The sequence below is a fragment of the Leptospira soteropolitanensis genome, from assembly GCF_026151655.1.
Classification (GTDB): Bacteria; Spirochaetota; Leptospiria; order Leptospirales; family Leptospiraceae; genus Leptospira_A; species Leptospira_A soteropolitanensis.
Map to the genome: position 1 here is coordinate 173,015 of NZ_JAMQPN010000003.1, position 115,343 is coordinate 288,357.

General features: G+C 36.2%; 98 protein-coding genes (2 of these 98 running past the window's edge). 46 read left to right on the plus strand and 52 right to left on the minus strand.

Translation table 11 applies throughout. The features are described from left to right. Positions 1–415: the 5' portion of a methyl-accepting chemotaxis protein gene (locus tag ND811_RS09295; RefSeq protein WP_265351646.1), read on the minus strand. Its footprint begins 836 nt before the window's first position; 415 of the gene's 1,251 nt are visible here — the first part of the coding sequence; it begins with the start codon at positions 413–415; its stop codon lies beyond the left edge, outside the window. A gap of 75 nt (positions 416–490) precedes the next feature. Between ND811_RS09295 and ND811_RS09300 the strand changes: the two genes are divergently transcribed. Together ND811_RS09300 and ND811_RS09305 are read left to right on the plus strand one after the other, a co-directional pair. Next, complete coding sequence (locus ND811_RS09300; protein WP_265351645.1) at positions 491–895, plus strand: hypothetical protein; 405 nt, start codon at positions 491–493, stop codon at positions 893–895. Between the two features lie 21 nt (positions 896–916). Continuing rightward, entirely contained in the window at positions 917–1,288 is a 372-nt protein-coding gene (locus ND811_RS09305; protein ID WP_265351644.1) for a PAS domain-containing protein, read from the plus strand. Between the two features lie 8 nt (positions 1,289–1,296). Here the strand turns inward: ND811_RS09305 and ND811_RS09310 are convergent, their stop codons facing one another. The 3 genes from ND811_RS09310 to ND811_RS09320 form a co-directional block, all read right to left on the minus strand. Continuing rightward, positions 1,297–2,715, minus strand: coding sequence for a phosphopantetheine-binding protein (locus ND811_RS09310; RefSeq protein ID WP_265351643.1), 1,419 nt, complete (start codon positions 2,713–2,715; stop codon positions 1,297–1,299). A gap of 62 nt (positions 2,716–2,777) precedes the next feature. Beyond that, positions 2,778–4,523, minus strand: coding sequence for an LruC domain-containing protein (locus ND811_RS09315; protein WP_265351642.1), 1,746 nt, complete (start codon positions 4,521–4,523; stop codon positions 2,778–2,780). 178 nt (positions 4,524–4,701) lie between these two features. Beyond that, positions 4,702–5,427 (minus strand): ubiquinone/menaquinone biosynthesis methyltransferase, encoded by a 726-nt coding sequence (locus tag ND811_RS09320; protein WP_265351962.1) that lies wholly within the window; start codon positions 5,425–5,427, stop codon positions 4,702–4,704. A gap of 151 nt (positions 5,428–5,578) precedes the next feature. Between ND811_RS09320 and ND811_RS09325 the strand changes: the two genes are divergently transcribed. Both ND811_RS09325 and ND811_RS09330 read left to right on the plus strand, forming a co-directional pair. Further along, positions 5,579–5,908: a MotA/TolQ/ExbB proton channel family protein gene (locus ND811_RS09325; RefSeq protein WP_265351641.1), complete on the plus strand. Its 330-nt coding sequence runs from the start codon at positions 5,579–5,581 to the stop codon at positions 5,906–5,908. Further along, a complete protein-coding gene (locus ND811_RS09330) occupies positions 5,905–6,300 on the plus strand; it encodes an ExbD/TolR family protein (RefSeq protein ID WP_265351640.1) in 396 nt (131 codons plus the stop codon). The genes ND811_RS09325 and ND811_RS09330 overlap by 4 nt, the downstream gene beginning before the upstream one ends. On the opposite strand, the gene ND811_RS09335 is transcribed toward ND811_RS09330, so the two are convergent. After that, positions 6,284–8,284, minus strand: a complete 2,001-nt coding sequence (locus ND811_RS09335) for a PAS domain-containing sensor histidine kinase (RefSeq protein WP_265351639.1) — start codon at positions 8,282–8,284, stop codon at positions 6,284–6,286. The genes ND811_RS09330 and ND811_RS09335 overlap by 17 nt on opposite strands. Further along, a complete protein-coding gene (locus tag ND811_RS09340) occupies positions 8,281–9,408 on the minus strand; it encodes a PP2C family protein-serine/threonine phosphatase (RefSeq protein WP_265351638.1) in 1,128 nt (375 codons plus the stop codon). Before ND811_RS09340 ends, ND811_RS09335 begins: the two co-directional genes overlap by 4 nt. An 82-nt stretch (positions 9,409–9,490) precedes the next feature. On the opposite strand from ND811_RS09340, the gene dinB reads away from it, so the two are divergent. From dinB to ND811_RS09355, 3 genes are read left to right on the plus strand one after another with little or no spacing between them, the layout of a single operon-like run. Beyond that, entirely contained in the window at positions 9,491–10,567 is a 1,077-nt protein-coding gene (dinB, locus tag ND811_RS09345) for a DNA polymerase IV (protein WP_265351637.1), read from the plus strand. A 3-nt stretch (positions 10,568–10,570) separates the two neighbouring features. Continuing rightward, positions 10,571–11,272, plus strand: coding sequence for an alpha/beta hydrolase (locus ND811_RS09350; RefSeq protein ID WP_265351636.1), 702 nt, complete (start codon positions 10,571–10,573; stop codon positions 11,270–11,272). A gap of 53 nt (positions 11,273–11,325) precedes the next feature. Next, a complete protein-coding gene (locus ND811_RS09355; protein WP_265351635.1) occupies positions 11,326–12,084 on the plus strand; it encodes a DUF547 domain-containing protein in 759 nt (252 codons plus the stop codon). Between the two features lie 60 nt (positions 12,085–12,144). On the opposite strand, the gene ND811_RS09360 is transcribed toward ND811_RS09355, so the two are convergent. The 3 genes from ND811_RS09360 to ND811_RS09370 all read right to left on the minus strand — a co-directional run bounded on the left by ND811_RS09360 (position 12,145) and on the right by ND811_RS09370 (position 16,127). After that, positions 12,145–12,561: an OsmC family protein gene (locus ND811_RS09360; RefSeq protein ID WP_265351634.1), complete on the minus strand. Its 417-nt coding sequence runs from the start codon at positions 12,559–12,561 to the stop codon at positions 12,145–12,147. 41 nt (positions 12,562–12,602) lie between these two features. Continuing rightward, positions 12,603–13,238, minus strand: a complete 636-nt coding sequence (locus ND811_RS09365; protein WP_002975579.1) for a peroxiredoxin — start codon at positions 13,236–13,238, stop codon at positions 12,603–12,605. Positions 13,239–13,355: 117 nt separating this feature from the next. Beyond that, positions 13,356–16,127: an adenylate/guanylate cyclase domain-containing protein gene (locus ND811_RS09370; protein WP_265351633.1), complete on the minus strand. Its 2,772-nt coding sequence runs from the start codon at positions 16,125–16,127 to the stop codon at positions 13,356–13,358. Positions 16,128–16,301: 174 nt separating this feature from the next. Between ND811_RS09370 and sthA the strand changes: the two genes are divergently transcribed. The 4 genes from sthA to ND811_RS09390 all read left to right on the plus strand — a co-directional run bounded on the left by sthA (position 16,302) and on the right by ND811_RS09390 (position 19,990). Beyond that, positions 16,302–17,705 (plus strand): Si-specific NAD(P)(+) transhydrogenase, encoded by a 1,404-nt coding sequence (sthA, locus tag ND811_RS09375; RefSeq protein WP_265351632.1) that lies wholly within the window; start codon positions 16,302–16,304, stop codon positions 17,703–17,705. A gap of 124 nt (positions 17,706–17,829) precedes the next feature. Then, the gene (locus ND811_RS09380) at positions 17,830–18,327 is read left to right on the plus strand and encodes an RNA polymerase sigma factor (RefSeq protein WP_135743749.1); all 498 of its coding nucleotides are present in this window, start codon (positions 17,830–17,832) and stop codon (positions 18,325–18,327) included. 5 nt (positions 18,328–18,332) lie between these two features. Further along, a complete protein-coding gene (locus tag ND811_RS09385; RefSeq protein ID WP_265351631.1) occupies positions 18,333–19,364 on the plus strand; it encodes a FecR domain-containing protein in 1,032 nt (343 codons plus the stop codon). Positions 19,365–19,444: 80 nt separating this feature from the next. Further along, complete coding sequence (locus ND811_RS09390) at positions 19,445–19,990, plus strand: HAMP domain-containing protein (protein WP_265351630.1); 546 nt, start codon at positions 19,445–19,447, stop codon at positions 19,988–19,990. A gap of 408 nt (positions 19,991–20,398) precedes the next feature. Here the strand turns inward: ND811_RS09390 and ND811_RS09395 are convergent, their stop codons facing one another. Both ND811_RS09395 and ND811_RS09400 read right to left on the minus strand, forming a co-directional pair. After that, on the minus strand, positions 20,399–21,577 hold the full coding sequence (locus ND811_RS09395; RefSeq protein WP_265351908.1) for an IS481 family transposase: 1,179 nt from the start codon (positions 21,575–21,577) through the stop codon (positions 20,399–20,401). A gap of 512 nt (positions 21,578–22,089) precedes the next feature. Beyond that, on the minus strand, positions 22,090–23,019 hold the full coding sequence (locus ND811_RS09400) for a zincin-like metallopeptidase domain-containing protein (protein WP_265351961.1): 930 nt from the start codon (positions 23,017–23,019) through the stop codon (positions 22,090–22,092). 283 nt (positions 23,020–23,302) lie between these two features. Between ND811_RS09400 and ND811_RS09405 the strand changes: the two genes are divergently transcribed. Then, positions 23,303–23,797, plus strand: coding sequence for a hypothetical protein (locus tag ND811_RS09405; RefSeq protein ID WP_265351960.1), 495 nt, complete (start codon positions 23,303–23,305; stop codon positions 23,795–23,797). Positions 23,798–23,885: 88 nt separating this feature from the next. Here the strand turns inward: ND811_RS09405 and ND811_RS09410 are convergent, their stop codons facing one another. The 11 genes from ND811_RS09410 to ND811_RS09460 all read right to left on the minus strand — a co-directional run bounded on the left by ND811_RS09410 (position 23,886) and on the right by ND811_RS09460 (position 35,401). Further along, positions 23,886–24,350, minus strand: a complete 465-nt coding sequence (locus tag ND811_RS09410) for a hypothetical protein (protein ID WP_265351959.1) — start codon at positions 24,348–24,350, stop codon at positions 23,886–23,888. Between the two features lie 270 nt (positions 24,351–24,620). Then, on the minus strand, positions 24,621–25,775 hold the full coding sequence (locus ND811_RS09415) for a hypothetical protein (RefSeq protein WP_265365524.1): 1,155 nt from the start codon (positions 25,773–25,775) through the stop codon (positions 24,621–24,623). Positions 25,776–25,840: 65 nt separating this feature from the next. Next, positions 25,841–27,214 carry a hypothetical protein gene (locus ND811_RS09420; RefSeq protein ID WP_265351957.1) on the minus strand — a complete coding sequence of 458 codons (1,374 nt, stop codon included), beginning with the start codon at positions 27,212–27,214 and terminating at the stop codon, positions 25,841–25,843. 93 nt (positions 27,215–27,307) lie between these two features. Next, on the minus strand, positions 27,308–28,804 hold the full coding sequence (locus tag ND811_RS09425; protein WP_265351956.1) for a FliM/FliN family flagellar motor switch protein: 1,497 nt from the start codon (positions 28,802–28,804) through the stop codon (positions 27,308–27,310). A 20-nt stretch (positions 28,805–28,824) separates the two neighbouring features. Beyond that, positions 28,825–29,652, minus strand: a complete 828-nt coding sequence (locus tag ND811_RS09430; protein ID WP_265351955.1) for a flagellar motor switch protein FliM — start codon at positions 29,650–29,652, stop codon at positions 28,825–28,827. 7 nt (positions 29,653–29,659) lie between these two features. Further along, complete coding sequence (locus ND811_RS09435; RefSeq protein ID WP_265351954.1) at positions 29,660–30,043, minus strand: hypothetical protein; 384 nt, start codon at positions 30,041–30,043, stop codon at positions 29,660–29,662. 12 nt (positions 30,044–30,055) lie between these two features. After that, a complete protein-coding gene (locus tag ND811_RS09440; RefSeq protein ID WP_265351953.1) occupies positions 30,056–30,505 on the minus strand; it encodes a hypothetical protein in 450 nt (149 codons plus the stop codon). 297 nt (positions 30,506–30,802) lie between these two features. Next, positions 30,803–31,777 (minus strand): MotA/TolQ/ExbB proton channel family protein, encoded by a 975-nt coding sequence (locus tag ND811_RS09445; RefSeq protein ID WP_265351952.1) that lies wholly within the window; start codon positions 31,775–31,777, stop codon positions 30,803–30,805. 235 nt (positions 31,778–32,012) lie between these two features. Then, the gene (locus ND811_RS09450) at positions 32,013–32,912 is read right to left on the minus strand and encodes a toxin-antitoxin system YwqK family antitoxin (protein ID WP_265351951.1); all 900 of its coding nucleotides are present in this window, start codon (positions 32,910–32,912) and stop codon (positions 32,013–32,015) included. Positions 32,913–33,196: 284 nt separating this feature from the next. Continuing rightward, the gene (locus ND811_RS09455; protein ID WP_265351950.1) at positions 33,197–33,751 is read right to left on the minus strand and encodes a helix-turn-helix domain-containing protein; all 555 of its coding nucleotides are present in this window, start codon (positions 33,749–33,751) and stop codon (positions 33,197–33,199) included. 1,074 nt (positions 33,752–34,825) lie between these two features. Beyond that, entirely contained in the window at positions 34,826–35,401 is a 576-nt protein-coding gene (locus ND811_RS09460) for a hypothetical protein (protein WP_265351949.1), read from the minus strand. Between the two features lie 317 nt (positions 35,402–35,718). On the opposite strand from ND811_RS09460, the gene ND811_RS09465 reads away from it, so the two are divergent. From ND811_RS09465 to ND811_RS09475, 3 genes are all read left to right on the plus strand, one after another. Beyond that, positions 35,719–36,453 carry a ParA family protein gene (locus ND811_RS09465; RefSeq protein ID WP_135673281.1) on the plus strand — a complete coding sequence of 245 codons (735 nt, stop codon included), beginning with the start codon at positions 35,719–35,721 and terminating at the stop codon, positions 36,451–36,453. Then, positions 36,450–37,307 (plus strand): ParB N-terminal domain-containing protein, encoded by an 858-nt coding sequence (locus ND811_RS09470; protein WP_265351948.1) that lies wholly within the window; start codon positions 36,450–36,452, stop codon positions 37,305–37,307. Before ND811_RS09465 ends, ND811_RS09470 begins: the two co-directional genes overlap by 4 nt. Before the next feature lie 115 nt (positions 37,308–37,422). Then, positions 37,423–37,923, plus strand: coding sequence for a hypothetical protein (locus ND811_RS09475; RefSeq protein ID WP_265351947.1), 501 nt, complete (start codon positions 37,423–37,425; stop codon positions 37,921–37,923). Positions 37,924–37,985: 62 nt separating this feature from the next. Here ND811_RS09475 and ND811_RS09480 read toward each other — a convergent pair whose 3' ends face one another. Next, positions 37,986–38,582 (minus strand): hypothetical protein, encoded by a 597-nt coding sequence (locus tag ND811_RS09480; RefSeq protein WP_265351946.1) that lies wholly within the window; start codon positions 38,580–38,582, stop codon positions 37,986–37,988. A 90-nt stretch (positions 38,583–38,672) separates the two neighbouring features. Between ND811_RS09480 and ND811_RS09485 the strand changes: the two genes are divergently transcribed. From ND811_RS09485 to ND811_RS09500, 4 genes are all read left to right on the plus strand, one after another. After that, positions 38,673–40,697 carry a DUF2779 domain-containing protein gene (locus ND811_RS09485; RefSeq protein WP_265351945.1) on the plus strand — a complete coding sequence of 675 codons (2,025 nt, stop codon included), beginning with the start codon at positions 38,673–38,675 and terminating at the stop codon, positions 40,695–40,697. 6 nt (positions 40,698–40,703) lie between these two features. After that, positions 40,704–41,456, plus strand: coding sequence for an ADP-ribosylglycohydrolase family protein (locus ND811_RS09490; protein ID WP_265351944.1), 753 nt, complete (start codon positions 40,704–40,706; stop codon positions 41,454–41,456). 63 nt (positions 41,457–41,519) lie between these two features. Then, positions 41,520–42,806 carry an MORN repeat-containing protein gene (locus ND811_RS09495; RefSeq protein WP_265351943.1) on the plus strand — a complete coding sequence of 429 codons (1,287 nt, stop codon included), beginning with the start codon at positions 41,520–41,522 and terminating at the stop codon, positions 42,804–42,806. Positions 42,807–43,169: 363 nt separating this feature from the next. Next, positions 43,170–43,988 carry a hypothetical protein gene (locus ND811_RS09500; protein WP_265351942.1) on the plus strand — a complete coding sequence of 273 codons (819 nt, stop codon included), beginning with the start codon at positions 43,170–43,172 and terminating at the stop codon, positions 43,986–43,988. A 6-nt stretch (positions 43,989–43,994) separates the two neighbouring features. On the opposite strand, the gene ND811_RS09505 is transcribed toward ND811_RS09500, so the two are convergent. The 3 genes from ND811_RS09505 to ND811_RS09515 form a co-directional block, all read right to left on the minus strand. Further along, positions 43,995–45,116, minus strand: coding sequence for a WYL domain-containing protein (locus ND811_RS09505; RefSeq protein WP_265351941.1), 1,122 nt, complete (start codon positions 45,114–45,116; stop codon positions 43,995–43,997). 1,209 nt (positions 45,117–46,325) lie between these two features. After that, positions 46,326–46,748 (minus strand): hypothetical protein, encoded by a 423-nt coding sequence (locus ND811_RS09510; RefSeq protein ID WP_265351940.1) that lies wholly within the window; start codon positions 46,746–46,748, stop codon positions 46,326–46,328. Between the two features lie 245 nt (positions 46,749–46,993). Further along, complete coding sequence (locus tag ND811_RS09515) at positions 46,994–47,263, minus strand: hypothetical protein (protein ID WP_265365525.1); 270 nt, start codon at positions 47,261–47,263, stop codon at positions 46,994–46,996. Between the two features lie 210 nt (positions 47,264–47,473). On the opposite strand from ND811_RS09515, the gene ND811_RS09520 reads away from it, so the two are divergent. The 9 genes from ND811_RS09520 (at position 47,474) to ND811_RS09560 (ending at position 54,081) form a co-directional block, all read left to right on the plus strand. Further along, the gene (locus ND811_RS09520; protein WP_265351938.1) at positions 47,474–48,127 is read left to right on the plus strand and encodes a hypothetical protein; all 654 of its coding nucleotides are present in this window, start codon (positions 47,474–47,476) and stop codon (positions 48,125–48,127) included. Between the two features lie 54 nt (positions 48,128–48,181). Then, positions 48,182–48,775 carry a hypothetical protein gene (locus ND811_RS09525; protein WP_265351937.1) on the plus strand — a complete coding sequence of 198 codons (594 nt, stop codon included), beginning with the start codon at positions 48,182–48,184 and terminating at the stop codon, positions 48,773–48,775. 191 nt (positions 48,776–48,966) lie between these two features. Continuing rightward, on the plus strand, positions 48,967–49,590 hold the full coding sequence (locus ND811_RS09530; RefSeq protein WP_265351936.1) for a hypothetical protein: 624 nt from the start codon (positions 48,967–48,969) through the stop codon (positions 49,588–49,590). A 141-nt stretch (positions 49,591–49,731) separates the two neighbouring features. Then, a complete protein-coding gene (locus tag ND811_RS09535; protein WP_265351935.1) occupies positions 49,732–50,190 on the plus strand; it encodes a hypothetical protein in 459 nt (152 codons plus the stop codon). Positions 50,191–50,579: 389 nt separating this feature from the next. Beyond that, positions 50,580–51,107, plus strand: coding sequence for a helix-turn-helix domain-containing protein (locus tag ND811_RS09540; RefSeq protein ID WP_265351934.1), 528 nt, complete (start codon positions 50,580–50,582; stop codon positions 51,105–51,107). Between the two features lie 91 nt (positions 51,108–51,198). Then, positions 51,199–51,792, plus strand: a complete 594-nt coding sequence (locus ND811_RS09545; RefSeq protein WP_265351933.1) for a type IV toxin-antitoxin system AbiEi family antitoxin domain-containing protein — start codon at positions 51,199–51,201, stop codon at positions 51,790–51,792. A 287-nt stretch (positions 51,793–52,079) separates the two neighbouring features. Beyond that, the gene (locus ND811_RS09550; RefSeq protein ID WP_265351932.1) at positions 52,080–52,412 is read left to right on the plus strand and encodes a helix-turn-helix transcriptional regulator; all 333 of its coding nucleotides are present in this window, start codon (positions 52,080–52,082) and stop codon (positions 52,410–52,412) included. Then, positions 52,402–53,661 (plus strand): type II toxin-antitoxin system HipA family toxin, encoded by a 1,260-nt coding sequence (locus ND811_RS09555; RefSeq protein ID WP_265351931.1) that lies wholly within the window; start codon positions 52,402–52,404, stop codon positions 53,659–53,661. Before ND811_RS09550 ends, ND811_RS09555 begins: the two co-directional genes overlap by 11 nt. A 144-nt stretch (positions 53,662–53,805) precedes the next feature. Next, positions 53,806–54,081 (plus strand): hypothetical protein, encoded by a 276-nt coding sequence (locus ND811_RS09560; RefSeq protein WP_265351930.1) that lies wholly within the window; start codon positions 53,806–53,808, stop codon positions 54,079–54,081. Here ND811_RS09560 and ND811_RS09565 read toward each other — a convergent pair. The 3 genes from ND811_RS09565 to ND811_RS09575 all read right to left on the minus strand — a co-directional run bounded on the left by ND811_RS09565 (position 54,071) and on the right by ND811_RS09575 (position 56,725). Further along, entirely contained in the window at positions 54,071–54,607 is a 537-nt protein-coding gene (locus tag ND811_RS09565) for a hypothetical protein (protein ID WP_265351929.1), read from the minus strand. The two genes, ND811_RS09560 and ND811_RS09565, sit on opposite strands and share 11 nt — an antisense overlap. 306 nt (positions 54,608–54,913) lie before the next feature. Further along, positions 54,914–55,858, minus strand: a complete 945-nt coding sequence (locus ND811_RS09570) for a hypothetical protein (protein ID WP_265351928.1) — start codon at positions 55,856–55,858, stop codon at positions 54,914–54,916. A 480-nt stretch (positions 55,859–56,338) separates the two neighbouring features. Next, positions 56,339–56,725 carry a hypothetical protein gene (locus ND811_RS09575; protein ID WP_265351927.1) on the minus strand — a complete coding sequence of 129 codons (387 nt, stop codon included), beginning with the start codon at positions 56,723–56,725 and terminating at the stop codon, positions 56,339–56,341. Between the two features lie 240 nt (positions 56,726–56,965). Between ND811_RS09575 and ND811_RS09580 the strand changes: the two genes are divergently transcribed. The 5 genes from ND811_RS09580 (at position 56,966) to ND811_RS09600 (ending at position 60,663) form a co-directional block, all read left to right on the plus strand. Beyond that, positions 56,966–57,190: a helix-turn-helix transcriptional regulator gene (locus tag ND811_RS09580; protein WP_265351926.1), complete on the plus strand. Its 225-nt coding sequence runs from the start codon at positions 56,966–56,968 to the stop codon at positions 57,188–57,190. Continuing rightward, a complete protein-coding gene (locus ND811_RS09585) occupies positions 57,180–57,503 on the plus strand; it encodes a HipA N-terminal domain-containing protein (RefSeq protein ID WP_265351925.1) in 324 nt (107 codons plus the stop codon). Before ND811_RS09580 ends, ND811_RS09585 begins: the two co-directional genes overlap by 11 nt. After that, entirely contained in the window at positions 57,500–58,429 is a 930-nt protein-coding gene (locus ND811_RS09590) for a HipA domain-containing protein (RefSeq protein WP_265351924.1), read from the plus strand. Before ND811_RS09585 ends, ND811_RS09590 begins: the two co-directional genes overlap by 4 nt. Positions 58,430–59,033: 604 nt before the next feature. Further along, complete coding sequence (locus ND811_RS09595; protein ID WP_265351923.1) at positions 59,034–59,840, plus strand: hypothetical protein; 807 nt, start codon at positions 59,034–59,036, stop codon at positions 59,838–59,840. Between the two features lie 190 nt (positions 59,841–60,030). Continuing rightward, positions 60,031–60,663 carry a hypothetical protein gene (locus ND811_RS09600; protein WP_265351922.1) on the plus strand — a complete coding sequence of 211 codons (633 nt, stop codon included), beginning with the start codon at positions 60,031–60,033 and terminating at the stop codon, positions 60,661–60,663. 1 nt (position 60,664) lies between these two features. On the opposite strand, the gene ND811_RS09605 is transcribed toward ND811_RS09600, so the two are convergent. Then, positions 60,665–61,711: an IS481 family transposase gene (locus ND811_RS09605; RefSeq protein ID WP_265351921.1), complete on the minus strand. Its 1,047-nt coding sequence runs from the start codon at positions 61,709–61,711 to the stop codon at positions 60,665–60,667. Between the two features lie 337 nt (positions 61,712–62,048). Beyond that, positions 62,049–65,021, minus strand: a complete 2,973-nt coding sequence (locus ND811_RS09610) for a hypothetical protein (protein WP_265351920.1) — start codon at positions 65,019–65,021, stop codon at positions 62,049–62,051. A 177-nt stretch (positions 65,022–65,198) separates the two neighbouring features. On the opposite strand from ND811_RS09610, the gene ND811_RS09615 reads away from it, so the two are divergent. Next, positions 65,199–65,912, plus strand: coding sequence for a hypothetical protein (locus ND811_RS09615; RefSeq protein WP_265351919.1), 714 nt, complete (start codon positions 65,199–65,201; stop codon positions 65,910–65,912). Between the two features lie 280 nt (positions 65,913–66,192). On the opposite strand, the gene ND811_RS09620 is transcribed toward ND811_RS09615, so the two are convergent. The 12 genes from ND811_RS09620 to ND811_RS09675 all read right to left on the minus strand — a co-directional run bounded on the left by ND811_RS09620 (position 66,193) and on the right by ND811_RS09675 (position 84,501). After that, positions 66,193–67,317, minus strand: a complete 1,125-nt coding sequence (locus ND811_RS09620) for a patatin-like phospholipase family protein (protein ID WP_265351918.1) — start codon at positions 67,315–67,317, stop codon at positions 66,193–66,195. A gap of 354 nt (positions 67,318–67,671) precedes the next feature. Beyond that, positions 67,672–70,239 carry a DEAD/DEAH box helicase gene (locus tag ND811_RS09625; protein WP_265351917.1) on the minus strand — a complete coding sequence of 856 codons (2,568 nt, stop codon included), beginning with the start codon at positions 70,237–70,239 and terminating at the stop codon, positions 67,672–67,674. Then, positions 70,236–72,674 carry a site-specific DNA-methyltransferase gene (locus ND811_RS09630; protein WP_265351916.1) on the minus strand — a complete coding sequence of 813 codons (2,439 nt, stop codon included), beginning with the start codon at positions 72,672–72,674 and terminating at the stop codon, positions 70,236–70,238. The genes ND811_RS09625 and ND811_RS09630 overlap by 4 nt, the downstream gene beginning before the upstream one ends. 452 nt (positions 72,675–73,126) lie before the next feature. Further along, entirely contained in the window at positions 73,127–74,824 is a 1,698-nt protein-coding gene (locus tag ND811_RS09635; protein WP_265351915.1) for a coiled-coil domain-containing protein, read from the minus strand. 20 nt (positions 74,825–74,844) lie between these two features. Beyond that, the gene (locus ND811_RS09640) at positions 74,845–75,939 is read right to left on the minus strand and encodes a dsDNA nuclease domain-containing protein (RefSeq protein ID WP_265351914.1); all 1,095 of its coding nucleotides are present in this window, start codon (positions 75,937–75,939) and stop codon (positions 74,845–74,847) included. Positions 75,940–76,228: 289 nt separating this feature from the next. Then, entirely contained in the window at positions 76,229–77,335 is a 1,107-nt protein-coding gene (locus ND811_RS09645; protein WP_265351913.1) for an AAA family ATPase, read from the minus strand. 2 nt (positions 77,336–77,337) lie between these two features. After that, positions 77,338–78,051 (minus strand): DUF6414 family protein, encoded by a 714-nt coding sequence (locus tag ND811_RS09650; RefSeq protein ID WP_265351912.1) that lies wholly within the window; start codon positions 78,049–78,051, stop codon positions 77,338–77,340. Between the two features lie 209 nt (positions 78,052–78,260). After that, positions 78,261–79,505, minus strand: coding sequence for a hypothetical protein (locus tag ND811_RS09655; protein ID WP_265351911.1), 1,245 nt, complete (start codon positions 79,503–79,505; stop codon positions 78,261–78,263). A gap of 187 nt (positions 79,506–79,692) precedes the next feature. Beyond that, the gene (locus tag ND811_RS09660) at positions 79,693–80,973 is read right to left on the minus strand and encodes a hypothetical protein (RefSeq protein WP_265351910.1); all 1,281 of its coding nucleotides are present in this window, start codon (positions 80,971–80,973) and stop codon (positions 79,693–79,695) included. 238 nt (positions 80,974–81,211) lie between these two features. Continuing rightward, the gene (locus tag ND811_RS09665; RefSeq protein WP_265351909.1) at positions 81,212–81,679 is read right to left on the minus strand and encodes a hypothetical protein; all 468 of its coding nucleotides are present in this window, start codon (positions 81,677–81,679) and stop codon (positions 81,212–81,214) included. A gap of 302 nt (positions 81,680–81,981) precedes the next feature. Further along, on the minus strand, positions 81,982–83,160 hold the full coding sequence (locus ND811_RS09670; RefSeq protein WP_265351908.1) for an IS481 family transposase: 1,179 nt from the start codon (positions 83,158–83,160) through the stop codon (positions 81,982–81,984). A gap of 180 nt (positions 83,161–83,340) precedes the next feature. After that, entirely contained in the window at positions 83,341–84,501 is a 1,161-nt protein-coding gene (locus ND811_RS09675) for a DDE-type integrase/transposase/recombinase (protein ID WP_265351907.1), read from the minus strand. Positions 84,502–84,923: 422 nt separating this feature from the next. Here ND811_RS09675 and ND811_RS09680 point away from each other — a divergent pair, with 422 nt between their 5' ends. Together ND811_RS09680 and ND811_RS09685 are read left to right on the plus strand one after the other, a co-directional pair. Further along, positions 84,924–85,892, plus strand: coding sequence for a ligand-binding sensor domain-containing protein (locus tag ND811_RS09680; protein WP_265351906.1), 969 nt, complete (start codon positions 84,924–84,926; stop codon positions 85,890–85,892). Further along, positions 85,889–89,266, plus strand: a complete 3,378-nt coding sequence (locus ND811_RS09685; RefSeq protein WP_265351905.1) for a hypothetical protein — start codon at positions 85,889–85,891, stop codon at positions 89,264–89,266. Before ND811_RS09680 ends, ND811_RS09685 begins: the two co-directional genes overlap by 4 nt. A 72-nt stretch (positions 89,267–89,338) precedes the next feature. Here ND811_RS09685 and ND811_RS09690 read toward each other — a convergent pair whose 3' ends face one another. Next, entirely contained in the window at positions 89,339–90,433 is a 1,095-nt protein-coding gene (locus ND811_RS09690; RefSeq protein ID WP_265351904.1) for a helix-turn-helix domain-containing protein, read from the minus strand. A gap of 169 nt (positions 90,434–90,602) precedes the next feature. Here ND811_RS09690 and ND811_RS09695 point away from each other — a divergent pair, with 169 nt between their 5' ends. From ND811_RS09695 to recD, 4 genes are all read left to right on the plus strand, one after another. Then, a complete protein-coding gene (locus tag ND811_RS09695; protein ID WP_265351903.1) occupies positions 90,603–92,324 on the plus strand; it encodes a CocE/NonD family hydrolase in 1,722 nt (573 codons plus the stop codon). A 341-nt stretch (positions 92,325–92,665) separates the two neighbouring features. After that, positions 92,666–95,971 (plus strand): exodeoxyribonuclease V subunit gamma, encoded by a 3,306-nt coding sequence (locus ND811_RS09700; protein ID WP_265351902.1) that lies wholly within the window; start codon positions 92,666–92,668, stop codon positions 95,969–95,971. Between the two features lie 3 nt (positions 95,972–95,974). Next, a complete protein-coding gene (locus ND811_RS09705) occupies positions 95,975–99,580 on the plus strand; it encodes a UvrD-helicase domain-containing protein (protein ID WP_265351901.1) in 3,606 nt (1,201 codons plus the stop codon). Further along, positions 99,577–101,382, plus strand: coding sequence for an exodeoxyribonuclease V subunit alpha (recD, locus tag ND811_RS09710; RefSeq protein WP_265351900.1), 1,806 nt, complete (start codon positions 99,577–99,579; stop codon positions 101,380–101,382). The genes ND811_RS09705 and recD overlap by 4 nt, the downstream gene beginning before the upstream one ends. Here recD and ND811_RS09715 read toward each other — a convergent pair. From ND811_RS09715 to ND811_RS09735, 5 genes are all read right to left on the minus strand, one after another. Then, the gene (locus tag ND811_RS09715) at positions 101,365–101,886 is read right to left on the minus strand and encodes a nucleoside 2-deoxyribosyltransferase (RefSeq protein ID WP_265351899.1); all 522 of its coding nucleotides are present in this window, start codon (positions 101,884–101,886) and stop codon (positions 101,365–101,367) included. The two genes, recD and ND811_RS09715, sit on opposite strands and share 18 nt — an antisense overlap. Positions 101,887–101,928: 42 nt before the next feature. Then, entirely contained in the window at positions 101,929–104,433 is a 2,505-nt protein-coding gene (locus tag ND811_RS09720; RefSeq protein ID WP_476737890.1) for a TonB-dependent receptor plug domain-containing protein, read from the minus strand. Positions 104,434–104,438: 5 nt separating this feature from the next. Further along, positions 104,439–105,062 carry an HmuY family protein gene (locus ND811_RS09725; protein WP_265351898.1) on the minus strand — a complete coding sequence of 208 codons (624 nt, stop codon included), beginning with the start codon at positions 105,060–105,062 and terminating at the stop codon, positions 104,439–104,441. A 14-nt stretch (positions 105,063–105,076) separates the two neighbouring features. Next, positions 105,077–105,883 carry a hypothetical protein gene (locus tag ND811_RS09730; protein ID WP_265351897.1) on the minus strand — a complete coding sequence of 269 codons (807 nt, stop codon included), beginning with the start codon at positions 105,881–105,883 and terminating at the stop codon, positions 105,077–105,079. 109 nt (positions 105,884–105,992) lie between these two features. After that, complete coding sequence (locus tag ND811_RS09735) at positions 105,993–106,823, minus strand: hypothetical protein (protein WP_265351896.1); 831 nt, start codon at positions 106,821–106,823, stop codon at positions 105,993–105,995. A 166-nt stretch (positions 106,824–106,989) separates the two neighbouring features. Here ND811_RS09735 and ND811_RS09740 point away from each other — a divergent pair, with 166 nt between their 5' ends. From ND811_RS09740 to ND811_RS09755, 4 genes are read left to right on the plus strand one after another with little or no spacing between them, the layout of a single operon-like run. Further along, a complete protein-coding gene (locus tag ND811_RS09740; protein ID WP_265351895.1) occupies positions 106,990–107,838 on the plus strand; it encodes a heme/hemin ABC transporter substrate-binding protein in 849 nt (282 codons plus the stop codon). Beyond that, a complete protein-coding gene (locus tag ND811_RS09745) occupies positions 107,835–108,821 on the plus strand; it encodes a FecCD family ABC transporter permease (RefSeq protein ID WP_265351894.1) in 987 nt (328 codons plus the stop codon). Before ND811_RS09740 ends, ND811_RS09745 begins: the two co-directional genes overlap by 4 nt. Next, complete coding sequence (locus tag ND811_RS09750) at positions 108,818–109,597, plus strand: heme ABC transporter ATP-binding protein (RefSeq protein ID WP_265351893.1); 780 nt, start codon at positions 108,818–108,820, stop codon at positions 109,595–109,597. Before ND811_RS09745 ends, ND811_RS09750 begins: the two co-directional genes overlap by 4 nt. Beyond that, complete coding sequence (locus ND811_RS09755; protein ID WP_265351892.1) at positions 109,594–110,646, plus strand: hemin-degrading factor; 1,053 nt, start codon at positions 109,594–109,596, stop codon at positions 110,644–110,646. The genes ND811_RS09750 and ND811_RS09755 overlap by 4 nt, the downstream gene beginning before the upstream one ends. On the opposite strand, the gene ND811_RS09760 is transcribed toward ND811_RS09755, so the two are convergent. Together ND811_RS09760 and ND811_RS09765 are read right to left on the minus strand one after the other, a co-directional pair. After that, complete coding sequence (locus ND811_RS09760; protein WP_265351891.1) at positions 110,626–112,122, minus strand: MASE3 domain-containing protein; 1,497 nt, start codon at positions 112,120–112,122, stop codon at positions 110,626–110,628. The genes ND811_RS09755 and ND811_RS09760 overlap by 21 nt on opposite strands. Positions 112,123–112,247: 125 nt before the next feature. After that, positions 112,248–114,113 (minus strand): 7TM diverse intracellular signaling domain-containing protein, encoded by a 1,866-nt coding sequence (locus tag ND811_RS09765; RefSeq protein WP_265351890.1) that lies wholly within the window; start codon positions 114,111–114,113, stop codon positions 112,248–112,250. A 133-nt stretch (positions 114,114–114,246) separates the two neighbouring features. On the opposite strand from ND811_RS09765, the gene ND811_RS09770 reads away from it, so the two are divergent. After that, positions 114,247–114,426, plus strand: a complete 180-nt coding sequence (locus ND811_RS09770) for a YegP family protein (RefSeq protein ID WP_100728409.1) — start codon at positions 114,247–114,249, stop codon at positions 114,424–114,426. Here the strand turns inward: ND811_RS09770 and ppnP are convergent. Further along, a complete protein-coding gene (gene ppnP, locus ND811_RS09775) occupies positions 114,417–114,728 on the minus strand; it encodes a pyrimidine/purine nucleoside phosphorylase (RefSeq protein ID WP_265351889.1) in 312 nt (103 codons plus the stop codon). The genes ND811_RS09770 and ppnP overlap by 10 nt on opposite strands. Positions 114,729–114,844: 116 nt before the next feature. Here ppnP and ND811_RS09780 point away from each other — a divergent pair, with 116 nt between their 5' ends. Then, a protein-coding gene (locus tag ND811_RS09780; protein WP_265351972.1) for a TetR/AcrR family transcriptional regulator crosses the window boundary here: on the plus strand, positions 114,845–115,343 show its 5' portion. The gene runs 107 nt beyond the window's last position; the window shows 499 of its 606 coding nt (coding positions 1–499); the start codon lies at positions 114,845–114,847; its stop codon lies beyond the right edge, outside the window.

The window sequence follows — 115,343 nt, forward strand, 5'->3', positions numbered from 1 at the left end:
GTCCAATAGTGTGAATTTTATCATTCAAATCTAAGATATGTCCTGAGATTGTGTCCATTCTTTCTTTGACAGAAGAACAGTGTTGCAAAAGGGAATCAGAAAAATCGTTAATATCGATCCCGCATCCTGAAAGTAGAAGTACTGGGTCTACCGTTTGGGATTTGGATCCTACCAACGTTTTGATTATTTTACGTTTTTTATAAAGTATAAAAAAGGAAAAAACAGTGAGTAAAACGATTCCACCACTCATAATTATGGAGAACGAAGTGGGAGAGGTAATCAATCCAGATTGTAATATGATTGTAATCGAAAAAACAATCAGGATTAATACTAAGTAAATTTCTAAACGAATGATTTTCGGATAAATATCATATTTTTCGTTTTCTATTTCACGTTTAATTTTATTATTTCTCATTAATTAATCGAAATGCACTTTTTTTAAATTTTTTCTAGAGAAATTGTTACATTCCTCGATCTAATCCTTTAGACTATGATATTTACTAAAAGGGAAATTGACGAACACTTTCCTCTGGCCGAACGTTTGCGTTTGGAAAAAGCGAAATCTCAAAACTCCGTCATTTATTGGATCAATGAGTTGGTTCGCAACCAAGTGCGTGGTGCAGAAGATGTTACTAGCCTCATAGAGGTGACAAAAGATTTAATTGCTCAGGTAGAAGCATTGTATGCAGAAAAGGAAAATTCATTTTCCAATGGAACAACAATTCAGTCCAATCATTCAGAAGCTGAGTTATTAAAAGACCAACTAGCCAGCTTATACGAAGAGAAGGAAATGTTGTTCTCGAAAACCAAAACAAATTCTATGGAAGAGGTAATCGCCCTTATCCAAGGAATGGAAGAACAATTGAATTCTATGTATTCTGAATACGAAACTTAAAAAAAATTAGGAACTAAATTGATGAGCAAATTTATAGACACAAATACTTTTGGCAAACTTGGAACATTGACACAGACCGATGCGGATGCGGCACCTTTTGGCATTGTGAAGGTTGATAATAACGGAAAAATTCTATTGTATAATAAATACGAGTCAGAACTTGCCAATGTACCGATACAAACTGCTGTAGGGAAAAACTTCTTTACTGAAGTTGCAATTTGTACGAATAACAGAATTTTTTATGGAAGATTTAAAGAAGGAATGGTCACAGGAGACTTAGACATTGCCTTTAATTATGTGTTCACTTATAAAATGAAACCTACCAATGTGGTTATTCATTTGTATCATGATAAATCATCAGATACAAATTGGATTTTTGTCAAACTGAGGTAACGAATCTTTTACTTTAATAAGTAGAGTTTTTCTTTAAGATACTCTTCGATCCCGGAGAGACTGGCAAAGTAACTCGTTTGTTTGTCTTCTTCTGGGATTTTGTGTTCTATTTTTCTTTCTAACTTTAAGATGAGTTCTGTATATTGAATCGAATCCATCCCATAATCGTAAACTAAATGTTTATTTTCTTCTGGCTTTAACCCAAGGATTGATTCTAAAATTTCCCTAACACTAAAATGGGAATCGATTTGTTTTTGATTTTTCAAAATTGATATCTGATTTTGAATTTGTCGGTAATGTTCGTTACAAAGTTTGGTGATGGTTGGATAGTCCGGTTTCCCATTGGGAAGTTTTGGAATCGATTCTTTTTGTAATACAACTCTAGGAACATGGCTATCCGGAAGTTCCTTTCTTAAGTTCTCTAAAATTTCTGACGTAGGCAACTGACTTGTACAAAATAGACCGATGGTTTCCCCAAATCCAAAATTGTCTTTTACCGGTACACATAGAAATTCACCAGGTAGGGCAAGCCCCAAAATTTCAGATTCTATTCGATCTAAAGAAACTCGTTTCCCGTTGTGTTTAATGATTCTATCTTTTCTTCCTAAAAGAAACCATCCCAGCTCGGACCAATTGCCTAAATCACCCGTCGGATAATACGCGTTTAATGACAAACTATGTTTGGTCCAACCCTCTTTTTCCAACAGAAAAGATTCAAGGGAAAGAAACGGACTTTGTATTTGTAATTCGGTTTCCTCTGGTCCAGATTCGGATTTGAATTTTGTTTGGATTGTGGGAAGGATTTGGAATCTATTTTGCCGGAGTGGGTCCCTGTAACCGATTCCCCCGGTTTCGGTAGAACCGTAAATTTCGAGTACAGAGATCCCTCCCTTGTCGCGCAAACTTCGAGACAGAGGAACTGGGAATTTCATTCCAGAAACAACAGCAGATTCTGGGAGTGGATTTCCTAAAGATAAAATAGATTGTAATTTTGGAGCAGAAGTGATCCAGAGTTTTCTATTTTCTGATGAGGGTGATACATCAATAGAGACACCGAACCGTTTTGGTAATAAGTAACCCCAAAGTAAACCGTAGAGGTGACAGAGAGGCACTTGCACATGAACCGTGCCTATATTCTCATAAAGAGATTGGATTTCCGTTTTTTTTTCCCAATAAACCAGCTCTTCTTCGATCTCGTTCCATTGTTTGACAACCATTTTGGGGAGGCCAGTGGATCCCGAAGTCACAAGGCAAAAGGACTTTTTCGTTTCAAGGAATGGGAGGGGGAAGGCAGATAAATGTTCTTCGAGTTTGGTCCCTTTCCAGAGTGGATCCACAAGGATAGGATTTTGCTGGGACACTAAATCGAATTCGAAGTTTCCGGAAAGAAAATACTCGTTGTTTGCGAATCGAAGGACAGAGGCCATAAAACAAAAATCCTTCCCCTAGAGAACAGAGGAAGGATTTCTTAGGAAAGTTAGATTTATATTTAAGCTGCTTGTTGTTTTTCCAAACGCTTTTTCATTAGGAATCCAAGAGCTGCTCCCACAACGATCAAACTTGCCGACACTTCGAAAGCATTTTTGCGAACTGCTTTCAGTAGGTAAGCAGAAAAACCATTGTCTGCATAGAAGTCACTCACCCTTACAACGTAAGAAGGACGGTTCGGTGCTGGGATTTGGTCTACATGTAAATACCAATCCTTATGTGCGACACCATTCGAATGCATCCAAGAGTTAAAGAAGATATAACCAGATGTGGATGGTTTACGAATGTCTGCCCCTTCTGTTGGGTGGTTGAAAACTCCCGGAACTACAATAGCCCAAGGAAAACCACTTTTATCTAAGAAGGAGTCCTTACCATTTGCATCTTTATAATAACCTGGACGGTAGATTTGTCTAAACACTCCATCTGTCTTCTGATTGATCGCTAAGAAGTAATTTAGGTGTCCACCTACTAAGTTTTTAGTTACATTCAAATCCACTGGTTCTTCAAACGTAATGGTAACATTGGCAGTCACTCCACGCACAAAGTCATTGATCGTAAAAGTGGTTCCGGCACTAGGAGCATTTTTTTTACCAAATAATGTTTTGTCAGAACTTGGAAGAAGAAGGATTCCTCGTTTGAGTTGCGCTGCGTTTAAATTCCCTCCAGTGCAATCACCAGCTACATTTGCCGTATATTTAGGTGCAGACGCACAGCCATTCCAAGGATTTCCACTTCCGTCTACGTAACTGACTTGTACGTTTGCGTTTGTTGGAACATCTAAAGAAAGTCGTAATTCGTGGTTGTATCCTGCACCTTTAGCGACGTGAGTATAAGTTCCACGAATCGTCTTAACTTTGTTTGTTGGAGTTTTGTCCATCTCTGTTGTGAAAATAGTAGAATGGTCATTTAGATCTGCATCTCCTGCGGAAGGATACATATCTTCGAAGGCAATCGTGTATCTACCGGATCTAGCAGTGGAGGCAAGACTTGGATCCTCTGGAAATTCATCGTAAACATTGGCAATTCCATCACAATCTGTATCAACCGCTTGCACACATCCATTCACAGGTTGAAAATTAGTTGTATCAACATTGACTACAGGAGCCACAACGACAGTTCCTTCTGCTCCATTGCCAGTTGCCGGTTGTTGTACTGGAGCCGTTCCTGTAATTTCCACCACTTCCCCTGTGGTTGGATTCACTCCCACTACGCTAATTTCTACGGTGGTTACTGTGGGAGGAACACTCACAGGAATCGTTGCTGAACCGTTGGAATCAGTGGTTCCTGTTCCCACAACGTTTGGTTCTCCTGTGGTTGTCGTTTCTGTGACAGTCACAGGTGCATTTGCTACCGGACCGGACTCGTTAGAAACAACGACGGTCACAGGGACAGTGACGTTGGTTTCAAAATTAAAATTTCCACCATTGGTTTGGTCTACAACAACCACTGTTGTTTCATTGTTCACAGTAGTGGGTGCTGGGGTGACTACTTCTGGGGTGGTTGTGGTTTGGTTCCCATTTGTAGTATCGCCTGTAGTATTCCCTTCAGGTGCTGTCACTTGTGTTGGGTCGGTAGTTTCTAAACCGACTACAGTAAATGTGCCATCGCCAGTGCTTGCTGCTTCTGCTTTGGTCTCCGTGGAACCGTCTCCTAGGCCCAAAAAGGGAAGGAGCAATAGACCTTTCTTTTTATTGGAGCAATCCAAAATTAAGAGAGGAATTGATAAAAGAACTAACCATCGTTTCATGTTGAAATTTCCTATTGTATAGGGAATTAAACGACAAAAGTTAGAAAAAATCAACGGGTATTTGAAAAAATTTAGGGAAATCCATTGGATTTTTTGGGGAAAGTACGAACACGGATCAAAAAAAAGAATAAAACGACAAAGAAATCAGACATAAGTCCTGACTCTATGTCGTATAACTTCAGTTTGTCGCTAAATGGGCTACTGCATTGCCAAAGACAAAATTTTGAAATCGAACCTCTCGAAATCCCAATTCCTTTAAAATTTGGGCCAAGGACTCTTGGTCGGGATAAACCTTGGATGAATGAGGAAGATAATCGAACATCTCATTTGCTTTTCCGTAGAGTAAATACCCAAAAATTGGCACAATTTTGAAAAAGTAAAAGTCTGCAAAGAATTTGAGAAATTTGGGCCTTACGCGTCCTACATCCAAATTGACAAAAACTCCATCTTTCTTTAACACTCGTTTGATCTCAAGAAGGCATTGTTTTAAATCAGAAACATTACGCAGACCAAACCCCATAGTCACAATATCAAAACTGTTATCGGCAAATTGGCTTAGGTTCATTGCATCTCCAATGAGGAGTTGGACCCTTGGATCTTTTGGGATCTTGTGGATGGCAAAGGACAACATTTTTTCCGAAAAATCAAGGCCTACCACTCGCTCCAGGTTTTGGTCCTTGGAAAGCCGAAGAGTGATGTCTCCTGTTCCGCAACAGAGGTCTAAGGCCGATTTAGCCGCAGGAACGCTCTTTTTGGCCTCTTTTACTACCCAATCTTTCCAACTGCGATGGAGAAAAAAACTATTCCAATCATTAAAACGATCATAGGCTTTCGCGATTCCATCAAAATTGGTTCTTACATATTCGGGTTTCTTTTCCTGGGATGGGAGTTGGTATTGGTTCATAGAGGTCGATACATCCATGAATTGGACATTTTCAATTCCCGCAATTTTGATTTTTGTTCTTCTTTTTTGTTTTTCTCTCACCTCGTTTTATTTTTTCTTCCGAATTTTCTTTGGTTTAAGGAAATTAGAGGACAAGGATTTTCGCTTTAAAGTGTTTCCGAAAGAACCGACGGAATCGGAAGTCGAATTGTTTTTTTCTCCCCTAGAAAGAACCATCCGTTGGTTTCCTACGATTGCTTCTCTTTCAATGCTTCTGGGGCTTTTAGGTACTGTCATAGGAATTAACTCTGCTTTTGGTGCAATGGAGGTGCAAGGGAAAGTAAGTTTAGAGGTTCTCGCTGGTGGAATTAAGGATGCGCTAAACACAACAATTGTGGGTCTTCTTGTGGCGATCCCTTCTTTGTATTTTCACCGATTTGCAGAAAACAAAATCAGATATATTTCTGAGCTAATGGTAAAGGATTTTTCAAATCAAGGATGAAACTCCGTAAATCAAGTTCAGATTCGTCGATTGATATTAGTAGTCTTATCGATGTATTATTTATATTATTAATTTTTCTCATGTTAGCCGTTCGGTTTACGGAGACAACCTCTACTCTGCAATTGGATCTTCCAAGAACTAAAACAGAGTCCATAGGTGAAGAAAATCCTGCCTTCAAAATTCAAATCAATCATTTAGGTATGGTTTTTTTCGATGGTAAAGAAACATCGAAAGATTCGTTACCAAAAATGATTCCAGAAAACGAGGATGAGAAATCTTCCATCGTTTTGGAAGTAGATAAAAAAGCAATTTTTGAAGACTTTGTTTTTGTGACAGATCTTTTAAAGGCAAAAGGTTATCAAAAGATAAATATCATCACTCAGAAGGATTAGAGGATTGCACTAAATCGATTAAAAATTTGTATTTTTTATTTTTCACTTTTTGTTCCAAGATATTTTTCCCCTTATCCTCTGTTTGTATTTTATCTAATAAACCAATCAACTGACCGAAGTTTTGGATTCGTATTAATTGTAAGATTTCTTTCTTTAATTCTGGAGCAGATGTGTTTAGAAATGTTTGCACAAATTCTACTTCAGGTTCATCTAACTTTTGGGTTTGTTCCAGCTGGTTAGTGTGAGTAGGACCAATTTTTGATTTTTGTATTAATGGTTCCGGAATGACTTCTAGTTTAGTTAATGGGATTTCAAACCAAAATTCAGAACCTTCACCGAGGTTACTGTTTACGCTGATAGTTCCTCCTAAAAATTCAACTAACTGATGACAAATGGAAAGTCCGAGACCTGTTCCTTCCTTATAAGAACTGCCTTGTTCCGTTTGTTGGAACGCTTCAAAAATAGAATGCAATTGATCGTTTGGAATACCTATTCCTGTATCGCGGACAATGAACTTAACCATATCAAAATTATGTTCTAGACTGCTTTCGATTTTAATTTCCAAACTTACAGATCCTTGAGTGGTAAATTTCAATGCGTTCCCCAGTAAATTAACGAGTATTTGGCGTATTTTCTGCAAATCGGCAACGTAATAAGAAGATTCTATCGAAGCTGCGTTCAAAAGTTCGAAGCTAATTGATTTTTCTGAAAAACGATAGGAAAACATAGAGAATAAAGTGTCCCATAGCTGCACTAGAGAAAATGGTTCTCTCGTTTCAGTCATTTTACCGGCCTCAATTTTTGATAAATCCAAAATATCATTGATCATTCCAAGTAAATGAACTCCATTTTCGTACAAAGAATCTACATAACCTTTTAGGTGGTTAGGTAAGTTAGGATCCTTTTCTAAAATTTGTGAGAAGCCAATCACTGCATGAAGGGGAGTTCTCAGCTCATGTGTAATTTTCGAAAAGAATACAGACTTAGAGCGGTTTGCTTTGATTGCAGCTTCCACTGCTTTTTGTAGTCGTTTGTTTTGTAATTGAATCTTTTGCGAGTAATCATTTAATTTATCTTCCGCCAGTTTACGGTCGGTGATATCAAAGACTGTTGATTTACTGATTATAAAATTACCAGCTTTATCGTAAGTAGCTGTTGAATTTAAACTTACAAAAAAAGTAGTTTTGTCTTTTCTTACAAATTCTAGTTCTACACCAGTTAGGTTTTCGTTTGGGAAAGAATCAGTGATAAGTTTATATTTGTCTCGACTGCTTTCAGTCAGTAAATCGCAAAATTTAAAATTCCCAACGATGTCTTCACGAGTATAACCTAACCAGTCTAGTTCTGTATCGTTGATTGAAACGATGGTATCATCTTTATCTAGTGAGTGATAACCACAAGGAGCGTTGTTATATAAATCTAAAATCCTTTCATAGGATTTCATTAAATTTTCTTCTGCTATTTTCCTGTTTGTAATATCGTTCCCGATAGACAATACTTCATAAGGATATCCAAACTCATTTTTTAAAATTCGATTCGACCAAGTGACAGTGCGTTTGTCGTTTTCTCCTATAAATACATCATATTCCTGGCGGATGTTTTGTTCTGGTCGGTGAAAGATATTCCATAATTTGGACTTTACCTCGTTTGATTTTTCAAGTGGAATATGAAATAAGTCTAAAACTACATCTTTACCTTCTGCTTCTTCCTTTGATAATTGAAAAAATTCTTCGGCATACGGATTGATGGAATGAATTTTGAAATCGGGACTCCAACGAATGATAATGGAATTAGCAGTATCATAAATATCTTGGTATTGTTTTTCTTTTTCGCGAATGGTTCGTTCGATTTCTTCAGAGTTGTTTAAATTTTTCCTAAAAAGAATTAACCTAAGTTTTTTTTCTCTTCTATAGGCATTGTGATAATAATAAGCTGCAAAAAGCAATCCAGAAGCAATCAAAATTGCTAATAGTTCATCGATCATTTGATTTCCAATAATAACATAGTCATATCATCTGCCACTTTCCCGTTTGAATAAACTAAAACTTCCTCCTGAACTGATTTGAGAAATTCTTTTGAAGGGAGGTGGATTCTATTTTCAATGATTTCAGAAAATTTTATATCACCTAAATATTCCTCGTTTTCATTGGGGACTTCAAACATACCATCGGAGAACAAAAACAAACGATCCCCCGAAATTAAAAAAATATCTTCGTTTTCTGTGTTGAGTTGGTCAGGGAACATCATGAGGCAAAAACCTTTTGTGCCAAGTTTGATGATTCTCTGATCCCGAATTAGAAACATATTATGGTGTCCTGCCATCGAATAGGAAAGTAGATTTTCTTCTGCTTTGTATCTTAAGTAGATGGCACTTATAAAATGTGTACTAATAAGTGGGGTGAGAGTGTTATGGATCCAGTATAAACTTTCGCTAGGTGATAAAAAGGACTTATCCATTGTTTTAAATGTGATGATGGCCATTAGAGATATCATAGCTGCGGCAATTCCGTGGCCAGTCACATCCCCAAATAAAATATCGAGATCACCGGAAGTTAATAAGTCATAGGTGATCAGATCACCACCGACCAAATCCATAGGTTTATAGGAAGTATAAATTTGATAAAGCGGAGAAGGTGGGAACTGAAAGCTGACTAAATTTTCTTGATTCGATCTTGCTAGTTCCAAATCCTTTTGAATTGCTTGTAATAAATCGATTCTCTCTTTTTCTAAAGTTTTGATTTTAATATGAGTTTTGATCCTTGCTAAAATTTCAGATTCTTGAAAGGGTTTTGTAATATAATCAACGGCGCCAGTTTCTAATCCTTTTACAATATCACTCGTTTCATTTAAGGCAGATAAAAAAAGGATAGGGGTGTTTTTTGATCTGTCTATACTAAGCAGTCGTTTGGCGACATCGAGTCCACTGATCCCAGGTAGTAAAATATCAAGTAATATTAAGTCAAAATCGAGTGCCTCAGCAAGCTCTAAGGCATATTCTCCGTCGTATGCAACTGCCACTTCATAACCTTGGTTTAATAAAATATGAGTAATGATTTCAATATTTGTTTCGTTGTCGTCGACTACCAAAATTTTTGCGGCTTGTTTCATAGGCACAATTCATGAAGGATTTGTTAAAAAAAACATTTGGCAAGAGATTTTTGATTTCGTTTGATTCTATAAGACTAGTGAAATGAAAAAGATCATCCACATTGATATGGACGCGTTTTATGCGTCAGTGGAACAAAGAGATTTTCCCGAAATGAGAGGGAAACCTGTTGTTGTGGGTGGTTCTCCGCATTCAAGGGGAGTGGTATGTGCGGCAAGTTACGAGGCAAGAAAGTTTGGAGTTCGATCAGCCATCTCTTGCTTTCAGGCCTATAAACTTTGCCCAAATGCCATATTTACTCCCCCGAGATTCGAAGTTTACAAATCGGTATCTAGAGAAATTAGATCCATTTTTTTAGAATACACGGACCTAGTAGAACCACTATCTTTAGATGAAGCATATTTAGATGTAACCGTTAACAAATTGAATATCCCTCATGCAAGTACCGTTGCCAAAGAAATTAGAAAAAAGATTTTTGAACAAACAGGTCTCACTTGTTCTGCAGGAGTAGCTCAAAATAAATTCTTAGCGAAAATGGCTTCGGAAAAAAACAAACCTAACGGTCTTTATGTGGTTTTGCCAGGTGAAGAAGAAAAATTTTTGGCAGATTTACCTTTATATAATTTTTTCGGGATCGGGAAAAAAACCTATGAACGTCTTTCTCAATTAGGATATACAAAGGGTTCGGAATTACGCAAAGCTGAAGAATCTGTCTTAATCAAAGAATTCGGCAAGATGGGCGCTGTGTTTTATCGAATGGCAAGAGGGCTCGATGACCGGGAGGTGATTCCCTTCCGAGATCCCAAATCGATCGGAGTGGAAACTACCTTTTCACATGATTCTGGTGATTTTTCTTTTTTGATCCTAACATTAGAAACTCTATCTAAGGAATTAGAAAAGAGAATGGGACGTAAAAATAAACAGGGAAAAACACTGACTTTAAAAACAAAATTTGAAGATTTTACAGTAAAACAAAAATCTATTTCTTCCGATTCTGTTTTCTACTTGGCAGACAGCCTTTTCCAACAATCCTCGAATTTGTTGGCAAATGTTTGGAAGGAAAACACAGATCCATTCAAAAAAATCCGGCTATTAGGAATTTCTGTTACCAACTTTGTTTCAGAAACGAAAGACCAGGACCAACCTTCACTCTTCGGTTAAACTATGTTAGATAATGAAAATGAATTAGAACCTCTTGGACCTTTACAAGTACTGCGAGTAAAGGGAGACATTGATGCACCAACAGTAGTATTATTTCATGGTTATGGTGCCAGTGCATTTGATTTATATCCCATCCATGAAGTTTTAGTGACTGATCAAAAATTCAACTGGATTTTCCCACATGGACATTTGAGTGTTCCTCTCATGCCAGGTTATTCAGGTCGGGCTTGGTTTCCGATTGATATGGCTTCTTTGGAAGAAGCAATCCGCAAAAATGATTTCAGGAATTTTGCAGACAAAGATCCAGAAGGGATGGATGTTGCAAGAGAAGCTGTTTATTTAATGTTAGATGCTCTAGGTGTTCCTTGGAATCAATTAATACTTGGTGGGTTTTCCCAAGGTGCCATGCTTGCCACAGATATAACACTTAGAAAAGAGGAAATATCTAAGGGACTTATGATTCTTTCTGGTGCTCTGGTCAACGAATCACTTTGGAAAGAATTGGCTCCCCAAAAATCTATTTTACGTTTTTTCCAATCCCACGGGGAATTTGACCCTATCCTTAGTTATGCGAATGCAAAAAAACTGGAAAAGTTACTTCGTAATGCAGGCCTTCTGGGTGAATTCATTGCTTTTAGTGGTGGTCACGAAATACCAGCACCTGTGATTCAAGGAATCAGTCGTTATTTGAATAGTTTATCTTAAATTTTCCGCTTGGTATACCAATTCGGATCAGTCTAAGTGTTTGGATGGTCTTTATGAAACAGTTTCTCATTTCGTTTCTTTGTATTGGATTATGGCAAGGAATCTCTGCCCAGAGTTTTGATCATAAACATAGTGTTTGGGATTCCATCCTAAGAAAGAACGTGAAGAATGGACTTGTTTCCTATAAGGGAATTCAGTCTGAAGAAGCTTCTTTTCGTCAATATTTAGAATCTCTTTCGAAAGTAACGGAAGCCCAATACCAAGGTTTCAATGAAAAAGAAAAAATGAGTTTTCTAATCAACGCATACAATGCCTTTACCGTGAAACTCATTTTAGATCATTATCCTGTGGAGAGTATCACAGAAATTGGATCTCCGTTTTCGAAAATTAATTTAGCGCGCGGAATCCCTTGGAAAAAAGAATTTTTTTCTCTTCTAGGCAAGTCTAGACATTTGGATTGGATCGAACATGAAAAGTTAAGAAAGGATTTTAATGAACCAAGGATTCATTTTGCAATTGTTTGTGCTTCCATTGGTTGTCCTTATTTAGTTTCTGAAGCCTACACCCCCAATGCTTTAGAAAAACAACTCCAGACTGCAAAATTAGGATTCTTAAAAAACCCAAAAAAGAATTCCTATGATAAAACGACGAACACTTTGTATTTAAGTAAAATTTTTAACTGGTTCCAAACAGACTTCACCAAAAAAACAACCCTCATTCAATATGTGCAGGAAGGCTTTGAAGAAACCATCAAACCAGATGCCAAAATTGTTTATAACGAATATAGTTGGGACCTAAACGAATTAAAATAAAATAAGATAAAAGCTGAAGTAGGAGCTAAGAGAACGTTTCCTATTTCAGCAATTTCTAGTTTAAGGAACTAATTCAAATTCGTAAGTGATTTTTGCGGTTTTTTCTAATGTTTTGGCTACGGAACAGTATTTTTCTAAACTCAGATCAATCGCACGTTTTACCTGTTCTTCTTTAAAACCACCCTTTACTTTGAATTTCATATAGATGTTTTTAAATAGATTGGCTTCTTCGACTTTTTCCCTTTCTGCATCTACATCTACTGAGTAATCGAGGACTTCGATTCTGTGTTTTGTAAGAATCATTAGAACATCAATGCTACTACAACCAGCAAGTCCCATAATCAATAGTTCCATAGGCCTTGGGCCAGAATTTTTTCCACCAATTTCCGGCGAAGCATCGATACGAATGGAATTACCAGATTCATTCGTTGCTTCTAAAACATAAGGGGTTTCAATACGACTCAGTTTGATGTGCATGCGTATAAAATAGGCGGGTGGGATAACCCGCCAAGTTTAAATTACTTATTAGGTTGCGGTGTGTAACGTAAATAAGGTTTGATCGTGCGAAATCCTTTAGGGAATTTTTTCTTCGCATCTTCATCAGAAACAGAAGGAACGATGATCGTATCTTCTCCATCTTTCCAGTTTGCAGGAGTTGCAACACTGAATTGAGAAGTGAGTTGTAACGAATCGATCACTCGTAAAAGTTCATCAAAGTTTCTTCCTGTGGATGCAGGATAAGTAAGAGTTAACTTAACTTTTTTGTCTGGTCCAACAACAAATACAGAACGAACTGTAGTGGTTTCGCTGGCATTGGGGTGAATCATATCATAAAGGTTTGATACCTTACGATCTGCATCAGCAATGATAGGGTAGTTGACTTTGGTTCCTTGTGTTTCGTTGATATCAGAGATCCAACCTTTGTGGCTGTCAACAGGGTCAACCGAAAGTGCAATCACTTTCACATTACGTTTTTCGAACTCTGGTTTAATTTTTGCCACGTAACCAAGTTCTGTTGTACAAACCGGAGTGTAGTCTTTCGGGTGAGAAAATAAAATCCCCCAACCTTGTCCTAAATATTCATGAAAGTCAATTTTGCCTTCAGAGGTTTCCGCTTGGAAATTCGGTGCTTCGTCGCCTAAACGTAGTGCCATAGTTTGTCTCCTATAAGATGAGTGATTCCAATTCTAGAATTCACCTCTAGGAATGCAAGAATTTGTTACACTTTATTGGACAAAATTTCCATTTTATTGAAATATTTAGCTGATTTCTTACTTTTTTGTTCTGGTAAAGGCTCCGTCCCAGTCTGGTTCAGGGGGATTTTCCAAATAGTATTGGCATCTCTCCCAGAGGAGTTTGCAGGCCTCATCTCCATTAGTGGTCAGTAAGGTGTAGAATTTTTTCCCAGCTTCCTCAAATTTACGGTTTAAATATGAAAAAAGGGCAGATTCATAGGCTTCCACAAACTTACGATCTTCTTCTGTTTCATCGCCTTTTTTGGTTCGGATTTCATATAGTGTGACCGGTTTGGTTTTTCCTTTCACCCGCACAATGTCCAACTTTCTTGTGAAAAAATAGTCTTTCACTTCATCATGAACAAATTCAGAAACCAAAATACAGACTCCATAATCTTTTCCTGCTGCTTCTAAACGAGCCGCTAAATTGACAGTATCACCCATCATAGTATAAGAAGCCAGGGCATCGGTTCCCATAAATCCAACCTTCGCATAACCCATGTTTAGTCCAATTCGGAACTTCATCGTATGGGCTTCTGGAATGTATTTATTTTTCTCTATCCACTCAGCTTTTAGGACCTCAAGTTTATCTCGCATTTCAACACTGGCAGAAACGGCTTTTAAACAATGGTTTTCTACATCAAGAGGTGCGTTAAAAACTCCCACAATGGCATCCCCAATATATTTATCCAAAACCCCATCATGGTGTTTTAAAATGATGGTCATTGCTGATAAGTATTCGTTGAGAAGATTGGCAAGTTCCTTTGAATTCAGTTTTTCAGAAATGGTACTAAAACCAGCAATATCCGAAAAGAAGGCTGTGATGATTTTTTCACTTCCTTGTTTTAGTTTTTCTAAATCTTTGAGAGCCTCACCTACCACGACAGGATCCACCATACTACCGAGGACACCTCGCATTTTTTCTCGTTCTTTTAATCCGGACACCATTTGGTTTAATGCGACTGTTAAGTTTCCAAATTCATCATTCCCACCGTCTTCAAAATGCACATGAAGGTTGCCTTGCCCTACGTCTTCTGCACTTCGAATGATGTTTCGAATTTTTTGGACAACTACCCCAGAGATAAAAATGGCAAATAAAATTGCCACCAAACAAATGGTAATTGCTGTTAGTACAATTTGATTTCTATTGTCTTTGATGGCTCGAATTCCATCGGTTCTATCAACCAGTGTTCGAATGAGTCCAGAGAAATTATCACGTAACACAAGATTCGGAACATTCTCCGATTCCAAAAGATGGGTACCATCTAATTTCCACATGATTTCTTCTGATTCACTTCGGGAATGTCCAAAACTCCCATCAGGAAATAGTTTTTTTAATTCTTTTGTTGGAGTTTCCTGTTCCGCACTGAGAATCCATTTGCGAATGGCTTTCCAACGATTTCTTTGGATTTCTCGAACGTCTGGATCTTGGTAATAACGTTCATATTCGGTGGGATCTGTTTTGAATTTCATCAAAACCCAATCCTCCAAGGTTACATCTCGTAAACTTCTCAAAGCTTCTATTTTTTCCCAAGTTTCCAATGGAATAGGGTAGTTTGCAGTCACTTCATCAAAAATTTTGTCTCTCTCATCGATCAGTTCCCCGTAGGATTTATAGAAACTAGTAAAAAGTTTGTCCTTTGCGGGAGGGATCGGCGGTTTTGCATTTTTCAAAAATTGTATGCGTTCTCTTAGTTTTGGAATGAGTTCTGTTAGTTCTTTAGTGATTCGATAATCTTCTTTGATTACTTCTCTATAGTCACCTAAACTAGATTTAACACTACTTAGGTTGAAAGCCCTTTTGGTTGAATTTTGATGACGGAAAAGAGGAGAGTGGAGGGCTTGGATTTCTCTGTCTTCCCATTCATAAACATATTGTTTTTCGTTTTCATCGACTGAAGAAATGTCATCGGAAAACCGCTGGAAGGATTCTACCAAACTTTCTTCCATCTGATCAAACTGATCGAAATTTGCGAGGGGGGAGGTGTTGTCTATGATCTGTGTATCAAAAGAAGCAAGGGATGTTTCTCCTTGGATCATTGCAGAAAGTGGGAATGTTTGGATCCGGAAGAGTTTGGTATCAAGACCCAATTCTTCTAGTTTTCGTTTTTTGGAATCAGCATAGAACTTAGCGATGAAAAGATCCAGTTGTGACTTATGGTTTCGGATTTCTTTTTTTAGATTTTTAACATTGGTTTCCCAATCTGTTTTTGCCTCTGGGTCTTCTGGTGGAGTTTGTTTTTGAATTTCTAAATACTTTGCTTCGTTTCGAACATAAGAAGCGGCAAGATTAACTAAAGTATTCCATTCCCTTTCGCTAATATTTCGGTTGGCTGCTTCGCGAAGTTGGTGGCGGATTTCTCGTTCCAAAATATCCACATCATCTTTGGTTAAATAAACTGAAAAAAATGTATCTACTTTCTTTACCACTTTGGAGGTTCCGAGGGATCCAAAAAGATTGGTTTGGAATCCAAAGACAGAAACTGTTTTTTTCTTGGTGACCACTTTTGCAGTTCGATACTTTTTTAGTTCTTCTCTTTGCCTTTCGATCCTCGATTTGAATTCTTCGATCCGTATTAAGTTTTGCGAGATGTTCTCAATCTCCATCACCAAACTTGCGATGAAATTTTTGGAGACGGCAGCTTGTTTTTCGTAACTCTCTGAGAGAATGGCCGTCTGTTGGCGGACAGTAATGATGGAAAGTAAAAGAATCGTAAGGGCGATTAAGGTACCAGTAAACCAAGCAAGTTTAGCTCTGATTCCTTCGGAAAGGATTTTCCAGACAGAAGTAAGTCCGGATTGGATCATTTTAAAGAATTCCATAGGGATGGATGAAACTTGAGACCATGAGTTTTCAAAGCAAGATTTTTTGTATTTACGTTTTACTTTGTTAGGTGAAAAAGTCTAAGACAAGGCCTAAAGATTGGCTTTGTCAATTTTTCCTTGCTATTTTTCACTTCGTTTGTATTGTTTTTTTAGCAAATGTCCATCAATCGTTTCGATTTACTCGCCATCGGGGGCGGTCCTGCCGCACAAAAAGCTGCTATCCAAGCAAGCAAAATGGGAAAAAAAGCAGCCATTATAGAAAAAGACCCTTACTTGGGTGGAGGTTGTGTCCACTATGGAACTATCCCTTCCAAATCTTTACAAGAAACCAGTCGGTTCTATCGTAATTTAAAATTGTCCAATCTCCACGGATTACAATCACCTCAGCCCGCCATGCTTACTTTACAGGAACTTATGTTTCGTGCAGGAACGGTGATTGAAAAAGAAGAAGATGTCACTCGCGAACAAATGATCCAAAACCGAGTTACGACACTTACCGGTTGGGGCAAGATTGTGGATGCCCATCATGTTGAGGTGACAGACTCTGCTGGTAGAAAAAAAGTCTATGAAACTGAGAACATCCTGATCGCAACGGGTAGTAGTCCTCGTAGGCCCACAAACGAAAATATTCCTTTTGAAGATGGACTGGTCTATGACAGTGATGGGCTTTTTGCGATGAAAAAGATGCCCGTTTCTTTAGCCGTAGTTGGTGCTGGAATCATCGGGTCCGAATACGCTACAATTTTTGCTCATATCGGAGTAAAGGTTCATCTATTTGATTCCCAAAGTCGAATCCTTGGTTTTTTGGATGAAGATGTATCGAGTGAAATGACTCGTATCATGCAACAGTCAGGGATTTCCATCCATGTAGATTCTTCGATTACAAAGTACAACAAACTCCCTCATGAGGAAGGGTTTGAACTGACAACTAACAAAGGAGAGGTGGTTCGAGTCAATCAAGTCCTGATTTCACGTGGGCGTTTTGGGAATGTTGATCATTTGGGGTTAGAATCTGTAGGAATCATTCCGAACGACAGAAAACAAATTTTAGTGAATGAAAACTATCAATCCAATATTCCCAATATCTACGCTTGTGGAGATGTCATTGGATTTCCAAGTTTAGCATCTGTGTCCATGTACCAAGGTGCTTATGTCGCAAAACATATGTTTGGTCATCCTTCCGTCCCGGTTGATGGTGAAGAATTTCCTATTGGAATTTATACACTTCCAGAAATTGCCACTATTGGACCAACGGAAGAAGCATTAAAGGCGCGTGGAGTTTCTTATGGAGTAGGAATGGCGAGATTTGATACGATCACACGTGCGCAAATTAGTGGGGACCAAGTCGGTCTCTTAAAAATCCTTTTTGACAAACAATCCAGAAGAGTTTTGGGAGTTCATATCATTTCTGACAAAGCCACTGAGCTTATTGCTCTTGGCCAATGTGTGGTGAATCTCAAGGCCCCAATTGAATACTTTACCGAACACATTTTTAATTATCCGACGATGATCGGTGCGTATAAAAATGCGGCAAATGATGCCCTTTTAAGAGAAAAATAATCGGAATTCCTTGAGAATCTGACCTGTTCCGTTTGTTTACTTTTACAGAGAGGAACGGGATTTTACTTGTCAGAGACTCGGTTTTACCAACACATACAAGATTGTGTCAGACAAAGCTGCCTCTATGAGTCAAATTTATGAAAGAAGCCATAAGCGTATTTATGACTTCCTTTACAAGTACACTCAAAATGCGGACACGGCGATGGATTTGATGCAAGATAGTTTCTTAAGTTTCCATAAGCACTACGGCGAAGCCGGTCTCTCGGAAGAGAAATCCGTTATGGTTCTGTACACCATTGCCCGCAATTTATCGATCAATTATGCTAAAAAATTTTCTACAACAAAAGAGATTGTCTCCGATGAGATCGAGTTTCATAGCCACAATCCGAAGCTTGAAACCAGAGCAGAATACCAAGATTTAGAGGATAGGCTCTATTCTTTTTTGGGAGAACTTTCAGAAGAAGAACGTTCGGCTTTATTACTTAAAAATGTGGAAGGATTTCAGTTAGTGCAAATCGCTGAAGTCTTAGGAGTTTCGGTTTCTACGGCATCTCGTTTGGTCATTAGGGCCACTGAGAAAGTGTTGGCCATTGCCAAAAGAGAAAATCTGGTACCGGATTAGAATCAATGAACGAATTTGAGAAGCAACAAGCATTCGCTAAATGGGAAGAACTCTTACGTAAACCGTCAAAGGTAACGGAGTCTAGAGAATTTCCATCTTGGGAAGTTGTAGCGAAACGAAACATCCAATTCGAATATATCCCTAAAGAAAGCTCTGCGTCTAATGTATTATCTTTTTTCCGCAAACCAATCGGCATAACTTTAGTTGGTGGGTCTGCCTTATCGATTGCCGCAGCACTATTCTTTGTATTTTTACTGAAACCATCCAAACAGACTGAGGTTGCGAATGCCTCTGTCGCCAAAACTTCTAAAACCATCGTTTCACCGTTGAAAGTCATTGTTTCTTCGGTAAAAGGAAAGGTATCTGTTTTGCCAGAAGGAAGTTCGCATCCGGTGGCTCTTGTAAAAAACTACCAATTGGTTTCGGGTGATGTTATCATTACAGAAGGAAACTCGCAAAGTGATTTAGATTTTGAAACTGGATCTTGGATGCGAATCACCCCAAATTCTGAAGTCATTTTAGATCGAATCGAAAAAACTGAGGATTCCCAATTTCAAAAGTTTTCTGTAAAAAAAGGTAAACTCTTTGCTTCTGTTTCCAAACTTTCGAAGGACAGCCAGTTTGTTGTGCAAGCCGGAGAACATCTTACACAAGTTAGAGGAACAGTTTTCAGTGTTCAATTTGATGGGAAAACTGAAGTAGTTGCGGTTCGTGAAGGTTCTGTATCCGTTGGAGATTTAATCCTTAATTCACAACAACAAACTATTGCGAAATTAGGAGAAAATCCTGTCATAGCAGCTTCCTTGAGTGCCAAGGAAGACAAAGAACTCAAAGCATTTCAAACGCAAAGCGTTCTTGCTCGCGAATCCAAACTTTATGAAGAACATGCTAGATTAGAACTTGTCCGATTGGAAGATGGAACTGAGTACCGAGGTGTCATTCTTGGGCAATCAGAAACTCACCTTCATTTCCAAGGGTTAGAAGGTTTGATTGAAATCCCCATTCAGAAGATTCTAGAAACAGAAAAAATTCGTTAATCTTTATAAGTTTTTGACAATATTGTCTTTTCCTGAGAAGGTCTTTCCTAACACCCTAGGGGAATACCTTAACAGCAACCATGTCTCAAAATCACAAAAAAACCTTTCGTTTTCATTATCTCATCGATAAGGAATTCCAATTAAAGTTTTTAGCGCACTATTCGCTTTTGTTTATATCCGGGGTTCTTGTGACTTTAGGTTTTCTCTATTGGCTAAACCAAGCCAAGTATGATGGCGGGGCTGTGTTTCGTCTTCGTCAAGATGCACAAACAGTATATTGGAAAGTAGAAAACGAGGACGCGGGTCCAGGTGAGTTAAAAGAGAAATTTGTTCCAAGAGAGATTTACCTTCCGAACTATGACCACCAACTGAATATGTACACCATTCAATTTGATGCGGTGGTCACACTTTCGATTCTGTATTTGCTCTTAATCACCGTTTTTTCTGTTTTCAAATCTCACAAAATGGCAGGCCCCGTATTTAGTATCAAACGGTCTTTACAAAGGATGGCTTCGGGGGAACCGATTGAAACCATCCGCATCCGTAAGGGTGACGAGTTCCAAGAACTTGTGCAGGTGCTGAATGAAGTGATTCAGAAACGCGTCAGTGATGGTGCCAAAAAGTAGTATTAAGTAAATTATGTCGCATTGCTACCCGGTTGCCCCCGCCCTGAATTGGGTGGTGGAGGCGGGCTTGTGGGCTTTGTCGAACCACCTCTAACAGAAAATCCATAAAACCGCAATAGAGATTCCTAATTTCCCACTTTTTATTCTGATATGTTCATGTTTTTGAACAACTGCATGCCAACCAAATTCAAATCACAGTTGCAGGCAAGAAGTATCCGAAATCTGTTCCTTATCTAAATTTGGAGTAGATTTTAAGATGATGCAACGACTAGTGTTTCGAGTAGATTATTACGTGATGCAGTGAGCTACTTCCCATAATTGATCTTATGTCGCATTGGGTTTGGATTTATTTTGTATAGAAAGGCACATCGGTAACACTTTAGATCACTCACATGGGTGACACTTTTATTAGTCAATTCTATACAATAACCTCTGGTATTTCAACACTTTACTCGTATACAAATCTAAAATTCCAAGGATTGCGTTCGCAAAATAAAGACGACAATGCCTGTCAGAGACCTCTTCAAAGCCAACCACCTCTCCAATAAAAGGATTCCCAAAGAAGATACGATGGGATCCATATTGAGCAAAACCACTTTCATGAACTTTATCAGTGACAATATGAGTTGGATAAGCAACTTCCAGAATCTTTTTAGGAAATTCACGTATGGATGGTTTGTATACTTTTGAAGGAGTCAAGAAACCCAAAGCTTCATGAGGACGTATATAATTAAACTCATCGCAAAAGTTATCAAAGGCTCTCTGTTGAGCATTTAAACTTGATCTTGGAGGAAGAGCCGTTTCTTCTTTAAGAGTTCTGTGCATTCTTTCATGACGACCATTTTGAGAGGGTCTGCCTGGCTCAATCCTTTCCGGTCGAATTCCTAACTTCAACCACCAAACAGAAAGACTAGTGAGGCCACCGATCGCCTTACTCGCAAAGGGTGCGCCATTATCAGACTTAATGGCAATTGGTAGTCCATGCTCTTTAAAAACCCTTTCAAATACGGCTTTTGTTTGTTCCACATTCGTTTTATTTAAGATTTCGCAAGCAAGAAGATAACGACTATGAGCATCTGTGATTGTCAAAGGATCACAACGATCCCCATTCCCGACAGTAAAATGACCTTTAAAATCAACACACCAAACATCATTAGGTGCAACCACATCAGAGAAAGGAAAGAGAGACTGCGGTACTCTTTGTCGCTTTTTCTTGGGTTTGATAAGTCCCTTTTTTCTTAATATATTGCCAATCGTTGTTTCACTGGGAATGTGTTTTAGCCTGTGAAATCTAGCTTTTAGGATGGGTCGAAGTTTCTTTGGTCCCCAGGAAGGGTGTTCTTCACGTAAATCAAGGATCAATCGAACTACTTTTTCGGGAGTTGCATTTGATTGGGTGATTCGTTTTCTGGATTTGTCTTTGAGTCCATCAATTCCTAGAGACTCATAGTTTTTTAAATATTTATATCCGGTCTTTCTTGATATGTTAAAGTCTCTGCAAAGATCTGCAAAACACCAATTACCACTTTTAACAGCTGCTATAAACTTGATTCTTTCTTCTATCACTTTGGTTTCCTTCCAAGGCATCGGATTCTCCTCCGATACTCAATGTAAGTGTTACCTATGTGAGTTGTCTCTTTTGTTACCTATCTGACCTATCCATACCCTATTGAGTGTACTCGTACATCCTTTACAGAAAAGTAAACAAATTTTTATTCAGAGCTTCAAATGTAAGGAATTCCGCTAGAGCGTTAAATTCGATAGGCATAGCTTCGCCCCCTGAGTCCCATCCGCAAAACAGAACAGATGTTCTATTATAGGGAATATGATTCAATCCGAATTTTAATATCAATATATGCTTATTTAATTTTTAAGAATGGTGGTTAATCGGTGAGAACATTTCCTGCGTTTGTTGAGAAATACCTACCCAATAAATATCCGAGAGATTCTTTTTTATTTCAAAATAATTAAAAAATTATAGAATAGGGGATATATTTTTCTGTTTATAAACTGAGCAATATGTGAAAAATGAAATCTAATTATTTTGGATATTTTGTATTTAGTTCAAAAATAAATGGATCCAACTGATGATTTGGGACCTATCTTAGACCCCCCACCCCACTCTTCGCCTCCGCCTTCAAATATTCCACCGCTTCCATTGCAAGCCAACCAGCCTTCATGATCGCATGTGGATTGTTTTGCAAGATACTTAGCCAAGAAGAAATATATTCCTTATGTTGTAAGTTTCCGCTTAAACCAAATTCTCCAGCGAAAAGGGCCGAACATAACTCTGCAACCAACTCCTCAAACGCATAGCTGCTCCTACCATTCGAGAAGTCGCGATTCAATCGATGTCTTGCTCCTGTCCAATGTCCTAACTCGTGTAAGTAGGTGGCCCAATAATCACTTTCCGTTGCAAAATGCTCTTTTGGAGGCATAAGGATTACATCCGATGAAGTTGAATACTGAGCATTATCAAAGAAGGAAGTCGCTATTGTGTGATCTATCGCTTGCACAAACGATGCAACCTGATCCAAACTTTTTTCCCGAATCTTTGTTACATATAAAGAATACTCCGACTCAGGTACATTCATTTGTTCAATGTTGAACGTGGGGAACGCTTTATAATTCTTATATGTTTTGAAATAAACTGGCTCCTCATCTTTGTTTATTTCGAAAACTTCTTTTAATTCAGCTTTGTTTTGTCTCTTCTTAGGCCAAATCGGAACCTCAACATGGTAAGGAAACAAAACAGCAGCCTTTTCTATTTCCCCCTCTTTTGGTAAATAACCAAGACCTTTCCATTGTTTTGCTGTGGCCCAAACCGGATAAGTAAAGCCATACTTTACCAAACAATTTGTTAATAAAAAGGAATTAAACATTCCATACGTTTGTTTTGTTTTACCATTCTTTGGATATCCAAATGTCTGCCAAGGTTTGACCCACTGTCCTAGGTCACAAGATTGAATGGCCGCCATCACTTCTTCTGTTATTTCCTTAAGGATTTGATTTCCATATTTCTCTTTCATACCACTATATGTAAGTTCAAAGCCAAGGGTGTCACAATTTTTGGAAAAATTTGCAAACCTATTCCGCTTCAATCCCTTGGCAGAATATACACCTACCCTAGGACAAAATGGCGAATCTTATTGTAGAGAAGCAGGAAAAGGAAATCGGAAGGAAGTTTTCCGAAATTTTACACTCAATCGAGTATCTTATTCATAGGCACAAGTTAGGTTAAATAACTGTATCCCTTAAGGCAAGTTCTAACAATCAATTATGAAAATTCACAACTTTAATTGGCGCTCGTTATTGAATCTCAAAACAATCGAAGCAAATCAATCCTTGTTAGTTTCTACGTGGATTGATTTGCTTTTAGATTTTTTTGTCCACGGAGATTCTAAATTTGCAGAATCTCAGATGTCTGATTTTCTAAATCAAATCTTTCGAAAAAATGCAAAATTCTCGTATGTAGAATTTCTGAAAGAACTGCAGGTAGAATTTTCCTTATTTGAGTATGAAGACCAACTATTGTATCCTTTGAGTTCCATCACTGTGCCACTATGGGAAGACAAAACTCTTTTCGATCATTCAAAAGAATTGCCTCCCGACCTCCATTGTACCTTCTATCTAACTCCAAACGATATGGTAAAAGACTCTCATTTTACTTTCAAAAACTCAGGCAATGTAAACCATATAGAAAAGGTAATTTTGTTAGATGGCATCGAATGGACCCGACTTACAAATGATCGATTTTGGTCAGAAACAGGGGAAGGAATGAGTTACAGAATTCAAGACAAGGTATAACCATACCTTCCTCGTACCTGTAAATTCCCATCTACCATTCGTTCGCAGTTTCAATGTAAGTAAACGAATGCTGAAAAGAATCGATTTGCTACTTAATAAGCTCGTCGATTTTCTCCACTACTGCCTTAAAGCCAAGTCCATTTTTATGATATCGATTACTCCACGCCGGATGGTGAATTCCTAGAAAATGGATTCCTTTGTCATTGAAGTATTTCCAATAAGCAGAATTCGTTTCACCGCTTGAATCTCTGTCTGGCTGACTTTTTGGATTTATTGCCTTTCGAAAGAGACTGAATGGACTTTGATCACCATGACCCAAACACAACACCAGCTTAGGTTTTACAATTTCAAGTATACTCTTATGAATTGGGTAAAGACACTCTTTAAAGAAATTAGATACCGTATGATTTGGAGAATTTGCAATTAGGGAATTATCTTTTAAATCGACTGATCCTCTTATCGATTGCATAAAAATCGCGTTGAGAGTTATCGACTTTCTTAAGTCCAAACTAATCACACTATTTTTAAACAATTCTTGCATCACACGCTGCATGCCCACTGGAACAACCTTTTTATTATCGCTACAAATTGGACATTCTGCATACGTTTTTGATGGAGTATAGTGATGAAAAGGTTCCTTGTATTTGCCTGCTTTTTTTAAATCTGCTTTGCTATGCCTGCAACGATCAATAAAACCAGAATAGAACTTAAAGCTATCATTATCCCAATATTTTGAAATATTACTGCCTAAACTGCCGACAGACTCTGACTTAGGATCACATCCTTGCCTATTTTTGTCATAACCACCTCCCTGTTGTGGAATTCAAATAATTTGATGCAAATTGAGAAAAGCCTTAATTCTCTTTCGATTCCTTTTCTTTCGAAAAGGATGAAGATAAACTAACGTACCTGATGATGAAAACAATTTTAATTTATTTCGATCTGGATATTTAATATTTTTATCTTCGCTACCAAGCTTATTTATATTCAAATATCGGAGTGATTTAAATTGATCTATAAAGTTCTCAAATTTGACCATTCCATTACGATTAATACGGTGCAATCCAAGATATCGCAAATTATAATTTGGCATCTCTAATTCGGGAAATTGGAAATTTCCGGAAGCCATGATTTTAATGCGCATAATCGAATTCCTCTCAAACAAACTTTTGGGCAAATTTCTAAGATCGGGTGCAACTACCGTGAATGATTTCAATTTTGAACCAAAGGTTAAATTTTTAGGGAGATATCGGAACTGAGAATTCACAAATTCTTGCCTGTGATTTCTTAAAGCCAAACGAAATTTAGATGATAAGAGTTTTTTATAATGATGAAACATTCTTTTTTCAATGGTTTTAAGTCCAATTTTTGAGAATATAGAATTCTCTGTATGTTCCGTTGTAGAACAAAAACGGAACATATGCGCAGTTATATATTCAGAGGAAGATTTCAAACGATGATTTTCATATGCAAAAAATCTTAAATCTGGAAAAATCGTTAAGTCTTCAGGAAATTCTTTTAAGAGTGAATTCTGTATGCAGATATTACGTATTTTTTTCCCTTCAAATTCACTTGATGTATTAATTAACCTTCTCAAACTACAATCACGAAAATAGAGATGTGTAATATCAGCAAAACATCCACCTAGGGAAGGAAGTTCCTCCATATCCAATCCAACAAAATGAAGCATTTTAATATTTTTAACATCTTTTAGCAAATAACGAATATCGCCCATATTTAGATTATCAAATTCAGAATTCTTTTTTTCAGAGAAAAGCGAATCAGAAAATTCACTTTGTTTACCTTCCCCACTTATGCCATATTCTACTCTTTCATAGTATTGTTTCAATAACTCCCACTGAGACTTACGAAGAGAAATAGATTTAAAATTTACACCAACAACTTTAATGGCTTTTTCCGATTGATTTTTTGTTATATCAGAAAGAAAATCTTTTATATCGCTAAGGATACAATTCATATGAATGCAATACTCTTTCATTGCTTTAATTATAGCGATTTCCTAATTGGTATTGCGGAATTTATTTATCCGAAAGTCAGTTTATTTTTCCATCCCTCAATCTTTTTGAAGTTTGATTTTATTTTACTACAATTATCGAAAACATTTATCAACAAGTAACGGAAACTTGGAAATCGATTCATTAACTTGCAATCGTAGGTTGAGTAACCAGATTTCCATAGTTTGAAACACACTCTCGCAACATGAAGATTAAGTTTGTTTGAAAGTGAGGCGATACAAACGATCGTTTTTTCTTTTACATTTAAACAAAGAAGAACAGACTCTTTTGAATCAGGAATATTTTTCACAAACATAACTGATCCATCAAATAGAAAAATCGTACGTTCTGGAACAATATCTTTCGCGAGACAATTGTTATAAATGAATCCATATCCAATTAATTCATTCAGTGTGCGAATACATCTAAACCCGTGGACAGGAATTTTTTTGTCAAAAACAGGTATCAACATCTTTTGGGTCAACTTACCAAAATTCTTTTGAATTTTTTGCAAAACTTTATAATTCAAATTATCTAAGAAATCATAATTCTTAATCTTACTATTTTTAAGAATTGATATACATAGCCCGGATGCAAACAATCTTAAATACCTTTGCTTTTCCTTCCTATTCATATATTCTTTGTAATCTTTCTCGAAGTGATAAGAACTTGGATTCGAATTTTCAGCTAATTCATAAAAAATCAGTCCCAGATTTTTATAAAACCTTGAAAAGCCCAAAAGAAAATAAACATTCAGAGGATTTTCATATTTAAAAAATTTCTCTGGAATTTTTCCAAATTTCACCAGAGAAAGCAACCGAAACCACTCTTGCTCCCTGAGAGTGTCTATATTGTTTTGAGAAATAAACTCATATAAACCTGTAGATAACTTTCCATCATATGATAAATATGCTTTCCAATTATGCCATTTTTCGTTCGCGTCACTAAGTCTTAAACCAAAGTTACTTTTTTTGCCTAATCTCTCCATTTCAGCCAAATGTAACAAAAGATACTTTAAAAAAGGAAAATCTATGATTTCCTTTCTAAGTTTCTCATCTTCGAAAAACCGAATTATAATTGAAGCAGGCAAATATTTGAATCTTACAATTTCATTTCCATAATCTCCAAAAATAGGAATAGAAGCTATTCTAGTAAAATTAATAAATTCACGTGGAAGTTTAGATTCAAATTGCCTTCGCAATCCCTTTGAATTCTCGATAAATCTTTTAATTAAAAATTTAGGAACCCCAAACCCAATTAAGACCCCCAAATTAAAATTAAAACGAATTGGAATCTTTTGTTTTTTGTTTCCAACCTCCAAAATATATCTAGTTTTAGATGGGTATAATTTTAATGAATACCCAGAAGATGTGAGTTGATAAATGACAACAGGAGTTTTCATAGTTTAGAGCCAATGAAAACTTTAGCGCATCTTTACTGGAATTTCGGATTTAAATATTCCGAATAAAAAAATTTGAATCCGTAAGACAGAAATTTATTCTGAAACACGACGCAGCTCATTTGCAATTTCGCTTGATCCTTCCTTTTCCAACGCGATTAGAATTTTTTCCTGCATACTCCGAGAGAATAAAACGAAAAGCATTTCCATCGGCTGAATACTACTTTGGAACGTTTTAGTACTTTCAAAGTAAGAACGAATCAAAATGAATCTTTCGATATTGGCAAAAAATCGCTTTTTAGAGATATTAATTTTTGCAATTCGACTCTCAACATCCATTCTAACAGTTGCTTCAAGATTCGATAAGATGGCTAAAGACTGTTCCGAATCAATAAACTTTAAAACTAGTGCAAAAAATTGATTATTTTCTTCTTGGATATAATTCAAAATTTCCTTTGGATCAATGTCTTTTAGATTTTTGTTAGCAATCAACAAATTGAATTTATCAGATCTTTGATTTTCAAAAGAGAAAAGATTTAATATTTTTGAGTAGTATGTGTTTATGTTAATTCCATTGAACAAACTTTTGAAAATACTTACCCATTGCAAAACATTCAAGTCTTCTCCTCCGCTTTCGTTATCTGTATCAACAAAGCCGATTGCATCGACTCGGCCGCGAACCTGAAAAGCAATATTAGAATTTCTTAAAAATGCATACCCGAAGAAACTAATTCCATTATCAAATTTAAGGATAAATGGCTCTCCAGGATAAGTATTCAGTTTAATATTACTATTTAGCTCTAATTTTAGGATCTCACGACAAGTCATGATTCGTTCCCCAAGTATCAATCGACCTCTAATCCTATCAGAGGAAGATCTGATTACATTAGAATCACGCAAATCATTTATCTTTTCGATTTTTATTCCAAAATTTTCATCAGCAATAATTATACTGCCTTCAAATAAACGAAGGTCACTTGCTTCAGCATATAAGGCTATTGAACAATTTTGAAGATTGTCAAATTTAACAATACTTCCATTTGCCAAACTCATTATCTCTGCTTCGGTAAAGTATCCCCTATTCAATTCAGCCACTAAATTTACTTCACTATCCAAAATAGAAGTCCGAAGCTCATGCCGATTTAGTTCAAATTTTTTCAATTTTAAACGATTTTGCTTGGATTTAAAAACAGTGCGACAAGCTATTGTTTTCCCAATCATCAAGATCCCATTCTTCTTTTGATCCAATGTTTCTTCTAAAAAACAATTCTTCAATGGCACGGGAAGGTTTGTTAACTTGGATTCCATTAATTGGAAGTATTTTGAGAATTCAAATTCATGTGAAAGAAGATAAAACTTGAGATAAGAAAGTAACAGCGTTTTGATATCTGATTTAGCTGACAATTCCCCAAAGGCGTTTCGTATTTCGTCATAAGAGAGAGTTGATAGAAATTCTCTTAAATATTTCTTGTTCTTGCGAGTTTCAAAGCAGCCTTTTACCCAAAGAAAATATTTGAGTTTCTCAAGAATAGTTTCTAAATTCTTATTGTTAGAATTTTCTAACTGCGATATTTCTTCTTTTATTTGTTGCATCTTTCTTACCTAGACAATTGTCACTGATTCGCTCGAATGCCATGAATCGGAAGCAGTTGACCCTTTTCAAATTTTATAACCTTTGATACATTAAATCCAGGAACCTCAAGACAAGTAGTCTTACATCTTTCCTTTTCGCCGAGATTACGCTTATTATATAAATCGATTGATGTTTTCAAAAGAATCGACTCAATGGAAGAAAACGGAATAAATATTTGCATTAATTCAGAACAGTCATCAATATTTACGTCAAAACAAATGGATAACATTTTTGAACTTAAGGGTATTCTTTTGATTCTCCATGCTTCTCCTTCAACGAAATCAAGAGACAAACTCATCTCGCAAAGCGCGTTCCATTCTTTGTTCAGATGGACCAGAATTTTTTTTTCAAGAAAATCTTCTAAGATAAGTAATTGAAAACTAGAGAAAGGTTTCACTTGTTCTGAGGATTCTTCATTCGATGCCCCCAACAATTTGTTTAAAATTTCATTTGCTAAGTTATATTCGAAAATCAAAATTATTGGGTGTTTATATTTGTTAATATTAATTGTAGAAATTAATGTTGGTCCAGAGAAAGATCGAGTAACTTCCTCGTGGTGTAGCTCATCAATAGCCGCAATACTGATGAAAACTTTTGAATCAAGTTCCGACCGTAAATCTACTGTTAATGCAGTAGCAAAAGAAGAATGTATTGAAAAAAGAATATGTTCATGCTCTTCTGAAAAGAGAATAGGCCTATTGAAGTCATAGTATTTTGTATAATTTAAATTATTGAATTCACCTTCAGATAGATTGTTCAAAAAATCATCAATCTCTTCCATTGATAAAACTAATTTTTCTTCCTTCATATGTCTGCTACCATAGTATATTCAATGCTTCCAACTGATCGATCAGTTTGCCGAAATGCAACAGGTTCTCTTTTTCTAGTTCCGAATTGTTTTCCCATTCCTCTGGGTGCTTTTCCATTTCTAATCTAATGATTCGTTCAAACGAAATTTCACCATATCGTTTGCGAGAACTTCTCAAACCAATTTTTACTCGATCATTTCCTTTGATAAATTTATGCATTTCAACAATGTCGAATTTCTCAGGTAACATACAGATAATGGTAAGATAATAAAGGAAGTCTGGAATCTCATGTTGGTCCATAAAATGTATGAGTTTATTGATAATTGGAGGAACTTCGCTAAGTCTCACCTTACTCGGCAATTCAATCTCGGGTTCAAAAGAAGCGTTCATCTAAGATCCCCCCTACTCCACTCTACCATCAGGCCAAAACAACTTCACTGGAGTTCCCGTTTTCTTTGCAAAACGAATCGTAGCCCAAGTGCCAGACCTTTGTTTCTCAGGACCACTCGGAAACGCCCAGAGTTCCTTCGCTGAAGAAACTATCACTTGGTTTCGTTTTAAATACTCTTCACTTGCAAAGCTGTGAACCAACACATCCTTCGTTTCATATTTCTTTTGGCAAAACGCTCGTTGTTTGTTATCTGTTGGAGGATGGATGAAGATTTCGATGACTTTGGGATTTTCTTTTTTAGCCTCCAAGAGGATTTTATGGATTCCTTCATCTACACCCACACAATCACCGTGATGTAATTTAATCTCATCATACTTCGAAAGTTCGGTAACAAAGGCTTCGATTTGAGCCTGCGTGATTCCATCTCGAGATCCAGTAATTCCGATATGTAATTGTTTCATGATACTAGTATCCCATAGGTGATTCTAGAATTCGGAAAAGGATTTTCCGAATGGGAATGGTGAAAAGGAATGTTTTCTATTCTAAACTCTTATAACTCGATTTTCAAGAATTCCGCCTTCCATTATCATTTTGCAAAATAACTGATTCTCAAAGGTTCGTAGAATCTTTTGATTGTAAAAGAATCTTACAAGGCTTGTTTCACTGTTTGTTCGTTAAACTACAGAGATCATTTTCCTTGTATGCTCGTTTGCATCTCTTACTTTTTTAAGACAAAAAAGATGTCCATTTTTATGTAATTAGGCTAATTCCGTTTTCTCAGAAGTAAATAAAAACAAATTGTCAATCATCCGTGGATTATCGCCATTCTGAATCATCAAGATTGATTTTTCAATTAGATCAAGAAGTCTGCTATTATCATAAAGAATTTTATTTTTATGGAAATCTAATATCAATTTTACTATCTCAGGTTCTGTCCCATCTACAACCAATTGAAGACCATTTGCCAAAAATTTATCCTCAGTAAATCCAATCACATCTTCTAAAGCCAGAATCCCTTGTCTTCTTGCATGATCTGCGAGATTCTTAAAAGCTTCTTGATAGTTGTGAAAATTTATAGAACGAGAAGGAAGTTTTTGTAATAATGTCCGACATTTTTCATGAAAAATTTCAAATTTTTCTGCTGAAGCTTTGTAACTTTTACGCTTAGCTTTCTTACTTCTAAATTCGCCAATGAAGTCATATGTTTCTTCAATCATTCTCTTTGTCTCGTCGGGAGTCGGGGTTTTTTTGATTTTTATATTCCCAGATCTTTCAGCTAATTGTAATACTTCGTTAATTCTTTCTGCTACAGCATTACTCTCCACAAAGTATAAGTTATGAGAATCGAGTTCTCGAAATAATTTCTCTCTACTCGTATCAACTACAGAATTTAATATTCTATTTTTTTCAAAACGATTCCAATTGTATTTAATTGAACCAAATCCATCAAAAAATTTGAGCACATAATTTATTTCGCTAAAGGAAAGATTCCCAGGAAAATCAAATCCAGAGCTTGGAATCTCAAAATCCTCATTCAGCTCTTCTAATACACATTTGATCGTTATTTTAAGATCATGCTTTGTTTTATATAACTCTTTAAGCAATGGAACTGCTTCTTTGCACTGGTAATGAGCTATATTTTGCAAAGCTTGTTTTCTTTTGGATTCATTATTAAGATCGTTAGCAAGATCGAATATCCACTGTTCACAATTCAACTCTCTATATTTTCCCATTTGCTTCACCTTGAATGAATTTTTTTAGCATCCCATCTGTGGTTCTAGAATTCGGAAAATGATTTTCCGAGTGGAGTTTACATTTCCAAAGCAGAGAAAAGAAAATATTCTAATTTATAAATATACTTAAGCTCCTACAAATGGAACACATTTGCTAAAGTTGAAAATAATCCAAGTGCCTAATTGATGGTCCGATATTCTGCAAAATGGAAAACCTTATAATTTATCAATTTAATTATTGTAGTTTCCCATAATAGAATGTACCTGACTCGTAAAGTTTGCCGAAGTGATCATATCTTTTACCTTTGCCATGAAGGTATCCACTGGAAAAGATTCCCTCCTCCATCAAATTTCCATTCGGGTGATATCTCTTACCTTTTCCATGAAGTTTACCATAATGAAATTCACCAACTTCTAAAATTTTGCCCGAAAGATTATATTTCTTACCTCTACCATTCAAAAAAGTTTTATCATGGCCTGGTTCGACGTAATAGTCATAAGCAAAGTCTCCCTCAGCTAATAGTTTCCCATCTGTATTATAAATCTTGCCTTTTCCTCCGAGATATCCCTGCATGAATTCCCCTTCCTGATATACTCTTCCGTTTTCGTGATATTTCTTCCCTATACCAGATAGCCGTCCATTTCGGAATTCACCTTCCTCAGACACTCTTCCATTTTCATGATATTTTTTCCCACTCCCCTCTAATCGACCAAATTCGAATGTTCCTTCCTCTATTAGATTATTAGTAAATTCATACTTTTTACCCAAACCGTATAGCTCCCCTTCAAAAAAGGTACCGACTTCTCTAAGCTCTCCATTCCAATATTTTTTACCATTCCCTTGTAATCGACCCTCAAAAAATTCCCCTTCCTCTTCTAAATTACCTTTATTATCAAAAATCTTCCCTTCTCCAGTTAATTTACCATCTTTAAATGAGCCTTCTTTATTTATAACCCCATTAGAGTGATATATTTTACCTTTCCCTTGCAAAAGGCCACTTTCAAAATAACCTTCAGCCGATATTTGATTATTTTGCCAATATTGTTTTCCTTCTCCATCGACCGTATCTAGAGACAAGCAGGTAAATTGAACAAAAAAACATAGAACTGAAATAAGTAAAAAAAATGATTTCATGAAATCTCCAAACATGCCACATAACAAATGGTATACTCCACACAATGTCAACAAATTTTCTGACAAGATGATTAGATTTTCATTCAAAAAAGAATCTAACTTCTAAATTACGACACCCAAATTTTCATTGAAGATACTATTTATTATTTAAATAGAAAAACGTTGATACTTTAATTCACTTTGCTCTAGAGCATGTTCTAAATTAAAAATTATCTTCGTCTAAAACAAAATAAAAAATTTCACCCAACCATTTTAATAAATTTGAACTTCACTCCTTCCCCAACCTAACTCCCAAACATCGGCCTTAATCTCACTGTATAGGTTTCCCAAAAGATACGATCCTGTTTTGCCAAACTCTCTGGTCCACTTGCCGATTGGATCCGAATGCGAGTGGTCGGTGCCAGTTGATTCGTCCATTGCAAAAACTCTTTCCAAATATCCAAAGGACTCTTTGTACTTATGTTATGTACTTTTGTTGTACTAGGTACAAAAGGAACCGCTGAAACTTCCGAATCTGCCTTGGATTTTTGGATGGGAGCACTCGGTTTCTCTTCCACTACCGCTTGGGAAAAATTTCCTAGGCTGTAAGTTAACTCTCGCCTCCTTCCATCGAAGGAAAGTTGTGAAATATAATTTCGTTTTTTCAGTTTGGAAATCATACGAGAGATGGTGTCTGGCTGTTTCCCAAGCAGTTTGGCAAAATATGCATTGGAAGCAAAACACCCTTTTGCCAATGTTAACGATCGAATTTCCGAAAGCAGATACTTTTCAGAAACACTCAAATCCTCAAGGCATTCAATTTCCCTGGGAATCCAAATCCCTGTTCGGTTAGTTTTCATTTTAGGTTCCTTCTTCCAAATGAACACTGACTCCGGCTACGAGCATCTGGTCGTTTTTATGCCAACGCATTCTGAGAATGCATAGCTCCCCTACTCTACTGGACTTCGGTTTTTTTCATGTGAAGACAAACCTTCGGTCAAAGTAAATTTACAGAGAGTGGAAAGTTCTTTCGAACGTTCCGTCGGAATTTTTTAACGAATTCCGAGTTAAGTCATAACGGCTATGTGGTAGAGCCGTGTTCGGCAGTGTTAACCGAACGTTCCCCAAATGTACCGACGTCGATAAACTGTCAATAAGTAAAAGAGACATAAATCAGGAATTTTTAACAGGAGGAAGGTGGCTCGTTTTGCTGAAATTCGAGCTGTGTTGGAAGGAGAGATAAATATGCCCTGGTTGGCTACCACACCTTCCAGGGCGTTTGACTTAACCCGGTTAAGGATTACTTAAGAACAACCCTAATCGAAGTACAAAAAGAGTACAAGCATTTTTTTGTTGAGAACGTCGATAAGCCTAGTTCGTTAGCTGGATGTTTTTTCAACGGGCGCCTCACATCCGTTACAGTCAAAAAGTTGTATCGTAGCAGTGACCGCGCTTTTCGCTTCAATCTTTCCCAACAAATGAGAAAAGATAAAACCTGAATCCAAAATGGGAAAGTATTTCCGCTGCAATCGCTGGCGCTAGGACTCGATTGAGGATCAAAAAAGAAATGAGTCTTAAATTATTACCTTATCTCGTAATCGATTACTTTTTATTTTTTGGCAAACAAACAATCCGATTGCAATCAGCAATACAACCTTGCCTTGCTGTCTCCAATGATTTTCCATGGTTTGTATACACATAAATCGAACTCGTACATTTCGACATACATTCTTGTTTCTCTTTGCAGTTCAAACTTCCATTGCCGCCAAGAGTTTCGTAATATGGATGCACCGGTTGTTATTTGGAAAAATCAATTGGTCCATTTCCTTTTTGTTTGTCTGGAAACAAGGCAAGTGGGAATAAAAAAGTTAGGATTGTAAGTATGATCAATTGGTTCATCGATTGTTTCCCTGCTTGGATTATTTTATTCTGATTTATGGTTTTTCAGCGTTCTTTGTAGTAAATGTTCTTTCGCTTTCCATCTCATCTAATCCTATTTTGAAGTAGGTTACTATACCGCAAATATCGGGTTTGCCTTCAAAACCAATGATAAGGACTGGGCCTATTGGTGCTTGCATTGTGGAACAAGTAACTTTATTCGATTTACCTTTACAGGGGCCATCTAAAGGTTTTAACAAGCTATATTCAACTTCATTTTCATTGATCATTTTAATGTAGCCTGGGATCTTTCGGACTCCATATTTCTTGGCCATCATCGTCCCTTCTTCAAAAGTCATTGTATACTCGATGTTTTCTCCATCAAATGAATATTCAACAAATGTACTCGGGTCTTCAATGACACCTTTTCCTTTTAGTAGGTCTAATACTTCCCTCCAAGACTTTGCCTGTTTCACTATTTCGCAAGGGTGCATCTTTTTATCTGTCAAACAAGCGGGGTATCGAGTTTCATTTCCTTTCCTGTAGGCTTCACATTTGCCCCGATCAGGAGTCTCTGCCATAAGGGAGTGGAAACTGAATAGGAATAAAAGTGCAGAGTAAAATACTTTCATTTGAATTTCCCAAGATTAATATCTTGGTTCGAATTATGATCAAGCTTTATTCTTGGTCCGTTAGGACTCTTTTCGTAAAAGCAGATTCGATAAGTTCTATCGATGCAAGATACCGAAAAGTCTGTTCGTTTTTTTGCAATTTTCTTTACGATTGTGCCAGTGCTTGGAGAGAGAAGGGAGCTGGTTGGCAAAAAAAGCCTTCAGGATTCATTGATAAGATCGAAGACCAAGGTATCACGGTGATCCTTTGGTCTTTTTTGGTCTTTCCTCGAATAAAAATTTGAATTTATTTCGAATTCCCATTAACTTGGTTTTCAATGAAAATTATTACTTCAGCAAGTTTGAAAGGTGGCGTTTCCAAAAGTACAATTTCTATCTTTTTGGCCTTGGCAATTAGTCAACTTAAGAAAAAAGTATTAGTGATTGATCTGGATCCTCAGTCCTATTCGTTAACAGATTTTTTTCTGCGCGATCTTTCGATTGATGAAATTGATAAAAAAAATGCCTACCAAGCATTTTCAGACCGCAAACAACTAAAAGATTGTATGTTTCCATCCCAAGGTATCACGGTGATCCCTTGCTCCCCTGATTTACAAGATTTGGGTGCTGAATTACAAAACGATCCGGGTTTACTCCTTCGCTCCAAAAAAGAAATCTCTTCCTTGCCGTTCGACTATGTGATCATCGATACTCCACCTTCACCGGTTTACGAATTCAAAATCGGTTTGTATGCTGCTGATATCGTTCTCTCTCCACTCACTTACGACCGATGGAGTTTATCAGGTCTCTTAAAAGCCAAAAAACAAGTCGAGTTAATCGGCCGCTCTGGTCTCAAAACTCCAAAGCATGTTGCCGTTCCCTCTATGGTATCCGACAAAACTAAAGACGATGTGATTGATATCCTAAAAGAAGGAAAATTCAAACACACAAAATCCTTCATCACTCGCTCAGCAGCCGTACAGTCAGCCATCATGAAAGGAAATGGTTTGAAATCTGGATCTAAATCCGAACAAGAATTTTCATCCTTAGCAAGTGAGGTGATTTCCTTATGAGTGCAAAGACAAAAAAATCGGCAATGATTGACTCTCTTGGGCAAAACATTCTTGTCTCTAATAAAGAATCATTCAAACTCACAACCTCCTCAAACAAAAACTGGGAACTTAGTCCTGTCCGCAATGCCAATGTATCGGAACTTCTCGATCATCCAGACAACATCAAGTTCTTCGACTACTGGGATAAATCCAAAAAAGAAGATGAATTGGCTTGGAGTCGATTTGTGGACCGAATCAAAAAAGGTGGGATACATGATCCACTCATCGTCTTTGGACCAAGAGCAAGTGCCGTTGGTTTTTCCTTAAAGCCGAACACTCTCATCACAGGACACAGAAGAAAAAAAGCCCTGAAAGAATTAGGAATCACAGAAGTTCCCGTTCGCTTCATCGAAGGAAAAATTACACTTCGTGAGCTAGAAGTTTTGATGTTGTCAGACAATTTTGACAGACGCCAAATCAAAGACCCAGCACAAGTCATTTATATATTAGTGAATCTATTTCCAGACACCTTTCAAAAAGACAACCGAGGTGGAGATATCACATCCAAAGACAATGCAACTCTCGCTGAGATTTCCAAAACTCATGGCATTTCCGTTCCTCAACTCAAACGCTACAAAGCGGTTTACCGTGAAGCCCTGCGCCTTGCACAAACTGCAAAACAAAACCAACCTGGACCAACTGAGTTTAAACAAGCCCTAAAGAACTTAGCAAACAAACGAAAAGCGGCCCCAAAGCAAAAACCAAAGACAGACATCAAATCTATGTTTGCCAAACGTTTTCCTTTCTTGGGATCCAAACTTTCGAAAGCTGAACAAACAAAACTCTTCCAAGCAATTGAAAAGTTGGTGAATTGAGCCTCAGGATTATGTCTCTTTGTGTTTTGTAGGCAGCTTGTGAGAAAGTCACATAGGTAACACTAGAACACTCACATGGGTGACAGATGGAGTGGGGGAGGGGGTTAAGAATCAAATGAAGGCAGGTGAATATTTAACAAAATTTGAATCAATGGATACTCGGAAAAGACCTGATTCTAGTGAAGTCTATCAGATCTTTGTGGATTTTGCGTCATTGATCGTATCACTAAAAGAAGATGATTTGGAGCAGATAAAGAAACAAGTTAATCTAAACTTAGCTAAGAAGTTATTATCCATTAGTGGATATCTATCAGAATATTCAATGTTTACAAATTCAAAACAATGTCTACATGCAGCTTTAATCTGTCATTGTATAGAAGATACATTTATCGATTATAGAGAAAATATTCGCTATCTCGTTTTGATTGAATTTGCTGCAAAAAAAATAAATGTAGATTTCTTTAACTTGGTCAAAAGTATACTTCCATATTGCTCTGTTCGTACTAAGGAAAATTTGGAAAATTATATCAATCGCGATGGCTCTTTGAATGAATTAAAGAATTTTCAGATCAAATTCAAAATGGTAGAAGGTTACCCAACCTTTCTACCTGAATAAATCTCTAGCCTTACACAAAAACCTTTTACTCTAATCGATAACCTTGCCATTTTCGGAAAAGTTTATTCCGAGATGAACCGACTTTGCAGAATACAAAGATCCCAAGCTCCATAATAAGCATCTTCGCCTTGGTATTCGAATCCGTCTGTCATACCGTAGGTAAAAAAATTGTAAGAGAGTAGGTCTGATGGTAAATAATTGCTACCTTCTAAGATTGATTTTATCATTTCCCTTTTGCTCGAAATTTTAAAATCTCTCTCTTCGCGCATTTGATACTCGAAGATTCGGCCGATGTCAATGCATTCAAATCGGGAAAGCATGGATTGAATCACATTCTCATTTCTTTTCTCTTTCCATTGATTGGATCGAATTTTTGCTGCCAAAAATTCATCTTCATTTTTAAAGAAAGGAGATTTGAAAAGTGAATAATCTAAGTATTTACCAATGACTACCATCAGATCAAAATCAGGGATTAAGAGATGGTTATCAAATTGGTAAAACATACGGTAACACCTTAGGTCGCTGGAGGGAACCGTCCCATGATTAAAAGCGAAGTTTGTCATTGAAATACGATGTTTGTCGGGAATATCAAAAAAGTCTTTCGAAGGGAGAAACAAAAGTGGGAAGGTATAAAGTTTTTCTGATATTGGATCATCCATAGTAATGATATTAAACCAGCTTACTTTTCATTTTCGGACGAAAAATTTCCGAATGACAAACTTTTGTTTGTTATATTAGTATCCATGAGCATGTCAAAACCAACTAAATCCCGTTATCTTACAAAATCAAGATACCAACTAGCGGGGGAATGTCCGACAAAACTCTATTATGCAAGCAATCCTGAATACGCAAACCAAAGCCTAGAGGATAGTTTTTTGGAGAGTTTGGCGGAAGGGGGATTTCAAGTTGGGGAATTAGCAAAATTATATGAAATGGATTCAGATAGTTTTGAAGTTGAAGGGTTGGAAATCGAATCGGCCGTCAAAGAAACAGAATTACTTTTAGAAAAAGACAAGGTAACCATCTTTGAAGCGGCCATCCGGTATCAGAATCTTCTCATTCGTGCTGACATTCTGAAAAAAAACGGAAACCAAATCGAACTCATTGAAGTAAAAGCCAAATCGTTTGCCGGAACAGATGAATCTTCATTCTTAAATGTAAGAGGTGATCAGATCAATTCAGCTTATAGTTCCTATCTAGAAGATGTGGCCTTTCAAACCTTTGTTTTGAAGAAAGCCTATCCTCAATATCGAATCAAATCGTATTTGATGTTGGCTAATAAAAATGCAAAAGCAACCGTCAATGGACTCAATCAAATTTTTAAAATCACTCAAGAGAATGGTAGAAAACAAATTCAAATCGACGAACCAATTTTGAAGAAAACTGGTCTTGGTGAGAAGATTTTAATCAAAGTTTGTGTCGATTCCGTTTTGCCATTCATCTACGAAGCAGAAGGGATGGCGGTTTATGAAAAACGAATTCAAGATCTAGCCACAAGTTACGAAGCTAACACCAAAATCCAACCAACCATTTCTACGACTTGTAACTCCTGTGAATTCACTTGCACCGAAAGTGATGTGGCCGAAGGAAAAAAAGATGGATTCTTAGAATGTTGGACGGAAAGCCTTGGCCTTCCAAAAGAGGCATTTGCAAAACCCCTTGTATTCGAATTATGGAATTCAAGAAAGTCATCACAGTATTTACGCGAGTCGAAATACTTCTTAGAAGATCTTTCGGAAGAGGATCTGACGATCAATCCAAGTGAGGATGATACTCTATCTACTTCGGAACGCCAATGGCTCCAATTGAAAAAAGTTTTAGATGGGGATAAATCTGTTTATTTGAATACAGTGGGTCTTAAAGTTGAAATGGATCGCTGGAAATTTCCACTGCATTTCATTGACTTTGAAACTTCTACTGTGGCAATTCCATTCTATCAAGGAATGTCTCCTTATGAAGAAGTTGCCTTTCAATTTTCTCACCATGTAGTGAACGAGGACGGTTCTGTAGAACACAAAGGACAATATCTTTCGACGGAACCAGGAGTTTTTCCAAACTTTGATTTTGTCCGTCATCTCAAAAAAGAATTAGAATCCGATGATGGCACGATCTTTCGATACTCCAATCATGAAAATACCATTCTCAATCGGATCATCGAACAATTGGATGAATCCATGGAACCGGATAAGCAAGAGTTAATCGATTGGATCAAAACAATCACTCACTCAGGTGGGAAGAATGAAAACACTTGGGTAGGGGATCGCGATATGGTGGATTTATGTGAAATTGTAAAAAAATACCATTATGATCCGAGAACCAAAGGTTCTAATTCCATCAAAGCAGTACTTCCGGCCGTTTTAAATTCGTCTTCGTATTTACAATCAATCTACAACAAACCCATTTATGGAAATGAAATCAAAAGTTTGAATTTCAAAGATAAAGTATGGTTAGAGATCGATCCATTCACGAAAGAAGCAACTAATCCGTATGACCAACTCCCTGATCTTTTTCAAGGGATCGAAATTCCTGAATCAGAGCTGAGTTTGGCCAATCAAAATAAGTTAGCAAGATTGAATGATGGTGGGGCAGCACTGACAGCCTTTGCCTTTTTACAATTTATGGATTGTTCAGAGCGTGTTCGGACCAAAATCAAAGAAGCACTTTTGAAGTATTGTGAGCTCGACACTTTGGCAATGGTTTTTATTTACCAATACTTTCGTTATGAAGTAGACTTAGGAAAACAGATTGACTCTCGCCAGCTTCTCCGAGGGTAACATTAGATGATGAATGAAGAACAAAAAGAATTGGTCTATGCTGGAATCCTTGGATTTGTAGTGGGAGATGCACTTGGTGTGCCGGTTGAATTTGAATCACGCGAGGAATTAAAACAGAATCCTGTATCCGGCATGACAGGATATGGAACGCACCACCAACCTCCCGGTACTTGGTCCGATGATAGTTCGCTTATGTTTTGTTTGATGGAAACATTTGTGGCTGGCTTTGATCTTAGGAAACTTGGTAACCGATTTATAAATTGGTTAGATATTGGTTACTGGACTCCTTATGGAAAGGCGTTTGATGTTGGGATCGGAACTAGAAAGGCAATTGATCGTCTGCGAGATACTTCCATCCATCCCAAAGATGCAGGTGGATCTGCTGAAAAAGACAATGGGAATGGTGCTTCCATGCGAATCCTTCCATTGTGTTTTGCCTTACAAAACCAATCTTTGGAAGAAAGAGTTTCCTTTGTTTCCGATGTTTCTTCTTTAACTCACAAACATCCAAGGAGTTTGATTGGATCTACGTTTCTTATCGAACTTGGGATAGCATTACTGCAAGGGAAATCAATCCCTGAAAGTAACCAGATCGCACAAGATCATACCAAAACCATCTTTCATGATGAAAAAGAATTAAGCCATTACAAACGATTGTTAATGGATCCAAAAGAATGGATTGATGTTTTGGCAAGGAAAGAGGATATAATGGCGTTGGTAGATTCGTTTGTAAAAAGTATAAACGGGACTTTGGCTTAGAAGTTATCTTATTCTATTTTAAACTTTATTGACAATTCACTGAACAGGCATTAGGGTAGCCGGATGAAAAATATATTTCTAAATCACTTGCTTTGTGTCTCGCTTTTTTTAATATCTTGTTCCTCAACTACTGAAAAAACAAATGAGAATAAAAGTTCGCGTGAATCCTCAAAACCTGAACAAAAAATGAGCGAATGCTTGATGCAGAAATCAAATCCAAAAGCAGGAGAGATACAGAATAATAAGGAATATTATCATTTTAAAAAGAAGGATCAGAAAATTTATCCAGGGAAATGTATAGCTGGTGATTGTATTTCAGGACTTGGTGAGATGGTTTTTCCTTCTGGATCAACTTATAAAGGTGAATTTAGAAATGGCAAATTCGATGGCTTTGGACGAGCTGAAAGTTGTTCAAACTATTTGTTTGAAGGAACTTTCACTTCGGGAATTGCTACTGAAGGCATTGCAACTTTTCCCGGAGGCCAAATTCATGAAGGAATATGGGATAAAGATGCAAGATTAATTAAAGGCAAAAGATTATATACAGATGGGGGAGTAGAGGAAGGAGAATTCGATCCAATCACTGGTGTTCTTCTTAAAGGTAAAATGATAGATCCGGAAGGCAATATTTACGAAGGACTATTTGATAAAAATGGATTTCTCCTTAATGGTAAATCATTCTTTAAAAATGGCATCAAATTTGAAGGATCCATCAAAAATCATGTATTGAAAGGTAAAACCATTTATCCTAGTGGAGTTACTTTTATTGGAAATTTAAGCTATGATGAAAATATTGAGATAAAAGGAAAAAAAATCGTACCTGATGGCACTATTTATGAGGGAATTTTTGACTTTAGAACTAAACTTCTGACTAAAGGAATAGCAATATTTCCAGATGGAAACATTCGCGAAGGTATCTTTGATCCTGAGACGGGTTATCTTATCAATGGGAAAGCAAAATACCCAAATGGAATACAAGAAGTAGGTGTCTTTAATAGAGAAACCGGTATATTTATTGATTTAGAAAAATTGGAAAGACAAGTTTTCAATGAATCTTTAAAATCATCATACCATCAGTGGGAATTTGACAGAGATGGATGCATAGATAAATGGAATGTTACATTCCAGAATAATACAAAAAAAACTATCTCATCGATTAATTTTATTTTAATTATAAAAGAAATTGATTCAGTTATTCGCTATCAGAAAGCACACAGTGTTAAGTTAAAATTAAATCCGAATGAAACTTCTCCTTCTCCTTATTTCAAACTTAATCAAAGAGTGTGCCCATCTGGTAATAATTTTATAGAAAGTCACGAATTTTATGCAGATGTAACTGGATATAAATAGATAAATACCTAAAGACTCTAACCTAAAATTCACATTTAATTTAACTGGTAACTTGCCATTTTTTTGGGTTATCTATATTGTAAAATTAACTTTTTATCCCCCTAAAACATGTGGCTTTAAATCTCTTGTATACTTAAATGTATACAAGAGATTTATTAAATTTGGTTCTGTGTGAATTAAATACATTTTAAAAAATCATTTAATAACGGAATATACTAAACACTGATTTGAATCATTTGTATCGCTAAAATTCACTATTGAGAACTTATATTTACTAAAAAATTCCCTTCGGAAAGACTTCTTCCGAAAATCCCCATTACGTTCGTTATGATATGAGTCATTCAACATTAAGGAAGGTGTTACATGATTCAAATGGAAAAAATCGAAGAATTTGTATCGAAAGTCGCTCGCGTATTAGGAATGTTTTTTATGCTACTATTGGTTTTGGTATTAGGTTGGAATTTGCTCGCCTATACATATCAATTAGTGACACCAGTTTTCAATCAGAAGTATCCAAAAACGGAATTTAAAATCCAAGACTTCAAACGGAGTGCCCCTGCCTCTGCTGATGCAACCGAGTCCGAATCAAAGAAGGAAGTGACTTATTCTGAGAAACTGGCGATTGCCGTTTTGAAGGATATCAAAAAGGACTTTGAATCGACTTTAGCAAATGTAGTGAGACAAAAAGGAATCGGACTTGTTCGAGGCCAAATCAGTGACGAACTCAAAAGTTTGCCTTATGCGGAGTTAAATGAAAGTGTAGAAGCTGTGATCCAAGATACAACTCCGAAGTATTGGCAGATCTTTTTTGATAAATCCAAAGAAAGAATCGCATCTGATTTGGAATACCAATTCTCAGAAGATTCTTTCAGAGAAGATGCTTCGGAACAAATGACGGAGTATCTAAAAGAATCTATGAAAAAAGGATATTCTCCTTATGCGATCTACAACTACCAAAACGAAGAAATTGATTTCTTAACAGATATCAAACTAAGTAAAGTCTATCGAAAATTTTGGGACGACTATAGCAGTGGCAAATCTGAATTGGATGCAAAAAATGCCAAAGAAGAGTTTTTCACAAACACAAGACTGATTGTGTTAGGATCCATCTTGTTACTCTTGCCATTCTTAGGAGTTTTGTTTTCCATTATGCGAATCGAAAAACACCTCGCAAAACGTTAGTTCCATTTACTTTCTTTTGCCTCTTTGGCTCCCCTTTGTTGGGGAGTCCTTTTTGGTTGGTTGCTTGTTTTGCTTTGTTTCCGAATAAAACTGACTAAGATCATGCAACTTAGCTCGGAAAGCCGTGACTGCTTCTTTGGGTCCAATCAACTTCGCATACCTTTGGTAGTTAAACAAAATATCAAAAATTAAATATTCGTTATGAGTTTTGATTTCAACGATTGCAGAATTGGTTTTGTCATCTTCTTTGATGATTTTGCATGCCAGATTCAGACTGTGTAGTAGATAATCTACATTGTTTTTTGCCATCCAAATGGTGTAAGTGACTTCTTCTTTTTGGAATCTTGCAAAGGGATTTGTTGTTAAATAATCAATCAGGTCAAAATCTGGAAGCTTTGTATCTTTGCCTAGCGAAGATACAAGTGCTGGATAAAAATCCAGTTTTGGATTTTGAATTCGGCTTAACATAAAAGATTTTGTGTTTTTATCTTTTGTGTCATAGGCGATGAGGCCTAAATTTCCTTCCACAAGAGTGATGGCCCGAGGATACACTCGCCTTGACTCTTGTCGAAATTGCATCAGTTTTTTATATTGAAACTCAAGAGGTAAATTGAATTTGATCGCATAACGTACAACAATGAGAAATGTTGGTAAGTCAAGTTTGTCTTTCCAGTTTTTCAAAACAATTTGTAAGGCTTCATCACTTGTAAAATGGGCAAAAGATTTTAAGATGGTTAATGAGATCGAAAGGATTTTGGGAATGTCATTTTCTTTTAAATTGCAGCGTTTCGATTGGAAATTAATGGATACACTAAATTGCGCTTTCACTTCATCCAAATAGTTTTGAAGTCTCTTTCTAACTTTTTCCTGAAGGGATGTTTTCTTTTTCTGGTTCTTTTTAGGCTCTTCTTCGTCCTCATCATCTTTGAATTCTAATAATTCTTTTTTCCATGCTTCTGGATCCATATCGATTTGGTGGATTTCATCAAATCGTGTGTATAAATCTCCCACATTCATGATTTCATCATGTTGATTTTTAGTTCTTTCTTTTAGATACCACTCTCTTCCTAAAAGAAGGACCTCGAGTCCTTTTTGGATTTGTTCTTCTTTGGTAAGATTTTTTGCCATTTCGCGTCGATTGGAACATTTGGAAGATTTGCTGCAAATCAATTCTGTTGTGTATTTGAGATACCACCGAATTTTTGCTAGGTTGGAGCGAGTCCATCTAACATAAATGGAGACTTGTTAGTGAAGATTATTTAGATATCATTCCCTCAAATTTTGAAAGGTTCTCTTGTTCGATTTTCTTCTTTTGGAACAGAAAGTATGAACTTCCTCAATGGAGATGCTTCCGACCCATCTGTTACGAATTTCCTGTTCAGGTAAAAATTCGAGAGAAGGTTGTGGCATCCAATTTTTGGAGAATGTTCCACTCTTTCTTTTCCCTCCAAAGTTGCCCGTTGATTTCGGCAAATTCAAACTTTGAATTTCGGGATGGATTTTCGTGTCCTAAACGGCTTCTTTGAAGTTAAAAATTTCGCGCTAGAATCGATTTCTAGCCTATTTGATTCTTAAAAATAGGAACATATAGCCGAGAGGCCTTTTCTGAGCTAAAATTCCAAATTTTAGCTCTTCTATACATTAGGTTATAGTATTCTTTTTAATATTCAGAACTTGGGAAAGGTTACCTGTATTGACGCAGTTTTTATCTAACCAATGGAAAATGGATTTTGTAAGGAGAAGATTCATTTAGCCCAAAGAACCTTCGGAGTAAGTCTCTTCTCCACTTCTGATTTCCTTTACCAAACTTCTACTTTAGTAAAGAAAATGGTTTTAGTGCGAAAAGGTGAACTTCGGTTGTAATTGAGACGGGAAGTCCTTTTAGGGACTCGGAAAACCCAACGCATCGAAAAGATTCTCTGAATTTTATTTATTATATAAGAAGAGTAGTGGGGAAGCTATCCAAAGCGAAGCCAAATCAAATCTCACTACTAACTAGATGAAAGGGAAATCCTCTGTCCAAAACCTAAGTGAACTAATACACTATGAACAGAGAGTTTTTTTAAACGAAAATCCTTTTCGAATACTAATATAAAGTAAGGGGGAAATCGAATATGAGAATCATTGAAATAATTTTGAAATTAGTCAGTATCTTAGAAATCGTGATCAGAATTCTTAACGATAGCAACTTTCTTTGAGATCAAACCAGTTTTAAAGAAAGTCATCACCTTTCAATAAACCTGGAATAATCAAAAAGTTGTAATATATGAAAATTAAATCCCATCGTTTCCAGAGACTAGCAATTTTTGGGAACGGTGGTGTGGTTAAAAGTTCAAATTAATTGCATCCAGACGGATCAGGCTCAGAATCTGGGACGTCATTAGGAATCAGTAAAGGCTGAGGGAACCATCCAGTTTTGGTTGTGCTACCACAGATAAAAATTGTTTCTCCTGCGTTGATCTTTATACCGATCGGAAGAGCTTGCTTACTGCTTGATACAGATCGCCCAACTACTTTATAATAATGCACCATAAGTTTGTAGTCACCAGGAGATACGAGAAAATTTTTATAGTGACTCCAATTGTGTACCTGACCCATAGGCATCATTTGATCGTCAATCGACATTAGAAAGGTTGATCTGCTTGTGCGAATTCTTCCTTGCTGTTCGATAGGTGTCATTTTGTCTGTGCGGAAATACATTACTCCAGTAAAACAATTACTCAAAGTAAAGAGCATAGAAACTAGTATTATTATTTTCATTCGCTCACCATTCGATCTGTTACAAGATCGGTCAACTTAGTTTATTGTGCTTCCGTGTCTGTTTTCGGAGAAAGTCGGAAACGGCTAACTAGTGTATTAGGGTAAGGGGCGACCAAACGAAAGCCGCAGCCCACTGAGGACTAGGTGGTACGAGCGTGGTGAGCAAGTGGGAATGAAATACCGCATCAGTCGAAATATCGAAAAAAAGGGGAGAGTAGCTTTCCATTGGAAAGCTGAATCATCAATTACAGTTCTAAAAGTCCTATTGTAAAAGAATTTGGATCAATCGGTTCGGGTGCGCTTGCGATGATGTCTTGTAGACTTGCCTTTTCTCCATTTTTGAGACGATCCAAATGTTCAATGAGGAGTTGCATATGGAGTGAGTCCTCTTCATCCGGATCTTCTTCCTCAATATCTTCTGGGAAGAAGTCTGGATCTTCCATCATCTCTTCCATCTGTCGTCTCATCGCTTCCATTTCTTCTTTTGTTGCCAGTCCATTATGCTCTATTTCCATGTTATACTTACCAGGCATGATATTTCGCGCTTTTTGTTTATTTATCAACTTTATTTTTAGAGAAATCTATTTTGTTAGGTGGTTTTTTGGCTTGCCATCGAATTTCAGAAGAGGTAAGAATTAAGACACCTAATCATTCTTTGTTTGGTGCAATTCAAATGATGATTTACCAAATATTTTAATTCTTTTGATCAAAAAAAACGATACCAAGTGAAAAATTACTTATTCATTTCCTTATCTCTCCTAATCCTGTTTCATTTTCATTGTTCCACATCCAATTCAAAAGAAATGGAAGCAGAGGTTATGACTGATACCAATTATGGATACTTTCGATGGCACAATTCCATCCGAGATGGTTATGTCGTCGTCGATACAAAAGTCTTTAAAGATCCAAGTGGTTGTCATGGCGATTACAATTGTTCGTCGCAAGAACATATCAAAAAGATGGCGAATCTCCGGCCTTCGGACCCTTCCATGGCGATTCCTTTAAAAGTGGGAGAGTATTATGCTATGACAAAACTTAGATATGGTGATGTATCATTCTTTCGCTGTAAAACAAGTGACTTAAAGATTTATCATGGCTTTCAATTTAAAGATCCTTATGATCCAAAAAATCCAACAGTTCCTTACACTTCAGAAACATGTCAGTTTCTGAAGGAAGACAAAGTGGTTTGCCCTTCCATTAAGATTTCGAAAAAAAACATTCAAGAAATCAACATCACGGAAGATGAGATCAGGGAAAAATCGATCTCGTTTCGACATCTATTGGAATCGAATATCATCTTATCCACCATAAGTTTGTTTTATTGTGGGCCGATCTCGAGTCAGGTCGATTTTATTTCAGTTGAGGATAGAAGGTATTGAAAAGGGAAAAAATAATCGGGACAAAGTAGAGAATGATAATAAATAGAAATCTGGATGAATAAAATGAAGATGCTTTTGAATATTTTTTTACTTATGGTAATGTCTATTTTCAATTCATCTTGTTTTGAATCTAGAGCGAAAGTTACTAAAGAAGCCATTGAATTAAAAATCAAAGAAAACGAAAGATTCGATAGTTTGGGTTTTGCAAAATGGCTAAATTCTCTCAGTATTGAAGAAAAATTTCTATTTTTAGAAGTATTTCTTCCAGGGAAGGTTGTTACAGATCCACCGAATAATGTTTGGATATTTTCAGAAAATGGTAAAATTTATGCAAAAGAAATTACAATAAAGAATGCAAACATTCGGACATTGGGTAAATGGAATATCAAAAATAGTCAACTAATCATTGATAATTGGTCTGAAGAATTTCCAGGAAGGAATAATATCTATAGAAATTTTGGTGCTAACGAATATAAACACCTTGATAAACTTTTCCCTGCGAACTCGGGTTTATTTATTGCCTTATATAAGAATGAGATCATCTCAGGTGAGCCGGATTTCGACCTTCTTATTTATTGGAAAGATCAGAATGATCGGCAATATAATGAATTAAAAGAATATGCTAAAGAAAATTTTAATGCAAGATAAGCAATATATGCCAGAAATCTTATTTCTTTTAGCAAACTTAATAAATGAGAAAACAGTTGAGGTTATATTGAAAGATAATTGGAAAATATTCTAATTTTTTCTAAATTTACAATGACTTATCAAAAATCAAGACCACATACATTGTATATGATACCTTCGCTTCAAAGAAGGACATATGGACTCCCAAAACTATGGAAGGAGTATTAAGAGAAACGAGGCTGGCAATGAATTCAAAATTTATTCACATATTAATTTTCCTAATATTGGCATTTCATTGCCGTAAAATGACTGATTCTCACATCAGGAAGACTCCAGATGGAGGGTATAGAAAATTTGAATCTTCAAAGAAGGAAAATTTTGACGTGCATACCAAATTTGATAAGGATTGGAATGTATTGCGTAAAGAAGTTTTTTTTAGAACCCCTTATTTTGAAGATCACTCAAGAGAAAGTAAAGACGAACTAGTGATCACTTATCTAGAAGAAAATGGAAAATATCATTTAAGCATAATACTGCTTATGTTAAGTAATGAATCTAGTATATTATACCACCTAAATAATAAAGGACAATTTTATACTAAGTCAATTAATGTTTCTCCAAATAATTCAGTAGAATACTCTAGAAGTATAGACTTTGAATCCAATCAGAAAAAAGTTTCTGATTATGTTTATATATTTGATACGAGCAATAAAAAACCAAAAATAAAATCGAAAATGATTACAAATGAATTTTGCCAAAGTGAAGATAAAATAGAGTTCATATGCAATGATAAAAACTTTGAGATAATGGAATATTACTTAAAAAAGATTGAATGAGTCAAAGATTTATTGGGATTATTTTTACAAAGATTCTTTCGCAACTGACCAACAAACGGGTATCAAGTGACTTTTTCTTGACCGGTTCTCGGAAGTTGTGAAAGCTGAAAGAAAGAGTATTGCAAATGAAGAGGTTATCCATTGCCATCAAAAGACTTTGATAAAAAATTTCAAGACTTGTGTCAGAAAATTCTCCAGGTCGCTTCCGAATTTGTTGATTATAATGACAAAGAAGTAGATGCGATATACTTTTTTGGAGCTAGGGAACAAAAAGTCTCTTATACACAAACATTTTATAAGATTAATGGAAAGATAGTCGAGTTACACGAAGTCAATCATGCGTTAAAGAGAAAAGTTGATAACTCTTCACTTCGTATATCAGGATTATTAGATGAAAATTTGAATCTTTTGGAAGAAATATCGAATTTATTCATTGCTGATAATAGAGAGGTTCCTACCCAAATTAAGATTTCCTATTTTTCAAAACTCAAAAAGTCAGAAACTAAGTTAGATTATGGTTTCCATTTTTCAAACCATAAAACCTTGAGAGTGGATAACGTTTTTGATCGATGGGTAGAGCAAATAAGATCAGAAAATTAACATTCCTTAATGAATTTGGATGAATTTTGGTTAGTCTATACAAAACGAGGATTCTAAATTTCATTAAGAATTGGCAAAAAATTCTTGTACTTTTTCCAATCCATGTTTCACTTGTACTGTCTTAGGTGAAGATCCAAAAAGACGCGATTCCCCCTCGAGTTTGCCCTCCTGGGGGACCTTTCTCCCTCCTCAAAAAACTCCTGAAATTATGTCTCATTGTGATTGACAAAATCCGTCCTTTGGATTTAGGTTTTACTGTCCGGTAATAGGCATTTGTCGGATGAGGTAGGCAAAGACCTCGGATCACTTCACCTAACTTGATCCCCTGCCACAAAAAGAATGTTAAATGGTTTGGCCGAAGGCGTGTCTAGGCAAATCGAAGGGACAACATGAGACAAGGAATTTGGATCCCTGCTCGTATCGAGAGTAGGAAGGACCTTTCCATATCTGAGAAGGTAATCCTTTCAGAAATTGAAAGTTTTACATCGAATGGAAAGTGTTTTGCATCAAACGAACATTTTGCGAACTTACTTGGGATACGACCTGATACTGTTTCGCGCATGATTTCCAGGCTGAAAAAACGGGGGTTTGTCATTCAAACTGGATTTGACGGCCGTAGACGTTATCTTTGTCTGGGGTCTGCCTTGGATGAGAGTACGAATCATACGGAGTTGCCCTCTAGGGAACCACATCGCAGCGTTGAGACTTTCTCCCAACCAGCCTTGGACAATCCACCTCCTCCTTTAAAGAAGAATTCATTGATTAGTACAAAGGAACAGTACAAGGGAATGTTAAACAAATTTCCCGAAGCAACAAGAAAGGCCGTTGAACGGATTTTATTTGAAGGAGAGAAACCTTCTTCCAAACATTTGGCAAGGATTGTGAATTCTTTAACTAGTGTTGTTGGAGATGGATGAATGCGGGAATTGTTTTTTTGTATACTAGGAAAGATTCACTCTTTTCAATCTCCCGTAAGTATAATAAAGTAAACTTACTGGAGGAGGCAAAATGTATAAAACACACAGGGTTGTAATGGAAGAACTTGCGTCTTTTGCTTCTCCAAAATCCAAACTGAGCAAAATGATTCGGTCAAAAGAAATATTTCATTTGAAGAGAGGAGTTTTTCTCGAAAGAAATGATCAATCATATTCCAAGTTAAGTATTGCGTCGGTGTTATATGGCCCATCTTATATATCTTTTGAATCGGCACTTGCATATTACGGCATGATTCCAGAACGGGTGAAGGGAATCACTTCCGCAACTTACAACAAAAATAAAAATAAGAAGTTTCATACACCGATAGGCGAATTTTATTATTATTATCTTCCAAAGTTTGCGTATCCATTTGGAATTGTTTGCAAAGAGGAAAGAGAACAAGGCTTTTTAATTGCTACTCCTGAAAAAGCAATCCTCGATTTGATTTACAAAAATCCGAAGTTAAAAGAAGTAAATGAACTAAAGGATTTCCTTGTAGAAGACAAAAGAATTGAGGAAGAGTGGTTATCGAGACTAGATAAGTGTGAGGTGACAAACATAAGTTTATTTTATAAACAACCTCAATGTTTATTGTTCCCAAAAATGCTAAGGAAATATTATACATAAGCTAATCGAATGCTTTAAAACAATTTCGATTTCGCCAGCAAAAGCAGACATCCAACCATTTATAACGAATGCAAAAGTATTAGATTTTTGGTCACCAGATTTTTTTATACAAATTACAAAAGATAAATTAGAATAGAAAAAGTGTTTGTTCGATAGGAAAAATGAAACATAGTTTGCCTTTAGAATCTAAACCAAAAAGAGTAGAAATTCCAAAAATGACCAGTAAAATGGTCGTAATACTATTTAATGACTAATAAAATGGCCAATAGATTGGCCTTATCGAGTTTATGAAAATTACGAGAACCTATTCTAAAATGGCAAAGGAAGCATCTTTGTTACTGGGAAAAGAAATCCAAGTTGCCAGAAAGGAAAGAGCATGGTCGGAACAAGTGCTTGCAGATCGAATTGGAATTTCGCGAACCACTTTGCAAAAGATAGAGGAAGGTGATATGACAGTGGCCATTGGTTTGGTTTTCGAAGCGGCCGTGATACTTGGCATTCCCATCTTTCTGGAAGAGAATCCATCCCTTTCCAAATCCATTCGGAACACAACAGACAAGTTGACTTTGTTGCCTAAACGAATTCGTAACAAAACAAAGAAGGTGAAAGATGACTTCTAAAGAAGCCTATGTTTGGATTTGGTTAGAAGAGCAAGTAGATCCAATCGTCTGTGGAAGGATCGAAGAAGAGAATGGATTTTATTATTTTAACTATGGACGAAGTTATCTAGAGAAGTCAAAAGAGAATTCCAAAACCTTTTCCATCTATGAACCAGAGTTACCAATGATAGAAGGACGATTGCCTCTTCTTCCCCAACATAAGATGCCAAATGCCATTCGAGATGCTTCACCGGATGCTTGGGGAAGACGTGTCATACTCAATAAAATTTCTGGATCCAATGCAAAAGAGAAAGATACTAATGATCTCAGTGAATTGTTATATCTACTGGAATCCGGTTCCGATCGAATTGGTGCTCTCGATTTTCAAGAATCACCAACTGATTACAAACCAAGACAGAATGCAAATGTATCTTTAGAAGACTTACTGAGGTCATCAGAAAAAGTAGAGAAGGGGATTCCTCTCAGTCGTGAATTGGATATGGCACTTCTGCATGGAACTTCCATTGGAGGTGCGAGGCCAAAGGCACTTGTGGAAGAAAAAGAGACCAAGTATGTTGCAAAGTTTTCTTCGACAGATGATTATTACCATGTCGTGAAGGCCGAGTACATTGCCATGCGACTAGCAAAACTTGTGGGAATCGATGTGGCTCCAGTCAAACTCGTTCGAGCGGCAAACAAAGATGTGCTCCTCATCAAACGATTTGATCGAGTCCGATTGAAACATGGTTGGGGAAGAAAACGTGTTGTGTCTGCCTTAACACTCTTTGGTCTCGATGAGATGATGGCACGATACACAAGTTACGAAACTCTTTGTGAAATCATTCGCCATCGCTTTCAAAGTCCAAAAGAAACCTTAGAAGAACTCTTCCGAAGACTAGTCTTCAACATCCTTTGTGGCAACACCGACGACCATGCAAGAAATCATGCTGCCTTCTGGGATGGAAATTCACTAACGCTTACACCGGCCTACGATATATGTCCACAAGCACGTTCTGGTAACGAAGTATCCCAAGCCATGCTCATCTCTGGCGATGACAGAAGGAGTCGAATTGAGGTTTGTCTCAATGCTCGTAATCAATTTCTACTTTCGAAACTCAAGGCCATGGAGATTGTGAAACACCAAATCCATACCATTGAGAAAAAATGGAAGTCTGTTTGTGACGAAGCCGAGTTAAGCCAGGTGGATAGAAAACTTCTTTGGAAACGACAGTTTTTGAATCCATATTCGATGGGAGGTGTAAAGGGGTAGGAAAAAGTAAAAATGAGTAGTTTAAAATTGACTTTAAAACACTCATGAGTAGTTTAAAGTAGGCGTTAAATCACTCACGTATTAACCCTCCTTATTTGCGATCCCAAAATTAAATATTACTAGCATATCGAAAGGAAAGTTAATTTGCCAATTTGGATAAGAAAAACAAATAAAGAAAAAACAGAAAATTATCATCACCTAATGAAAGATGATTGGGATTTAACAAATAATTTCGAAGCCTTTAGTGATTGGATTCAATCTGTTGATGGCACGTTAGATAAAAAATTTGATTGGGTAGCAGATATAAGCTTCTCACCTCGACCAAATGCAACGGGAGGAGGTCCAGTCATCTCATTTGATTTAATGAAACTTTGTATTAAAAATAATATAGAAATATATATTTCAGAGTTTAATTCCTAAATTTAAAAGAATTTATTTCAATTTCGTCGTCATTCAAAAGGTCGAAAGTTGTAAAACCGATGAGTAAATCTAGAAGTTCCGTGACATTAAAACCAAATCTAATTCCATAATGAATCCCAAGCGAGGCTTCTAATTTCACTGGAGAGTCACATTTTGCTACAGATTGTTTTGAATCAGGAATTGATGGGATCGGTACGAACATTAAAATATTCAAAACTTGGTAGTCTTTGTTTAGGGTTCTCTCAGAAGGATGAATTTGACTATGGCCACTGGTATTAATCAAAATATTTGATATACCCATTTGATTAGCTGGTGATTCTTTTCGGACCATTGGAAAAATATCTATATTCTTACCATTTGATACTTCATAAAAACCGAAATGGCCATCTCTCATTCCAACACCTCTGGTATTTCGATCACTCTTTAATCCTCCTCCAATGCACCAGAAGAAGACATTTGCTCCAAAATTATTTTTTTCAATGCCTAGAGTAACAACATCACTCGTATCCTTCACTCTATTACGCATATATCGATTTGTACTCTCACAGTGTATGAGAATAAAGATAAAAAGAATAGTTAAAACTCGAATAGGACTCAAACGATTTTCCAGAATATCATTTAGAATATAATGAATCCTTTAGAGATTCAATTCAATTTGTATCTGTTCAAAAACTACTTAAAGTTTTTTGATCATCCGCTCTTTAAGTCCTACAAATTCGACAATACACCCTCGTTTACTGTCGAATTTGTCGAATTTGTCGAATTTTGCACCGAAAACAGCACGTAGGATTCACTTGGCAGGGAATGAATTTCTTGGGGTGCTGCATTGGTTCTATGCGACTCTATCATGATAACTCTTGTTTGAATTAGGAATCCTCGTTAGGTTTGGATCCTTTGGATGGTGATAATGGGGTCTTTTCTTTTTTGCGTTTAGTTTCCTTGGAAAAGGTATTGTTTCGAAGGGAGGAATGAAAGCGCTTAGATATTCTTGCAAATACCCACGTTTGTGGATCCAGTGCAACATACAAATGACTCGATGGAATAATTCAGAATTGGTTTCTGTTTCAGGGAATCTTCGATAAATCCTTTTTATAATGCGTTTGCTCAAATAGTGATTTGGTTCTGATACAAATCCAAAGGAGGATAAATCCCAATCCAGTTTATCCAATTCTTTGCCATGCTCTGGTGATTCTTCTCTTCCGCAGTATCCAAAGTATTTGACTCCATCTCCTTTTATTTTATCGAACCATAGTTTATTCGCCTTTCTTTTGGGGCCATTTAGTCTTGGCAGATTGAATAATGTATTCGCTAGATTTTCCTTTAATTTCCTTTTAAAGTTTCTGACTTCTCCTTTCGGAATGAATACATAACCGTGGAGGTGAGGGTTGTATTGTCCGTCGATTGCATTGCCTTCAAAGGTCGTGATTGGTAGTTCTAATCCTTTGATATGATTCTTGTATATATCGTAATTCATCCGTTTTAGTGTTTTTCGAAGAGCCTCTTTTAATTCCTTCATGTCGGCTTCTTTATCACCTCTAGTTAAGGTGAAAACATATCCAGTGTATCCACGTTTGCTATATACCGCTTGGTTCTTCTTATTGTATTCTTTTAGGCAATTCCAGGTTGTTCTATTCGTGACTCGTTTCACATCTCTTATGTTCATCGATTCATTGCCGTATTCTAGTTGAAGTTTCTTCCATTTTGCTTCACAGATTCTATTTAGGTTAATATTCTTTAACCTTTGTTTGGTTGTATCATTTGGGCATAGCTTGGCCATATACTTTTTTCTCCTTCTTCAAAAATTCGAAAGCCCGACAACAGATCACAAGGACTTTGGGTCATCGCACTTTCTGGGGTTTTCAAAAGGAGGCTGTTAGGACGCCAAGTGATAACCTTGACTAAATCCTAACGAATAATCGGATATCGGAGAACCGATATCGCATATTTTTGTAATTTTTTGTATTTTCGCTGTACGGAAAAAAATTTGTGAATTCGAAATTGTGAAGTTCAAAGAAAGGGCGGAAATTTTTTTGGTAAATCAGTATATTATAATAAATACATCTAATTCTATTCAATTTTGCTGCATTTGTTGCATTCAATTGAAGAATTTGTTTAAAGGATTTCCGTATTTACGGGGTTCTTCCGAGTATTTACTCGGAGAAACCCATGATTACACAAACGCATATTATGTGATGCAATTGATGCATGTCACATTGATTTCCTAAAAAATGGAAGAAAATCTAAAAGGGGAACCGATCTAATGAGTGGCTTCAACCAGTTCTAATTCATTTTGCGAAGAGGTGGTTTCACTAACTCCTTCGACTTTAGTTGGAAGGATCTGACTTCTTAGAAAAGCCTGCCGTTTTTGTTTTACTTCAACAAGCAACCTTTTAAACTCTGTATCATTCTTTGCCCATTGGGTGATGATCGTATGGTTCTTTTGGATTTGCTCGGCAGTCTTTCTATAACTGTATCCAACCAATATCATAAGAAGTGCTGTTTCTTTTTCCTCTGAAACACTTGGATACGGTCGAAAGTATCTAGGATTATTTAGCTGAGTTAGATGCATCAGCGCCTTCAGGTGGTTCTCATTGTCTGAATTTGGTAAATTTGGATTTAAATTTGATGTAATGGTTTGTTGCATTCATCGTTCTCCTTTTAATTCTAACCTAAATTTTATAAAATTTTCGAATATCGGAGAACTCCTTTTGCATTTTTTTTACATCGAATGCAAAAAATGTAAAATTTCCCAGAATGATTGGGCATCTACCGTAGAAAGTTTTTATACCTTTTCGGGTGTAATTCTGCAATATACGCCCATAATAGTCCCGATCGGGTATATTTTTCTTTACTTTTTATAATTTATACCCGATTAGGTATATGCATGGCCCAAGGTGATCTATCTGATTTTGTCAAAGGGGAAAGAAAGAAAAACTTTTTAACCCAAGAAGACTTGGCTCGCATGACAGGCGTTGGTTTACGCTTTATTAGGGAGTTAGAACAAGGGAAGCCCTCCCTACGGATGGACAAAGTGAACCAGGTACTAGAAGCATTTGGTGCAAAGCTAATCCCAGGTTCCATACCGAAAGGCGATGTAAATGAATCGTAAGGGAAAAGTTTTCTTTCGGGAGATTTTTGCGGGAGAGATCTTCGAGAATGAAAACGGTTATATTTTTCAATACGATACAAGTTATCTAAACAATGAAACTTATCCTCCAATTAGCTTTACTTTGCTTAAACGAAAGGAAGCATATCAATCCAAAACTCTTTTCCCGTTTTTTGATGGATTGATACCTGAAGGTTGGTTACTCAGCCTCACACAAAATATCTGGAAACTTAACAAAAAAGATCGATTCGGTATTCTATTAACTGTATGTGAAGATTGTATCGGTGCAGTCAGTGTCGTAGGGCAAAGTCGATGAAATTTTGTCTTTTATGTACAAAAGAAAGTGAAGATGATTTTCATCCAAAGTGTAGTAAACTTTTATTTGGGAAAAATCAAATTCCTGATATTGATATCGATATAAAATCGATACGTGATTTGGCAAAGAAAAATTTAGAATCCAGAATGACTGTTACCGGCGCACAGTCAAAGATCTCCCTTGATATTGATAATACGAACCCTAAAACTTCAAGGCTTACAATTGTTGGTTTCAAAGGAGAATTCATTCTTAAACCTCCCTCAGACGATTACGCCAATTTACCAGAGAATGAACATCTTACAATGTTACTCGCAAAAGAATTTTCTTTTCCTGTTGCGATCGCATCTTTGATTCGATTAAAGTCGGGTGAACTAGCTTATATCACAAAAAGATTTGATCGAGAGAGTGGCATTAAACTTGCCCAAGAAGATTTTTGCCAATTGACAGAGAGACTCACGGAAGATAAATACAAAGGCTCCTATGAATCGATTGGCCGTTGGATCAAACAAAATACAACTTCACCCGGAATTGATTTAGTTCGTTTTTTCGAAATGGTTATTTTTTCCTTTCTAACAGGAAACTCGGATATGCATTTGAAAAACTTTTCCATTCAAACTGATCTCGAAGGACGTGTCAAATTGGCACCGGCATATGATCTATTGGCAGTAAAACTATTCTTTATACAAGACAATGAAGAACTCGCTCTCACATTGAATGGGAAAAAGAATAAAATCAATCTAGCTGATATCAAAGCATTTGGGAGTACAATCCGTCTTTCGGATGAAGTGATTGAAAGAACATTGAAACAAATGCAGGTCAAGGTCCCTTTGCTTTTGGAAAAGATCAAACAGTATCCATTTTGGCAAAAGAATACCAAAGAATATAGCAAACTTATGAGGGAGAGAGCAAAAAGGTTAGGTTGGTAGGATTTAAGGCATCCAAATGAAATTTATATTGCTCTCACTTCATTCGTTGTCACTAAAGAAATCAACGTTCATCCAAATCATAATCTAATTTTAGAATTAAGTCAGATTCATCAAAACATGGCAATACAGATGGAGACAAATCAGCAATTCATACCATGTGCGAAGCTCATTTCCAAAGATCCAAATTCACAATGATCCATTCCCCATTAAAAACTTTAATATACTTCATTTCAAGTTTATCTGTTCTATTAGCATTGAGTGCGGATCAAAAGAAAAAAGAGAAAAAGGAACCTTCCCGGACAGCATGGATAATGGATTGTAAAGAAAGAAAAGCATGTTTTAAAAACTGTATGGAAATGAGAATAACACAAGGGCATTGGGGAGGAGATTATTTCGAGAATCAAATACGAATGGAATGTCTTCGAACATGCCAGCAAACAGTCGTGTGTTTGCCTGAATCAGATTAAATAAGGGGTTATGCGGTGGGAAGGGGATAGAAGAGGGGAATTAATACTTTGCTTTTCGGTAAGATAGGATATTATTTTTCCGAAATTAACCAAAAAATAAAGTTTAATGTTATATTATTTTAGGAAATGGAATTCGAATGGAAACACAAGATTTACTTAATAAGCTCAATGATAGTATTAAAAAAACATTAGAAAACTTAAAGTCAAAGTCAATAGAAACTTTGAATGGTAACATAATCTCTTCTTGGAATGAAACTTACAAATATGGTGGAACCAATATTTTTGAAACAACATTTGTGGACGCGCTTGTCCATTCCTTATCACAAGAAGAAAAAACTATTGGTTGGGAGGTTAATTATCCATGGAATACAGATGGTAAACCTTGGTATAAATGTAAGCTAGATTTAGGCCTTGGACTGATAGAAAATTCAAATACTGACGATCAAGCTTTGTTTGAAGTAGCAGTTGAAGTAAAGAGATTACCTACCAATTCTGATACTGGAGAGTTTTCTTTAGATTCAGAAATTTCAATCTGGCAAGATATTCTCAAATTGTATGGCTATCGTTTTCTAAATGATTCGAATAATACTAAATTAGCAGAAAAGGTAGGGAATAAGAAAATAATGTTAACATTTTCCTCAATTCCCCGTTCTAATTTTGAAAAGTTTAAGGCTAATATGACTTCGAAATATATGGATCTACAGTCATTAATCGAGTGGAAAAAAAAGAATAAAAAGTCCGATTTAAGCAGTGAGAATGATTTAGATTTCATTTTAAAAAATTTATTAAAGTGGAAAGTGGAATTAGAAAGAAGATTTCTTTTAGAAGATTGTAAACTTCAACTTGTGAAAGGAGATATTATTAAAACGATAGAATTTCTTCCACAAGATCCTGAAATACCTAATACAGAGGAAATTCTTGTAGTTAGTTTGCTTTATTTATAGAAATACTATTTCAACAGGTTATAGCTTCGCCCTATAAACTACATAAATGTTTAATTTATAAATTTAGAATTAGCTTTTGCGAGCTTACAAAATAAGAAAAGGCTAAGAATCATAAAGACAATCTATTTTACATGTCAAACTTAATCAAATAACTAGACAAATAAGAATTAAGATTGAAGATTCAAATAGAATGATCAAAAACTCCATAGAACAATACTTTTCAAATAAAAAATGGAATTATGAATCCTTTCTTGGCTGTGATGGTGGTAACCCAAAAGCATCCCTCTGGGTAATGGCAATTGAGTGGGGAGGAAATATGGAGGATGGTTTAGAAAAAGCCCAATATAATTTTGGAACTGACTATCCATATCGAGATGAAAAATGCGATATTCCTAAATCTTGGCTAACCAGTGCTTTCGACCTAAAATTGGTAGAATTTTTACATTATTATCAAGATAAAAACCAAACAACCATTTCGTTAGACGATAAAAAAGAATACCTAAAAAATACTCTATACAATAAGAATTCTCCAATATTCAAGCTGAATCTATATCCATTTCCAGACAATATGGTAGATGGTAAGTGGGAGCTACCGGCAAACAAAGAATGGACCAATAAAGTAATAAAAGAGAATAAAGAAGAGTATTATAACGAGATAATACAATCTGGACGACTAGCTTTTTTAAAAAAGCACTTCAATGATTCTAAAGATTCAAAAATATTATTAGTGATAGGAAGGGAGATAGAATATAATATCCGGATTGGTTTTAAAAATGTGTACAGATACAGTATTCGCCTTACACAATCCTCTAACTTAATTTAGATTATTGATCTTCTTCCATTTTTAATTCTCGGATTCGTTCTTGGAAAACTTGATAGGGAGTTCTTCCATTCATATTTCTTCCTTGGTGTGATCTTTCATTGTTATAGAACTTTAGATAAACCTGAAAATCTTTTTCCATCTCTTCTACAGTTTCATAAAAATTTGTTCTACCAGCGACTCTGAAGTGTTCGTCGAGCAATGTTCGATGAAGTCTTTCCACATATCCGTTGCTTTGTGGTCTTCTCACTTTTGTCGTTCTATGTTCGATATCTTCGAGTTGAAGGAATAATTCAAAAGGATGTTGGTCTTCTCTCCCACAGTATTCGCGTCCATTATCTGTAAGAATCGTTTTTATTGGAACATTGTGTTCTTCGAAAAAAGGAAGGACTTCATTATTCAAAGTTTGGACGGCAGTAATCGGCATTTTGGATGTGTGAAGAGTTCCCCATGCATATCTTGAATGGCAATCGATAACAGTCTGCAAATAGACTCTTCCTATTCCTTTCAATGTTCCTACCATAAATGTATCCATAGCCACTAAATCCCCTGTAAAATCAGCCTGAATGTGTCTATCGCGATATTCAGGATTGAATTTCTCTAGTAGTTTTATTTGGTTTTCATTTAATTCTATAGGATGCTCTTTAAGATGCTGATCGAGTCTTAAAAGTCGTTGGTGTTTTGTAAGAAGTTTAGTTCTTGTCCAAACTCCTCGGACTCCACCAGAACTTACACTGTGACCTTTCAAATTCAATTGTTGGGCTACACGTATGGAACCATGAGTTGGATTGATTAGGCTATAATCCAAAATCACTTTTTCGAGTTCTTCGGACAATCGGTTTGGATGAGGGTTAGTAGCACCAGAAACTCTGTCTATTAATCCTTCTGAACCAAACGTTTGGTAGTTTCTTCTAATCTCATAGAATTGCTGTCTGGAGTATCCCATGATTTTGCAGGCTTTGCTTACATTGCTTAATTCGTTTGCTAATTCTAACAAATTTAGCTTTCTTCTCGCTGCTTTGCCGCTTACGTTGGTATTGGTGGTGGTCATACATTTTCCCTCCTAGGAAATGACTTTGTGGTAAAAATCATTTTTCTAATTAGAGGATGTGTGACCACTGCTTCTTTACGAAACTGTCAGGTGAATACTATACTAGCACAAAAAATGAGATTCAAAAAGGAAAGGAAACTGAAAAAAAAATAGATAATTTAAAAAAAATTAGAATTGTTCCTTTGGAAAATGGGAAACATATTATCTTCTCACCTTTCTTTAGCACTCGTAGAAATTGCATTGGTAATAAAGATGAATTGAAGGGTCTTGTAAATATTTGTAAAGACTATTTGTAATGACCAAAAATATCATATTTTTGCAGTTAGAAAAAATCCAACTATAACTTTAATAGACGATGGGCATGCATCGTATTAGGATTTTTTGGGTCGCAAATCAAATAGGATTTCGCATATGCATATTTATCGTAATAGATATCTAAGACAAATGCATCGCTGACCTTTTTCGAATTGAATTGAATTTCGGTGGATTCGATGATTTCTCTAAACTCTTCACCTTCAGTTATAAGTCCATGAATGCCTCTTCCTGCCAAAAAAATTGGCTTTTTTGATGAAAGGGAAATGAATTCCAATAAACTCCTAATCCAAAGGTAAAATTGCAATTTCTCTTTTTTACTCCAATGATAAAGCACTGAATATAAGGGATTGATTGCAAAAACGGAAAAGAAATCATCAATCCCAAGTGATTTTACTCCTAGAGTAGAATATGTAACTAAAAACATGCCTACGATCTTTCCGGAAGTTTCATCTGTTATGCGAAAATTAAATAAATTGGATCTTAAGATTTCTTGTGGTCTACCCGCGAGGCAGATTCCACCCATATTCCCGTAATAGGAATCTATAAAGGATTTTGATGAAAAGAGTTTATACTTTCGTATTTTTGGTTTTTCAAATGATTTTGAAATTTGATCTAACCATTTTGCTTTTTCAGCTTCCATTTTACCAACTCTCAAAAGTAAGTTTAGAGCTGAATCCAAGGCCGGCAATTGTATCGATTGTTTTTTGAGAGATGAGTAGGGCTTTAGGATATCCAAAAATTCCGATTCCAGGTTATCAAAAAAGGAATTGATTTTCTGATTTGATTGAAAAGAAGAAACTAAATTTTTGCAAAACAGGATGAGAGCATCAATTTGGTATAACTGTAAATTTTCGATTACTATGTCCTGCGAAAGTAACTCTTTTCCAATGGAAATTTCTTCAGGTAACAAATTTGAATTTAGAAGATTTCCTACACTCATTTCGAATAAATTGTCCATTCGATCTACATTCTTTGATGAAAAGAATATGAGAAAGATGATTTGTTTTTCATAGCTCCAAGATTGGAAATTAGAATGCACACTTTCTAAATGTTTGATTCTGTTTTCGATATGTAAAATTGTTGTTTGTATTTTTGATTTTGATGAAGGTTCATTTGCATTTGCAATTTCATCTTTTTTTTTGGAAATAGACTTCTTCAAAGTAATCATTTCATTTCCTAAAAAGGGTAGGAAATCCGATAATTTATGATTCTCTAATTTCAGTATTGAAAATAGATTCTGAAATAATTGAAGATTTATTTTTTTTCGGATGATTTCAGTTCCTTTTGCATCTTTATTTTCCTTTTTGGTTTCTTCCCAATCGAAATTCATTTCGTAAGGTAATGTAGGCAAATGATTTGCTGCTGAGAATCCATAGAACAATTGTTCGAGAGTTTCCGATCTAAAACCTCCTCTTAGTCCTTTAATTTTGGACATTAATAGTATTTGATGGAACTCAGGGCAAATCGAATCAATCTGTTTCGTATCGTTTCTATTCCAAGATCTATCGCGACCATTTAAAATATCCTTCTGATAAGATTGAATCAGTTCTTTTTTTTCTGGATATTTGTGGAAAAAAGCCTCTAATAAATTAGAAATTGAACGGTTCTCCACTTTAGTTCTATCAAGATACTCATTCAGACGAAGGCGTGACGCAAATTTTTCAATTGTTTGATTTTGACCTAACGTTATAGAATTTTCGATATGAAAATCAGCTGTCTCATTCGTATTGTTGAAAAAGTAAATCAACCAAAACGGTTTTGGAAAATCAGGATGCAATCCATCATTGTTTTCGACTTGTTGGATAAATGCGATTCTGCTTGTTTCATTTGAACTTATAAAATTTTGAATATGCCATCGATACGTATAAAGACCTCCAAAATCAGGTAAAATTTCCAAAAGTTTGTGAATTTGTTGGATGAATGTAGGATTTACTTTTCTAAGCATCCATCTTACGATCAATTCAACTAAATAAATACCTGCTCTTGTTGGAAGAGTACTACGTACCACTCTAGTGAAACTCAGCAGTTCTATATAGATTTGGAAAAGTGTATAACCATCTTCCAATCGTTTTAGGTAACTATGGTGAAAGGATACGGGATAGAGCGTAAACTTAGGTATTTTTTTCCATGAAAAGATTTCATCTGGATAGATAGACAGAAATGCTTTTTCCAGTGGAGCCATTTCAGAAACGAGTTCTATAATTTGTTTTGCTTCTAATTTTTTTGAAAGTTGGGAAAGAAAAGGCAACACATTACTTTTGATAAAGTAAAAGGCAAGATAGTTATTGAATTCTAAGTTTTCCCAACTATTAGTATATTGCTTTTGAAAATTTAAATCCGATAACCGATTCAATTCCAATTTCGCAATGATGCCACCTACATATTTCGTTAGGATGATATCTCTTGATAATTTGAGTGGTCCATTCGAAATTATTTCATCCTGAAAGGATTGGGATCGTTGGACTTCTTTTAATACATTCAAAATCGTTTTCAAGGCAGGGAGGTGGTTCTTTACCCAAGTTCTCCAATTGAGATCGCCTTTAAGACGGGGTATGATTATGAATTTTAAAAACGCGGCCGGAGAAATTTTAGATTTAGCAATTTCAATCAGTAATTCAATGAAAGGCTGCAGAGTTTTTTGATCACCGTGAAATTTTCCTAATACGCTCTCTAAAGCTCCGATCCCTTTCCCTGGATTTAACCAAGCTTTATTCCCATTTTCACAATAAACTATAAAGAGTTCTTTGAGACCAATTTTATTAACTCTTTTTTCATCTAGTTCAACGAGAGCTCGAAATGGAAGTATCTGTTTTCGACTCATTCCACGAGCTTCCGCTTTTTTTATATAATTACGGAATCGAGTGATTTCCGAAAATTCTGTTTCAAATAAATCCACTTCAGAGATGGAAAGCGAGTTTTGCTCATCAATTTCTGTTTCAAATTCACTATTGTCATCTAGATCAAAATCAGAATCGAATTCGTTAGTATCACTCATCTTAAATTTCCTTAGATCTATCTGTATCTCAGGAATTAGTTTAACCGAAGAATTTGAATAAATCGGAAAATGTTTTTCCGAGATTAATGATCTGATACTATATTATAGAATTAGATTTCATACATGCAATTTTTACTTTATTGCTTGTAATTATTCTATATAAGAAATGGAGAAATCATGAGTGTAGATTCAAATGAAGAAACTATTTTTACTTTCTGGAACAGTTATCAAGAGCAATTTAAAGCTGATAATAAAAATATCCATCCTGATGATGAAAAAATATTGGAGAGCTTCAATTTCGAAGCCAAACCACTTTTTAATTTTGAATACCCACCTGGTCCTTATTTTGGACCATTAGAGAAATCAAAATTAATATTTCTTTATGGGAATCCCGGAGTTGATACTGATTCGAAGGAAGCATTGAAAAATCAAAACCATTTGAAATTGTTATATGATCAATTATCTGGGAGTGAAAGTTACCCAAGTATTCCAGGTTGGGTAAAATGGTATTCAAATAAGTTTAATAATTTATTGACAAGTGGACTAAAAGAATCACAGAAATCGGAAGTATTAGAGAAATCAAAACAATTCATCGCTGTATTTAACATAATACCATATGCATCAGAAAATATGGATCAGTTGAATAAAATTGAAAACTGCCTTAAAAGTAGCTGGCTTGCACAAAAATATCTACGGGAAACTTTAATTCCAGAAGCAAAAAGCGGAAAAAGAATGATAGTTGTTTGTCGATCAAGTCATCTATGGGGTCTTCGAAGTAATCATGGAATAGAAAATATCATAATGAATAAATCTAGAAATGGGATAGATTCTGAAAATATAGCCAAAATAAGAAAATGGTATCAAGATGAAATTTCTGTGATTACACATTGATACTAATTTTTGATTCTTTTATCATATTTCCTGCTTCAAATAATCTAAATAGGTATAGCTCCGCTCCATGAACTACAAATGCTCATTTTCATTATCTCTGATTGAAGTTAAATCTGAACTTCAGTTTCGAGTTTATGGATATTTTTATCGATCGATACTGCTTTGATTTGCAGTCGAGATTCTAAAGTTAAAAAAAGTGGAATACCTTTTCATAAATCAAAGTCGTTAGGGAGGTAAGTCAAAATGGGTAGGATGAATCTCCTTTATTAATTTTATTTCGTCATAACTTATTTGATTCTTTCTTTATGATATGCAAAGAATCGCTGAAAGATTTTTTTATAATTGAATCATACTCATCTCCCATTCCCAGTAACACATAATTTTCATTTTCGATTCTATATGATAATTTGACTTCTACTACTTTACACTTAATTGTTGGATCATAAAGCGCATCATTTCCAGTTACATTTATGGCTATGATAATATCAGGGTTAAAGACAGAACATGCATCAAGAATCGGAGTCGCTGCAGTTCTGTCAATTCCGGGATCAATAATTTCATTGGATTTTAACTTAAATATATATGGATTACTGATGCTATTGATTACAGCATTTGCAAGATTTCCTGATTTGTCAATTTGGAGTTCGACTCCTTGCCCTTTCTTTTTAAAATGTGAAGTCGCAAAATCGATTTCTAAATTCTGAATACGAGCACCATTGTAATATTCATTTAGGAAATATTGAAAATTAGAAATATCTTTTTCATTCACATTGGCTGCAGAACTCTCCGCTATTAGCATTCCACCTGCTATTCCTAAAAATGGATTAAGGAATGCTAATGCGAGACCACCTATGATTCCATCTTCCTCTGCTCTTTCCGTTTTTTTGTTTTTTATAAACTGAAAATAACTACTCATTAAATTTGAATAGAGTATTTGATAATCTTGATTTGGATATCTAGCATATAAAGAACCAATTAATGCACCTGTACTATTTCCATATACACAGTTAGGAGTAATATTTAAATAATTAATAGCTCTAAGGGCACCAATGTGAGATACACCTGCTAAACCACCCGTTGATAACACCAAACAAATTCGCTTGTTTTTGAATTTGTTTGCAAATTCTTCTTTTACTAAGTAAGCATCGAATACGTAGCCTTTGTCCCCATCGCTATCTTTAATCTTTACATACTGACCAAAAACATTATCAATATACTCAAAATTTTCAGTTTCCTCAAGGATGGTTACTCTCTGATTATTATAGAGCTTTTTAATCGGCCGACTTAATTTGTTTGGCTGCTCTCTTAATGTTAAGTGAGTCATAACACTAACTAAGGCAGGTTCGTTTTTTGAACAATTTGAGATTATGAAGAGAAGAAGAAGGAGGATTAAGATTTTTTTCATGTGGTAGCCTTTTGTAGTGGAATGGAATTTTTGATAAAGAGTAGGAGAGAGGGGGAATATAAAGTATTTTCATACCTAAACACCAATTGTAAAGGTGATCAACAGGGGTGAATAACTTGTAAGTGTGTCACCAATGTCCTGAAGCATACAATGAATGTATTGCTATAATTAACTAGATAACCGACGTAGGCTGGACCTAAGTCCCAGGATGGGACTTAGGAATTGGCCACGACAATTGCGTAAGCATAGGTAGTGCCAGAAGCGACGCGGAAAATTTTAGTTGAGCGCTGTTTCCCCGCCACATTCAAAAAGCGAGACATGGAGGTCGAACTTGAAATATGTAAAATTATATTCTCAGTTATAATCACCGGCAACCGAGCTATTGTAAAGTGCTTCAGCACTTGTAGCAACCTTAATTGCATCACGAACATCTGCACTGGTCAAATCCAGAAAACGCAACCTGCCGCCCGTTTCAGCAACGGCTTCAATTCGCCGAAATAATCCAGTATGGTTCTCGGCGAACTGTGCAAAGCCCTGCAATTTCGGTAGTGCGTCGGCCAAGTGAAAACCATGCGGATCAATGATGTCAACAACGATCTTTTCCCCTGCCTTGGCAATGAAAATGAAATCCGGGCGAACAATCTTTATGTCGTCGTTAATCGTGTAAGCTACGCCCAAAGAGTCCTGACTAGGACGGTCAGGATTTCGATACCAGAATTTGAAGCCGTCCCTTTGCTGCTCGGCCTTCAATACAGCTTTCTCCCACGTCCCCAGCTCGGCAGGATATAATCCTTGATCGTCGCAAAGCAAATGTTGTGTGAAGGTGGGAATATCTGTTTCAGCACCGTTTGTCTCACGGACCTTAGTAGGTTCGAAGCGTGACACAGGCCGCGCTAGATCCACGTCCTGTGGATCTGTGCTCAATGCAACGATTTGGCGATAAGCATCCTGTCGGTCGTGCGACAGTTTCTTGATATGACTACCAAAATCGCGAAACCACTTCTCAGTCAGTTTCTTGGCCTCCTTATCAAAAAGAATCTGAAGGTTCTCCATCAAGTGAAGAGTCGCCACGTCTTCACGTGCTTCAATCAATGCCTGCTCCATGTCGTCTTCCGCCTCTGGATGACGTTTTGCACGCTCCAGTGTGTAAGTCCGGGCGATGTCCGGACTGATAATCCTCGAAGTGCGGCGATATGCATCACCAATCACCACATCATCCGCTTCAGCAGTGAATGTTCCGTCACTGATCCCGCCACTACGCATGTCCGCAATTATCGTGCGACCTTCAACTGTCATGACAGACTTCCTCTTCTCTGCGAAGACTGTGGCATGATCAGCAATGAACTTATCCAAAAGCTTGTGCATGGCCTCATGGGCTATGCCACCGGCACCTGGTAGTATACCATCAGATGCCAATTCATGGGCAAAGGACGTAAGACGTATTGCGGGCTTTGCACCGCGTTGTGGTCGAGTCTGCGATGGCAGGGAAACAAACTTCTCCCAAACCTCTTCCGGCACAGCGGGATTAGGTTTCATTTCCTTTGGATTGATGAGAATGCGTCCAGTCGGTGGGTTTTCGGCTCCACCCTCACGCAAAGCCCTAACAACTGCCTCAACGGTTTGCTTGTTGAATTTCGGTAACAAACAATCAACGGAGTTGAGGCGGTCATTCCCTGGGATGCGCCTGGCCAACGGGGTACGTACCATACGCCCTAATAATTGGGCTATGTAGGTTTGATCAGTTGCGGACCGAAAAGAGATCATTACTTCAGCTCGAGGGCAATCCCACCCAGTGCTAATTGCATCCTTAGCTATCAAGACACGTACCCACGTGTCGTCTTGCACCCGCTGTGGCGGAATGTAAGGCACCGAATAATTTCCGAAAGTTTGCGTGGTGTGATCACCGAAAACATGTGCTACATTGTTTTCGGTAACTTCAGACCACCGTTGGAAAATAACATCCAAGGCCTGAGCAACATCCCGAGAGTTTGGTGTATTTGGTACTTGAAGCACCATCAGGGGTGTCACGAACTCATCGCTTTCCTGTTGCTTTGCATATTTTTCCCATTCGTCGGAAGCTTCTTTGAGCTTATCTGTAGCCCGACGCATCAAAACCGTATCAAAATCACCCACCACCTCATCGGGAATATCGAGAACGATGGTATCTTTGAGCAAACCTGACTCCTGCACGCGGGTTGCATCAACTGTTACTGGGGGCAAGGTAATACGACCTGTGGAGACTGCCATTGCATTATTAAAACGTTCGATCGTAGCGGAAATTCCCCAAACGATAGGAATTCCTGGAACTCCACCCTTTCCATTGATGAGCCGTTGAACAATAGTGCCTCTTTCTCCGTTTTGTGCTCCCATCCCCCGATGCGCCTCGTCCAAAACAAGATACAAGGAAAGTGCGGGGTCTTCAATAGTGTTCCGAATCGTTTCCCATATCGTGTGACTCCGTAAATCGGGTCGCATTGTGGGAAATATCCCTTCTTCTTCGTCCCCATCGAAGCCACGAACTAAAAGGCTATTCCTCCCGAGTTTCTGAGTATTCAGGAAATAGATTTTTCCTGGATCGAATTTCGCACGGTTGAAGGAGTTTTCTACGACCACCAGGTCTGTATGCCTTATTCGGTCAGAGGCTTCCATCAGACGAAAACGAGTTTGCTCATTGAGGGATGGATCATCACTGAACCAGATGACCACGGCTCCTGGATCGCGGTCGAAGTTGAAACCATCATCCCCATGAAATAATGCCTCAAAAACCGCAGCGGCCATCACTGTCTTACCCGCTCCCGTAGCAGCTGTAAGCGAGAAGGCGTGACGTTCGGCATCTTCGCGCCAGCGTTTGCGTGCTTTCCTCAAATTATTCAGCACGTCGATGACGGCCTCATTCTGGTAGTCTTTTAGGGTGAATTTCATGCGTCGTCTCCGTTTGCGAATGCAAAATTTGTCAGGTAAGACTCGTAGAGTCGGATTGCCTCTACCCCTTCGGGCAAGCGGCGAGCTAGTGATTGGAAGCGGAGCTCGTCGTCTGTGACGATGTAGGCGACACGCAGCTTCTCGGCTTTCCGAACGGCGTTTAGAAAATCCGTCGCCCGATCCAGCTCTATCAAAAGTCCATAGGTCTCAGCAACTTCCCATCCTTCTGATGGAAGCTTGTCGATACAGTTTCCGCTACTACCAGCACGCAGCCAGAGCAGAGGCGCGATGCGGGCGAAAGCGGTCTGGTAGCTTACCGCAAGCGGGGTCTCGTAGGTTAGTGTGAAAAACTCTGCATTCTCTTCAAAGCCGTCGGACATAGGAGTTTTTTCTGACTCTTTCAAAATGATTGACCCAAGCAGTTCTGTAACCTTAGTTTTGAGATCATTAAAGGTTTTGGTTGTAGCCGCAACTATGTAGAAATCAGTAATATGCTCCATTCCATCTAGTGCTTCTAACCATTCGCTCTCGTGCTCCGTATCAAACAAGACACTGGAAGTATGATCTTCACTAACAATAAACGGACAATCCCCTGTAACAAGACTTTGTGGAAGACCATCCACCAAAGCTACGAGTTGCTTCTTTTTGATGGCAGTATTAAACATAGTTGAATCTGCGAATCCAATGTGTTTGAAATTCCTAGATTTTTCTATGTCTATGGTATTGCCAGACTGATAAGTGCCATCAATGGGTGCACCTTCGGGGGTATTTCCAGTAATTGCTGCCTCTACACGGGGTTTGGTGATGTAATCGCAGATGCCATACCTTTCCCAGTCGGGGTCACCGGGTCGCAAATTCTGCTCTATTAATGCTTTTTGCTCCTCGGCGGCTACCTCGTTGTTTGTCACACAAATACACTGGCGATTGCCGCCATCCTGTTTGTTGAGAAGCATTAGAGCATGCGCAGTTGTGCCTGAGCCAGCGAAGAAGTCGAGAATGATGGCGTTTTTTTTGTTAGCGACGAATAACCGCAATGAATCTTCCACCACATATAACGACTTGGGAAATGGGAAGGATCTTGTAGTTAATAATGCACCTAAGATTTTCTTTCCGTGGTCAGGAGCACTATGACGACTCTCCGCCCATACTGTAGTGGGACGGGTCGTTTTCCCGCCTGGTGCGATGACTATATTTGTGCCATCATCTCGAACACCAGCAATGACGTACTCACCTGATTCGACTTTTTTTATTGCAGGTATTGTCAAATATGAGATCGCGTAAGGCTGCAGAGCATTTATGAGAGTAGCACGAGCGAAACCGCCATTTACCGCTTTCATAAGACTAGGACCTGTAAGACCCCATTCCATCTCGACTCCATCATCACGGACAGGAAAAACTGCAACAACACCTGGCGGTGGCAAAATGCTATCACGTGCTACATCATGAGCTAAAGGTTCGCCAACACCAGTTATCCTCGATGTGGCCGGATCCACAAAAATGGGATAAAACTGCCGTGGGCGAGTCCCGCGCACTGAATCATCATCTGAACGGCGCAAGTATGCCCATCGAACAGGTTGCCCTTTAGAGTTACTTACAGCTATCTCAGAGATGCTAGAGTCGCCAAACAGCACAAAATAGGCAAATTCATCAACCCTGGCGAACATATCAGGCCGAGATGCTCCCTTCGGATTAGTCGTGATAGAAACCATCTGAATTCTTGCTTCAGGAAACAATTGCTCCAGTAACAAACCCAACCGCAGGTATTCTTTCTCATCGATTGTTACTATTAGCACCGAGTCCGCAGGATTAAGTAACTCTTTGGCTACAAGTAAACGTCTCTCCATCATTGCGAGCCATTTGCTATGACGATACAAGTCTTCGCCCTCGACGTAATCGTTATTGTATTTCCAGTCTTTCGCACCCGTGTTATAAGGTGGGTCGATGTAAATGGCATCCACCTTACCCCGGTGCGTCCATGTAAGAGCTTTGAGAACGTGGTAGTTCTCACCATTGATTACCGTGTGGTATGGCTTTTCTTTACCGCGTGAGACTTTACCAGTGGATGTAAGCCCCGGATAAATCGTGTCGCCGAAATCTGCGACGACAATTAGATCATCCAAGGCAACGGTTTGGGTTTCGGCCTCTTCGGTGCCAGGCAAGACAAGATCGGCCTCGTTATTTCCCTTACGAATCGCTTTAACCTGCCAGAGCCTTTGATCGCCCTTAGTAGTCGTGCCTCGGGGTGGTAGCACGCGCACCTTGTCTCCCTTGCGGATGGGACGGTTAGGCAATTCAACGGCTTCAGGCTTATGACGTTCAAAATTCAGCCCGAATGACAGGCGAGACGAAAGGGCACGGAATTCTCGCTCCAAATCAGCACCCAGCTGCTGGTCTTCGGCCTTTGCTTTTCTAATGAGATCGGTAAGTCTAGACATTATTGCTTTCCCTTTTGCTAAGTCTTATAGAGGTCTTTGTATAGTGAAATGTCATATTTAAAAATATTATTTCATAAGCAATTGTTAGCAAACTTTGTAAGCCCACCTTATTTTAAATTTTGAGATGCCCGTAAATAAGATAATTTTCTTTAATAGTTTCACCCCCATGCTCTTTAACTTAAGCCGACATGGAGATCGCCATTAATTAAAAATTATACTTGCGATAAGGACGGTGCAATTGCACTTAACGAAGTTCCCTGGCCCAGAATCCCGAACGGGACCTTAGGGAATGGAACGACATTTGCGTAAGCAGCGGGAGTGCCAGATGCCTATGTATCGCAGAACTAGTGAGGCCGTAGGCGCCGAATCTCAGAGATTTGTCGCTGTTATCTGCTGTGCCGCGAGAACATATTTGGTTTTTAGGGTTGATCAGATGTGTTTTATTGGTTAGATTAATTATCTGATTGAAAAATAGATGCTAGATAAGGATCCAACATTTTTTTTACTTTCTTGTATTGATTTTCTTTGAGTAAGTTTTTTTTCCCTTCTAAGTGTATAATGTCTTTATTGTGCTGTAAGGAATGTAGTTCTTCAACTCCAAGAATAATTTGACTATCTTTAAGTTGATTTTCTTGTATAAAAGTTAGAATTGCCTTGTGGTTTAATTTATCCTGCGCTTGCTGATTAGGAGAATCAATAATTATTGGGCAAAATAAACCTGATCCATTTTTTATAATAGTTTCTAAATATGCGAAGTAGTAAGCTAACAATGCTCGAGGACCGAGGCTTCCTAATTCACGGATATTCCCAGCTATATTTTTGAATGTTTCTTCGGAAACACCAGAAGCATTTAATGATTTAACATTGTCACGCATAGATTTTTCAAAAGTGGCAATTACTATATTTTTCTTTTCTTCATTACTAAATTCCTTTAAATGCTCATCAATTTTATGAATTTTATGATTTCTATTCCCTAATATTTTTATCAGTCTTTCTCTGAAATTATTAAGAGTATTTTGAGCTTCATTCTTGCCTTCAATTTCTAGATATTTTTTTAAGCTAAGTTTTTCGTTGTTACTTTCCAGTTCTGTATTTAAGAATGAAACTTCTCGCTCAATATTATTGAGTCGATTTTTAAAATTAATTATTTTTTCCTCATAAGATACTTTTTCATTTTGAACGTCAGTGAGGAATTCGATACATTCTTCTTCAGAGTTTGCAAGTGTAAATCTTGTCTCAAAGTCGTTTTTATAATCTGCTCCGCAAGTAGGGCAAAATATAATTTCAGGTAAAGTTAAAGAGTGCTTATAGTTTTTATTTATACTTTGAATTTTACTTTTTAGTATTGACTCTTGTTGAGTCAATGAATGTAAATGTTCGATAAGTTTTTGATATTCTAATCGGACAGCATCTTGTTTAATTCTTAAATCCATTAAACTTTTCATTAGCTTTTGGATTTGAATTTTATATTTTTCTTCATTAAGTTCTGGTATAATGTTCTTATTTCTTTTTCTTATTGTTTTTCCTATGCGCTCGTATTGTAATATTTGTGATTCAGTTTCCTTAACCCTAGATTTTAAATAATCCCGTTTGCTTTTATAAGTGTAATACTCGTCAGATTTAATGCCAGAATGATAGTCAATTAGAGGACTTTTCCAATTTGTAAATTGTTCGAGACTTGAAAAGCTACTCCATGCATCCACCCAACTTTTGTCCTGATCGAAGTAAAAAGGTAGGAAAATAAAGGCAGGAGGAGGTATGACTGCTTTGTTTTTTCTGTCTGTTAAAATTAATCTATACCCAAGGATTTTAGATAGTACGGGGGTAAGCTCTTTTCCTACAGAAGAATAACTTCCAATAAGCCCAGATTCTTTTGAAAAAATTGAAAATTTATTTTTATACCTCAAAATTGAATATTCCTTTAAATCAACATTAAATTTTACACAGACTATTGGATCAAGAGTCACCCAATTTTTATGCATCTTTATTGGATCTGCACCAAAAGCCCAATAAATTGATTTAAGTAAAGTGGATTTTCCTGATTCATTTCCTCCGTGAACTACTGTCAGTTTTTTTCCTACTTTGAATTGGAATGCTTTCTTCTCTTTTAGAGTTAGAATTAGAATTTCGTTGAATTTTAAGTTTCTCATATTCTTTTTTCCGTAAATTTTCAATGAGTTGAAGTGCGTTCGATTTTTTCATAGATTAATAATCCTATTAATGTAAAAATATACTCTTTGCTTTTGATATTTGAAATTAATGAATTTGCAGATATAGATTTTATGTTAACCCATAAACCTAAGTCAATTTCTTCAATTGTTAGAGTTTCCACTTTATCAAAATACTCGTTATGAATGCGTTGAATAGTTTGTGGTTGGTTTTTCCTATCCATATAGATCGTTTGGAGATTTGAGAGAAGCGTGGCAACTAATGACAAAGGTGCATTTTCTGAATTCAACTTGTTTTGCAGAAAATTTCGAATCTCTATGATTTTTGGAGTCGAATCAGATATGGCCATTTGAATCATTGCAGTAAATTGATCACTAGTTATTCCTTTATTTGTAATAAGATCATCGAAATTGCTTATTGAATTTTCATAATTGGTCTTTCTTTTAACTTCATCAAAAATAGTATTATATAAGACACCAGGTCGATAATATACTTCGCCGTGTTTTTTATCAATGTGATCTATTAGCATAGCCTTCGCAACTTCTGCGTGAGTATTAATTTCCATTTTTAATCTAATTAGTGAAAATTTTGAAATAAAGCTTTCAACGGTTTCATTGGATAGACCTTCATTAGGTAGTTTTTCTTTTAGTTTTTTTATAGTTTTGTCATCTAGTAAGTAGGTTGGGATGCATTCGAAATCATCACTTTTGAGATTTGGATCTTTTAATCCGAATGCAAATGGTTTATTTGAACAGAAATAAAAGCTATTACCATAGGGGAAATGCTTATTTGTGTTTGCAATTTTACCAAGTATTGAAAACTCTTTATCTTTTTTTATTAAACTATTAAGCGTCCAATTTTTTTTAGAGGTTTTTATTTGGAAAAAATGTATTTCTTGAGGATCTGTAAAGGGATTAATTGCAACGACATCTTCGTGATGTTCCATTATAATTGCAAATTCGATATCTTTTTGATTTAACTCGATTAATTTGCATATAACCCAGTCTTTTTGGAAATCGAATCTATTAGAGCTCATTGCCCCGGCTTTTTCTCTAACTTCTTTTTTGACTAAATCATTTTTTATATTCTTTTTCATAGCCGATTAATATTTATTTTCGACAACCTTAGGTGAATTTTAAGTCAAAATATCTTTCGTTGTTTTCCTTTTTATTTATTGGAATGATTATGCGGCATTGCAGATAACGAATTAGACTTAACGACGTAGGCTGACCCTGAGTCCCGAATGGGACGTTAGGGACTGGCCACGATACTTGCGCAGGCAAGGGGAGTGCCAGAAGCCTATGTATCGCAGACCAAGCGAGGCCGCTAGTGCCGGAGCGAAGCGTTAAGTCGCTGTTATACGACGGTTTGTTTCTACCGATAAATTAATTCATTTTTTGGAATAAAATTTTAGAAAGATAATCTTTAACTATTTTTCTGATTTGTCTAGCATTATCAAATTTTGATGCATTTGGTAGGAATTTAGCGAGAATTTCTTCTAAAGTAATAATTTTTTTTTCTTTCTCTAGTAAATTTGAATATTGGTTTTGTATTTCCTTTGTGATAATTTTAGAAAGAGAATCTATGCTTAATTTCGTAAATTCGATGACTCCATCAAAACGGTAGAATATTGGTTCACCTAAAAACTTTTTTATTTCTTTTTCTGATGAATAATTGCAGGTGCAAATTATTATAGCATTTTCTACATCGACATGATAATTTGAATCAACATAAATTCCTTCATCAAAGATTTGATAAAATGCACTATGAAAAATTGGGTTCGCTTTATCAAATTCATCTAATAAAATAACATTAGATTCTCTTTCCAGTAAATCTCGAGAGAAGCTAGGTTGATTAAATTTTCCACCGAAAAGGTAATTTGAAAATTCATTATTTTGAAACATAGATAATTGCTTTCTAAACAAGTTTTCTCCTAATATTTTTGAAATAAATTTTGCAGTTTCGGTTTTACCAACACCTGTAGGACCATAAAATAACAGGGTAACGGGTGGATGCTTTTGATTTCTTGTCATAGGGTAAAGTGCATGAATTAAATTTGATTTAGTTTGGAGCTGTCCTATAACATGATCGTCATAGTTATTTGAAATTTCTTTAAGTTTTGCGATAGATAAAGGAGCATACTTAAAGTTTCTAGATTTCAGAATCTTAGGGTGTACTTTTTCTAATTCTTTGTGTATGATATTTGGCGGATTTTGAAGAAATAAATTTGTGACTTCAAAATTATTTAAAAAATTTACAAAATTTAATATGACGTGATCATTTACTCCAGAATACTCATCCGTGAAAGCAACCAAATTTTCAATTACAGGTTTAGGATAGGTTACGGCTTCCTGGTCACCTGATCTTAAGTTAAAGTTACGTTTTTCTGCGTCTTCTTTATGTACAATTTCAGTAAGATTGTTGATATTTTCTTTTGGAATGATTTCTAAGAATTTTTTTTTCGGGCCATAGAATATTGTTATGGATTTCATGTTTATAAAACTCCAGCGAGAATTACATCGTAGACATTTAGTTCTTCTCCTTCTTGTGTCTCTTCTTCTAAGTCAGAAAGTGAAAATTCTTTGTTGTTTATGTTAAACTCTTTGTTCATATCTAAATTTGAAATTTTATATGTACCGACAAAAATTGCATTATAATTAAGGTTCATTTTTAAAAGGTCCGAAAGATTGTAATTGTTTCGGAATGCTTTAATATTGAATCGAAGTATGTTTTGAATATTTTTTGACTTTGCAATTAATTCATAATAACCTTTTCCTTTTTCTAAAGCATCGTCTAATTTGGTGACATCAATTTTTTCATCGTTATCTTTGGAGATTATTACATATGGAGTGAATAATTTAAAAAAAGTTAAAGAATTAGGGTACGCTGAAAGTGTACAATTTTCAAATTTGATAATTTTCTCATCGTCCTGTGTTTTATTAATAAAGTCTGTTAAAATAGTATTAGAGATAGTTGAATTGATGATTTTATCACTCAAGTAATTAAATTTAGTTTGGGCTGAGGCATTAGACTCACTTGAGAGAAATGGAATCCAATTGAATTTTGCTTTAAGAGCAGATCCAACATTTGCATCTAAAGATTTATGTTTTTCAACAAGCTCACTTGTCGTTAATATTTTTTTTCCCCCAAGACTAATATCTATGTAGTCACTTGCGGATTGTTCATCAAAATAAACTATTTTTTTCATAAATTTTCTCTTTTATTCGATTATAAACTGTCGTATAACGAACTAGTGTTACCGAAGTTCCCAGACCCTGAGTCCCGACGGGACGTTAGGGACTGGCATGTAGCTTGCGAAAGCAAGGCGAATACCAGGAGGAGAATTTGCCGTAGGCCGAGCGAGGCCTTGTTCCGAAGCGTAGCGGCAAGTCGCTGTTATGCGATGGCGTTCTTTACTTAATTATTTCTTAATAGAAAGTTAAATTTTTCATTCAACAATGGAATATCATTTAAATAGATTGATACTAGGTTCATTCCTTGTTTTTCCGCTATTTCTTTTTTTTCAAGTATTTTAAGATCGTAATTTGGAATTCCTTTTAAGCCAAATAATTCAATATAGTAATTGTCTACTTTCCAATCTGCTATAAAATTACTATTTGGATATTTTACTTCTTTTTCGTGAATTATCCCGTGATCATGAAACCAGTCGTCGATAACCTTTTCGCTTATTGATCTACATATATGACCGTCTTTAGCTTTTACCATAGTTCCAATTTTGGTATTTCTCTTTGCATCAATTAATACTCCCGAATTGATGAGAGCATCAAACCAACTTCCTTCGACAGATGTAAACCAATTATAGGTTTCAAGAGAAAGAAAATGTTGAATGTCTATTTCAGTTACTTTGTTTTGAATTAATAATTTGGCGATCTTATTTGAAAATTGAAGTGGATGGTTAAATTCAATTCCATTTGGTATAAAGCCTAGAATCTCAATTATTCTTTTTAGGCTGCATAATTGATCTTCTTTATAATTTTTAAATTCATTCAAATCTCTAAAATTGAATTTTGAGGTGAATGCTTCGGTTTTTCGTTGGATATTGACATCGTATTTTGAATGATCATAATATTTTTGAATTATGCTTTTGAATTTGTTTGAATTAGTATTCCATTTTGTTGTTAATAAACTGATGTATTTATAAGAAATTAAATCCGAAATAGAACAATCAAAAGGTAAATAATGCAATTTTTCGTCAAAGGATAAGGGAATATCGATATATTTGTAATAAAGGTTAGAGAATACTGATTTAAATAAGTGTTCCAAATAGAATAGATCTATATATTTTATTTCAGAGTTATTAAGCCAATCCTCCTTTTCCTGATAGAATTCTAGAATTTTATCAGCATAATTTAGATATTTAATAAGAATTTCTATAGTGTCGTCGGGATGGTAATTTACAAAATCGCGTTTTTCATTAAAATTATGAAATTTTCCGTTGTTAATTATTCCTCCAGTCAGCAACATTTCGAAAATATAAATATTTGCGTTTTCGGGTAATGAAACAATTAAATCTTGTATTTCCCTATTAATTTTAACTTTTATAGAATTATTTATATACTTCATTGAGATTGAGAACAATATCGCATAACGAACTAATGTTACCGAAGTTCCCCGCCCCTGAGTCCCTTCGGGACTGGCCACTACACCTGCGCAGGCAAGGGGAGTGCCAGAAGCCTATGTGTCGGAGACCGAGCGAGGGCGTAAGTCCCGAAGCGAAGCGGCAACATACTATTATGCGAAGTTTATGCCATTTTTAAATACTCATTCGAAATAGGGTTATCAGGAAATAGATAGATTAGTTTAACTAAATATAAAGACAAAGAGAATTTTAATCTAAAATCTTTATATTTAGATTTGCTAGTTCCTTTTCTAGTATTGGCCATGCTTTGTTTATATTTTCTAACATTAGATTTTTAGAATCCGTAAGTTTTTTAATTTCTGCTTCTTTTCTTGCATAATCTGTTGGTGGAGTTTTAGTAAAAACGTAAATTTTAATTCCATTTGTGAGGGTGACTTGGTTGATTAAATATGCTTTTCCTAAAGCTACTAAGGTAGGAGATCTATAATCATTTTTTTCAGGATTAGTGATACCAAGGAAATCATCTTGAACAATACCTGCATAATTGTTTTTAAACGCTAGTTTTTGTGCTTCACATTGACTACCGTCGCCGTTCCAACGAGATGATCCTTTAAAAATATGGGTATTACCTAGCATTTTTATAAATTCACCAAAAACAAGGTAACTGCAGACTCCAGAATTATTACTCTTTTGTTTAATATCATCATCCATTTTTTGAAGATTTAGAGTTTCATTTTTCAAATCTTCAAATTTTCGAAAAATGGAAGAATAAAGAGTATAGTTCAAAGAAGTTTTGAATTTTGGCTGATCTAATTCTTCTGCAGATTTTAATACTTTGAATACATTTTTCGTTTTTAGTTCCTTATTTACGTCTTCAATTTTGATTCTTTCTTTCGCGTCGTAAAGATGTAGCTTGAATAGAATTTCATTATCGGTCGAATAAGCAGTTTTAAGATATTTTACAATTTGCCAATTCGATAGAGGCTTTTTGTTTTCCTCATTTAGGATTTCGAAGAATACAGGAAGAGTCTTTATTTCAGTATCATTGATGGTATTGGCAAAACATTTTTCTGCGATACTATATTCTTTGTTGGAACATTCTATTAGCATTACTTTCACAAATTTAGATTCTGTTTCGAAATACCATTCTGGTCGATTTGATACATTTGGACAAAAAAGTTTATATTCAGCTTTGAAAGTATTCCATAATTTAATATTTTTAATTGATTTTGCGTTACTGGCACTTGTTACGTAGACAGATTGTATGTAATTCGAGCCATACTTAATTGCAACCTGCTGGAATGCTGGGTCTGTGTTTAATTCATAAGTAAAATGTGTAGCTTTTTTGAATTGTTCAGATTGAGTATCTAGACTTCCATAGTTTGGACATACGTCGACTAGAGGATTTTCGTATGCTATAATTTTTTGTCGATTCTGATTTGATGAACAAGTAAGAACCATGAATATTGACAGAGAGAATAAGGAAAATTTTGACAGAAATTTAAATTTGAAAAGTGTAAGGTTAGGCATATTTTTTCTTTATTATTAAAGTTTATAAATTCGATCAGAGAATCGTTTAACTTGGCTCTGACATTTTAGTTTTGTCTTTCTATATTATTTGAATTTTTTATATGATGTTTCATTGCATTTGAAAGATTATTTATCATGGCTGTGATTGAACTTGCCTGTTGAGCAAAAGTTAATTCATGGAAATCCTTTGAATTTTTTGAATGCGCTGATGACGTTTTTTGCTTCATAATAAGATTAGCTACCATTCATATGATTTTATTGTATTATCAATACTGCTTCCGAGCTTAATTTGATTAACTACAACTTTACCCAGACCCTTTGGAAAAATAATTTTGTTATTGGGTATTGATTCGATCCTTGCTCCATCCAGTATACTACCTTTTTCTGAATGCATTCCCACCATGATTTGATAAGCTTTATACGGTCTATAGTCTTGAGGAAATTTCAAATCTAAGTCATTAATTGAAATCCCATGTCCAACGAGCACACCTTTTTTAAATGTTCCTTTAATTACGCTTAAATCAGCGGCAATATATACTCCTTCACCGTCGGGAATACTTCCATCGTGTTCGCCGCGATAAATTGATCCATTTTTAAAAGATAAATTTCCAAAATCCTTTTTATTCTCCTCTTGGCTATTTAGGGTTGTATAAATAGAAAAGACACAAATACAGAGAGACAATAAGATGAAATTTTTAGCAGACATTTTGTTACTCCTATTTTTGCCAACGAACACGATGTTCGCTGGCACCTAACCAGAATATATTTGGCGGGAATTTCGGTCAACGAACTATATCCGTTATGCCATTTAAACCTCTACTATAAAACCTTCTGCTGCTATATTAGCTTATATCTCGTAATATAGAAGTTAATTTTTCAGATACTATAAATTATGAGGCAATATGCTTCTTCCGATAATATAGATTATGTCGCATAACAGGCGATAGGCTATTGTATAGAAAGGCACATCGGTAACACTTTAGATCACTCACATGGGTGACACTTTTATTAGTCAATTCTATACAATAACCTCTGGTATTTCAACACTTTACTCGTATACAAATCTAAAATTCCAAGGATTGCGTTCGCAAAATAAAGACGACAATGCCTGTCAGAGACCTCTTCAAAGCCAACCACCTCTCCAATAAAAGGATTCCCAAAGAAGATACGATGGGATCCATATTGAGCAAAACCACTTTCATGAACTTTATCAGTGACAATATGAGTTGGATAAGCAACTTCCAGAATCTTTTTAGGAAATTCACGTATGGATGGTTTGTATACTTTTGAAGGAGTCAAGAAACCCAAAGCTTCATGAGGACGTATATAATTAAACTCATCGCAAAAGTTATCAAAGGCTCTCTGTTGAGCATTTAAACTTGATCTTGGAGGAAGAGCCGTTTCTTCTTTAAGAGTTCTGTGCATTCTTTCATGACGACCATTTTGAGAGGGTCTGCCTGGCTCAATCCTTTCCGGTCGAATTCCTAACTTCAACCACCAAACAGAAAGACTAGTGAGGCCACCGATCGCCTTACTCGCAAAGGGTGCGCCATTATCAGACTTAATGGCAATTGGTAGTCCATGCTCTTTAAAAACCCTTTCAAATACGGCTTTTGTTTGTTCCACATTCGTTTTATTTAAGATTTCGCAAGCAAGAAGATAACGACTATGAGCATCTGTGATTGTCAAAGGATCACAACGATCCCCATTCCCGACAGTAAAATGACCTTTAAAATCAACACACCAAACATCATTAGGTGCAACCACATCAGAGAAAGGAAAGAGAGACTGCGGTACTCTTTGTCGCTTTTTCTTGGGTTTGATAAGTCCCTTTTTTCTTAATATATTGCCAATCGTTGTTTCACTGGGAATGTGTTTTAGCCTGTGAAATCTAGCTTTTAGGATGGGTCGAAGTTTCTTTGGTCCCCAGGAAGGGTGTTCTTCACGTAAATCAAGGATCAATCGAACTACTTTTTCGGGAGTTGCATTTGATTGGGTGATTCGTTTTCTGGATTTGTCTTTGAGTCCATCAATTCCTAGAGACTCATAGTTTTTTAAATATTTATATCCGGTCTTTCTTGATATGTTAAAGTCTCTGCAAAGATCTGCAAAACACCAATTACCACTTTTAACAGCTGCTATAAACTTGATTCTTTCTTCTATCACTTTGGTTTCCTTCCAAGGCATCGGATTCTCCTCCGATACTCAATGTAAGTGTTACCTATGTGAGTTGTCTCTTTTGTTACCTATCTGACCTATCCATACCATTTTGAGTGTACTCGTACATCCTTTACAGTTTTGTCCTGGTACATACTTTACAAAAAGTATGACTAAAATCCTGATTCAGACGTTAAAGAGGATGGCACTTTAGTTTTTAAATTGCAACAATTTTCCTGTATAAAGGTCTATTACTCCAAGACTCACTCCATAAAAATGAATCTTCACATGTCTATCTGAGATCTCTTCCAGACCGACTTCCTCTAATGCAAGTGCGGAAGATAAAAAGATCCGATGACCTTCAAAATGAAGATTCCCTATGTCATTGACTTCTCCGATCATTATGTTTGTTGGATAAGAAGCTTTTACAATCCGTTTTGGGAACTTCTTTGTAGACTTTCGGTAATGGTCAGCAGGAAAAGAATTTTGTATTCCTTCATGTGGTCTTAGATAATTAAATTCTTTTTGGAAGTCTCGAAATGCTTTTTGTTGTGTCTCTAAACTAGACCTTGGAGGCAAAGCCGTTTCTTCCTTTAAGGTTTTATGCATTCTTTCATGCCTACCATTTTGTTGTGGTTTCCCTGGCTCAATTCTCTCTAACTTAATGCCTAGTTTGATCCACCAAACAGAAAGTTTACTAAGGCCAGCAAGTGCATTCGAAGCAAATGGTGGACCGTTGTCCGTTCGAATCGCAAGTGGCATCCCATAAAGTTTAAATAACTTCGTAAATTCATTGATTACGTTGGTCGTATCTGCTTTGGAAACAATCTCACAACAGAGTAAAAAGCGGCTATAGGCATCTGTGACGGTTAATGGTGTGCATCTTTCTCCATCCCCAACAGTGAAATGGCCCTTAAAATCAGCGCACCAAATATCATTGGGTCCGAGCGCATGCGAGAATGGTTGATCGATGGATTGTTTACGGATCCTTCTTTTGGGAGGTTTAATAAAGTTGTTTTGTTTCAGAATACGACCCACAGTACTTGGATGAGGCCATTTTTTAATCATATGAAACCGAGCTGAAAGTGATGCTAAGAGTTTTCTTGCTCCCCACCGTGGATGGTCTTTTCTCTCTTGTAAGATTAGTTCAATGATTTTCTTTCGAGTTTGGTGAGGATGGTGTTTCGGTCTTCGACTTTTATCTTTTAACCCATCGATCCCATACAGCTTATACTGTTCTAAGTATTTATACCCAGTCACTCGACTGATACTGAATTCATGGCAAAGGTCAGTGAGAGACCAACCACCACGTTTCCAAGCGACAACAAATTTCATTCTTTCTTCAAACACGTTTGTTTCCTTCCAAGCCATGACACACTCCTGGTGTGTACATCGTGTTCTGAATCGAAGAATTAGATTCTTGTTTGTAAAGGATGTAGTGAGATCAATTTGTAAGGGATGAAACTAGCACGGACCCGGCCGTATAGAAAGGCCATCGGTAACACATTAGATCACTCACGTGGGTTACACTTTGATTCCGTATTCAAAAACCAGCCTATAACAATTGGTATATTTTTAATTCTCTATAAAAGTTAATAATTTTTTACTTTTTGTCTCAAAGAATTCTATGAGACTTTTTCATTTTTTAATAATTGTAAAGTTTGTTATAAATTTTAAGACGAAACGTTATGCTTGTAGTGATATTCATGGTTTCTATATTCAAAAACTCTAAAATAAAAAATAAATTGCCTAATCGGACATAGTTTTCATTTTGCATTTATATTTTTAGAATTATGCAAGAAATAAAAACAAAAATAACTTACAACATCAAAAGAGATTCTATAGTAACAGGTTTTGAGAGAATCTTATTTGAAAGAGATCACAATGGGAATCTATGGATTGGTTCTTGGAACCAAAGCCCAATTCTTTATAAAATCGATGAAACCCAAATCACAAGATTCGAATTCCCTATTGGTTATTACTTAGCAAGCGACAATCCATTTGATTCAAATCCTGATAATGTATTGTTTGGATCTTCGAATTCTATATTATACTTCAGAGACGATCAATTTTTTAGTCTTCCTTCTCCAAAGTTAGCAAACCCATCTCCATACCAGATTTTGAATCTTGGAATCTACACTTACGTTATTTTTGCCAATACAAGCGGGAGAAAACAAATCCATAGATGGAATGGGACAAATTGGGAAATCTTGAATTGCGATTTGGAATTTCAAAATCTATATAATCTAAAACAAATTAGTAATGATAAAATTTTAGTTACAGAAGGGAATACAGAAATTGCGTATATATTAGACCTAAATGGGAAATTGATTTCTGAATTTGCACCAAGTGTTGCCCCAATGAAAGTCAAAATCAATTCGAAAACAATATATCTATTTTCTGGTTCAAAGTTGGAAGTAAGAAACAGCGATGGGGAACTAAAGAGTTTACTTGATTTATATGATGAAACAATGAAAACATATTTTGGCTCATACTTAGAGTTTATAGATGTATTTATTCAAAACGAATCTAATTTGGTTTTGTTATTAAAGGAAAGAAACAAAAAAATATCAAAAAAATATTTGTTAAATTTTAATTTAGATACTTTGACTCTTACCCCTCACCCCCTACATGAAAAATTGAATTCAGATTTAAATTTACTACGCCTTGAGATCGATAATTCGGGAGATTATTGGTTCAAAATTTATGGGAACCACTACTCAGAATCCTTTTTAACATTTAACGCGGAACTCACAATATGAAACAACCCACACAACTCAATTTACAAAAGTCTGATTTTTACTCAGGAAATCTAAAAGAAATTATGATAGATCGGATGTTAGTGTTCCAATCGCTTAGAGATAAATTCCAGAAGGTATTTGATAAAACTAAAAATAAACTAGACCAAAGTTTTTTGAAAGAATTTGAAACCATGTATGGTTTTCGACCTGGAAAAGAAATTCTGGAATGGGAAAATGTAAAAACTGCCTATAAATCGATTATGTATGAAGTAGCCGATGTTTGGAACATGATTGACCATCACTCTGCAGAAGAGGAGGAAATGGAAGAAGATGAAGATGGTGGTTTTGATTATGCTATTTCCTCCGCAGCTAGATTAACAAAAATTAAGGACCCGGAAGAAATACTCTCTTGGTTGGTCGGCACTTACAGTGGACTCATGTTTTTATTCAACGGCTCTTTTGCTTTTGCTTCGGATGGAGGTGGCGACACTTGTTGGATCAATCTTTTGCCTAATGAAAACGAATCGGTAGAGGTAAATTACTATAATCATGAAATTGGCGAATTAGAAAACCTTCCCTATTTTTCCATTTCACATTTCATCGCTGACAATTGGAATAATGATTCACATGAAAGTTATGACGAGGATGAGAACGAACAAGAATTCGAAGAAGAAGATACAGATAAAAAAATAAAAGAACCTATTCTAACTTCGAAAATCAAAGAGAGTATAATTAAGGCTTTCGAAAAAGAAGCTACAAAACTATACGAAAAGAAACCTATCTATAACAATTCACTAGATATGTTTGAAAGATCGGCTTGGTTACTTGGTCATACTTATGGCGAACCTGCTTATGCATTTACTGATAAACTCTCAAATGCTCCTTCTTATGCGCTTTGGGAAGAAGAAAAAGAAGATATCAAAAAGTTCCCAAATTTAGCAGCCTATTGGATTCTTCACCACTTTTATTTAAAAAATGATGATGCTTGTAGAGAAACCATTAAACTTGCAAACAAATCAAAAGGAAAAATAATTCCTAAAATTTGTGAACACGTAATTGCCTATTTAGATGGAAAATCCAAGTCATTATTCAATCTACCTTCAGATAAGATAGAAAAAATTCGATCCCAAAGCTTTATCAACGCTGACCCAAAACAAATTGAACCAAAAAATATTAAACTATACAATGATAGTTTAGGTCTCTCCAATCTTAACACTATTTCAAAGAAAGACCTTGAATCAAGGATAAAGACTGAGGAAAATCTTTTCAAAATCATCGAAGAATACCCTGATGATGTAAACACACATGACATTATCCTAAAAGAAATTTCTAAAAAAGATCCAAACCTAAAAAAACTGATCGAAGACTATTTTAGAGAACGAACAGATAGTGCTTATAATACATGGCCATACAATTCAGAAAAGTTAGACAAACGACTCTCTATTGTTATAAATGCAGCCTTTCGACAAGGATTGAAATACGACGCAGAGAATAAAAAAGCTTTTTGCGGGATTACAAAAACAGTCGGGATGTTAGACGACGACCATGCAATGGTTTCTTATAGAGAGGCAGTTCATAAACTCAAACAAGATGATCCAAGATTAGAATACGTTGTAGAAGCATTAATCAAAAGCGAACACAAAGAAGCTGTTTCCATCTTGGCGGATGCTGCTTGGCGAACATTTGAGACATTAGATAATGTTAAAGAAATTCGACAAAAAGTACAAAAAGAAGGACCGACCTTGAACAATATGTTCACTGTCTATACCCACCTAAATGAAGCACTACAAGAACGAATTTTAACATTAGATGAAGTATCAGTCCAACTGATTCAGAAACTTTTCACTTATAAAGATCATCTAGGTTTTTTTGGAATAAGTGCCGGAAATGCATTTTCTGTATGTGCTCACTTAGATCTAAAAGAACATACAGAAATCATTGCCAACTATGTTCGAAATAGTTTCCAAATCAAAGGTGGAGACAGGAAGTCTTATCTCGAATTAAGTCAAATCATCAACATCTCGGAAGCTGCTTTAGCCTGGGCCAAAATGGAGCCTGAAAAGGCAAAACAAGAGTTAAACGAATTTTTTGTAAAACTGGAAAACTCTAATTATCCCGGTATAGCCATTGATCTAAGAGCCTGTTATATAGCAGGATTATTACTTTTGGAACCGGATAATAATGATTATTTGACTTTTGCAGAACGTATCCTTGGAAACAAAGGTGACCAAGTCAGAGTTTATGGAATCATTCGATGGATTAGAAAACAAAAAGTTCAAAAATTCAAAGATCATCTTTGGTATCACATTTATGCTGACCCAGACCCTATGGTTGATTATTCTTGGAGTTACATTGAAGTGGAAGCAAGACGCGCATGGATTATACTCACTGGGGAAGATGCTCCAGAATTTGATACGTCTGATAAGTATGCAAACTCACTTTCAAAAAATAAATCTCAATTACCAGAAGCAATTCTTCATCCGGAAAAGTATAGTATCCAACATGTATTTGAGAGAATTCGAGAAACCAAATACAAACATGAAGATGTAATCCGATATGGAGGACCTTGGCTTGTAGAATCCTTACGGTTTTCATTAGATGAATATAAATATTCAGGGTCTTATGACAGATGGGAAGCAATCAAAGCTTTGTTTTTCCAAGGTCCTGGTGTCTATCCGTACTTTCTGGAAATTTTCCAATTACCTTATGCAGCACCCTCATGGAAAGCCTATCTATTACAATTTATGCGAGTGATGGAACCTGAATCTTTAAAATGGAAAAAGGTTTTAACAATGGAAGTAAATGAAATAAAACAACTGCTAGAACAACCTACTCCCAATTGGTTTGTTTGGACTGATTTATTAGCAGCAAGGTTATATTTGTTAGAAGGTGAATCTTCTTTTGATACGATCTCTCAAGTGATCAAGAGGCGTCTAGAAATGACAAATCATGATTCCTACGATTCTAGTATATATGAAGAATCTCTTGGACTTAGGTTACCATTACTCTGGAGAAGGTATGGTAAAAAAGGAGATGATTGTATCGAATCTCATTGGAAAAAAGCAAAAAAAAGTTCTGAAACTTTTACAATGTTAGAAATGGCTGCCAGACGAAAGTTAGATGATAAAATCCCCGAAATGACAGAGATCAAAGAACCTGGAATTTTACTCACATTTTATCCCGAACAAAGGGAATACGGTTGGCACACATGGATCCACTTGACAAAAGAAACCATACGATTTGGAACCAATGAATTTCACCTGCAATCTGTACTTCCGGATTCTAAAACGGAATCAAGTATGCAAGCGACTGAAGCAAATTTGAAAAATGTTTGGGATATGGCACATATTCTAGGTTATACGATATCAAAGAAAAAACCGAAAGGAAAAAAATAGCGATTTGTTTAGTATCTATCGTAACCATCTTATAACCATTGGCAGTTTGGTGCAGCTATGGAAATAAGATGGTTACGGTATTCGACCTTTTACAATCGATTTTGCATATTCACTCGGTGACTTCTTTTTTAGGGACTTAAAAGCTAAATTAAAATTTGCTTTAGAATTAAAGCCTACTTGGTATGCCAGTGAAAGTAAATTTGCCTTTGGCTCTTTTTCTAACAATCGACAAACTTCAGCAATACGGCACTCGTTGATTAAACGATTAAAGTTCATTCCCAAAAAAGCATTGATGTACTCGCTGAGTTGATAATCCTTGATTCCTAATTTTTCCGATAGAGATGCTAAACTCAAATCTTCCTCTCGGTAAACGCACTCGACTTTCAATAAGTAATCGAGGTCTTTTTGTAATTTCTCTAAATCTAAGTTTAGAATACGAGAAGTACGATAAGATTGCCTAAGACCGGGAAGAATATCTTTAAATAACTCGTGGTTGATTTCTGTTCCGATAAAAGCAATAACTGCCATAAGTGTAGCAAGCCCTGCAGTAAAATAGATTCCGTAATGCCATCGTAAAATAGTACTAAGGAGAATAAAACCAGCAAAGGTAATGTTCCCTTTTAAAATCATTCCGAGAATCTGAACTCCTAACTTTGCCTCTTGATTCGGATTATTATAAAGGATATTTCTATATTGATAAATCATTCCTAGAAAAACACCCATCCAATAGAGACAACCTAAAATGGATATAATTTCGGGAAAAGAAATAGGTTCTCCCGCAAAACTTTGATTCATTGTTTGCGAAAGAGTATTTGGTGCAAACCATTGTAATGTTAATAGTAAAAGAAAAACAAGAAAGGTAGGATATAAACGATACAATTTTTTAAAAGGGACAGGTTCTGTACTCAAAAACTGTTCGATTGTATACTGCATACTCCCAGGAATTAAATAAATCACAGGGACATACCCTTGATTCAAAATAAAAGTTTCAAATTCTATGCCAGCAAACAGACGATAGGCGTATAAAATCAAAATCCCACCAGAAAAGGCAGCAATCATAGCAAAAGGAAATCCTTTGGATCCTTTTTCTTTTACAAGGATACCAATTCCCAATATAAAGTGATACCAAGCTCCAAACTGGAGCCAAGAACCGAAGAATTCCCACATGATCGAAAAATCGTACGAAATGCACGCAACCGTCAACCTTTTGGAGGCTTTCCGTAGAGAGAATTAGTACAAAATTATGATTTTAGACCTAAAAATCTGTCCAAAATCGTCATTTTGGACGCAAGATATGGTCATTTATGGTAAATTTGGGCCAATTCAGAGGCGAATTATGAAAAAGCAAAAAATCTACCGTCTGCTTTTGCCACTGGGAGTCATCCTCCTTATAGCCTGCGGACAAAATGGAAACCAAAACTCTAGTGGAAATGCAGCCGTATTAGGTGTGTTAAATGGAGTCAATTCGGGATCTTCTGTTTCTCCAGAAGTCCTAAAACAAAGTAATGCAGCACTAACCAAAGACATTCAATCTGCATTTGCAAAAGAGAATGATGGAAGTTTCACGTTCAATGACAACATTTCGTTTCTCAGTAATGATGGTGTCAAAATCACGGGGAACTTATTCATTCCGAAGTCAGGAGCAGGTCCCTTCCCTGCTGTGATCTTTGTAAACAGTTGGGCTCTCAATGAATACGAATACATTGTACCTGCCGCTAAACTTGCCAAAAAAGGTTACGTTGTATTCAGTTACAACACAAGAGGATTTGGTACCTCTGGAGGGCTTATCAATGTTGCTGGCCCGAAAGACATGTCTGATCTTTCTAAAGGAGTTGATTTTTTACTTACAAATGCGCCAGTTGATGCAACAAACATTGGTATAGCTGGCATTTCTTATGGAGCCGGAATCTCCTTACTCGGGCTTAGCAAAGAACCAAGAATCAAAACTGCTATTGCTATGAGTGGATGGGGAAGTTTACCTGATTCTCTTTATGGAAACCAAACACCAAGACTTGTATGGGGACTCCTCCTCGTTACTGCAGGTTATATCACAGGAAGAATGGATCCAATCATTGCAGAAAATTTTGGAAAACTGTTAGATACAAACGATGTGGCAACTGTTTTAGCTTGGGCTAGCGAACGTTCACCAAACAGTACTGTTGCTGCCTTGAATGCAGCTGGAAAACCAGTTTATATCTCTAACAATTCTCAAGATAATCTTTTTCAACCAAACCAAATCCTACCATACTTTGAACAACTAACTGTCCCCAAAAAATTAGATTTGAATAATGGAATTCATGCTACAGCAGAAATCGGTGGCGTTCTTGGAATTGAGAATTATGTTTGGACCAATGCATATGATTGGTTTGATTATTGGTTAAAAGGAATTCAAAACGGGATCATGTCAAAACCAAAGGTCTCTATCCAAAAAAGATTTTCTGATACAAGGGTTACTTATTCGACTTGGCCAAATCCAAATAAAGTGGAACGAACTTACCATTTAAGACCAATGGGTATACTAAGTCCGGGAAAAATCACAACGACTGCAAATACAACAAACGAATCTGATACGATACTATCTGGTGGAACTAGCGCTACAACAGGCGTTCCCCTTCTATCAGAAATTTTGGACGGAGCTGTTTCTGTGCCGGTTACAACCAATGTCAACTTGATTGATCGCACCAATGCGATGGTTTATCTTTCTGATAAATTAACAAATCCACTGAAAGTAAGAGGTCGGACTTTTTACAAAGGTCGAATCAATAGTTCTGACAATTCTCCGCATGTTGTCGTGTATCTTTACGAAGTGGATATTTGGGGAACAGGAAAACTAATTTCTCATGGAACCGCTACACTTTTCGGAGTCAAAGGAAAAGATACCGACCTAAGTGTTGATTTACAAGCTGTTGCTCATGACTTCCCTGTAGGAAGCCGTATCGGTCTTGCCATCGACAATTTAGATCCTATGTATGCGGTACCAAAACCAATTTCTCTCTATACAACTTCTTTCAAACATAGCACTTCGACTGCATCGACCCTTCGTTTTGAAAGTGAATGAGGAAATTGAATAAAGAATGAAAGCAATCCAACTAAATTGAAACATTCATAACCTTTTCGACCGTCGAAATGGCAATATTAGGAATAGGTTCAATCTCGTATGTAAGCTGTTAGCTTATTTATGGGGAGAGGAATCACCTCTCCCTTTCTTTTGTAAAGGATTCTCAAATACGAGCGCCCCGGATAGTAGCGGAAATCCTTTCGCGGATGCGAAAGATTGCAGCGGATAGCCGGAATTGGCGCCCCACCTAATTTATTTTTCTATATCCGACACCAGATTAGAATGGACTTGGTTCGTTCCAAGGTCAGACTTTGTATGATTCATAAATAAAGGGAACTGCGTTGCCAATACATTATTATGCTGGCCTTCATCTAGGTGAAATCACCACTGAACTTGGGAAACAAATTACAAAAGACCAAAGAGTAAACCCACTCAAACGACCACTCGTCGTAGTACCGAACCAAAACCTAATTCCTTGGCTAAGACTCAACTTACCAAAGTTTGATGCCTCACAACTTTCTCTCAATATTGAATTTACGTTTCTAGAAAAAGCTATTTTAAAAATCATATTTAACTCTTTGAATATACAAATATATGAGGAAACCACAGTTTTATACCAATATGAAACTTTAAAAAGAGATTGTTTTTCCTTACTCTACCAAAAACAAAACCAATTGTTAAAAAATTTTCCTGAAATGGAGCAGTATTTGGAAGAGATTCCAAAATTATATTATCTAGCCGATGTCTTAACAAAATATTTCAAAGATTATGAACTCAATCGAGAGGAGTGGATTAAAGACTGGCTTGGCATGGAATCTAAAAATGTTCCAAGTGATTTAAGAAAAGATCCTTATTGGGAGCTAGAAAAACAGATTTATAATGAAATCTATAAAGAAAACTCAAAACCGAAAAACCTATTTCGTTATCTAGAAGAAGGCAAAAAACTTTCTTTAAGTGGCAACTTACACCTGTTTTGTTTATCCAACTTATCAGGCACATATATTGATTTTATAAAAGAAACAGCACTGGCTACAGATTCAAAACTGACGGTCCATGTTTATCAATTCCATAACGGAAAAGTTATCGGTAAAAGCCCAGAGAAAACAAAAAACTATCTTTCCAAGTTTTCAAAACCTCAATCTTATTTAGCAAAAGAATTTTCGTCGGAGTCCTACAGCAAACAAAAATCTAAATTCGTGAGCGGAGGAATGCTTTCCAAACTAAAAGCAATTTTACTAGAAGAATCACTAAAAGAAGAAAACTATTTGGAAGACCAAACGGTGCGAGTTTGGAATGCTCCATCCGTTTATCGAGAGATAGAATCGATAGCTCACGATATACTAAATAAAATAAGTTTAAGCAAAGGAAAACTTAACCTTTTAGACTTTGCCATTTTGGTTCCGAATATGAATGAATATCGCGCAGCCATTGAATGGGTTTTCGATGGAGGAATTTATACTACACAAAAAAAAGAAAATTTACCAAACTTACTAAAGATACCCTACTCGATTACTGACTTGGTTGCAAAAGATACATCGCAATTGTATTTAGCTTTATCCACACTATTTCGTTGTTTGGCAAATGATCGATTTGAAAAAGAAGACATTCATATATTGTTCAAAAACCCACTTGTAGTAGGCAACCAAGAATCTGATGGAGAAGAAACTTCTCTCCAAGTTTTAGAACTAATTGATTCTTTAGGTTCCATCTATGAGGAAGAAAAAGAATACAATCCTTATACAATATCTTTTGGCCTAAAACGGGCAGTGGTTTCCATGATTGCTGATGAAAAGTCAGCTTGGGAAAAACTTAATATTGTTACAAAACCCATTTCTTCCGACAAAACCATCATTCGATTTGTCGAAATTTGGAATCGAATTAAACAAATTAAATCGGAAATAAAAGATAAGTTATTAAAAATACCAAAAGAAGAACGTTATATCACTTTTGAAAGTTTATTCCAAAATCTATTTTCATTTGATGGTGATTGGGAAAGGGAACGTATTTATTTCAATCAATGGCTAAAGTCAATAGAGTCTTGGTGTCAATCTGATTGGAATCATACGAAAGATTTTTTAGAAATGATATCTTTGATTACTGAAGAAGTTTTTTCAGAAATCCCCATGCATCGAGGTAACTATCTAACGGAAGGTGTTACCGTTTCACTTTTGCAACCGATGCGCCCTATTCCTTTTTTACATGTATATATAGCAGGCCTTGGTGAAGGTAAATTCCCTGGTTCTGTAGACAGATCTAGATTTAACTTACGAAGGTTTGACTCTAAACCTTGGGATCTCAATCGAAGGGAAATCCAAGAATCTCTGTTTTGGGAGTCCATCTTATCTGCCGAAGAAAGTATCACATTTTCTTACGTAGGAAAAAATACTTTAGAAGATAAAGAATTTGAGCCATGTTCTACTCTATTTGAAGTAATGACCGCAATGGCAATTAAGGAAGCAATTGAACTACCACTAACATCGTATAGCCAATTTTATGACGATAAACTTTTCCCTTCATTTGACTATGTTCGCAATTTAGAAAGATTTAGAGAGAATAATGAAGCCTTACCAAATCCAGAATTTACTGATCCAAACCAACTAACAACAGTAGAATTTACCCAAACAATCACTGATGAAATCTCTATTCAAGAACTTACTAATGGATTAAGAAATCCGATCCTTCGCCCTCTCATACAAAACCTTGGTAAAATTTGGGAAGAAGATGAAAATGTAACAGAAGAACCTTTTCGGCTGAATTCATTAGAGATATTCACGATCAAATCTATCTTTATCCCAATTTTTACCGAATCCTTAGTGACTGATAGGGAATGGATTTGGGACGGAAACTTGATCCAATCCCACCTAAAGGAGCTTACACGGAAGGCAGAACAAAATGCCAAATTTCCTTATGGAGCCTTCCATATCGTTTCTTCTGAGGTTTTATTAGAAGAGCTGGAAGTTGTGGCAGAAAGATTTCGTTTCCTAAAAGAGTCTCTCTTTTTTAATAAAGATAACTTGTCCTATTTTAAAGCAATTTCCATTGGAGACACCGGTCTTCGCGATTGCAAAAAACTACCATCTTATCAAATCACAGATTCACATCGGATTGTCGGAGAATGGGAAAACATTATCGAAAAAGAAGGAATCTATTATTGGTTTTATACAGGTAGTTTATATGATAAACCTAAATTCCCAAACGAATATTTAAAAGATTATCTAGGCAAAATGGCTTATGCACTGCTAAGCGCCTGCCTATACCGAGTTACAGGAAATCGTTTGGTCATTATTCCTGCTAATGCAAAGGATTTTAAAAATGACAGCTTGCTTGATTTTACTGAACTCAAAACCGAAGATTGTAAATCTTATTTAAATTCCATTTACCGATTGATCATTGAAGAGAATCCAAAGTACATTCCCACTGCAGGTCTAAACCTTTTCTTTTCTAAATATAACTATGAGGAATTAGGAGAAAATTTAGAGATGGCAGAACAATTGTGGAAGGAGTTTTTATCAGAAGAAATAGAGACAGTTTTACAGTTTGAAAATCCATTGATGAAACTATCACCTTATACAAAAGTTCTATTGGAAAGTTTTTCTCTCAGTTCCGTATTTAAGATTTTTACACCACTTTTAAAAAAAGGTTTTTAATAAATGGATCATCCTCTCCTCCATAAACCTAAGTTTATTGAAGCATCTGCTGGAACTGGCAAAACTCACCTCATCATGGAAATGTTAGGTGATATAATGATTCATGATGTGAAAAATAATATTTCCGAAAATCGAATTTTAAATACTCTAATTCTTACTTTTACCGAAAAAGCTGCCGGAGAATTAAAAGCTAGGCTCAAAACAAAAATTTTAGAACTCTCAGAGAATGGCTCCAAACCAGGTTTTTATCGGTATTTACGTGACCTAGATCAAGTCACAATCTCCACGATTCACGGGTTTTGCAATATGGTTTTGAAAGAATATCCTATCGAAACCCAAAACAATCCCAACGTTCGACTCACAAACGCAGAGGAAATCATCAATAAAAGTTTTTATCTTTTAAAACGAAACCATTGGGGTGAAACTAATTTTGATGAATTGGCAAAGAATTTAATCGAATCGAAAACCTTAGAGAAAGAATCCTCTATTACATTTGCTGTTTCCAAACTATTATCCAATACAAAAGATTATTTTTTCCCCGAAGTTTTAAGTTTAGAAAAAACAATTATATCCCCCCATTTGGAAAAGATAATTTCAAATTTAACACAAGTAATCCATACTCTAAGAGGGCCCCTTGGATTATCGATTGTGGAACAAGGAGATAAAAGAACCATTCAGAAGTGGATTGAAAACTGGATGTCTCTAGATGTTTTTTTGAGTGCGCTTCTTTCAAAAGATACGGAAACACTAAAAAACGAATTACAAAGGATAGGGACATTCCAAAGGACAGCGGAAAAAGTAACTTACCAAGGTTTCAACTATTTATTGTTATCAGGTAAAACCATTACAAAAAATTTATCAAAAGAAGCCATTATTGTCCAATCTTCGATAGAAGGTCTTATATCTTTACTCAATGAAACATTTCCAATCGATAAAATTGATTTAAATGGAGATTGGTTTTTACAAAAAACAGCATTTCGGTTGTTAGAGGATACTAAACTTCAATTAAAATCTGGAGATTTACTCACCTACGATCAAATGATTTTAAAAGTACATGAGACTGTGGTTACTTCTCCGAATAAAACTCTGATACAATCTTTGAAAGAACGATACCAAGTATGTATTTTAGACGAATTTCAGGATACAGACAAAAATCAATACCAAATCTTTAAAACCCTATTTGTAGACTCAGAAGACAAAACAAGAATGTTATTTTGCATTGGAGACCCAAAACAAAGTATCTATGGATTCAGAGGAGCCGATATTGGAATTTATTTAGAGGCAGTTAGCGATTTTGCAGATTCAATAGATAGCCTATCAACTAACTACCGTTCCACAGTAGAAATTATCGAAGGTTTAAATCTACTTTTTTATAATAAGGAAAAAGAACTAGGCGAAACTAGTTTTTTTCCCATCGAAGAACCTGGCTCCACAAAAGCAAACTACCAATACCACCCTGTTAAAGCTCCAAAGGATTCAGAAATTAAATACAAATACTCAAATCAAAATGAATACGGAATCCATGTGATTCAATATGAAGATCATTTTCCAAATGTGAATAAAGCAAGAAATGCCTGGGCAGAATCTATAAAAAAAGAAATTTTATCCTTCCAACAAAAAAGCCAATCCCTCTCCTATTTTAAAAAAGGAGAAAAAACAACCCAATCCGTTCAATTGAAAGACATTGCTGTGTTATGTGGGAGTAAAAAAGAAACTGAACTAATTGAAAAAACCTTATCAAAGGCTGGCATCCCCTGCTCTATTTATAAACAAAGAGGAATTTTCCAATCCAGGGAAGCGGACCAAATTGAAAATTTGTTAGAATGTTTAATTCAATCGAATAGCTCACGATCATACAAACGAATTCTTTTTTCTGATCTTTTTAGTGTACAACCAAAAGACCTTAACAAGTATAATGAACACTCTATTGATTCTTATGAAAAATCACTCATCGATGTTTGGTTGAAGCTAATTCGAGACAATCGATATGCTGCTTTTTTTCGATCAGTTATGGATGAAACTAAAATCTTTTGGAATCATGAACTCAAAAATTTAGAGTGGGAAAGAAAAAGAACTAACTATAGGCAAATTTTTCAACGATTACTTGAATTCCAAATTCAAACTAACGCCAACCTTCCCGAATTATTGGCAGAACTAAAACAACTGAAACAAAGAAAAACTTCTCCCGAAGAAGAACCACTCTTCGATCGTGAAACAGAAGATGATGCTGTTCAAATTTTGACCATCCATGCATCAAAAGGGTTAGAATGGCCAATTGTATTTTTATACTACTTTGGAACTAGACCGCAGAGTCTTTTGAATTACGAGTATCCAACACTCATTCAAGATAAAAACTTAAATGAAAGAAAATGGATACTTAGTCTTTGGGATGCGAAAGATGGAAAACAAAATGAACATAAACATTTTTTAAACGAACAAAAACGGTTGTTATACGTCGCATTAACAAGACCAAATTTAAGGCTTTATCTCCCCAAACTCTCTTGGGGAAAAGACTCATTGCAAAAATCGGGATATGGGAACATTTTATTTACTGAATTGGAACGGATCGAAGAATATAACAAATCTCACGTTAACCAATATTTTGTATTTCGAAATGAAATAGATCATCCGCAATCTGAAATACAAAAGAAAACCCAAGCGATAAAATCTCCGAAAAAGGGATCTTTAAAAACGGTTGTTCTACCTACCGAGATCAAAGCAGGAAGAATACTCTTACAACACAGTTATACTAGCTTACAAACATCGCAAACTCTTTTGACAAAAACCCAAGAGGAATCCTTTAAAGAAATTGAAGAACCTCTTGAACCAGAATTGATAAAATCCAAAACAAAACTTCCTTCTAGCTCCAAAACTGGAAACTTTCTACATCGCATTTTAGAGTTATGTGATTTTTCGATTTTTAAATTAAAGATCGAAGAAATTTTAATACATCCTTCTTGGATTTGGGCTTACACGGAATCATTTCGTCAATACCCAATCAAATTCCAATCAGACACGAAAGAGTCTTTAGATTTGGTTGTAGCCACACTTTTAAAACGAGCGATGACTGCTGAAATCACTCTCGCCGATGGAGATTCTTTTTCATTAAGTGATCTAACATTGGAAGAGAAGTCTTCTGAATTGAAATTTCATTTATATATACAGAAAATGTTAGAAAAATCTGGTGTCCCCTTGTCTCCAGGCTTTGAAAATTATTTAAAGGGTGCCATTGATTTAGTATTTTATAAAAATGGAAAGTATTATATCGCTGATTACAAATCTAATCTTTTGCCAAATGATCTTTATGACAAAGATGCCGTCACTTCCGCTGTAATTGAAAAAGGATATATGATCCAAAAATCAGTTTATGCTTTAATTCTATACGATTATCTATCTTCCTTATTTGGAAATGAACTTGCTTTAGAACGATTCGGAGGTGTTTATTATCTTTTCTTGCGTGGTATGGGGATGAGTAAAGATTCTGGGATCTATTCTGATTTAAAATCATCCCAAACGGTTTGGACAGAAGAAACTTTTTTAGAGATTCGTAAAGAAATTTTAACTTATATACGAGATGCTGCGATAGGTTTAGAGAAGTTATATCTATGAAACAAAAAGATCCATCCTATATCGAACTGGCAAACGAAATCATTTCCTATTTCCCGCAGATAAATAAAGGAAATCACCTCCTAATCGCGGAGCTAATCGAGGCAAATCTAAACGGAGACCTATATTTGCCAATTAAAGATGCAGACTCAATCGATCAATTTGACGAATCGTTTCCATTTTATATAGAAACCATTGGAAACGAAAGAAGACTTTATTTCCAAAAAACCTACAAAGAGAAGATCCATTTTGAAGAAAAAGTGAAATCTTTGATTCTAACAAATAAAGAGAATGAAAAAAAAACAAATTTTGAAATTGAAAGAATCGAATCCATCATTTCTGAATTAGAATCTCAATTTAAAAATCCACTGGCCAAAGAACAAAAACAAGCTGTAATCGAATCCATTATTTCTTCTTTGCGTATTATAGCCGGTGGACCAGGGACTGGTAAAACCACAGTTGTTTCTTTTATTTTAAAAGTCTTAGATACATTAAAAAAACTACCGAACACAAATCGTATTGCGCTTGTAGCACCAACAGGTCGAGCCGCACAAAGACTTACCGAATCATTACAAAAGAATTTAAGTCATTTCCAAAACACAAAGGAACTAACCTCTTCTTTAAGGGGACAAACAATTCACAATTTATTAAAATTTTTTCCGGAAACTAAAAATGTATATTACGGCGAAAAAAGATACCTTCCTTTTGATTTGATCATCATGGATGAGACATCTATGGTAGACATGATGTTGATGAATCTGTTCTTAGATTCCGTCAGCGAAAAAACTCATTTAATTTTATTAGGTGATCCGAACCAATTGCCTTCGGTTGGTCAAGGGGAAGTATTAGCAGACCTTCTAACAGAGTTTAAAAAACAAAAAAACTTTGTATCTGAGCTAAAAACAAACCACAGATCTTCTGCATCATCTGAGTTTAGCAAATTTGCAGAATTAGTAAAAACCTCCTTTGATTCATCCAATACAAACACATCGTTTCCACATCCAAAAATTTTGACTTCATTAGGACAGAATCCAAACGATGATTTTATTTGGTTACAAAAGGAAACACCGAAACCAAAAGATGTTATGCCTTTTAAAGATTGGAAGGGAGAGGAATTAATCCAATTTTTATGGAAAGATTTCTTTTTACCAACGGCAATAGTGTCTACTACTCTACATTGGAAAAAAGAAGATCTACTGGAAAACGATCACAAAGAGACTTTAGAAAAGATAATATCAGACTATCGGTGTTTGAGTATTCTAAGAAATGGATATTATGGAATAGAAGCCTTACAAAGTCGAATCCTTGAACTTGCAAAAAAGCAACTCACATCTTCTCACACTAATCCACAAAACATCGAATATAGACATTTAGCAAAATCGTTCTATTTTGAAGGAATGCCTATCATTATTAAAAGAAACGATCCAACGAGGAAACTTTTCAACGGAGACATTGGTCTAGTATTAAAAATTGATTCCGAACTTAGGGCAGTATTTTCCATTGAAAATCGTCTTTATTCTTTTGCGTTAGATACCTTACCCGAACATGAACCAGCTTTTTTTCTCACCATTCACAAAAGCCAAGGATCCGAATACAATACAGTTTTACTTTATTTACCACCAATAAACTCTTTCGATTCGATTGACACAAAAGAAGTCCCAATTCTCAATCGAAGAATTTTATATACCGCAGTGACAAGAGCCAAAAAAAGAGTTATCTTATTGGGAAATTTTGAAACCTGGATTTTAGGCCTAACTACATTTCAAAAAAGAAACACAGGCGTAAGGTTAACTTCTATTCTTTAAAATCTGTAAAACAGATTCTAAATCCCCCAAAACTAAATTCCCGCCGGAATTTAAAATTGAAAACTCTAACATTAAATTGATACTGTTACCAAAATCTTCATTTAATAAAAAACCATCATTGTCTATCGCATAACCAGATGGATGAGGTTTTGTTTGAATTTTTGATTTAACAATTTCCGGTAAGGTACGTTTGTCAGAGACATAACCGAATACACATTTTTTTTTCGAATATGCATAACCAATTTCAAAAGCTGTCCCATCATCAACACAAGCACCTCGAAAAGGATTACAATTTGCGATGACAATGTCAGATTGATTGATAAGAGAAACATTCTCTTCAAAAATTTGCTTTGCCTTGGCCAATTGTAACTTTTCCGTTATTTCGCCATCAAATGGAGTGAAAGCTCTAAACCCAAATGATTCACATAGTTTTTTGGAATTAGCAAGGACTTCCAATGCGTTAGGCAAAAAAACTTCCGGACCTGCAAGATAGATAGTTTGCATACTTAAATAGAATTAGGACCGGAAATAGATGGAAAGAATTTTTTAATTCACCTGAGGTTCTGCTTGCTTTAACTTCACTTCGCTAAAAGCGAATTTACCATCCAAGCCAAAATAGAAAAAACGAGGCCTTTGTGGATTATATTGTAAATCCCAGGCATCCAAGGCATTATCCACACCGACAAACCATTGGAAATGTCCAAAAAATCTTTGAGACAAACGTAAATTCAAATTGGTATGTGGATTCACCATCCTATAGCCATAAGTGGAATTAGTTGTGCAGTAAGAGAGATTTTTTTCAGTACAATATTCGGAAATTCCTGCAGGCAAACTACCTAGCGCATTGTTTATATTAGATTGTGCCTGAGCATTAATCACAGACTCTAAACCGTCAAAATTTATTGGAAGATCTTGATTACACCAAAAAGGATTTTTCACACAATAATACGGTTGTTTGCCAAAAACGACAGCAAAGACTGACAAGGAAATCCCACTCGATTTTTCATCAACGCGAACACTAAAGTTCCAACGATGTGGCCCTCTTCCTTCAAGAGGAAGTTTTGTTAGCTCGTCTCTCGTATCAGTATATGTATACCCAACACTAGTACTTACTATTTCGGTAAGACGAATATTTAAAGAAGACTCAATGCCTTGCGTACTTGCCTTTTGATAATTTGAAGTTTGGTACACCATGAGACCCGATGCATCTCTGACAGGATTCGTTCTGAACCCAATCAAATTATCTACGTTGTTATGGAATAAATTAGTGCTATACCAAATTCTTTTCGTGATGTCCCATTCCCAACCAAAATTGTAACTCCTTGAGAGTTCAGGCTTTAAATTTGAACTCCCCACAACTCGATAACCTACACCTGGGTTTAAGAAGTTAAAATATAAATCTTGGAAACTGGGTGCTCTATAGCCAAGTCCATTCGCTGCCCTGAATCGAAACTGATCTGTCACATCATATCGAATGGCAAGTTTAGGAAGCCACTCGCCACCGTAAATCGAATCATGATCGTAACGAACTCCCGGAACAATTTGAATCCTCGGTTTATCAGATACTCGCCATTCATCTTGTACATAAAATGCATTTCGAAAGCGATATGCATTTCCATTGATGGTTTGGCCCTTTGTCAATTCAGGATTAAAATCCTCATAACAGACATTAGGGAATGCTCTTCGGCAATCAGGAGCAATCCGCGCAGAGGATATTTGATCCTGTAAATTTTCTGCACCAACAGAGGTTACATGGTTCTCCGAGAATTTGTAATCCAGTCTTGACCTGAACTCCGTCACTGAATTGTCAGTTCTTTGTTGGGAATCTAGATCATCAGCCTTTCTTTGATCAGTTGTATACAAATCTTGAAATCTGGAATAATTCGCATTTAAATTCACATTCACTTTTTGATTTGCAATCCAATCTACATTAAAGGCTCCCATAAAATCATGTGTCTTATTCCTTCTATCATAGACTGTTCTTGGTGGCGAAGCATCAACTGCACTTTGATCCAAATGCCTATAATAAAACTGACCTGTCATTGTTAGGTTGTCTGTGGCGCGATAAACCGTTTTATTAGAAAGATTCATATCGTTAAAGGCACTGCCAGATGTAGACTCTAGCGGAGGAGAGTAATTTGGAAGTCTTGTCGCATATAAAAAGGAATTAGTAAAAGGAAGATTGGAAGGATAAGGATTATAAGATGGTGCTAAGGATGCATAACGTCCATTCCTAGGGCCAGGTGTTGCATCTGGCGTTAAATCATACCCTTCCCCTTTATGCCAACCCACCGTAAACAATGTTGATAACTTCTCGCTTTTTGCTCCAACAGATGCATAATTTCTAAACTCTGTATAAGGGCCATAATACTTTTCGCTTCCAGATCCTCCAAGAGTCCGAAACTCAGCATACAACGGGTCTTGTGCTTCTTTAGTGATGATATTGATTACACCAGCAATTGCATCCGATCCATAAATAGCAGAAGAAGCACCCTTAACAATTTCTATACGCTCAATATCTTCCGCTTTAAATCGAGTTAAATCAATAGATCCGCTAAATCTTCCTGTAGTTCTTTGTCCATCCACAAGGATAAGTACATTTTGTGCAGATAATCCCTGCAAACGAACAGTCTGCCCCCTTTCGCCTGTTTGTGCCGGTCTCACTTCTATCCCAGGGACATTTCCTAAAGTTTGGGATAGATCTCTTGCACCCATAGCATCAATATCTTTTCTAGTAATCACTTCAGTAGTAATCGTAGAATCTTTAAGCAGATTTCGTCTTCTCGTACCTGTAACAGTAATTATATTAGACCTATCAGCATTTACTTCATTAGGCTGTTTGCCAGACTCTCCGTGTTTTGGTTCTTTCATTGTATCTTGAGGATTTTGACTCTTCAAAGAATCATCTTCCTTTTTAGGTACATTTGTTTGAGCAGAAATACCACCGGATACCTCTATAACGAAAAAACAAAATCCAAAAAAGATATATATCGCAAGGACCCGAAAATAAAATTCTACATTTAATAGATTTGTAAACCAAAGTTGATTCATAGTTTTTATAACTTTCGCCATCGGAATTTCGGATACCCAGATGTGCCCGCAGCATTATAGTAGTCTAACATCTGCAATACGTACTTTGCCCCATTTTCTCCAGTAATGATATAAACATTCGGCTTTGCGGTTAGGATTGTGTTGGAATATGAATACCAAGTACCGTAACCTGCTGGCATTGGATCCAAATCCAAGGGAGCGGAAATCACTGGATTGATACTTTCAGTGGAACCTGAGATTGGCCCTCCCCCACTGGAGGATAATTGTACATCTACCACCTTCGTACATTCGGAACCAGTGTAGGTTGCCAAATAATCTGTAGAACCAGTAGAACAAGCTCCCCCATTGCCTGATCCGCTAGTTCCGCTATTGGTCCCGATATTATAACGTTTAAATCGCATATCCCATGCATCTCCTGATCCTACGATAGATGCATTTGCTTTTAAATTTACATATACCCAATTAGTAGTGGAGGATGCATTTATCGTTGTCCCATCAGATGCAGAGACTGCTTCCGTCACCAAAAGCAACATCGCAGCAGAAGAACCATCGTCTGATGATTTTTCTGGAATGCAGTTAATGATTAAAAAAAGAAAAGAACCGATAAATATTGTTTTTAATAATTTCATTTTGGTTACCAGCCTTATGGAACAGCCAATTGTGTTGAGGTGACAATTTTTGAAAAAGAAATGCCAGTATTGGCACTAAGTCCTATAAACGAAAATCCAGTGGCAACAGCGGGATCACCACCTGTCCAGGTAGCTTCGTTTAACAAAGCATTGCCGGTTGTTAAATTGGTCCTAGTTTTACAATTAGCAGTGTTTTTCCCTGTAACCCAAACAGTAAGACGAGGAGGTGATGATGCAGTAAGGTCAAAACAAAGATCTACTTCTTGTTCAACGAAATTAATAAGAGAAGTTCCTGCTACTGCTGGAGCTGTTGGCGCAGTACTGTTTCCATTGGAAGTAAGATTTTTTATATTCGATTCATTTGGTCCAAAATTGGCATAGGCGTAAGCGGGAACAAATCCGCCTGTCCCAGTACCAGAATAGAAATTCATTCCAAATTGACCTGCGGCTAAAGTACTATTTCGGTTAACTTCGGCTGAATAATTCTCAGGCAAACCAACATAAAGGGAAACAGCGGTATGTCCTCCGATAATTTTCAAACCTTCAATTCTATAATGCCGAACAGCGCCACTAGAAGGCCTACAAAGAGCAAACGTACCTTTTTTGATCGTTGGCATTGTAGTTTCTACCGAACCGTCACTACCCGTCTTACAAACAGTAGATGGACCAGAATTCGCATTCACGAGTGCCCCAAGTAGCAATAAATTGGTTTCGTCTGAATTTACCTTCTCTTGGCAAAATGTGAAAAATACTGCAAAAATTAAAGGAAAAGCGATCCTACGGGAAATTTTTTGAAAGATAAGTTTATTTATTTTTTTCATAAGTATTACCTCCTAACTTTGGTGCGGAATACTAAATACAAAGAGTTGCCATCCAAACATTTAAGTTAGATTACAACTCTTAATCATGGACTAAACCGATAAGATTTTACTATTTTATAGCAGTCTCAGTAGAAACGGTAATTTTGCCAAAGCTCACAGAACCGGAGTTAGAACCTGCTGCTCCCGCCGCTAAATAAAAATTTCTTGTATCAAGTGGAGATTGATTGTTTGCAAAATCAGTAGGCAATTTATGAACCACAGCATTTTCTGTTGTCAAAGTTGATTTAAGATTACAGTTTGCGCCATTCTTTCCATCTAACCAAAGCGTAATTCTGGATGCACCAGTAGTAGTTTGTGTCACGTCCAAACAAAAAGTTTTTTTCTCACCTCCATTTTTATTTGCCTTACAAGTTGCCGCAACACCTCCAAAAGCATCACACTGAGTATCAGTCACAACAGCAATAGGCAATTCATTTGCCGTCAAACCAGTATTAACCCTAACTGCTGATGAAGCTGCATAGTTTGGTTCATATCGAATAGCAGAAGCTGGAGATCCAGAGGTAGACCTTCCGTCATACATCCAAAACTGAAATGCATTAAAATTATTTACTAAAACATTTCCTGCAGTAGGTGCATTCAATGCATAATCTTTTGATTTATATCCACCGGAAAACACAACACTGTGACTGAATGCATTGGAAAGATCATGAATGACAAAATGAACTCCAGCCCCTCCTGCGGGATTACAAATCTCGACAGGAGTTCCAATCGTCAAAGTCGCTCCAGGTGTCTCACAAGACTTACCAGCTTCCATGATACCAAAAAGACTTAATAATACTGTGCTATTGTTATCTTTATTATCTTCCTGTTCACAGGAAACGAGTGTTAAACTAAGACAAGCTGCCAAAGTTAGAACTGAGAATTTGTAGAGCTGTTTCATAGACTCTCCTAATTAAATGATTTTGATTCTCAAATTCTAATAAGCCGCTTTCCCGTCAAGCAATTATGAGAATTAGTCTCAATTAAATGTAATAAATTTATATTTTATATTGAGACTCACTCTCTTTTAGGTTTGACAAGCACCATCCTACTTCAATTCTTGGCGCATGATTCGTTTCAAGATTAACAGAGAAATCAAATTTCTATTTCATACCCTTTTGCTTTTTACCTATCCAGTAGCGGCAGATACAAACCAGCGTATCATTTCTGTAAATGGAACGGTGACTGAAATCATCTATGCATTAAACCTGGAAAGCCAATTAGTTGCGGTAGATTCAACTTCTTATTACCCAAAACAAGCAACTACTCTTCCCAATGTAGGTTACCAAAGGACATTAACAACAGAAGGAATCTTAAATTTTAAACCTTCACAAGTGATCGGACTGGAATCTGCAGGTCCTGCTGCAACGATACAAAACCTAAAAGATGCAGGCATTCCCCTTAGACTTTTCGCAGATGATTTTAAAATAGAAACTCCCACCTATCGAGTATTAGAAATTGGAAAGTTATTAGGAAAAGAAAAAGAAGCTCGGATTCTCGCTAAAACTATAAATGAACAAATCAAGAAGTTAAATATAAAGAAATCAAATATTAAAGTTCTCTTTATTTATTCTAGAAACCCAAGTTCTGTCTTCATTTCAGGAACTGGCACAGCAGCACATGCAATGATAGAACTATCTGGTGCAAAAAATGCGGTAAATGAATTTTCAGAATATAAACCACTCACCAGTGAAGCATTAGTGAAAGCAAACCCAGACATCATTCTTATGCCCGAAAAATCAGCATTAGGTTTTGGAGGAGAAAAGGCAATTTGGGAAATTAATGGAATGGAATTTACTCGAGCAGGAAAAGAGAAAAATCTGATTCTTGTAGACGATCTTCTACTTTTAGGTTTTGGCCCAAGGCTTCCTCTCGCTTTAAAAACTTTAAATGATAAGTGGAAACAAATAGAATGAAGAAAAAAGTTTTCTTTATCCTATCTTGTCTCATTTTTACAATCTTCTCTGCCGTTCTTTCTTCGTTACTTGGCGCAATGAATATACGGTGGGAAGATTTAATAAAAACTGATAGTATAGAATCTCGCGTTTTCTTTGAATTGAGAATACCAAGAATCATACTCGGTACTCTCGTTGGTGGTTCTTTGGCTTGGTCTGGTGCCTTGGCGCAAGGATTATTTCGTAATCCAATTGTAGATCCAGGACTTATTGGAATTACTGCTGGTTGTTCTTTGTTTGCTTCCATAGCCATTGTTCTCGGAACATCCGTCCCTTACCTACATTCAATTTGGAGTACCGTTGTATTTTCTTTTTTGGGAGGGATTTCATCCTCCTTTATCATTTTCTTTTTTGCAAAATCAAAGGGAAGAACTGATGTCTTTTCTTTATTACTCTCTGGAATTGCCGTTAACGCAATATGTTTTTCCGCGATAGGGATTTTGAGTTACATAGCGAACGAAGCCCAACTAAGGAATCTCTCACTTTGGAATATGGGAAGTTTAGGTGGTGCCTCATGGTCCAATTTAAAATCCTTTTCCGTCTTTTTCATTCTACCTTTATTTATCAGTCCACTGATAGCAAAACAATTGAATGTATTTATATTAGGAGAAAGAGAAGCAAACCATTTGGGGGTATCGACTGAATTTTTAAAAACAATGGTGATTCTTTTAATCGGAGTAAGTGTCGGAGCATGCATTTCACTTGTGGGCAATATAGGATTTGTTGGACTTGCGGTTCCGCATATTGTACGCCTGGCAATTGGACAGGATTATAGATATTTACTACTCACCTCATATTTATTAGGTGGAGGTTTATTGTGTTTGGCAGACGGAATTTGTAGAATTGTCATTTCACCATCGGAAATACCAGTGGGAATTGCGACCGCGCTACTAGGCGCCCCTTTCTTTCTCAGTTTAATTCGGAAAAGGATGAACCATATATGACCATCGAAGCAATAGATCTAAGTTATTCCATTGGCGAAAAATCCATTCTATCCAAAATAGAGTTAGAAATTCATCCAGGGAAACTCCATGTTCTAATGGGCAGAAATGGAGCTGGAAAATCTTCACTCTTTCATATATTATGCGGAGACATTTCACCCAAGATAGGTAATATATATTTGGATGGGATTGAATTAAAAAATTATTCCAAAACCCAACTAGCAAAAATACGGGCAGTATTAACACAAGATGCCGCAATCACCTTCCCGATCAGTTCGAAAGAAGTAATCGAACTTGGTCGCCATCCTCACATATCAGATCCCATTAGAGACAAGGAAATTGTTCAAACATGTATAAAAATCACAGGTTCTACTGAACAAAAAGACCAAAATTATTCCACTCTATCCGGTGGAGAAAAACAAAAGATTAACTTCGGACGAATTTTGGCTCAAGTTTGGGAAACGCCACCTCGGTACATATTCCTTGATGAACCTGTTTCTGCTTTGGACATACCCAACCAATACAAAATGCTAAACTTATGCCGCCATATGGCTGACCAGGGTTATGCGGTATTTATGATTTTACATGATCTAAACCTTGCAGCTCTTTATGCAGATACAATCACCCTACTCCATAAAGGAAAAATCATCAAATCAGGAAACCCAAACGATGTTTTAACTTTAGAAAATTTAGAAATCACATTTGGAATCAAAGCAAGAATTCTAAATGCACCAGAAGGAAATTTTATCATTCCAGAAATCATAGGAGAATCAATATGAATGAAAACTTAAAACAACAATGGGAAAATCTTACAAAAGAAATGCCCAAACTTCGAATCCGCGACGCCGCAAAACACTTAAATGTAAGTGAAGCAGAGCTTCTTTCCACAAAGATTGGCCCAACCGTAAAATTACTAAAACCAGACTGGGCAAATTTTCTATTAAGCACCACAAGCCTTGGCTATGTAATGGCTCTTACTAGAAATGAATCTTGTGTTCACGAAAGAAAAGGTGTCTACAAAAATCTTTCAGTTAACGGACAAACCGCACTAGCAGTGGGAGAAGACATTGACCTTCGCATCTTTTTGCATGACTGGAAGTATGGCTTCTACGTGGAAGAGCCAAGAGATAATGGCATTATGCGTAGTTTCCAATTTTTTGACTCAAAGGGAGAAGCGGTTCATAAAATTTATCAGACGGAAAAATCTGCGATTGCCGGTTGGGAAACTACAAAAGAAAAGTTTGTAGATGATACTCTAACTTTTACAACTCCTTCCACTCAAATAAAACAAAAAACGGAAACGAACGATCCAAATGAAATTCCAAATTTTTTAGATGCCTGGAGTAAACTCGAAGATACTCACGATTTCTTTTCCCTACTCAGAAAGTATAACTTCTCAAGAGAATTTTCTTTGGTGGCTGCAGATGGCAAATTTTCATTTAAAATTTCCAAAGAAAACTTACTCAGCTTAATGGAGCAAGTAAGCCAACTCGAAATGGAAATTATGATCTTTGTTGGAAATCCAGGAATGATTCAAATTCATACTGGAAAAATTCAAAAGCTAGAGCCAATGGGTCCTTGGTTTAATGTTCTAGATCCAGAGTTTAATTTACACTTACGAACAGACCATATTGAATCGGTTTGGATTGTTGATAAACCAACAAAAGATGGATTAGTGACTTCAGTGGAAGTGTTTGATAATGAAGGCAACCTAATCCTACAAATGTTTGGGAAAAGAAAACCAGGAATCCCACAATCAGATGTTTGGTATAAACTAACACGTGGTTACTTGCAGAATAGCGACAAACTAAACCCTTCTTTTGTATAAATTACTCGGGAAATCGAGTTTCATCTGAAAACCTTGGGTACCCTCAATACTCAAGGTTCCTCCCATTTGTTTTTCTGCGATAATTTTTGCAAGACTCAGTCCTAACTTTTTTTGGTGGCTCAGCTCAAAGGAATTAGGCAAACCAACCCCATTATCACTATACTCAAAATGACAAATATTTTCCACTATGGAAAACCGAACAAACACAGTGCCAACATTTGAATTGGGAAATGCATATTTAAAACTATTAGAGAGTAATTCAGTAAATATAAGACCGAGTGGAACGGCAGTATCTAATAACAAGGTGCCTTCACTTACCTGAAACTGAACCTGAATATCTTTTCCTTCCGGTGGATAACTTTGACGAATCATCTCTGTTAACGATACTAAATAATCAGAAACTTTAATTTCACTCAAATCTTTATTAGCATATAGATGGTCATGCACCAAAGACATTGTCTGAATCTTAATGGAAGTATCTTCTACAATCGATTGAATGTTTTCGTTCTCAGGAAATTCCGATGCTTGAATCAACAAAATTGAGCGTACTAACTGCAATGAGTTTTTCGTTCTATGAAATATCTCTCCAATCAAATTCTCTTTTTCACGCAAAGATTTTTTTATCATCTCCGCATAAGTTCGGTTTTCTTCGATTTCCTTAGAGAGTAGCTTATTAGTTTGTATCAATTTATCATAAGGATCATTAATCGCAGCAATAAAGACTGCTTTGTATATTAAATAAAAGGCACCTATTTTATATATATGCCCCAATACATTATAGACATCAAATACACTAGTGTATACGGCAAAAACTAGCTCGCTAAATATGCAAGCGATAAAAGCAGATAAATAATATTGAAGCTGTCTCTTGGAAGAATAAATGCCTACTCTTCTATAAATCAAAAGGGAAAGCAAAAGTAAGGCTATAATTGCATATTCTGCATTTTTTTTAAACGGTGTTAACCCCTTCCCATGTTCATAAGTTCGAGGTATCCAATGATTTAAATAGATTACCAAAAGAAAAACAATGCCAACCAAAAGAATTGCCAAAAGTAACAATAGATTTGCATGGCTCCATTTATACCTTTCATTGGGTTTAATATAAATAGCAAAAAATAGAACTAATGCAGTGATGATACGAGAAAAAATCCAAAACTGAGAGGATTTATTACCGGAATTTGGAGTAATGAAATCAGGCATCCCGGCATAAGACAATGTATGCATAAAATCAATCATTCCCACTGCGAGAAAACCTATTCCCAAAAACAAAGTATGGGTATTTCGGCTTTGAGAATAGGAATAATACCCCAAACCAAATATAGAGAAAGATACGATTACACTAAAGATTTCTGTAACATTATGAAAAACTAAAAAGTAACCTATTTCATATTCGCGATAAAAATAATCGGGGAATGTACCAACTAGCAGGAGCGGGGCCAAACATAAAAGGAGAACTCCCAAATAAAAACGATTCATTCGTAAGACTAAAAAAAGAAATTTGAGGTCCACCATCCGTTAGCAGGCAATTAGACAAAACTTTCTTATTTTAGCAAGGAATTATTTACTGCTGACTTAGAAACTTAAAATGCTTACATTGAAGTTTAATGTATATCAAGTGAAATCAAAGTAATATCATCTTTTGAATTCTGTCGCATCTTTGATAATCGATCGAGAAGTTTTTGATGAAATTCAATCTGTGAAAGATCTATGATGGGTAAAATTTCAGGGAATAAAATGGAAGTGAAATCAGCACCAGGTTTTAGGTTTTCATACAAACCATCTGTAAAAATGACTAGCCTATCTCCCTTTAACAACGGAATGGTTTTCTGTTCGTAACTGGAATTGGATCTAACTCCAAGCAGAAGGCCAGGACATTCAAATGATTCTATTTCTCCGTTACGAACAATCAAAAAAGGCGGGCTACCAGCAGAACTGAAATGTAATTTCATTTGTACAAGATCTAGATAAAAGTACGCCACTGTCACAAAACGGGCATGAAGGCTCGTACAAAGGAACCGGTTCATTGCTGCAACTAATTCCCCCGGTGACTCTTTATACTCTTTGGCATTTCGAAAGGCAATTTTCACCGTCGAGGAATCGAGTGCAGCACTCACACCGTGACCCGTCACATCTGCGATGACCAAACCGAAACCATCAGAGAATTCAAAAAAATCGTAGAAGTCTCCTCCTATTTCATAAAGCGGGAGATATGAAACTTCCATAGTAAGTTTTTGATTCTGAGGTAACTTATCTGGCAAAATTCGCATTTGAATTTTTCTAGCTGTTTCTAGATCTTTTTTAATCGTTGTTAGCTCACTTTTTGAAATCAAATTTTCTTCCAAAAGAAAGCGAAGGCGACGACCAAGTGCCAAGGAAAACAAGATTACTTCAAAAGCCGTACCGATTTGTACTCCGTAGCGACCAAAGGTAGAAAATGGGATAAGAGCTGCTTTTGTTAATGAATCAGCGATTACTCCGATAAACAAAGTGAACCATGCCAGTAAAAAAAAGGAAGATGACTTTGTACCTTTTGCAAAGGAATAAGCGCCAGCGGACATCAAAAGCAAGAACATGTATGGAAACGTATAGATAAAAGACACTTCTACCCAATTAGATGGTAACAGAAAAGATAAAAGTGCCAAGACACCAAAGCCAACTACACTCAGTAGAACCATACGATTTAATCGCGGATTTATTTTTTTCAGATCCAAAAAAGCAAGGGAGTATAAACCCACAAACATTAAAGACGAATTCACAGAAACATACAAATAAGGTTTAATTGATATCTCTAACTCTGGAACCAGTAGTTGCTTAAAAAATCCACCTAATAGAGAATAATTAATCACAAGAGTGGCTAAATACAAACAATAATAAATATATGCTTTTTCGCGTACGCTAATGTAGATTAAGAGATTATATAATAAAAGAGCAAAAATAATGCCGAAATAAACTCCGTTTGCGATATAATCTCTTTCGATTCGATCAAAAAATGAATTTATCTCCCATATACGGAACGGTGCATTTAATATACCCGAATTCTTTATATGAGCATAGATTGTTTTTGTTTCTAGTGGTTCCAGTGTAAGTTTATAAACAGGACTTCGATGCGGAACTTCTCTTGCAGAAAAAGAAGAAGACCCATTAAAAGTTTTCCTAACTATTTTTCCTTTAGTTACCCATCCAATTAGGACTTCATCAACCCACGGAGATTCTAACTCGAGTATATAATCTTTCGGTTCATTCTCTGAGTTCACCACCTCAAATTTTACCCAAACCGACGGTTTCCAATAACCAAAATGATATTTCATTTCGTGAGCTTTAGACCAAACCACACTTTCTGATATAACTTCTTCTAAGTTTTTGGATTCGAAGGTGTATTGAATCAGCGGGCGTTTGGGCAATTGATTGCCGCAAGAGACAAGAACTAAAACAAATATAAATAAATTAATTCTAGGTATGAGAGCCATCGGCAGTTAAAGAGTCTATTGCCAGTGTTCTAATAGATAATATCCGACGAAATTCAAATTCTACCTAGGCAGAAAACGTATTGCCAAAAATCTGAAAAGGTGAATACTCATGGCAAACCAAGGAGATTGATTCATGTCAGCAAAATTCGAAATCTACAAAGACAAAGCAGGCGAATTCCGTTTTCGCCTAAAAGCATCTAATGGAGAAATCATCGCATCGAGCGAGGGATATTCCTCCAAACAAGCATGTGAAAACGGAATTGCTTCCGTTAAGAACAATGCTGGTTCAGCGGAAATTGTCGATCAAACGTAAGAGCAACAATAATCTGTGACTGTTTGAATTTTTAGTTTAAACTTGGATCCTGCAGGGACTTCAAAGACAGACTTACCGTCAATTTGAAGCCATGTTTCGGATCCTGGTAAAAGAACGGATAGTTTTCCCGATTGGATTTCCATAATTTCTTTTTGGTCTGTACCAAATTCATACTCACCGGGCATCATGATCCCCAAAGTTTTCTTTTCCCCACTTGGAAACAAAACCGTTCGGCTGGTGACGTTACCATTGAAGTAAATGTTGGCTGGTTTTAGTACTGTTACGGATTCAAATGAACTCATACAGACCAAAAAATAGATCGGTCTAAGACTTCCAAGTGAATTCCAAAACTTTAATCTCACCGATTTGCCATTAAAAAGTGTTTGCGAAATTAGGAAATACCAGAACGGTGAAGTCAGTGCCCACAAAGAATTCGCAAAAATCAGATAATAAAAAGCAACAAGCCCGGGAAAAATCCATCGAAAGGATCCTTGCTTCTGCCATTGCTTTATTTGCAAAACATGGGTTCTCGCAAACGACTATGGAGATGATTGCCAATCATGCAAAAATTTCCAAGGGTCTAGCTTATAATTATTTTAAGAGCAAAAATCAGATCTTTGAACAAATCATCGATTCGCATCTTGCCAAACAAGAAAAATTCTATAACAATATACCTCCCAATCTTTCCGCAAAAGAATACGTGAGGGAATTTTTTAACCGATCTATCCAATTTGCAAAAGAAGAAAGAAAAACGATGGTTTTGATTTCTGTTTGCCTTTTCCAACCTGGTTCGGTCTCCCTATCCAAAAAGATGGTAGAAAATGTGGAAAAACGATTTGCCCCTTTTAAAGAGGCAATGAAAGAAAGATTCAGGTCTTATGGAATCAAAGATCCAGATAAAGAGATGATACTTATCA

Bases quoted from the DNA above. Each gene is read 5' to 3' on its own strand.
- ND811_RS09300 (WP_265351645.1), top strand. From the start codon at position 491: ATGATATTTACTAAAAGGGAAATTGACGAACACTTTCCTCTGGCCGAA.
- ND811_RS09305 (WP_265351644.1), top strand. From the start codon at position 917: ATGAGCAAATTTATAGACACAAATACTTTTGGCAAACTTGGAACATTG.
- ND811_RS09310 (WP_265351643.1), bottom strand. From the start codon at position 2,715: ATGGCCTCTGTCCTTCGATTCGCAAACAACGAGTATTTTCTTTCCGGA.
- ND811_RS09315 (WP_265351642.1), bottom strand. From the start codon at position 4,523: ATGAAACGATGGTTAGTTCTTTTATCAATTCCTCTCTTAATTTTGGAT.
- ND811_RS09320 (WP_265351962.1), bottom strand. From the start codon at position 5,427: ATGAACCAATACCAACTCCCATCCCAGGAAAAGAAACCCGAATATGTA.
- ND811_RS09330 (WP_265351640.1), top strand. From the start codon at position 5,905: ATGAAACTCCGTAAATCAAGTTCAGATTCGTCGATTGATATTAGTAGT.
- ND811_RS09335 (WP_265351639.1), bottom strand. From the start codon at position 8,284: ATGATCGATGAACTATTAGCAATTTTGATTGCTTCTGGATTGCTTTTT.
- ND811_RS09340 (WP_265351638.1), bottom strand. From the start codon at position 9,408: ATGAAACAAGCCGCAAAAATTTTGGTAGTCGACGACAACGAAACAAAT.
- dinB (WP_265351637.1), top strand. From the start codon at position 9,491: ATGAAAAAGATCATCCACATTGATATGGACGCGTTTTATGCGTCAGTG.
- ND811_RS09350 (WP_265351636.1), top strand. From the start codon at position 10,571: ATGTTAGATAATGAAAATGAATTAGAACCTCTTGGACCTTTACAAGTA.
- ND811_RS09355 (WP_265351635.1), top strand. From the start codon at position 11,326: ATGAAACAGTTTCTCATTTCGTTTCTTTGTATTGGATTATGGCAAGGA.
- ND811_RS09360 (WP_265351634.1), bottom strand. From the start codon at position 12,561: ATGCACATCAAACTGAGTCGTATTGAAACCCCTTATGTTTTAGAAGCA.
- ND811_RS09365 (WP_002975579.1), bottom strand. From the start codon at position 13,238: ATGGCACTACGTTTAGGCGACGAAGCACCGAATTTCCAAGCGGAAACC.
- ND811_RS09370 (WP_265351633.1), bottom strand. From the start codon at position 16,127: ATGATCCAATCCGGACTTACTTCTGTCTGGAAAATCCTTTCCGAAGGA.
- sthA (WP_265351632.1), top strand. From the start codon at position 16,302: ATGTCCATCAATCGTTTCGATTTACTCGCCATCGGGGGCGGTCCTGCC.
- ND811_RS09380 (WP_135743749.1), top strand. From the start codon at position 17,830: ATGAGTCAAATTTATGAAAGAAGCCATAAGCGTATTTATGACTTCCTT.
- ND811_RS09385 (WP_265351631.1), top strand. From the start codon at position 18,333: ATGAACGAATTTGAGAAGCAACAAGCATTCGCTAAATGGGAAGAACTC.
- ND811_RS09390 (WP_265351630.1), top strand. From the start codon at position 19,445: ATGTCTCAAAATCACAAAAAAACCTTTCGTTTTCATTATCTCATCGAT.
- ND811_RS09395 (WP_265351908.1), bottom strand. From the start codon at position 21,577: ATGCCTTGGAAGGAAACCAAAGTGATAGAAGAAAGAATCAAGTTTATA.
- ND811_RS09400 (WP_265351961.1), bottom strand. From the start codon at position 23,019: ATGAAAGAGAAATATGGAAATCAAATCCTTAAGGAAATAACAGAAGAA.
- ND811_RS09410 (WP_265351959.1), bottom strand. From the start codon at position 24,350: ATGCAGCGTGTGATGCAAGAATTGTTTAAAAATAGTGTGATTAGTTTG.
- ND811_RS09415 (WP_265365524.1), bottom strand. From the start codon at position 25,775: ATGAATTGTATCCTTAGCGATATAAAAGATTTTCTTTCTGATATAACA.
- ND811_RS09420 (WP_265351957.1), bottom strand. From the start codon at position 27,214: ATGAAAACTCCTGTTGTCATTTATCAACTCACATCTTCTGGGTATTCA.
- ND811_RS09425 (WP_265351956.1), bottom strand. From the start codon at position 28,804: ATGCAACAAATAAAAGAAGAAATATCGCAGTTAGAAAATTCTAACAAT.
- ND811_RS09430 (WP_265351955.1), bottom strand. From the start codon at position 29,652: ATGAAGGAAGAAAAATTAGTTTTATCAATGGAAGAGATTGATGATTTT.
- ND811_RS09435 (WP_265351954.1), bottom strand. From the start codon at position 30,043: ATGAACGCTTCTTTTGAACCCGAGATTGAATTGCCGAGTAAGGTGAGA.
- ND811_RS09440 (WP_265351953.1), bottom strand. From the start codon at position 30,505: ATGAAACAATTACATATCGGAATTACTGGATCTCGAGATGGAATCACG.
- ND811_RS09445 (WP_265351952.1), bottom strand. From the start codon at position 31,777: ATGGGAAAATATAGAGAGTTGAATTGTGAACAGTGGATATTCGATCTT.
- ND811_RS09450 (WP_265351951.1), bottom strand. From the start codon at position 32,912: ATGAAATCATTTTTTTTACTTATTTCAGTTCTATGTTTTTTTGTTCAA.
- ND811_RS09455 (WP_265351950.1), bottom strand. From the start codon at position 33,751: ATGAAAACTAACCGAACAGGGATTTGGATTCCCAGGGAAATTGAATGC.
- ND811_RS09460 (WP_265351949.1), bottom strand. From the start codon at position 35,401: ATGAAAGTATTTTACTCTGCACTTTTATTCCTATTCAGTTTCCACTCC.
- ND811_RS09465 (WP_135673281.1), top strand. From the start codon at position 35,719: ATGAAAATTATTACTTCAGCAAGTTTGAAAGGTGGCGTTTCCAAAAGT.
- ND811_RS09470 (WP_265351948.1), top strand. From the start codon at position 36,450: ATGAGTGCAAAGACAAAAAAATCGGCAATGATTGACTCTCTTGGGCAA.
- ND811_RS09475 (WP_265351947.1), top strand. From the start codon at position 37,423: ATGAAGGCAGGTGAATATTTAACAAAATTTGAATCAATGGATACTCGG.
- ND811_RS09480 (WP_265351946.1), bottom strand. From the start codon at position 38,582: ATGGATGATCCAATATCAGAAAAACTTTATACCTTCCCACTTTTGTTT.
- ND811_RS09485 (WP_265351945.1), top strand. From the start codon at position 38,673: ATGTCAAAACCAACTAAATCCCGTTATCTTACAAAATCAAGATACCAA.
- ND811_RS09490 (WP_265351944.1), top strand. From the start codon at position 40,704: ATGATGAATGAAGAACAAAAAGAATTGGTCTATGCTGGAATCCTTGGA.
- ND811_RS09495 (WP_265351943.1), top strand. From the start codon at position 41,520: ATGAAAAATATATTTCTAAATCACTTGCTTTGTGTCTCGCTTTTTTTA.
- ND811_RS09500 (WP_265351942.1), top strand. From the start codon at position 43,170: ATGATTCAAATGGAAAAAATCGAAGAATTTGTATCGAAAGTCGCTCGC.
- ND811_RS09505 (WP_265351941.1), bottom strand. From the start codon at position 45,116: ATGGCAAAAAATCTTACCAAAGAAGAACAAATCCAAAAAGGACTCGAG.
- ND811_RS09510 (WP_265351940.1), bottom strand. From the start codon at position 46,748: ATGAAAATAATAATACTAGTTTCTATGCTCTTTACTTTGAGTAATTGT.
- ND811_RS09515 (WP_265365525.1), bottom strand. From the start codon at position 47,263: ATGGAAATAGAGCATAATGGACTGGCAACAAAAGAAGAAATGGAAGCG.
- ND811_RS09525 (WP_265351937.1), top strand. From the start codon at position 48,182: ATGAATAAAATGAAGATGCTTTTGAATATTTTTTTACTTATGGTAATG.
- ND811_RS09530 (WP_265351936.1), top strand. From the start codon at position 48,967: ATGGAAGGAGTATTAAGAGAAACGAGGCTGGCAATGAATTCAAAATTT.
- ND811_RS09540 (WP_265351934.1), top strand. From the start codon at position 50,580: ATGAGACAAGGAATTTGGATCCCTGCTCGTATCGAGAGTAGGAAGGAC.
- ND811_RS09545 (WP_265351933.1), top strand. From the start codon at position 51,199: ATGTATAAAACACACAGGGTTGTAATGGAAGAACTTGCGTCTTTTGCT.
- ND811_RS09550 (WP_265351932.1), top strand. From the start codon at position 52,080: ATGAAAATTACGAGAACCTATTCTAAAATGGCAAAGGAAGCATCTTTG.
- ND811_RS09555 (WP_265351931.1), top strand. From the start codon at position 52,402: ATGACTTCTAAAGAAGCCTATGTTTGGATTTGGTTAGAAGAGCAAGTA.
- ND811_RS09565 (WP_265351929.1), bottom strand. From the start codon at position 54,607: ATGCGTAATAGAGTGAAGGATACGAGTGATGTTGTTACTCTAGGCATT.
- ND811_RS09570 (WP_265351928.1), bottom strand. From the start codon at position 55,858: ATGGCCAAGCTATGCCCAAATGATACAACCAAACAAAGGTTAAAGAAT.
- ND811_RS09575 (WP_265351927.1), bottom strand. From the start codon at position 56,725: ATGCAACAAACCATTACATCAAATTTAAATCCAAATTTACCAAATTCA.
- ND811_RS09580 (WP_265351926.1), top strand. From the start codon at position 56,966: ATGGCCCAAGGTGATCTATCTGATTTTGTCAAAGGGGAAAGAAAGAAA.
- ND811_RS09585 (WP_265351925.1), top strand. From the start codon at position 57,180: ATGAATCGTAAGGGAAAAGTTTTCTTTCGGGAGATTTTTGCGGGAGAG.
- ND811_RS09590 (WP_265351924.1), top strand. From the start codon at position 57,500: ATGAAATTTTGTCTTTTATGTACAAAAGAAAGTGAAGATGATTTTCAT.
- ND811_RS09595 (WP_265351923.1), top strand. From the start codon at position 59,034: ATGGAAACACAAGATTTACTTAATAAGCTCAATGATAGTATTAAAAAA.
- ND811_RS09600 (WP_265351922.1), top strand. From the start codon at position 60,031: ATGATCAAAAACTCCATAGAACAATACTTTTCAAATAAAAAATGGAAT.
- ND811_RS09605 (WP_265351921.1), bottom strand. From the start codon at position 61,711: ATGACCACCACCAATACCAACGTAAGCGGCAAAGCAGCGAGAAGAAAG.
- ND811_RS09610 (WP_265351920.1), bottom strand. From the start codon at position 65,021: ATGAGTGATACTAACGAATTCGATTCTGATTTTGATCTAGATGACAAT.
- ND811_RS09615 (WP_265351919.1), top strand. From the start codon at position 65,199: ATGAGTGTAGATTCAAATGAAGAAACTATTTTTACTTTCTGGAACAGT.
- ND811_RS09620 (WP_265351918.1), bottom strand. From the start codon at position 67,317: ATGAAAAAAATCTTAATCCTCCTTCTTCTTCTCTTCATAATCTCAAAT.
- ND811_RS09625 (WP_265351917.1), bottom strand. From the start codon at position 70,239: ATGAAATTCACCCTAAAAGACTACCAGAATGAGGCCGTCATCGACGTG.
- ND811_RS09630 (WP_265351916.1), bottom strand. From the start codon at position 72,674: ATGTCTAGACTTACCGATCTCATTAGAAAAGCAAAGGCCGAAGACCAG.
- ND811_RS09635 (WP_265351915.1), bottom strand. From the start codon at position 74,824: ATGAGAAACTTAAAATTCAACGAAATTCTAATTCTAACTCTAAAAGAG.
- ND811_RS09640 (WP_265351914.1), bottom strand. From the start codon at position 75,939: ATGAAAAAGAATATAAAAAATGATTTAGTCAAAAAAGAAGTTAGAGAA.
- ND811_RS09645 (WP_265351913.1), bottom strand. From the start codon at position 77,335: ATGAAATCCATAACAATATTCTATGGCCCGAAAAAAAAATTCTTAGAA.
- ND811_RS09650 (WP_265351912.1), bottom strand. From the start codon at position 78,051: ATGAAAAAAATAGTTTATTTTGATGAACAATCCGCAAGTGACTACATA.
- ND811_RS09660 (WP_265351910.1), bottom strand. From the start codon at position 80,973: ATGCCTAACCTTACACTTTTCAAATTTAAATTTCTGTCAAAATTTTCC.
- ND811_RS09665 (WP_265351909.1), bottom strand. From the start codon at position 81,679: ATGTCTGCTAAAAATTTCATCTTATTGTCTCTCTGTATTTGTGTCTTT.
- ND811_RS09670 (WP_265351908.1), bottom strand. From the start codon at position 83,160: ATGCCTTGGAAGGAAACCAAAGTGATAGAAGAAAGAATCAAGTTTATA.
- ND811_RS09675 (WP_265351907.1), bottom strand. From the start codon at position 84,501: ATGGCTTGGAAGGAAACAAACGTGTTTGAAGAAAGAATGAAATTTGTT.
- ND811_RS09680 (WP_265351906.1), top strand. From the start codon at position 84,924: ATGCAAGAAATAAAAACAAAAATAACTTACAACATCAAAAGAGATTCT.
- ND811_RS09685 (WP_265351905.1), top strand. From the start codon at position 85,889: ATGAAACAACCCACACAACTCAATTTACAAAAGTCTGATTTTTACTCA.
- ND811_RS09690 (WP_265351904.1), bottom strand. From the start codon at position 90,433: ATGTGGGAATTCTTCGGTTCTTGGCTCCAGTTTGGAGCTTGGTATCAC.
- ND811_RS09695 (WP_265351903.1), top strand. From the start codon at position 90,603: ATGAAAAAGCAAAAAATCTACCGTCTGCTTTTGCCACTGGGAGTCATC.
- ND811_RS09705 (WP_265351901.1), top strand. From the start codon at position 95,975: ATGGATCATCCTCTCCTCCATAAACCTAAGTTTATTGAAGCATCTGCT.
- recD (WP_265351900.1), top strand. From the start codon at position 99,577: ATGAAACAAAAAGATCCATCCTATATCGAACTGGCAAACGAAATCATT.
- ND811_RS09715 (WP_265351899.1), bottom strand. From the start codon at position 101,886: ATGCAAACTATCTATCTTGCAGGTCCGGAAGTTTTTTTGCCTAACGCA.
- ND811_RS09720 (WP_476737890.1), bottom strand. From the start codon at position 104,433: ATGAATCAACTTTGGTTTACAAATCTATTAAATGTAGAATTTTATTTT.
- ND811_RS09725 (WP_265351898.1), bottom strand. From the start codon at position 105,062: ATGAAATTATTAAAAACAATATTTATCGGTTCTTTTCTTTTTTTAATC.
- ND811_RS09730 (WP_265351897.1), bottom strand. From the start codon at position 105,883: ATGAAAAAAATAAATAAACTTATCTTTCAAAAAATTTCCCGTAGGATC.
- ND811_RS09735 (WP_265351896.1), bottom strand. From the start codon at position 106,823: ATGAAACAGCTCTACAAATTCTCAGTTCTAACTTTGGCAGCTTGTCTT.
- ND811_RS09740 (WP_265351895.1), top strand. From the start codon at position 106,990: ATGATTCGTTTCAAGATTAACAGAGAAATCAAATTTCTATTTCATACC.
- ND811_RS09745 (WP_265351894.1), top strand. From the start codon at position 107,835: ATGAAGAAAAAAGTTTTCTTTATCCTATCTTGTCTCATTTTTACAATC.
- ND811_RS09750 (WP_265351893.1), top strand. From the start codon at position 108,818: ATGACCATCGAAGCAATAGATCTAAGTTATTCCATTGGCGAAAAATCC.
- ND811_RS09755 (WP_265351892.1), top strand. From the start codon at position 109,594: ATGAATGAAAACTTAAAACAACAATGGGAAAATCTTACAAAAGAAATG.
- ND811_RS09760 (WP_265351891.1), bottom strand. From the start codon at position 112,122: ATGAATCGTTTTTATTTGGGAGTTCTCCTTTTATGTTTGGCCCCGCTC.
- ND811_RS09765 (WP_265351890.1), bottom strand. From the start codon at position 114,113: ATGGCTCTCATACCTAGAATTAATTTATTTATATTTGTTTTAGTTCTT.
- ND811_RS09770 (WP_100728409.1), top strand. From the start codon at position 114,247: ATGTCAGCAAAATTCGAAATCTACAAAGACAAAGCAGGCGAATTCCGT.
- ppnP (WP_265351889.1), bottom strand. From the start codon at position 114,728: ATGAGTTCATTTGAATCCGTAACAGTACTAAAACCAGCCAACATTTAC.